This is a genomic window from Pseudomonas sp. PvP009, assembly GCF_017832995.1.
Lineage (GTDB): Bacteria > Pseudomonadota > Gammaproteobacteria > Pseudomonadales > Pseudomonadaceae > Aquipseudomonas > Aquipseudomonas syringae.
This window is the reverse complement of the sequence record NZ_JAFIBG010000001.1, coordinates 5,509,871-5,624,882: the sequence shown is the minus strand read 5'-3', so window position 1 is coordinate 5,624,882 and position 115,012 is coordinate 5,509,871. Positions and strand designations below refer to the sequence as shown.

At 58.1% G+C, this 115,012-nt stretch carries 100 protein-coding genes, 1 tRNA gene and 4 pseudogenes (1 of these 105 only partly in view); 60 read left to right on the top strand and 45 right to left on the bottom strand.

Translation table 11 applies throughout. The annotated features are described in order from the left end of the window. Window positions 1–162 precede the first annotated feature (162 nt). Window positions 163–2,082 carry a phosphodiesterase DibA gene (dibA, locus tag JOE29_RS24255; RefSeq protein ID WP_003421598.1) on the bottom strand — a complete coding sequence of 640 codons (1,920 nt, stop codon included), beginning with the start codon at window positions 2,080–2,082 and terminating at the stop codon, window positions 163–165. 153 nt (window positions 2,083–2,235) lie between these two features. Here dibA and desA point away from each other — a divergent pair, with 153 nt between their 5' ends. Both desA and JOE29_RS24245 read left to right on the top strand, forming a co-directional pair. Continuing rightward, the gene (desA, locus tag JOE29_RS24250; RefSeq protein WP_024683748.1) at window positions 2,236–3,420 is read left to right on the top strand and encodes a delta-9 fatty acid desaturase DesA; all 1,185 of its coding nucleotides are present in this window, start codon (window positions 2,236–2,238) and stop codon (window positions 3,418–3,420) included. A 129-nt stretch (window positions 3,421–3,549) separates the two neighbouring features. After that, complete coding sequence (locus JOE29_RS24245) at window positions 3,550–4,548, top strand: sensor domain-containing diguanylate cyclase (RefSeq protein ID WP_003318683.1); 999 nt, start codon at window positions 3,550–3,552, stop codon at window positions 4,546–4,548. A gap of 82 nt (window positions 4,549–4,630) precedes the next feature. Here the strand turns inward: JOE29_RS24245 and JOE29_RS25550 are convergent. The 6 genes and pseudogenes from JOE29_RS25550 to JOE29_RS24220 all read right to left on the bottom strand — a co-directional run. Then, window positions 4,631–5,819: pseudogene (locus JOE29_RS25550) on the bottom strand (urea ABC transporter substrate-binding protein); the annotation flags it as partial. Between the two features lie 103 nt (window positions 5,820–5,922). Continuing rightward, entirely contained in the window at window positions 5,923–7,311 is a 1,389-nt protein-coding gene (locus tag JOE29_RS24240) for a response regulator (protein ID WP_210079952.1), read from the bottom strand. A 156-nt stretch (window positions 7,312–7,467) separates the two neighbouring features. Next, window positions 7,468–8,748, bottom strand: a complete 1,281-nt coding sequence (gabT, locus tag JOE29_RS24235) for a 4-aminobutyrate--2-oxoglutarate transaminase (protein WP_003344741.1) — start codon at window positions 8,746–8,748, stop codon at window positions 7,468–7,470. A gap of 179 nt (window positions 8,749–8,927) precedes the next feature. Then, complete coding sequence (gene gabD / locus JOE29_RS24230) at window positions 8,928–10,370, bottom strand: NADP-dependent succinate-semialdehyde dehydrogenase (protein WP_210079951.1); 1,443 nt, start codon at window positions 10,368–10,370, stop codon at window positions 8,928–8,930. A gap of 286 nt (window positions 10,371–10,656) precedes the next feature. Then, window positions 10,657–11,292, bottom strand: coding sequence for a LysE family translocator (locus JOE29_RS24225; protein WP_210079950.1), 636 nt, complete (start codon window positions 11,290–11,292; stop codon window positions 10,657–10,659). Between the two features lie 45 nt (window positions 11,293–11,337). Beyond that, window positions 11,338–12,723 carry an FAD-dependent monooxygenase gene (locus JOE29_RS24220; protein WP_245226753.1) on the bottom strand — a complete coding sequence of 462 codons (1,386 nt, stop codon included), beginning with the start codon at window positions 12,721–12,723 and terminating at the stop codon, window positions 11,338–11,340. Window positions 12,724–12,746: 23 nt separating this feature from the next. Here JOE29_RS24220 and JOE29_RS24215 point away from each other — a divergent pair. Continuing rightward, window positions 12,747–12,823 (top strand) — tRNA-Arg (locus tag JOE29_RS24215). Between the two features lie 242 nt (window positions 12,824–13,065). After that, window positions 13,066–14,022: pseudogene (locus JOE29_RS25685) on the top strand (site-specific integrase). Window positions 14,023–14,189: 167 nt separating this feature from the next. Here JOE29_RS25685 and JOE29_RS24205 read toward each other — a convergent pair. From JOE29_RS24205 to JOE29_RS25540, 4 genes are all read right to left on the bottom strand, one after another. After that, a complete protein-coding gene (locus tag JOE29_RS24205) occupies window positions 14,190–14,495 on the bottom strand; it encodes an NIPSNAP family protein (RefSeq protein WP_210079948.1) in 306 nt (101 codons plus the stop codon). 233 nt (window positions 14,496–14,728) lie between these two features. Further along, window positions 14,729–16,567 carry an AAA family ATPase gene (locus JOE29_RS24200; protein ID WP_210079947.1) on the bottom strand — a complete coding sequence of 613 codons (1,839 nt, stop codon included), beginning with the start codon at window positions 16,565–16,567 and terminating at the stop codon, window positions 14,729–14,731. 418 nt (window positions 16,568–16,985) lie between these two features. Next, on the bottom strand, window positions 16,986–17,900 hold the full coding sequence (locus JOE29_RS24195) for a hypothetical protein (RefSeq protein WP_210079946.1): 915 nt from the start codon (window positions 17,898–17,900) through the stop codon (window positions 16,986–16,988). Window positions 17,901–18,449: 549 nt separating this feature from the next. Next, window positions 18,450–18,755, bottom strand: coding sequence for a hypothetical protein (locus JOE29_RS25540; protein WP_245226748.1), 306 nt, complete (start codon window positions 18,753–18,755; stop codon window positions 18,450–18,452). A gap of 109 nt (window positions 18,756–18,864) precedes the next feature. Between JOE29_RS25540 and JOE29_RS24185 the strand changes: the two genes are divergently transcribed. From JOE29_RS24185 to JOE29_RS24155, 7 genes and pseudogenes are all read left to right on the top strand, one after another. Then, window positions 18,865–19,035 (top strand): hypothetical protein, encoded by a 171-nt coding sequence (locus JOE29_RS24185; protein WP_245226746.1) that lies wholly within the window; start codon window positions 18,865–18,867, stop codon window positions 19,033–19,035. A gap of 272 nt (window positions 19,036–19,307) precedes the next feature. Beyond that, entirely contained in the window at window positions 19,308–20,486 is a 1,179-nt protein-coding gene (locus JOE29_RS24180; protein WP_210079945.1) for a protein phosphatase 2C domain-containing protein, read from the top strand. A gap of 14 nt (window positions 20,487–20,500) precedes the next feature. Then, entirely contained in the window at window positions 20,501–21,565 is a 1,065-nt protein-coding gene (locus JOE29_RS24175) for a protein kinase family protein (RefSeq protein ID WP_210079944.1), read from the top strand. Then, window positions 21,562–22,689 (top strand): serine/threonine-protein kinase, encoded by a 1,128-nt coding sequence (locus JOE29_RS24170; RefSeq protein WP_210079943.1) that lies wholly within the window; start codon window positions 21,562–21,564, stop codon window positions 22,687–22,689. Before JOE29_RS24175 ends, JOE29_RS24170 begins: the two co-directional genes overlap by 4 nt. 370 nt (window positions 22,690–23,059) lie before the next feature. After that, on the top strand, window positions 23,060–23,401 hold the full coding sequence (locus tag JOE29_RS24165) for a hypothetical protein (protein ID WP_245226744.1): 342 nt from the start codon (window positions 23,060–23,062) through the stop codon (window positions 23,399–23,401). A gap of 210 nt (window positions 23,402–23,611) precedes the next feature. Beyond that, complete coding sequence (locus JOE29_RS24160) at window positions 23,612–24,970, top strand: MFS transporter (protein ID WP_024649504.1); 1,359 nt, start codon at window positions 23,612–23,614, stop codon at window positions 24,968–24,970. Window positions 24,971–25,384: 414 nt separating this feature from the next. Continuing rightward, window positions 25,385–25,809, top strand: a pseudogene (locus tag JOE29_RS24155) (DUF1493 family protein). Window positions 25,810–26,259: 450 nt separating this feature from the next. On the opposite strand, the gene JOE29_RS24150 reads toward JOE29_RS24155, so the two are convergent. The 4 genes and pseudogenes from JOE29_RS24150 to JOE29_RS25535 form a co-directional block, all read right to left on the bottom strand. Further along, on the bottom strand, window positions 26,260–26,880 hold the full coding sequence (locus tag JOE29_RS24150) for a hypothetical protein (protein ID WP_210079942.1): 621 nt from the start codon (window positions 26,878–26,880) through the stop codon (window positions 26,260–26,262). 75 nt (window positions 26,881–26,955) lie between these two features. Then, the gene (locus JOE29_RS24145; RefSeq protein WP_210079941.1) at window positions 26,956–27,483 is read right to left on the bottom strand and encodes a hypothetical protein; all 528 of its coding nucleotides are present in this window, start codon (window positions 27,481–27,483) and stop codon (window positions 26,956–26,958) included. A 698-nt stretch (window positions 27,484–28,181) separates the two neighbouring features. Continuing rightward, entirely contained in the window at window positions 28,182–28,493 is a 312-nt protein-coding gene (locus JOE29_RS24140) for a hypothetical protein (protein ID WP_210079940.1), read from the bottom strand. A gap of 150 nt (window positions 28,494–28,643) precedes the next feature. Beyond that, a pseudogene (locus JOE29_RS25535) lies at window positions 28,644–28,953 on the bottom strand (IS5/IS1182 family transposase); the annotation flags it as partial. Between the two features lie 117 nt (window positions 28,954–29,070). On the opposite strand from JOE29_RS25535, the gene JOE29_RS24135 reads away from it, so the two are divergent. Beyond that, window positions 29,071–29,406, top strand: a complete 336-nt coding sequence (locus JOE29_RS24135; RefSeq protein ID WP_005745763.1) for a hypothetical protein — start codon at window positions 29,071–29,073, stop codon at window positions 29,404–29,406. 142 nt (window positions 29,407–29,548) lie between these two features. After that, window positions 29,549–30,313: a hypothetical protein gene (locus tag JOE29_RS24130; RefSeq protein ID WP_210079939.1), complete on the top strand. Its 765-nt coding sequence runs from the start codon at window positions 29,549–29,551 to the stop codon at window positions 30,311–30,313. A 94-nt stretch (window positions 30,314–30,407) separates the two neighbouring features. Here the strand turns inward: JOE29_RS24130 and JOE29_RS24125 are convergent, their stop codons facing one another. Continuing rightward, entirely contained in the window at window positions 30,408–30,902 is a 495-nt protein-coding gene (locus tag JOE29_RS24125) for a hypothetical protein (protein ID WP_044312740.1), read from the bottom strand. Between the two features lie 249 nt (window positions 30,903–31,151). Then, the gene (locus JOE29_RS24120) at window positions 31,152–31,604 is read right to left on the bottom strand and encodes a hypothetical protein (RefSeq protein WP_044312739.1); all 453 of its coding nucleotides are present in this window, start codon (window positions 31,602–31,604) and stop codon (window positions 31,152–31,154) included. A 327-nt stretch (window positions 31,605–31,931) separates the two neighbouring features. Between JOE29_RS24120 and JOE29_RS24115 the strand changes: the two genes are divergently transcribed. From JOE29_RS24115 to JOE29_RS24100, 4 genes are all read left to right on the top strand, one after another. Then, on the top strand, window positions 31,932–32,702 hold the full coding sequence (locus tag JOE29_RS24115; RefSeq protein WP_210079938.1) for an SDR family NAD(P)-dependent oxidoreductase: 771 nt from the start codon (window positions 31,932–31,934) through the stop codon (window positions 32,700–32,702). 443 nt (window positions 32,703–33,145) lie between these two features. Beyond that, complete coding sequence (gene rbsK / locus JOE29_RS24110) at window positions 33,146–34,072, top strand: ribokinase (RefSeq protein ID WP_063313230.1); 927 nt, start codon at window positions 33,146–33,148, stop codon at window positions 34,070–34,072. Window positions 34,073–34,101: 29 nt separating this feature from the next. Continuing rightward, a complete protein-coding gene (gene fucP / locus JOE29_RS24105; RefSeq protein WP_003415888.1) occupies window positions 34,102–35,433 on the top strand; it encodes an L-fucose:H+ symporter permease in 1,332 nt (443 codons plus the stop codon). Continuing rightward, complete coding sequence (locus JOE29_RS24100) at window positions 35,430–36,497, top strand: aldose 1-epimerase family protein (RefSeq protein WP_210079937.1); 1,068 nt, start codon at window positions 35,430–35,432, stop codon at window positions 36,495–36,497. The genes fucP and JOE29_RS24100 overlap by 4 nt, the downstream gene beginning before the upstream one ends. Before the next feature lie 5 nt (window positions 36,498–36,502). Here JOE29_RS24100 and deoR read toward each other — a convergent pair whose 3' ends face one another. Then, window positions 36,503–37,273: a DNA-binding transcriptional repressor DeoR gene (gene deoR, locus JOE29_RS24095; protein ID WP_003425726.1), complete on the bottom strand. Its 771-nt coding sequence runs from the start codon at window positions 37,271–37,273 to the stop codon at window positions 36,503–36,505. 102 nt (window positions 37,274–37,375) lie between these two features. Between deoR and deoC the strand changes: the two genes are divergently transcribed. After that, entirely contained in the window at window positions 37,376–38,056 is a 681-nt protein-coding gene (deoC, locus tag JOE29_RS24090; protein ID WP_046266603.1) for a deoxyribose-phosphate aldolase, read from the top strand. Between the two features lie 33 nt (window positions 38,057–38,089). On the opposite strand, the gene JOE29_RS24085 is transcribed toward deoC, so the two are convergent. Then, entirely contained in the window at window positions 38,090–38,338 is a 249-nt protein-coding gene (locus JOE29_RS24085; protein ID WP_003318146.1) for a hypothetical protein, read from the bottom strand. Window positions 38,339–38,495: 157 nt separating this feature from the next. Beyond that, window positions 38,496–38,720: a LysR family transcriptional regulator gene (locus tag JOE29_RS24080; protein ID WP_346773310.1), complete on the bottom strand. Its 225-nt coding sequence runs from the start codon at window positions 38,718–38,720 to the stop codon at window positions 38,496–38,498. A gap of 287 nt (window positions 38,721–39,007) precedes the next feature. On the opposite strand from JOE29_RS24080, the gene JOE29_RS24075 reads away from it, so the two are divergent. From JOE29_RS24075 to JOE29_RS24060, 4 genes are all read left to right on the top strand, one after another. Then, on the top strand, window positions 39,008–39,364 hold the full coding sequence (locus JOE29_RS24075) for a DUF4190 domain-containing protein (RefSeq protein WP_003318145.1): 357 nt from the start codon (window positions 39,008–39,010) through the stop codon (window positions 39,362–39,364). Between the two features lie 16 nt (window positions 39,365–39,380). Then, window positions 39,381–39,821: a DUF805 domain-containing protein gene (locus tag JOE29_RS24070; RefSeq protein WP_003437268.1), complete on the top strand. Its 441-nt coding sequence runs from the start codon at window positions 39,381–39,383 to the stop codon at window positions 39,819–39,821. Between the two features lie 328 nt (window positions 39,822–40,149). Beyond that, entirely contained in the window at window positions 40,150–40,515 is a 366-nt protein-coding gene (locus tag JOE29_RS24065) for a histone-like nucleoid-structuring protein, MvaT/MvaU family (protein ID WP_003339985.1), read from the top strand. Window positions 40,516–40,644: 129 nt separating this feature from the next. Next, window positions 40,645–40,944, top strand: a complete 300-nt coding sequence (locus JOE29_RS24060) for a hypothetical protein (RefSeq protein WP_210079936.1) — start codon at window positions 40,645–40,647, stop codon at window positions 40,942–40,944. Window positions 40,945–41,092: 148 nt separating this feature from the next. Here JOE29_RS24060 and JOE29_RS24055 read toward each other — a convergent pair whose 3' ends face one another. Further along, the gene (locus tag JOE29_RS24055) at window positions 41,093–41,980 is read right to left on the bottom strand and encodes an SDR family oxidoreductase (RefSeq protein WP_044312731.1); all 888 of its coding nucleotides are present in this window, start codon (window positions 41,978–41,980) and stop codon (window positions 41,093–41,095) included. Window positions 41,981–42,077: 97 nt separating this feature from the next. Between JOE29_RS24055 and JOE29_RS24050 the strand changes: the two genes are divergently transcribed. The 4 genes from JOE29_RS24050 to JOE29_RS24035 all read left to right on the top strand — a co-directional run bounded on the left by JOE29_RS24050 (window position 42,078) and on the right by JOE29_RS24035 (window position 45,733). Further along, window positions 42,078–42,899, top strand: coding sequence for a helix-turn-helix transcriptional regulator (locus tag JOE29_RS24050; RefSeq protein WP_046270784.1), 822 nt, complete (start codon window positions 42,078–42,080; stop codon window positions 42,897–42,899). 228 nt (window positions 42,900–43,127) lie between these two features. Beyond that, window positions 43,128–43,802, top strand: coding sequence for an HAD family hydrolase (locus tag JOE29_RS24045; RefSeq protein WP_057407515.1), 675 nt, complete (start codon window positions 43,128–43,130; stop codon window positions 43,800–43,802). A 234-nt stretch (window positions 43,803–44,036) separates the two neighbouring features. Further along, window positions 44,037–45,173 (top strand): XRE family transcriptional regulator, encoded by a 1,137-nt coding sequence (locus JOE29_RS24040; protein WP_058445980.1) that lies wholly within the window; start codon window positions 44,037–44,039, stop codon window positions 45,171–45,173. Next, window positions 45,170–45,733, top strand: coding sequence for a DUF4411 family protein (locus JOE29_RS24035; protein ID WP_074996740.1), 564 nt, complete (start codon window positions 45,170–45,172; stop codon window positions 45,731–45,733). The genes JOE29_RS24040 and JOE29_RS24035 overlap by 4 nt, the downstream gene beginning before the upstream one ends. Here the strand turns inward: JOE29_RS24035 and JOE29_RS24030 are convergent. Next, window positions 45,658–45,906, bottom strand: a complete 249-nt coding sequence (locus JOE29_RS24030) for a hypothetical protein (protein ID WP_003318137.1) — start codon at window positions 45,904–45,906, stop codon at window positions 45,658–45,660. The genes JOE29_RS24035 and JOE29_RS24030 overlap by 76 nt on opposite strands. Before the next feature lie 83 nt (window positions 45,907–45,989). Then, a complete protein-coding gene (locus tag JOE29_RS24025; RefSeq protein ID WP_074996741.1) occupies window positions 45,990–46,460 on the bottom strand; it encodes an Lrp/AsnC family transcriptional regulator in 471 nt (156 codons plus the stop codon). A 255-nt stretch (window positions 46,461–46,715) separates the two neighbouring features. On the opposite strand from JOE29_RS24025, the gene JOE29_RS24020 reads away from it, so the two are divergent. From JOE29_RS24020 to JOE29_RS23980, 9 genes are all read left to right on the top strand, one after another. Next, on the top strand, window positions 46,716–47,870 hold the full coding sequence (locus JOE29_RS24020) for an aminotransferase class V-fold PLP-dependent enzyme (protein ID WP_044312728.1): 1,155 nt from the start codon (window positions 46,716–46,718) through the stop codon (window positions 47,868–47,870). Between the two features lie 1,218 nt (window positions 47,871–49,088). Beyond that, window positions 49,089–49,895, top strand: a complete 807-nt coding sequence (locus JOE29_RS24015) for an energy transducer TonB (RefSeq protein WP_017278913.1) — start codon at window positions 49,089–49,091, stop codon at window positions 49,893–49,895. Between the two features lie 53 nt (window positions 49,896–49,948). Continuing rightward, complete coding sequence (locus JOE29_RS24010; protein WP_003340004.1) at window positions 49,949–50,656, top strand: MotA/TolQ/ExbB proton channel family protein; 708 nt, start codon at window positions 49,949–49,951, stop codon at window positions 50,654–50,656. Beyond that, the gene (locus JOE29_RS24005) at window positions 50,656–51,057 is read left to right on the top strand and encodes a biopolymer transporter ExbD (protein ID WP_002555939.1); all 402 of its coding nucleotides are present in this window, start codon (window positions 50,656–50,658) and stop codon (window positions 51,055–51,057) included. The genes JOE29_RS24010 and JOE29_RS24005 overlap by 1 nt, the downstream gene beginning before the upstream one ends. A 99-nt stretch (window positions 51,058–51,156) precedes the next feature. Beyond that, a complete protein-coding gene (locus JOE29_RS24000; RefSeq protein WP_210079935.1) occupies window positions 51,157–53,982 on the top strand; it encodes a TonB-dependent receptor in 2,826 nt (941 codons plus the stop codon). 144 nt (window positions 53,983–54,126) lie between these two features. Further along, window positions 54,127–56,010 carry an extracellular solute-binding protein gene (locus JOE29_RS23995; protein ID WP_210079934.1) on the top strand — a complete coding sequence of 628 codons (1,884 nt, stop codon included), beginning with the start codon at window positions 54,127–54,129 and terminating at the stop codon, window positions 56,008–56,010. 1 nt (window position 56,011) lies between these two features. Beyond that, on the top strand, window positions 56,012–57,079 hold the full coding sequence (yejB, locus tag JOE29_RS23990) for a microcin C ABC transporter permease YejB (RefSeq protein ID WP_003413943.1): 1,068 nt from the start codon (window positions 56,012–56,014) through the stop codon (window positions 57,077–57,079). Then, a complete protein-coding gene (locus JOE29_RS23985) occupies window positions 57,079–58,101 on the top strand; it encodes an ABC transporter permease (RefSeq protein WP_210079933.1) in 1,023 nt (340 codons plus the stop codon). Before yejB ends, JOE29_RS23985 begins: the two co-directional genes overlap by 1 nt. A 1-nt stretch (window position 58,102) precedes the next feature. Then, window positions 58,103–59,686, top strand: coding sequence for an ABC transporter ATP-binding protein (locus JOE29_RS23980; protein WP_103365005.1), 1,584 nt, complete (start codon window positions 58,103–58,105; stop codon window positions 59,684–59,686). A 9-nt stretch (window positions 59,687–59,695) separates the two neighbouring features. Here JOE29_RS23980 and JOE29_RS23975 read toward each other — a convergent pair whose 3' ends face one another. Continuing rightward, on the bottom strand, window positions 59,696–61,192 hold the full coding sequence (locus JOE29_RS23975) for a methyl-accepting chemotaxis protein (protein WP_044312770.1): 1,497 nt from the start codon (window positions 61,190–61,192) through the stop codon (window positions 59,696–59,698). A gap of 607 nt (window positions 61,193–61,799) precedes the next feature. Between JOE29_RS23975 and ppx the strand changes: the two genes are divergently transcribed. Continuing rightward, a complete protein-coding gene (gene ppx / locus JOE29_RS23970; protein WP_003392489.1) occupies window positions 61,800–63,302 on the top strand; it encodes an exopolyphosphatase in 1,503 nt (500 codons plus the stop codon). On the opposite strand, the gene ppk1 is transcribed toward ppx, so the two are convergent. Both ppk1 and hemB read right to left on the bottom strand, forming a co-directional pair. Next, window positions 63,289–65,499 carry a polyphosphate kinase 1 gene (ppk1, locus tag JOE29_RS23965; protein WP_003392490.1) on the bottom strand — a complete coding sequence of 737 codons (2,211 nt, stop codon included), beginning with the start codon at window positions 65,497–65,499 and terminating at the stop codon, window positions 63,289–63,291. The two genes, ppx and ppk1, sit on opposite strands and share 14 nt — an antisense overlap. A gap of 16 nt (window positions 65,500–65,515) precedes the next feature. After that, the gene (gene hemB / locus JOE29_RS23960; RefSeq protein ID WP_044312722.1) at window positions 65,516–66,526 is read right to left on the bottom strand and encodes a porphobilinogen synthase; all 1,011 of its coding nucleotides are present in this window, start codon (window positions 66,524–66,526) and stop codon (window positions 65,516–65,518) included. Between the two features lie 231 nt (window positions 66,527–66,757). Between hemB and JOE29_RS23955 the strand changes: the two genes are divergently transcribed. The 5 genes from JOE29_RS23955 (at window position 66,758) to JOE29_RS23935 (ending at window position 72,070) form a co-directional block, all read left to right on the top strand. After that, a complete protein-coding gene (locus tag JOE29_RS23955; protein ID WP_003392491.1) occupies window positions 66,758–67,420 on the top strand; it encodes a DedA family protein in 663 nt (220 codons plus the stop codon). A 217-nt stretch (window positions 67,421–67,637) separates the two neighbouring features. Then, on the top strand, window positions 67,638–68,306 hold the full coding sequence (elbB, locus tag JOE29_RS23950; RefSeq protein ID WP_210079932.1) for an isoprenoid biosynthesis glyoxalase ElbB: 669 nt from the start codon (window positions 67,638–67,640) through the stop codon (window positions 68,304–68,306). Window positions 68,307–68,426: 120 nt separating this feature from the next. Then, a complete protein-coding gene (locus JOE29_RS23945; protein WP_024693694.1) occupies window positions 68,427–69,485 on the top strand; it encodes a PA0069 family radical SAM protein in 1,059 nt (352 codons plus the stop codon). A gap of 207 nt (window positions 69,486–69,692) precedes the next feature. After that, window positions 69,693–70,433 carry a carbonic anhydrase gene (locus tag JOE29_RS23940; RefSeq protein WP_004409041.1) on the top strand — a complete coding sequence of 247 codons (741 nt, stop codon included), beginning with the start codon at window positions 69,693–69,695 and terminating at the stop codon, window positions 70,431–70,433. A 104-nt stretch (window positions 70,434–70,537) separates the two neighbouring features. Further along, window positions 70,538–72,070, top strand: coding sequence for a SulP family inorganic anion transporter (locus JOE29_RS23935; protein ID WP_003317364.1), 1,533 nt, complete (start codon window positions 70,538–70,540; stop codon window positions 72,068–72,070). A gap of 120 nt (window positions 72,071–72,190) precedes the next feature. Here the strand turns inward: JOE29_RS23935 and JOE29_RS23930 are convergent, their stop codons facing one another. Continuing rightward, a complete protein-coding gene (locus tag JOE29_RS23930; RefSeq protein ID WP_210079931.1) occupies window positions 72,191–72,841 on the bottom strand; it encodes a hypothetical protein in 651 nt (216 codons plus the stop codon). Between the two features lie 279 nt (window positions 72,842–73,120). Between JOE29_RS23930 and JOE29_RS23925 the strand changes: the two genes are divergently transcribed. Next, on the top strand, window positions 73,121–73,615 hold the full coding sequence (locus JOE29_RS23925) for a cytochrome c oxidase assembly protein (RefSeq protein ID WP_210079930.1): 495 nt from the start codon (window positions 73,121–73,123) through the stop codon (window positions 73,613–73,615). Window positions 73,616–73,822: 207 nt separating this feature from the next. Then, complete coding sequence (locus JOE29_RS23920; RefSeq protein WP_210079929.1) at window positions 73,823–74,455, top strand: SCO family protein; 633 nt, start codon at window positions 73,823–73,825, stop codon at window positions 74,453–74,455. 38 nt (window positions 74,456–74,493) lie between these two features. Here the strand turns inward: JOE29_RS23920 and JOE29_RS23915 are convergent, their stop codons facing one another. From JOE29_RS23915 to JOE29_RS23900, 4 genes are all read right to left on the bottom strand, one after another. Beyond that, window positions 74,494–75,393: a DMT family transporter gene (locus JOE29_RS23915; protein ID WP_003425986.1), complete on the bottom strand. Its 900-nt coding sequence runs from the start codon at window positions 75,391–75,393 to the stop codon at window positions 74,494–74,496. A gap of 284 nt (window positions 75,394–75,677) precedes the next feature. Further along, window positions 75,678–76,451 (bottom strand): MetQ/NlpA family ABC transporter substrate-binding protein, encoded by a 774-nt coding sequence (locus tag JOE29_RS23910; protein ID WP_003392501.1) that lies wholly within the window; start codon window positions 76,449–76,451, stop codon window positions 75,678–75,680. Between the two features lie 51 nt (window positions 76,452–76,502). Next, window positions 76,503–77,177 carry a methionine ABC transporter permease gene (locus JOE29_RS23905; protein ID WP_003317371.1) on the bottom strand — a complete coding sequence of 225 codons (675 nt, stop codon included), beginning with the start codon at window positions 77,175–77,177 and terminating at the stop codon, window positions 76,503–76,505. Continuing rightward, a complete protein-coding gene (locus tag JOE29_RS23900) occupies window positions 77,177–78,184 on the bottom strand; it encodes a methionine ABC transporter ATP-binding protein (protein ID WP_210079928.1) in 1,008 nt (335 codons plus the stop codon). The genes JOE29_RS23905 and JOE29_RS23900 overlap by 1 nt, the downstream gene beginning before the upstream one ends. 307 nt (window positions 78,185–78,491) lie before the next feature. Between JOE29_RS23900 and katE the strand changes: the two genes are divergently transcribed. Then, window positions 78,492–80,642 (top strand): catalase HPII, encoded by a 2,151-nt coding sequence (gene katE / locus JOE29_RS23895; protein WP_210079927.1) that lies wholly within the window; start codon window positions 78,492–78,494, stop codon window positions 80,640–80,642. Between the two features lie 335 nt (window positions 80,643–80,977). Here the strand turns inward: katE and JOE29_RS23890 are convergent, their stop codons facing one another. From JOE29_RS23890 to JOE29_RS23875, 4 genes are read right to left on the bottom strand one after another with little or no spacing between them, the layout of a single operon-like run. Then, window positions 80,978–81,694 (bottom strand): PA5502 family lipoprotein, encoded by a 717-nt coding sequence (locus JOE29_RS23890; RefSeq protein ID WP_044312718.1) that lies wholly within the window; start codon window positions 81,692–81,694, stop codon window positions 80,978–80,980. 38 nt (window positions 81,695–81,732) lie between these two features. Then, window positions 81,733–82,521: a zinc ABC transporter permease subunit ZnuB gene (znuB, locus tag JOE29_RS23885; protein WP_003341611.1), complete on the bottom strand. Its 789-nt coding sequence runs from the start codon at window positions 82,519–82,521 to the stop codon at window positions 81,733–81,735. Continuing rightward, window positions 82,514–83,299: a zinc ABC transporter ATP-binding protein ZnuC gene (gene znuC / locus JOE29_RS23880; RefSeq protein WP_003341613.1), complete on the bottom strand. Its 786-nt coding sequence runs from the start codon at window positions 83,297–83,299 to the stop codon at window positions 82,514–82,516. Before znuC ends, znuB begins: the two co-directional genes overlap by 8 nt. Further along, complete coding sequence (locus JOE29_RS23875; protein ID WP_210079926.1) at window positions 83,299–83,781, bottom strand: Fur family transcriptional regulator; 483 nt, start codon at window positions 83,779–83,781, stop codon at window positions 83,299–83,301. The genes znuC and JOE29_RS23875 overlap by 1 nt, the downstream gene beginning before the upstream one ends. Window positions 83,782–83,848: 67 nt before the next feature. Here JOE29_RS23875 and znuA point away from each other — a divergent pair, with 67 nt between their 5' ends. Next, window positions 83,849–84,790: a zinc ABC transporter substrate-binding protein ZnuA gene (gene znuA, locus JOE29_RS23870; protein WP_210079925.1), complete on the top strand. Its 942-nt coding sequence runs from the start codon at window positions 83,849–83,851 to the stop codon at window positions 84,788–84,790. Window positions 84,791–85,350: 560 nt separating this feature from the next. Here the strand turns inward: znuA and JOE29_RS23865 are convergent. Both JOE29_RS23865 and JOE29_RS23860 read right to left on the bottom strand, forming a co-directional pair. Continuing rightward, the gene (locus JOE29_RS23865) at window positions 85,351–86,301 is read right to left on the bottom strand and encodes a homoserine kinase (RefSeq protein ID WP_210079924.1); all 951 of its coding nucleotides are present in this window, start codon (window positions 86,299–86,301) and stop codon (window positions 85,351–85,353) included. A 36-nt stretch (window positions 86,302–86,337) separates the two neighbouring features. After that, a complete protein-coding gene (locus JOE29_RS23860) occupies window positions 86,338–86,625 on the bottom strand; it encodes a DUF2782 domain-containing protein (RefSeq protein WP_003318904.1) in 288 nt (95 codons plus the stop codon). A 74-nt stretch (window positions 86,626–86,699) separates the two neighbouring features. Between JOE29_RS23860 and polA the strand changes: the two genes are divergently transcribed. Beyond that, the gene (polA, locus tag JOE29_RS23855; protein ID WP_210079923.1) at window positions 86,700–89,465 is read left to right on the top strand and encodes a DNA polymerase I; all 2,766 of its coding nucleotides are present in this window, start codon (window positions 86,700–86,702) and stop codon (window positions 89,463–89,465) included. Window positions 89,466–89,706: 241 nt separating this feature from the next. On the opposite strand, the gene yihA is transcribed toward polA, so the two are convergent. Beyond that, a complete protein-coding gene (gene yihA / locus JOE29_RS23850; protein ID WP_003341625.1) occupies window positions 89,707–90,342 on the bottom strand; it encodes a ribosome biogenesis GTP-binding protein YihA/YsxC in 636 nt (211 codons plus the stop codon). 293 nt (window positions 90,343–90,635) lie between these two features. Here yihA and JOE29_RS23845 point away from each other — a divergent pair, with 293 nt between their 5' ends. From JOE29_RS23845 to JOE29_RS23830, 4 genes are all read left to right on the top strand, one after another. Next, entirely contained in the window at window positions 90,636–91,280 is a 645-nt protein-coding gene (locus JOE29_RS23845; protein ID WP_003341628.1) for a thiol:disulfide interchange protein DsbA/DsbL, read from the top strand. 9 nt (window positions 91,281–91,289) lie between these two features. After that, a complete protein-coding gene (locus JOE29_RS23840; protein WP_024961493.1) occupies window positions 91,290–92,165 on the top strand; it encodes an endonuclease/exonuclease/phosphatase family protein in 876 nt (291 codons plus the stop codon). Then, entirely contained in the window at window positions 92,162–94,231 is a 2,070-nt protein-coding gene (locus JOE29_RS23835) for a diguanylate cyclase (protein WP_210079922.1), read from the top strand. Before JOE29_RS23840 ends, JOE29_RS23835 begins: the two co-directional genes overlap by 4 nt. Window positions 94,232–94,326: 95 nt before the next feature. Continuing rightward, entirely contained in the window at window positions 94,327–95,106 is a 780-nt protein-coding gene (locus tag JOE29_RS23830) for an N-acetylmuramoyl-L-alanine amidase (RefSeq protein WP_003437496.1), read from the top strand. Window positions 95,107–95,134: 28 nt separating this feature from the next. Here JOE29_RS23830 and JOE29_RS23825 read toward each other — a convergent pair whose 3' ends face one another. Together JOE29_RS23825 and algB are read right to left on the bottom strand one after the other, a co-directional pair. Next, window positions 95,135–96,922, bottom strand: coding sequence for a KinB sensor domain-containing domain (locus tag JOE29_RS23825; protein ID WP_074953737.1), 1,788 nt, complete (start codon window positions 96,920–96,922; stop codon window positions 95,135–95,137). Window positions 96,923–96,932: 10 nt separating this feature from the next. Beyond that, window positions 96,933–98,279: a sigma-54-dependent response regulator transcription factor AlgB gene (algB, locus tag JOE29_RS23820; protein WP_003318895.1), complete on the bottom strand. Its 1,347-nt coding sequence runs from the start codon at window positions 98,277–98,279 to the stop codon at window positions 96,933–96,935. A 197-nt stretch (window positions 98,280–98,476) separates the two neighbouring features. Between algB and JOE29_RS23815 the strand changes: the two genes are divergently transcribed. The 4 genes from JOE29_RS23815 (at window position 98,477) to JOE29_RS23800 (ending at window position 100,521) form a co-directional block, all read left to right on the top strand. Further along, complete coding sequence (locus JOE29_RS23815) at window positions 98,477–99,316, top strand: BON domain-containing protein (protein ID WP_003347445.1); 840 nt, start codon at window positions 98,477–98,479, stop codon at window positions 99,314–99,316. Between the two features lie 229 nt (window positions 99,317–99,545). Further along, complete coding sequence (locus JOE29_RS23810) at window positions 99,546–99,833, top strand: hypothetical protein (protein WP_017278618.1); 288 nt, start codon at window positions 99,546–99,548, stop codon at window positions 99,831–99,833. 53 nt (window positions 99,834–99,886) lie between these two features. Beyond that, window positions 99,887–100,051: a DUF1328 domain-containing protein gene (locus JOE29_RS23805; RefSeq protein ID WP_002555679.1), complete on the top strand. Its 165-nt coding sequence runs from the start codon at window positions 99,887–99,889 to the stop codon at window positions 100,049–100,051. Window positions 100,052–100,053: 2 nt separating this feature from the next. Continuing rightward, the gene (locus JOE29_RS23800) at window positions 100,054–100,521 is read left to right on the top strand and encodes an inhibitor of vertebrate lysozyme family protein (protein ID WP_010413450.1); all 468 of its coding nucleotides are present in this window, start codon (window positions 100,054–100,056) and stop codon (window positions 100,519–100,521) included. Window positions 100,522–100,775: 254 nt separating this feature from the next. Here the strand turns inward: JOE29_RS23800 and JOE29_RS23795 are convergent, their stop codons facing one another. Together JOE29_RS23795 and ompR are read right to left on the bottom strand one after the other, a co-directional pair. Then, on the bottom strand, window positions 100,776–102,086 hold the full coding sequence (locus JOE29_RS23795) for an ATP-binding protein (protein WP_058445444.1): 1,311 nt from the start codon (window positions 102,084–102,086) through the stop codon (window positions 100,776–100,778). A 162-nt stretch (window positions 102,087–102,248) separates the two neighbouring features. Beyond that, window positions 102,249–102,989, bottom strand: coding sequence for a two-component system response regulator OmpR (ompR, locus tag JOE29_RS23790; protein WP_003318889.1), 741 nt, complete (start codon window positions 102,987–102,989; stop codon window positions 102,249–102,251). Window positions 102,990–103,288: 299 nt separating this feature from the next. On the opposite strand from ompR, the gene JOE29_RS23785 reads away from it, so the two are divergent. The 3 genes from JOE29_RS23785 to gshA all read left to right on the top strand — a co-directional run bounded on the left by JOE29_RS23785 (window position 103,289) and on the right by gshA (window position 107,825). Further along, window positions 103,289–105,607, top strand: a complete 2,319-nt coding sequence (locus JOE29_RS23785; RefSeq protein ID WP_003425961.1) for a Tex family protein — start codon at window positions 103,289–103,291, stop codon at window positions 105,605–105,607. Further along, window positions 105,607–105,990 carry a PaaI family thioesterase gene (locus JOE29_RS23780; RefSeq protein WP_003314033.1) on the top strand — a complete coding sequence of 128 codons (384 nt, stop codon included), beginning with the start codon at window positions 105,607–105,609 and terminating at the stop codon, window positions 105,988–105,990. The genes JOE29_RS23785 and JOE29_RS23780 overlap by 1 nt, the downstream gene beginning before the upstream one ends. A 242-nt stretch (window positions 105,991–106,232) precedes the next feature. Continuing rightward, a complete protein-coding gene (gene gshA, locus JOE29_RS23775; protein ID WP_210079921.1) occupies window positions 106,233–107,825 on the top strand; it encodes a glutamate--cysteine ligase in 1,593 nt (530 codons plus the stop codon). A gap of 314 nt (window positions 107,826–108,139) precedes the next feature. On the opposite strand, the gene argA is transcribed toward gshA, so the two are convergent. Together argA and argE are read right to left on the bottom strand one after the other, a co-directional pair. Beyond that, window positions 108,140–109,438, bottom strand: coding sequence for an amino-acid N-acetyltransferase (gene argA / locus JOE29_RS23770; protein WP_074953743.1), 1,299 nt, complete (start codon window positions 109,436–109,438; stop codon window positions 108,140–108,142). A 140-nt stretch (window positions 109,439–109,578) separates the two neighbouring features. Next, complete coding sequence (argE, locus tag JOE29_RS23765) at window positions 109,579–110,727, bottom strand: acetylornithine deacetylase (protein ID WP_003347457.1); 1,149 nt, start codon at window positions 110,725–110,727, stop codon at window positions 109,579–109,581. Window positions 110,728–110,890: 163 nt separating this feature from the next. On the opposite strand from argE, the gene JOE29_RS23760 reads away from it, so the two are divergent. Further along, on the top strand, window positions 110,891–112,258 hold the full coding sequence (locus JOE29_RS23760) for a CYTH domain-containing protein (RefSeq protein WP_180274154.1): 1,368 nt from the start codon (window positions 110,891–110,893) through the stop codon (window positions 112,256–112,258). A gap of 986 nt (window positions 112,259–113,244) precedes the next feature. Here the strand turns inward: JOE29_RS23760 and JOE29_RS23755 are convergent. After that, window positions 113,245–113,715, bottom strand: a complete 471-nt coding sequence (locus tag JOE29_RS23755) for an Lrp/AsnC family transcriptional regulator (RefSeq protein WP_003305413.1) — start codon at window positions 113,713–113,715, stop codon at window positions 113,245–113,247. Between the two features lie 125 nt (window positions 113,716–113,840). Between JOE29_RS23755 and JOE29_RS23750 the strand changes: the two genes are divergently transcribed. Next, window positions 113,841–114,188 carry a hypothetical protein gene (locus JOE29_RS23750; protein WP_016566914.1) on the top strand — a complete coding sequence of 116 codons (348 nt, stop codon included), beginning with the start codon at window positions 113,841–113,843 and terminating at the stop codon, window positions 114,186–114,188. Window positions 114,189–114,298: 110 nt separating this feature from the next. Then, on the top strand, window positions 114,299–115,012 hold the beginning of the coding sequence (locus tag JOE29_RS23745; RefSeq protein WP_003347463.1) for a GspE/PulE family protein. Its footprint extends 1,071 nt past the window's final position; 714 of the gene's 1,785 nt are visible here — the first part of the coding sequence; the start codon lies at window positions 114,299–114,301; the stop codon falls past the right edge of the window.

The following is a 115,012-nucleotide window of genomic DNA, read 5'->3' as shown; positions in this document are numbered from 1 at the left end:
CTGGGGGCGATGGCGTATGGCGGTGAGGCAATAATAATGAGGTGCGGATATTCTTAAAAAGACTATTTAAGAATGCAGATATAACCAAAAGAACTTTAGAGAGGTGTGACTCTGCCAGAGTGCATTGCACACCCTGGCCGGCGTTATCAGTGAGAGGCTGAACTAGTTGAACGCGGGGGCGTGCGTCCAATCGATAGACTGCGCCGCCATGGGCCGGGCAAACCAGTAGCCCTGGCCCAACTCGCAACCGTTGCTTAGTAGAAATGAAGCCTGATTGGCGTGTTCGATCCCCTCGGCCAGTACACGCATGCCCAGGCTCGACGCCAGCGCGATGACCGCCCGCACAATCGCGATGTCATCTACATCGCCCGGCAGCCCGGCCACGAACCCCTGGTCGATCTTGAGCTTCTGCACCGGCATGCTCTTGAGCCGCAGCAGCGATGAGTAGCCTGTGCCGAAATCATCGATGGCCAGGCTCAGACCCAGTTCACGCAGGCGATGCAATTGCTCGATGGCCTGTTCAGGGTCTTCCATGACGGCACTTTCAGTGACTTCCAGCTCAAGAAATGCCGGATCGAGGCCGGTCTCGTTCAAGACCTCAGCCACTCGCCGATCGACATCACCACGACTGAACAGGCGGCTGGATACATTGACCGCGACGGACGCAATCGAGACGCCTTCTGCCAGCCAGGCCTGCATCTGCCGACAGGCGGTATTCAATACCCAGGCGTCGATATCGGCAATGAGCCCGTTCTGCTCGGCAATAGGGATGAAGTCGCCAGGCGACACCATGCCACGGGTCGGGTGTTGCCAGCGCACCAGCGCTTCGACCGCGCAGATACGCCCGGTCACCAGGTCGTAAACCGGTTGGTAGAACACCCGCAATTGGTCCTGCTCGATCGCCTGACGCAACTCGCTGGCCAGTTGCACCCGTTGCTGGGCTTGGGCGGTCAGCTCTTCGGTGTACAGCGCAAACCCTTCGCGGCCATCGGTCTTGGCTTTGAACAGCGCCGAATCAGCGTTGCGCAACAGTTGCTCGGCAGTCAGCGCATCACCGGGAAACAGGCTGATACCGATACTGGCACTGACGAACAACTGATGCCCGGCAATCGGGTATGGCGCTTTGAACGCATTGATCACCTGTTGCGCGAGCGCTGCGGCATGCACCATGTGCGTACAGTTTTTGACCAGCAGCGCGAACTCGTCACCGCCCAGGCGTGCGACCGTCATACCGCTGTCAGCCAGCGCTTTGAGGCGTTCGGCAGCCGCCTTGAGCACTTCGTCGCCGATGTTATGGCCAAGGCTGTCGTTGATGTTTCTGAAGTTGTCCAGGTCGACCACCAGCAGCGCACAGCCGCGCTTGCTGGAGCGCGCCGAGGTCAGCGCCTGGCTGATACGATCGGTCAGCAGCAGACGATTGGGCAACTCGGTCAGCGCATCGTAATGAGCCAGTTGCGCCAGTTCCTGCTCGGAGCGCTTGATGGCCGTGATATCGGAAAACACCGCGACAAAATGCCTGGCCTGCCCGTCTTCACCCTTGATGCTACGGATGGTTTGCCACTGCGGATAGATTTCGCCGCTTTTGCGTCGGTTCCAGATCTCGCCACTCCACTGCCCGGCACTCTGCAGTGAGTGATACATCTGCCGATAAAACTCGGGGCCATGACGACCGGACTTGAACTTGCTGGGGTTGAAACCCAGCACCTCGTCGGCCTGATAGCCGGTGATGTCTACAAACGCACGATTTACATGGACAATGCGCCCTTCGGCATCACTGACCAGTACGCCCTCACGCGTGCTGTCGAACACCACTGCCGCCAGCAGCAGTCGGTCATAGTCCTGTTGTTGGCGCTCAAACAGCGCTTCACCGCCGACGATGGCCTTCAATCTGTCACGTGCAATGAAGATCATGACGGTGCTGAGCAGCGCCCAGCCATAACCGATCATCTGTTGTCCGACGGCCAGTCGAGCCGGATCCTTGACGAAAAAAGACAGCAGGGCGCTGCCTGTCGCGAACCACAGAATCGACAGCAGCCCATACAGAACGGCGGTTCGCAGCGCGTTACGGGAATAATCGGACATAAAAAACCGAGCCTTACTAAAGGTCTGGATTATAAAGCAAGAAACATCCTGCGACGCTTATCTGCAAGGGTGGCTGGTTTTCTGAGCAATGTCAGTGATAATGCTGTTGCGACTTTTTTCTTCACAGGTATTTCTACGAGGGCCAAACAGCCTATGTGGTACAACGGTTTGCTCGACCTTTCCGTCTGGCAGGTAATAGCGGTCACGCTGGCGATGACCCATATAACTATTGTCGGCGTGACGGTCTATCTGCACCGCTATTCAGCCCACCGCTCACTTGAGCTCAATGCGGGTCTGAAACACTTCTTCCGCTTCTGGCTGTGGCTGACCACTGCCCAGAATACCCGCGAGTGGACAGCCATCCACCGCAAACACCACGCAAAATGCGAAACCGTCGATGACCCGCACAGCCCGGTCGTCAAGGGTCTGTCCACTGTGCTGCGCAAGGGTGCCGAACTGTACCGCGAGGAAGCGCAGAACCAGGACACCCTGCGTATCTACGGCAAGAACTGCCCGGAAGACTGGATCGAGCGCAATCTGTATTCGCGCTACAAGCTGCTGGGTATCGCCCTGATGGCGGTCATCGACGTGGCGCTGTTCGGCGCGCTCGGTATCACGGTCTGGGCCGTGCAGATGATGTGGATTCCCTTCTGGGCTGCCGGCGTGGTCAATGGTCTGGGTCATGCCGTTGGCTATCGCAACTTCGAATGCCGCGACGCAGCCACCAATCTGGTGCCGTGGGGCATCGTGATCGGCGGCGAAGAACTGCACAACAACCACCACACCTATCCCAACTCGGCCAAGCTGTCGGTCAAGCCATGGGAGTTCGACATGGGCTGGGCGTGGATCAAACTGTTCAGCTTCCTCGGTCTGGCCAAGGTCCAGCGGGTCGCGCCTATCGCCCATCGCGTCGAAGGCAAGGGCCATATGGACATGGACACCGCAATGGCGATCCTCAACAACCGTTTCCAGATCATGGCGCAGTACCGCAAGCTGGTCATCGCGCCGCTGGTTGCCCAGGAACTCGGCAAGGCCGACGAGTCGGTGCGTCATCAGTTCCGCCGCGCAAAACGTCTGCTGTCGCGTGAGACCAGCCTGCTCGATGACAGGCATCACCTGCGTATCCAGACCATGCTGGAACACAGCCATGCGCTGAAGGTGATCTATGAAAAACGCCTGGCCCTGCAGCAGATCTGGGTCAAGACCAGCAGCAACGGTCACGACATGCTGTCGGCCATGAAAGAGTGGATTCACGAGGCCGAAGCCAGTGGTATTCACTCGTTGCGCGAGTTCGCCGACCAGCTGAAAACCTACTCGCTGCGCCCCGCCCACGCTTGAACCGTTGATCGGCGCGCCATCCCCTGGCGCGCCGGTCCCGGAACTTATCCCCTCCTCGTCTATCTCATCCACTTTCCCGCCAATCGGGACAGGGCGCCTCACTGGCCGTAAACGCTTGAGATGGTTCTTATGGAAAAGCAGCCCCCCACCTCCCTATCCGGCACTCCGATCACCGATATGCCCGCAGCCGCAGAAACCCTGTTAGCCCTGATGCACGCTCAGGCAGAAGTCGCACGCCTGAGCGAGCGTGAACAATTGTTCAGCTCGTTGCTGGTGAGCGTGAACGCTGTTCTGTGGGCGTTCGACTGGCAAACTCAGCAGATGATCTATGTCAGTCCGGCCTACGAGCGCATCTTCGGTCGTTCGGCGGGCCTGCTGCTGGCTGACTACAGCGAGTGGCGCGACAGCATCTACCCCGATGACCTGAATTACGCCGAGCGCAGCCTCAACGAGGTCATCGAGAAAGGCTCGATCGAAGACCGCGAGTACCGGATCATTCGTGCGGACGGCGAAGTGCGCTGGCTCAGCGACAAATGCTTCGTCAGCCAGCGCGCCGATGTCAGCCAGCGTCTGATCGTGGTGGGCATCGCCGAAGACATCACCGAGAAGAAGCACCTCGAGGATGAGCTGCAACGCCTGGCAACCACCGATGTGCTGACCCAGAGCAGCAACCGCCGGCACTTTTTCGAATGCGCCCAGCGCGAGTTCGAACTGGCCCGCCTCAACGGCACGCCGCTGGCGTTCCTGCTGCTGGACATCGATGACTTCAAGCTGGTTAACGACACCTACGGTCATCAGGAAGGCGATACCGTGCTGCAGCGCATCGCCGAAAGCGGTCGTTCGGCATTGAGGCGGGGTGACCTGTTCGGGCGTATCGGTGGCGAAGAGTTCGCCGCAGTATTCCCCGGCTGCGCGCCGGACATGGCCATGCAGATCGCCGAGCGACTGCAACGCGAGATCCAGCGCCAGAACTTCCAGTCAGGCGGCACCACCTTCAGCATCACTGCCAGCCAGGGCCTGACCAACCTGGGCGCTGACGACCCAAGCCTCGAAACCCTCTACGGCCGCGCCGACGCAGCGATGTATCAGGCCAAACGCCAGGGCAAGAACCAGATCGTACTGGTCTGAAATGCTTTCCCGAATGTAGAAAGCACGACCGGCCCCATCGCGAACAAGGCGGATCGCCACCCCGGTCGCTCCTACAGGAGCACGCAGTACCTTGTGGGAGCGAGCTTGCTCGCGAAGAGGCCGGTGCAGTCGATGGACTTTCTGCGTCAGGAATACCGCCTTCGCGAACACGTTCGCTCCTACGGGAGCACGCGGTATCTTGTGGGAGCGAGCTTGCTCGCGAAGAGGGCGGTACATTCAATGCATTGGCTGCGTTTGGAATACAGCCTTCGCGAACAAGTTCGCTCCTACGGGAGCACGCGGTACCCTGTAGGAGCGGACTTGTCCGCGAAGAGGGCGGTACATTCAATGCATTGGCTGCGTTTGGAATATAGCCTTCGCGAACAAGTTCGCTCCTACAGGAGTACGCGGTACCTTGTGGGAGCGAGCTTGCTCGCGAAGAGTCCGGTGCAGTCGATGGCTTTCCTGCGTCAGGAATATAGCCTTCGCGAACAAGGCGGATCGCCACCCCGGTCGCTCCTACGGGAGCACGCGGTACCTTGTGGGAGTGAGCTTGCCCGCGAAGAGGCCGGTGCAGTCGATGGATTTCCTGCGTCAGGAATACCGCCTTCGCGAACAAGTTCGCTCCTACAGGAGTACGCGGTGCCCTGTAGGAGCGGACTTGTCCGCGAAGAGGGCGGTACATTCAATGCATTGGCTGCGTTTGGAATATAGCCTTCGCGAACAAGTTCGCTCCTACGGGAGCACGCGGTACCTTGTGGGAGCGAGCTTGCTCGCGAAGAGGCCGGTGCAGTCGATGGATTTCCTGCGTCAGGAATACCGCCTTCGCGAACAAGGCGGATCGCCACCCCGGTCGCTCCTACAGGAGTACGCGGTACCTTGTGGGAGCGAGCTTGCTCGCGAAGAGTCCGGTGCAGTCGATGGATTTCCTGCGTCAGGAATATAGCCTTCGCGAACAAGTTCGCTCCTACAGGAGTACTCGGTACCTTGTGGGAGCTTGCTCGCAAAGAGTCCGGTGCAGTCGATGGACTTTCTGCGTCAGGAATACCGCCTTCGCGAACAAGTTCGCTCCTACAGGAGCACGCGGTACCCTGTAGGAGCGGACTTGTCCGCGAAGAGGGCGGTACATTCAATGCGTTGGCTGCGTTTGGAATATAGCCTTCGCGAACAAGTTCGCTCCTACGGGAGCACGCGGTACCTTGTGGGAGCGAGCTTGCTCGCGAAGAGGCCGGTACAGTCGATGGATTTTCTGCGTCAGGAATACCGCCTTCGCGAACAAGTTCGCTCCTACGGGAGTACGCGGTACCTTGTGGGAGCGAGCTTGCTCGCGAAGAGGCCGGTACAGTCGATGGATTTTCTGCGTCAGTCAGGTTTTTACTTTTCGGGCGGACCCTGAACAGCGCCAGCCGGATCCTCAAGTGCAGCAGGCTCTTCAGCAGGTGCCTCAGGCGCCAGGTCGAGCAGATCAGGCTCGTCGTCGACCGCATCGACAGTCACCTCAGTTTCGCTAGTCAGCGGCCTCAGCAAACTCGGATCCGTCACACCCGTCAGCTTCTTGCGCAGGCGCTGCAAGTCACCGACGCTGAGCTTCAACAGTTTTGCCGACTTGGTCTTGACCAGCGTGGTGACACTTTCTTCCTCGCCCAGGCGCGCCATCTGCCCCGCCAGGTTCATTGTCAGCACTTCGCGTGTGTAGATGCCGGTATTGTACTGATACACCGCAGCGATCAGCTCACGCAGTTCCAGCGGCAAACGCCAGCGGGTGCGCAGAGCAGAACCGAAGGCAGCGGAGTACTGCTCCAGAGACTGCCCGATCACCTGCTCATCCAGATGGCCGCCAGCCAGCAGCCACTCCTGCAGACAACCCAACACCGCCAGATCGCCCAGCGACTGCAACAGTCCGGCACAGAAACAGCGCTCCGCATCCAGCTCCAGCATGCCGCCCAGAATGCGTGCGTAATCAGCCGTGCGCTGCGACAGCGTCCACAGCTCATGGGCCTTGGCCAGCAACGCGTCGTCGGTCAGCACTGCCATACGCTTTTTGCCCAGACCGGACGCGATATTGGCGACCTGCACTGGCCCGAGAATGGCCAGCGCCCCGCCCATGGTCTGAATCGGCTTGCCCAGGTGCTGAGCCGCCGTGTTGGCGGCTGCGATCAGTACGGCAGTAATGTGCGGATCATTGCGCAGTTCCTGCTCCAGCAGGGCGGCGTCGATGCCACTGGCGGTCTGGCTGAGCGTCACCGCGGTGGCGACATCGACAAACAGCGGCGCTCCATCGGCGATGTCACGGCGTTTGTCGAGAAACTTGGTCAGGGTCAGACCCGGCGTCAGCGCGGGCACCGCACCCGCAGCCGGGGCACTGCGTTCCAGCAGCAGGCCTTCAAGACGCTGGCGCAGCCCTTCGGTGTTCAGTGGTTTGGTCAGGTAGGCAGTCGGCGCCAGCGGCACGACCTCGCGCACGCTGGCGCTGTCATTGCGATTGCTGATCAGAATGAACGGGATGGCGGGCTGACGACGCAGATTGCGCACGCCCCGCAGCAGGCTCAGGCCATCGATCCCCGGCAGCTCGCGGGCGGCGATGATCAGGTCCGGCAGGTGTTTTTTCATCCACTCGACGGCCTGTTTGCCATCGGAGCACATCTCCAGCTCGATATCCGCACGCACGCCCAGCACCAGGTCGCTGAGCGTCTCGCGAACCCACGGATCAGACTCGGCTATCAGTACGCGAGGAACGGCGGGCAAAACTACAGCGGTCATCATGACTCTCCGATGTCAATGCGACCACCTTAGCCAATGCAAACGTCCGGATATACCCAAAACAGCGAAATACCCTGCTCTAAAGCAAAAAAAACCCGTCGAAACGGGCTTTTTTTGTCTGTTTGGTCATAAATTAATCAATTCATGACTTCACACTTTTTACGCGATTTCAGCGAAGCATTCGTCAAGAATGGCCAGGCCGCGGTTCAGCAATTCGTCTTCAGCGGTCAACGGTACCAGTACGCGCAACACGTTGCCGTAAGTACCGCAGGACAGCAGAATCAGACCCTTGTCACGCGCCTTGGCCACCACCTGAGCCACAGCAGCGGCGTTAGGCTTGTGCGAGTCACCGCCTTCGAACAGCTCGACAGCGATCATCGCACCCAGCGCACGCACTTCACCGATAACCGGGTACTTGGCCTGCATCGCCTTGAGCGAGGTCACCAACTGCTCGCCAACCGCCTTGCAGCGCTCCAGCAGGTGCTCTTCTTCGAAGATATCCAGCACCGCCAGTGCCGCAGCGCAGGCCACCGGGCTACCGGCATACGTGCCGCCCAGACCGCCGGGTGCGATGGCGTCCATGTATTCAGCCTTGCCGCACACGCCCGCCAGCGGGAAGCCGCCTGCGATGGACTTGGCGAAAGTAGTCAGGTCAGCCGCAACGCCCATCTGCTCCATCGCGAAGAACGTGCCGGTACGGCCAGCGCCGGTCTGCACTTCGTCAGCGATCAGCAGAATGCCGTGCTTGTCGCACAGCTCGCGCAGACGCAGCATGAAGGCCTTCGGCGCCACGTAGAAACCACCCTCGCCCTGTACGGGTTCGATGATGATCGCAGCGATGTCCTTGGGCTCGGCGTCGTTCTTGAAGATGCGCTCGATGCTGGCGATGGAATCATCCACGCTCACGCCATGCAGTTCGCACGGGTACAGCGCGCGGAAGATACCGCCTGGCATCAGGCCCATGCCGGCCGAGTAAGGCACGACCTTGCCGGTCAGGCCCAGGGTCATCATGGTGCGGCCGTGGTAAGCGCCGGTGAAGGCGATGACGCCCGCACGACCCGTCGCAGCACGGGCGATCTTCACGGCGTTTTCCACCGCTTCGGAACCGGTGGTCACCAGCAGGGTTTTCTTGTCGAAATCGCCTGGGACTTTGGCGTTGATTTTTTCGCACAGCTCGACGTAAGGCTCGTAAGCCAGTACCTGGAAGCAGGTGTGGCTTAGCTTGGTCAGCTGCTCTTGCACCGCGGCGATGATCTTCGGGTGCAGGTGACCGGTGTTGAGAACGGCAATACCGCCCGCGAAGTCGATGAATTCACGACCTTCGACGTCGGTAACGGTCGCGTTCTTCGCCGACGCAGCGAAGATCGGGTGGATCTGACCAACGCCACGCGGGACGGCTGCATGGCGGCGTTGCATCAGGGATTCGTTAGTCTTGCTCATGTATTCCTCATTCGCCGCTCATCGGTCGGCGTGGGTCAAGGATCAAGCGGACCGGATCAACTGCGGCAGCATACGATGATCGACTGCTGCAGCCTTCAGGCCACCAGGAAACTGCGGTACAACAAAAGCCGATGACACGTCGCTCTCGCGCGCCATCGGCTGCAATACCCAAGTGTCGGTCAGACCGACAGGCAGAGGTATTTGATTTCCAGATAATCTTCGATGCCGTACTTGGAGCCTTCACGGCCCAAGCCGGACGACTTGATACCGCCGAACGGTGCCAGCTCGTTGGAGATCAGGCCGGTGTTGATACCCACCATGCCATATTCCAGCGCCTCGGCGACACGGAACACGCGGCTCATGTTCTGCGCGTAGAAGTACGACGCCAGACCAAACTCGGTGTCGTTGGCCATCGCGATCACTTCGGCCTCGTCCTTGAAGCGGAACAGCGGGGCCAGCGGACCAAAGGTTTCTTCCCGGGCTACGGCGGCATCTTTCGACACATTGACCAGAATGGTCGGTTCGAAAAACGAGCCTTCCAGGCTGTTGCCACCGGTCAGCACGGTTGCGCCCTTGCTGACGGCGTCGGCGATGTGTTCCTTGACCTTGGCCACCGCCTTGTCGTCGATCAACGGGCCGGTGGTGACGCCTTCTTCCAGGCCGTTACCGATCTTCAACTTGCCGACCGCTGCCTTGAGCTTCTCGGCGAACGCGTCATACACCGCGTCCTGCACGTAGATGCGGTTGGCGCACACGCAGGTCTGGCCGTTGTTGCGGTACTTGGAGATCATCGCGCCTTCGACCGCCTTGTCGAGGTCGGCATCGTCGAACACGATGAAAGGCGCGTTACCGCCCAGCTCCAGGGACACCTTCTTGATGTCCTTGGCGCACTCGGCCATCAGCTGGCGACCAATGTCGGTCGAGCCGGTGAAGGACAGTTTGCGCACGATCGGGTTGCCGGTCAGCTGGGCACCGATATCGCCTGCGCTGCCGGTCACCACGCTGAACACGCCCGCCGGGATACCCGCACGCTCGGCCAGCTCAGCCAGTGCCAATGCCGAGAACGGCGTTTGCGACGCAGGCTTGAGCACCATGGTGCAGCCCGCCGCCAGTGCAGGGCCGGCCTTGCGGGTGATCATCGCCGCCGGGAAGTTCCACGGGGTGATCGCCGCCGTCACACCAATCGGCTGCTTGAGCACGATCAGGCGCTTGTCCGGCTGGTGACCAGGGATCACATCGCCATAAACACGCTTGGCCTCTTCGGCGAACCACTCGATGAACGACGCGGCGTAGGTGATCTCGCCCTTGGCTTCGGCCAGCGGCTTGCCCTGCTCCAGCGTCATCAGCAGACCCAGGTCGTCCTGGTTCTCGATCATCAGCTCGAACCAGCGGCGCAGCTTATTGCCACGCTCCTTGGCGGTCAGCGCACGCCAGGCCGGCAGCGCCTTGTCAGCCGCCTCAATCGCCCGACGCGTCTCGGCTGCGCCCATTTTTGGCACCGTGCCGAGGATCTCGTTGTTGGCAGGGTTGTTGACCTTGATCGACTGACCACCGTCCGCGTCCAGCCACTGGCCATTGATGTAGGCCTGCTGGCGGAACAGTGTGGAATCTTTGAGCTGCATGTCGGCCTCCTAAACAGCATCGCCCGACAGGCGACGCGAACAATTGATATCGATGCACCCCATTTGGAAGCCATCGTCAGGAAAACATTCCATCGGGTTCCAGCGCTGCGCAACGCATGAAGACAGGAAGACCGAACAAGAGCGTTTGAAATCTCAAACGAATCCTAGGCATTGCGGGGGGAAAGGACAATAGCCCGTTCGAAAAAAAGAACGGGCGCAGGGAGGTGTGTGGTTTTCTGATCAGCGTCGAGCCGCGACGCAGAGGCATCTTGCAACCGCAACGCGATCAGGCGGCCCTGCCCTTCAACGTGAACAGGCTCAGCCCCAGACCAATGAACGACGCGCCAAACACCCGATTGACGTTCTGGCGCCTGCTGGCCGAATTGAGGTGGCGCTTGAGCGTCTGTGCCAGCAGCACATAAAAGACGTGAGCAACCACAGAGCAGCCGGCGAAGGTCACGATCAGCACCCCCGTCTGCTCCACCTGAAAGGTGCCTGGCTGAATGAACTGCGGCAGAAACGCGATGAAAAACAGAATCGCCTTGGGGTTGGTCAGCGCCACCGAGATGCCTTTGATAAACAGCCCCCCTGTGGACACCGCTTTGGGCACGTCGGCCAGTGCATCAAATGCACTGCGCGCGCTACGCCACTGCTTGATCCCCAGATAAACCAGATACCCCGCGCCTGCGATTTTCAGCACCAGAAAGGCACTGGCGGACGCTACCAGAATCGCGCCCAGCCCGGCCGTTACCGCCGTGGCAACCACGATCAACCCCAAGGCGTTGCCAAGCGAACCAATCATCGCCCTCGCCGGCCCGTGGGTGATTGAATTCGACAGCGCCATGATCACCGCCGGCCCCGGCGTGAGCGTAACGAACAAGGCAATCATCGCGAAGCTGAGCCACTGTTGTAGTGATTCCATTTTTTATTCTCCCTGTGGCGCAGGCATTAACCCACGCCTGTAGCGCTATCGATAATCCGGAAGCGTGAAAGACTGCACCGCCGGGGTCAGCGCCCTGGCAGCACGCTTGCTGATAAAAGGCGTTGCCACCAGCCGCTGCACGGCGCGCAGGATTTTCACCCCGGTCTGACTGCGAGGATGGACCAGACGCGGGACAAGTTTCGGCACGCTCTGCGACTTTTTCACCACAGGGCGCAGGACATATTCGTACGAGGCAAGCGCCTCTGCAATCGTATCGGTCTTGGTGAGTTCGCCCGCCAGCACATACGCGCCAATAAGCGATAACGAAGCACCGACTCCACCCAGCGGCGTGACACACCACGCCGCATCGCCCAGCAGGACCACCGGACCATTCGACCAGCGATCGATCTTCACCTGACGCAGATCATCGAACCAGAAATCCTCAGCAGCCTCCATCCCCTCCAGCAGACGAGGCACCTCCCAGCCCGCGCCTGCAAACGACGCCCGAAGAAACGCCTTCTGCTCGGCAACACTGTTGCCGACCGTCAGGTGGCTTCGGCCCTGCACATTAAAGAACGCACGCGTCGTACCGCGATTGTCCGGACGAACGCCCGCACTGCGACCGCCCACCGCGTTGTACCAGCGCGCGGTCTGACTATCGGTCGGCGCACGAGGCACGGTAAAGAACGCGCTGGCCAGGTCCATCCGGCGCGGCTGATTCTCGCCGGGGAACACCAGCTCCCGCGTGCGCGAACCGACACCTTCGGCAATGATCAACAGATCAAAACGCTCCTCGCCACCGCCTTCGAACGTGACCGACACGCCCTCCGCATCGTGCTCGACCGAGACGATACGATCACCGAAGCGATAGAACGCATCAGCAGACGACGCCTCATACAGCAGACGCGCAAGATCACCGCGCAACACCTCAAGCTCAGCCGTCGGCCCGTCCCCGTCCAGCCCCGCCAGATCGATGCGCGTCGCCGTGCGGTTATCCTCATCCACCCACGCAAGCCCCGTCTCGCCGGTGTTGAGCTCCTTCACCGCCTGCTCAAGCCCCATCAGGCGCAAGACCTCCCGAGCCGCGCCCCGCACATCCACATTCTGCCCGCCATCACGAAAGGCAGGCGCCTGCTCCACAACCGTGACATCGCAATCGCGCTGCGTCAGCCACCAGGCCGCGGCACAACCCGCGATACTGGCCCCGGTAATAAGAACGCGGCACGGGCTGCGCTCGATGCTTTTGAACTGATTGATAAGAGGCCCTCGGTGGGAACAGTCTGACGGAGTGGTATGGGGAGCATCATGCACCAGCTGGCGGTTGTGCCGGTAGCGGTGGGCTGTTCCTTTGTGGGTGGAGGTGGGTGTGGGGTGATGGAAGGCGGATGATTTGTGTCGCACACCGCCCGCAACTGGACGCCCCGTACCCATGTGAGTATCATGGCGCCCGCGTCGCACCAGTAGCTCAGCTGGATAGAGTACTGCCCTCCGAAGGCAGGGGTCGTGGGTTCGAATCCCGCCTGGTGCACCATCTTCTTTTCCCTTGTGTTCACGAGGGTTGTCGCTACCGTCAGATACCAGTCTTAGTCCTTAAAGTCGTTTTTGCTGCGATCTCCCATTCTCAAGTGTTGCGGGAATGGTCGAAATGGCAGCGATCAGAAATCGCGGCCCAGCCGTTGGATGAGGACAGTGGGAAGCGCAAATTCGCCGTAAGGGCTATCCAGCCCGGCAGAACCCTTCGAAACAAAATTCGATGCCTAAGTCTGGGCGGGAATGGTCGAAAGCGAAATCGACCGGGGCATCTTTGTCTCTCGCGTCGAGGCGGAACGCACCGTCTTTCATCAACTCACCAATCGCCACATCTCCGAGATCGCTCCGAAGCACAAAGGCGCGTATTCGGAAATCAAACGCTTGGAAGCGCTCAAGCGTCATCCGCTAGCAACACGCCTCGTTGCGACCCTCACCTCTTCAGATTTTGCCCTCTGCCGTGACGAGCGCTTGAAGATCCGCAAAGGTAATACGGTGAAACGTGAGCTGGCTTTGTTTCAGTGCGTGATTGAGGTCGCTCGCCGCGAGTGGGGAATTCATCTGGCCGAGAATCCAGTCAGGATGGTCAGCCGCCCTAGCTACAACGACGAGCGCTCGCGACGGCTCGATCCAATAGAAGAGCAATACATGCTCGGCGCGTTAGAGCTTCGTGAGCGACGGGCTGATGGGACCTACGCCGATGCATCACACAACCCCTGGATACGGCCCATCGTCCAACTGGTGATTGAGACAGCCATGCGCCGTGGCGAGATTTTCGAGCTGCGCTGGAAGCATGTGAACCTGGAGCGTAGAACCGCGCACCTGCCCGCAACCAAAAACGGCCTGCCCAGAACCGTCCCGCTTTCGCCGAAGGCTATTCATCTGCTAAAGAACTTGCCGCGCTTGCTGTGCGGTCGAGTTTTTCCCACCACGGCTGATGCGCTCAAGAAGGCCTTTGTCCGAGGTCTGGAGCGTGCGAGGCTAAAATACTTGGGAGATTGCGACGTAGCGCAGGTCACGCCTTAGGAAGACTTTCTGATCAATCTGCGCTTTCACGACCTGCGGCATGAAGCGAGCTGTCGGCTTGCGACCAAACTGCCGAATTTGATTGAGCTTGCGAGCGTGACGGGGCATCGAGAGGTGAACATGCTGAAGCGATATTACAACGTTACTGCAGAGGAGCTGGCGGCGAAGCTGGCTTGATCGAACTACACCCGTCGGCGGGCAATTGCACAGACGGAGCATCATTTGGGCAACGCTGGGCAAGCAGTGTGCGTCGGATGAGGCCAGCACACTGGATGTGCTTTTACCGGCAGAAGTCGGCCAAAAGCGGTCGGACGTCAGAGCCAGACAGGGATAGCCCCTTTGCATCACTCAAGTATAGGACGAAGGAAGCTTCTTTCGTAGCTCTCGATAAACCTTAACTCAGTCGCTTCCTCGACCAGTCGCGCGGACTTAGGATCCTGCGCGGCCTTTTGCCGATATCGTTCGTAGTCAGCAAGGCTAGCGAAGCTGAATAAGCAGTAAGCAATGTTATTCGCGCCCTCAGCGGGCAGAAAATAACCATGATGGTGGCCGCCCAGACGGGTCACTATCGCGATCCATTGGCGCGAATAACTTTCGAAGGCGGCAACCTGGTAGGGGTCGATAACGTATTTGACGTGGCAGGTAATCATGAGATCAGTCCTTTGACTTTAGAGGTGAGAAATTCTACGTAGGCGCCGACACCTACTCAAATGTCCGCTTCGGATCAATTTCTGCCCATAGTCAACGGCATCGACAGATCGAGAACCGCCTCCAGCGACCAGCGACTCTCAGCCAAAAGTGAAATGTCTCCATCCGTTAAAGAAGCTTAGCTAGTGCAAAATAAAAGCAGCAACAATTAGCAAGGTTGCCGCATTTACCATATTCAGGAAGTACTATTAAAATCCTCTAGCGCTAAGCTGATATTGGTTACTAGCTGAGTAAAGTACGCATGCTTACGCCCATCCATATATGAGACTAATTTTGAATTAGCTCGCAAGCCCTTGATGGAGTTAACAGCACTTGTGCGCTGAGCCTCTAGCGCCGCAAGGATAGAGCTTTCTTCGACTCTGAGCAAAAGCTGCCTTCCAATCAAAGTTGCCTGTAAACGCCCACATAAAGTTGAGCTAGCAATGAATAGCCCCTCATCTTTATCTCCTTGGCTTACTTTAAATAAAACCTCAAGAGCTGGCTGATCCAGCATGACAAAACCTAAGTTGTGTGCGAGCTCACCTGTCGGCAGTAGCGTATCCTCAATCAGCAATACATGCCCTTCATTCTTTAGATTGTACTGCACTGCTGGACCTCGGAAGATATCCGACATCCACTCTTTTGGTAAAACTTCGTGGAGCAGGTTTGCCATTACTATCAAATCAAAGGATAGCAATGAACTTATATCTTCTTGCCGAGAAAAAACCCTGTTGAGCTCCCCAAGATAGTAAGTAGCCACTGTTTCCTGACAGCGACTTAATGAAGTTGGATATGGCTCGTAGGCGTAATATGAGAAATCCATATGAAAATTATTACTTTCTTCACTTGATTTTGCTGCATCGACCAGTCCATCTAAAAGTCGGCCCTGCCCAGCTCCAAAGTCAAGCAACACTATGGGGCTAACTTTTTTGGAATGAATGGCACTGAATATTTGCCCGACTTGTGGGTCGCCGCTTTTATAAGTCACGGTTTGAGGCGGAAATAGACATTCGACACAAAATGTGTTAAATGCAAATCGCTCTGGGCTCAAACAATAGTCAATAAGTTTTTCGTCTCCACCTTCACCACCCAGCAAGGCTTGTACCACCACAGGTAGCTCTTTTCCGGCAGTGTCAAAAACACCATCTTTACCAAACCAAATTGATCGAGGGTAATCAGCAGCCAGATGCGCAACAAGTGAAATACTGTGGGTGGCCACCCATACTTGACATCTTGGAGCTCTAATGACAATAAGATTAATAAGGTTATTTAAAACGTGAGGATGCAAGTGAATCTCTGGCTCGTCTAGAAGCAGCGGTATTGATATTTTTTCGAGCGCCCTTGAATTAAACAGTACTACCCACCGCAACAGACGAGCTTGCCCCTCGGATAAAGATATTTCGCTTATAGGGATTTTATCCAAATGCCCAGTATGCAAAAGTTTTAAATCGAGCAAGTTTAACACAAGAGCCTGCAGATCTTTGAACTGCTCAAAGATTCCCGGGTATATGCTGATCACCTCTATTTCATCTTCATTAGACTCTTGGTTTCTTATTTCCTTGTCGACGCGCCTACAAACATCCAGCAAGTAGGATAGAGGGGAAGATAAGAGGCCGTTATGGGATATGTCTGCAAGATCTCGAGTCATCCCTATCGACAGTTTGGCCGTATAATTCAGAGTCAACTCAAGAGGTCGTTTAAGTAGAACGGAAATCTCTAAATAGTTATGGAGACTCTCTTCCTCCCTCTCCTGACTATCAAAGCTCAATTCGATTCCATTGGCCGATTCAAGCTTTGCAAGTTGATGTTTGAAGCTTTGCATTAATCCCGAATAACTATACTGATCAACATCGTGTTTCGACGGATGACTATTGAACAGATGATCGGGAGATTTTAGATTCGTTAGCGTCTCCCTGATTTGTTTGTACCCTTGGCTTAAGCATTCGTGCAACAACCAATCGATAGCGGCGAGCAGGCGAGTTTTTCCACAACCATTCCGCCCTGTTAAAACCACAATACCACCTAGGTTTTTCATATTAGAGTTACCTAGCCCCAGCGTACTAGCAAGGTGTTGATTTACGCTAATTGATATTATCTTCACGATTTTAGTCCCTGGTTTTTTAAATTATTCAAAATCCTATCAAATTAACTCAGTTAGAATATACGGAAATTGATCATGTTGGCAGGGCTAATCGCTTTACCAAGTGGTTGTGTGGAGTCCAAATTCAAGTCGCCGCAACAGCCGGGTGGGTTCAGCTATCGCCAGCTTACCGAGACCACTAGATTCAGGCCGAAAGTAACTTTTTGTCAACGACCGCTTCTTGCCAACTGCTGCCCTTCGCAAAAGGTATTTCTCTGTCAGTGCGGACGCTGGCGAATTGGAAATAAAGCTCTCCACTGTTGTTCAAATTTATTTCACTGATGGAGTCGCTTACTCTGTAGAAACCTAACGCCTAGCTCACCGGATCGTCAGATACTTTCGAGCTCGGCATTTCAGGTATTGACATCTTTTTCAGTCGCTGCAACAAATCAGGCCTGCCGGATATCCCCCTTGGCCCTTCGGTGATCATTAAGTACTTCTCTGTTTTCTCTTGAAAGCATTGAATTAACTGCGCCAAAGTTTTCCCAAGGCAGTTCATTAGGATGTTCATCTCCTTTTCGCGATTGTCTAAAAAGGTATCTAAGTAATCTGAAGTCACTATATCAATTATTGTATTCAACTCACGCCCTTCGTTTCCTTTCCAGCGCAGACGAGCATGGCTGATATTTTCCAGATTCAGCTCATCGCTGTCGGAGACGTACGTAGCCTCAAACAGGCTTCCGTCAATTACGATTACTGGCAGAGCAATCACTGCCAAAAGATGGTCTTCTGGCTCAAACTCATAATCATCGTAAGTTCTGGCAATGTTTAAGCAGTTTGAAACCACTCCTTGAACTGCTTGATAAAATAAATCATTCCCCTTTGAAAAAGCTTGTCTTCCTGAGAATGAAAAACCTACCTCTCTAAACATATCTAAGTTTTTGAAATCTTCACTTCCGGCGGCTATCCAGGCAATAGCTTGTCCCGCAGATGAAGATATTAACTGAGCTGCCAATGCCGACGCTGCAAATCTTTTCTCATCTTTAAATAGTACCCATGGCTTATCTTTACTCCACTTACATTCAATTACATGTTTAATTCGCAGGAATGAACGACCAACTGGGTAGTTTGCTGTTGCAAGTACATCAACCTCTCTGGCCTTGCCATCTATACCCTTTACAAAATAGCCTTGTTCCACCGAGAATTTTCTTTTTTTAAACTTATGGGCGGTAGAGAACTCCAAGGGATAGCCTTCCATCTCTATCCATTGTTTTACTTTATCGTTCAAAGCAATCTCCATAAGACACCCAACTATATATATACGATATGCAAATTTTTATTCTACGCCACTTCTGTCGCATATACTCCGTACCTAAGCTTGGCTTCTGCAACTGTCCGGGAGTCGCTCAGGAAGCGCGACATAAGAGAGATTAAAAGCGATATAACCTACGAGCAGATTACGAGTTCGCCAGCGGCTTGTCCATAGTCCGATTTGGGTCGAATTCAGTCGGTCAATGACACCCAGTATGCTTATCAAGTCAAATGCAAACGTACGGTCATGTCAGCGCAATCACGCATCAAGACACAGGACGAGCTCTCTAGTATCTGAGTCGGTCCGCAATCGGGTAGCCACAGCCTGATCGCGCTCGCGCTGCTTAAGCTGATAAATCTCATAGAAGAATTCGACAACCTGCGCCTTGGTCAATTCGGGGAGCGTTGTCCGGCGCTTGAGGGTGTTCACTATTTTCCGTGCGCAAAGTTGAGCTGCCTCTCGCCCATACGACCGGAAAGCCAAGTCGCGGAAAATCCAGGTGCTGATCCAGCCGCTTGATAACGCTCACAGCATCAAACGCTGATAGGTCGACCACGCCATGCGTCTGTGGCCGCTCAAATACCGTCGGAGAATCCGGCCGTCCGCGTCTTTGAATCCGTAAATCCCCAGCTCCGTCAGCAGCCGCTCAAGGGCCACCCGTGACATCCCTGACTTGCGCAAAATGGCTGAGAACAGGTACTCAAGCAGATCCACGGGGACGCGGACAAGAAAGTTTCTCCGGCCCGTTTCCTCATGACGTTTCAGTTCACGAAAAACAAGCTGGAAGGCTTCATCTGGGTCGACATCTGCATCGGAAATGTGTGGCTGCATGGAGCCATTCTTTGGCTAAATCGCGCATCTGTCAAAAAGGTGTCCTAGTGAATCCGCAGTCGCATGGCGAAAGCTGGAGGTATTCCATAGCAGCCGAGCGACAGTCACGATGAGCATCGATTACGAAACCATTCAAAAGATTCAGAAGCTAGCAGATTACGTACTGATCGGCGTTGCCGAGGTCGCTGCATTGACAGGCTTCAGCGCTCTGACCGTGCGTCAGCGCAAATCGCCGGGGCTTGAGCCAGTTCCAGGCCTATCACGCTTGCGATGGCGGTGACCTCAGACAGTGGATGCGTACGCCTGCCTATAGCCACGCTTTACTACCTCCGATGGAGCGCTCAAGGCTGCCATCAGTATTGCTCTACGTGCTTGGGGGTTGCCTGTCTTAGCATCCTGAAAATTTATGGTTTGTCTGATGCTATCTGCCTGCTCCCACCTACCGAACGCACGTCGCATCGGCAATGGGCTATAGTGGACTGACGGAATTGACTACGACGACGATTCTGTGGACGCACTACATTCGAAGAATATCTACTCTAAAGAGCGCACATGAATTTAGATATCGAGTCATTAGCCCGCGAGATGACTGGAGAAATCGGAGAAGCTCTGTTCATAGAGCTGAGCAATGCTTCATGGGACCAGTTGAAGTGCAGTGAAATCAAAGAGCTTGGAATCTCTTTTGGGTCTCACCAGGGATTAGTTAGAAATCGTCACGAAGATAGGTCTGCGGTTGCGAGAATATCGGCAGCCAATGGACAAAGGTACCTCGTCGCTGTCGTATGCGATGGAGTAGGAGGTTCAAAAAACGGTGACTTGGCAGCTTCAATCGCGGTAGCTACCCTTTTTTCCGAGCTTGCACGTATTAAGACTGCGATTTCAGGAGAGCAAATCCTTAGTCATGTCATACGGAGAATGGACGATAAGGTTAGAGCCTGTTTATCTGGAAGCGGATCAACAACAGCCAGTATTATATTGGCAACTTCGGCTGGCGAGCTAATTGGCGGCAGTATCGGTGATAGTCGAATATATACATGGGATTCATCGAAGGATAAGAGGCTCACCCAAATAAGTGAAGATGATACTCTTGGCAACGAAGCAAAAAAACTCAACATGCAAGACGTTTCAGCTCTTGCTCAGAAAGGACTCCTTGGAAGCCTCTCACAGGCAATTGGCGAGGCGGGCCGCGAGTCTAGAGAGTTGAATATAGTTGTGAACAAATCTGGAGATTTTTTAAGATCAGTTGCCATCTGTTCAGACGGATGTTGGAAACATGATCCTATAGGATTTGAGTTGGTGGTGGCTAATGCAAAATCTTCCATAGAATCAAGCCGAAGAGCGCTCGCCCTTGCAAATTGGACAGGCGGCTCGGACAACTCCTCTATAATTATTATTGAAGATACATCGAGATTAATTGCATTATGCTCACAAAATGCGCCAAAAAGTCATGAAAGCACCAAGGTAGAAGTTTGGCTAACGGACCAAAAATTCACGTTTTTCACAAACTATATTTTTTCCAGCACTCAAGCAGAGTCGCAACTGTCTGCACCAGAGAAAAAACCTGTTAAAAGACCGGGCCGTTCAAAGCAAAAAAATGAAATAGCACCTCCCGAACAATTGAATTTAGTTGAGCGTACGGAGATAAAAAAAAGGCAGCGAATTTCCAGCCGGCCTAAAATTGAAATAAGCGTGGATACATCAATAGATAGCGAAGAAAACTATAAACAATAGTAAATGGAATTCATATGCTACCCACAAGATATAAACCGCTATCTCAGAACCCGATGTTCGGCGGATTTGGTGCCGTAGAAGTTGTACATGATACGTTCCTAGATAGACGCGTCGTATTTAAATCGATGCAATGCCCTGCAGACAATGATCAGCTACTAAACGAGGTTAGGCAACTATCGAGCGCCAGATCTCGTCATATCGTGGAAATTTACGACGTGATATTAGATGATCATGGGATTACACAAGGAATTATTATTGAGCAGTTGACGGGTAGAAATTATGCCGAATTCCATGTTGAAGCGCAGAAAAATACCGACAGTTACATTAAAGTTCTGTACCAAATCGCGACGGCACTGACCGACCTACATGAAAAAGGAATTATCCATCGTGATCTAAAGCTGGAGAATTTCAGAGACTCGGCAGCAAGCATTCTAAAACTTTTTGACTTCGGAATTTCCACAGGCGACTCTGGATACTACACAATAAATAGTAGAGCCACACTAGTCTACGCAGCTCCTGAGTTCTGGGGGAACGAAGTTAAGATCACTTCGGCGATGGACATATATGCTTTTGGCGTTTGCGCATGGGCGTTAGCACAAAAAGTATTTCCACCTGAGCTTCAGCAACGGCCACCACAGTCGCTAAGCTTAGCACCTTCAATAAGAATCGCGCTTCCAGATTTGCCAGACGAAATTATATCTCTCGTGGATTCTTGCATAGATGTAAACCCCAATCGACGTCCGGCAGCCAGTTTAATTAGTGATCTTTGCGCTCGCTATTTGGTCAGAAACAAGCACAAAGGTTTGTTCGTAGTTGGTCAGAGGACAATCTACGAACTGACACACCTGAATCGTAATGTCAGTGTCAATCTTGGATACTTGGGAGGTATACGGGTTGACTACAACGGACTTGACTTCGAAGTCAGAGCTGTTACCGGTGATGTTTACATCAATAATAGGCCCCTTCTACCGGGTGCAAAGCTTTCTGAAGCGTGTGTTTTAACTTTCGGTAAACCCGAACTTCGCTCCAGCCGCGAGTGGGTCAATTTCTCATCATCTCGTCCTGAGGTTGTGTTATGAGCAATGTATTTTCGCCTAACCAAATTTTAGCTGGACGTTATGAAGTGCTTGAATACCATGCAGCGGGCGGCATGCAAGAGGTCTACGTCGCGCGAGACTTAGCTCTGAACCGGATAGTTGCGTTAAAAACTCCAAAAGCAGGGGTAGTTGATCGACGATTTAGACGTGGAGCTGAAATGGGGGCACGTGTAGTGCATCCCAACGTCGCCGCGACATTCGATTATTTTGAAGATGAAGACGTAACATTTTTGGTCGAGGAGTTTGTCCCAGGTAGAGACCTTGCAAAACTTCTGGAGGATGAATTCTACTATCTCGACCCAGGTCTGACGGCTCACATATTACATCACATGGCCAAGGCATTGAACGAAGCCCATCGAGTGGGTATATGCCATAGAGACCTTAAGCCTAGCAACATAATGACATCTGGAGACCCAGGTGTTACTACATTAAAGCTGACTGATTTTGGGATTGCAAAACTTGCAGAATCCGAAATTGAAGCCGAAATGACTTTATTCGATGAAGACGAATCAACTCTAACATCGTCCAATACGTTATTGGGTGCAGTTCCTTATATGGCACCCGAATGCTGGGTAAACTGGAAAGCAGCGGGCCAGCCAATGGATATTTGGGCGTTCGGGTGTATAGCTTATCAGCTATTGTCAGGCGCCCCACCATTCGGCATGGGACGAGCAGCGATTTTCAATGTTGGGCGGCTATCCTTTACTGGGATAAATATAGTAAAACCAATCTGGTTCAATACTCATAAGGTAACCGAAACGCTTGAAAACGGACTTTGGAGCATCATAGAAAGCTGCCTAACTTTTGACCCCGTCGCCCGCCCGAACGCGTCTCAGATAGTAGAGGCGTTCAATATGCTGTGCTATGCCTCGATTGATCGAAACGTTGGAGTAGTAAGCGACTTCAAAATAAACTATGCCGCTGGTGGTACGGGAAATTTTGGTTTTATCAATGATATAACTGGAAATTCCACATTTTTCCACAGTACAGTTTTTTTCGGAAGTCAGTCTCCGACTAGAGGGCAGCGCGTGAGCTTTAGTATGTATCCTGGAGTTCCTAACGCGCGGTGCTCCCCTGTACTTCTATTGAAGCCAAATGCCACTTAATTTATTGACACTGGTGGGTGAGGCACTAGCTTATGGAATATATCCTACGGCCGGATGGATCAGGCCCGCAGTTTGCCAATATAGGGACACTAATTTGCCACAAATTTGCCACACTCGCCCCGCTAATCGGGGCGAAAACTAGCTAGCCTCAGCTAACGCAACCCGTTGATTCCCCAGCTAATTCCCGCTAACGTATTGATTCTAAACGTCGACTTTTAGGGCTCCGAAGGCAGGGGGCGTGGGTTCGAATCCCGCCTAGTGCACCATATTGAAATCTGGACATGTCGTGCACAGTCTACAAAGAACCCCAAAAGCCCGCCCTGTGCGGGCTTTGTTGTTTCTGGCTTTTGGTGCTGGATGAGATCGTTATGTGCGCTCCACACGTCACGGCGAGAAGGTGTTGGCCCAGCAAATGGCCCAAACGAACAAGGAACTGAAAGCGGGCATCGAGGTACGCATGCTCGCCACCCCAACCGATGCCAGCAAAACCCTCTGTATGTTCGACGTCCTGACCGGTTCCGAAGATGCGCCAGCACTGGCACACCGCTCACCGTTTTTCTCACAACCCCAGGAAAAAGATGTATTTATTTTCATACACAATTCGAAACACCTCATCCCCCTAAATCCGAACCCCTCAGACAATACAACCGGACATATTGTCGCACCCCAAAAAATGGCTTGCGGTTGTGATGAATCGTTTCATCTGGCATAAAAGGTCGGCTTCGGGCTCGAAAATCTAGAAAAACATAGATTAATGGGTCGACGATAGCTGCTCCAATGTCTGACCCCGCGCGTCAAATAATCAAGCCAGTTTTGCTCGCTGCCCGAAGCGGATGCCTGTGCTATCCAATCTGTCTTTCAACCTCATCGAGGCCATTCCTACGGCGCGCCCAAACGCCGTGCAACAAAAAGGACCGGAAAATTGAGCGATCAATCAACTCCGAACACTCCACTCGTTAGATTCTGCGACAAAGTTGGTATTCCCTATCCCATGTTCTGGGGTTTTGTCGGCCTGTTGATCTTCATGATCGGCGATGGCGTAGAACTCGGATACCTCTCGCCCTTCCTCAGTGAACGCGGCATGCCCGGCGATGAAGTCGCCATGATCTTCACCATCTATGGCGTCACGGTCGGTATTTCATCGTGGCTCGCCGGCGCGCTCTCCAATATCTGGGGCCCGAAACGGGTGATGTTCCTGGGATTGATTATCTGGAGCGTGTTCGAAGTGCTCTTCCTGGTCTACGGGCTGCAGGAATTGAGCTATTCCATGATTCTGCTGACCTATGGTTTGCGCGGTTTCGGTTATCCGCTCTTCGCCTACGGTTTCCTGGTCTGGATCGCGGCTTCCACGCCGTCCCGCAAGATGGGCATGGCCGTGGGCTGGTTCTGGGTGGCTTACGCCGCGGGCCTGCCAATGCTGGGCTCTCTGGTGGCGAGCATCGCTATTCCGCTGATTGGCGCATTGCTGACCTTCTGGCTGTCCTTCGCCCTGGTGGTCATCGGTGGTGTGATTGGTCTGGTCGGGATGCGCGAAGCTCATGGCATGCGCCGACTGGCACCGGAAGGCGAGCGTCCGCTGGTGTCGATGGCCAAGAACATCACCATCATGTGGACACGTCCTAAAGTGTCATTGGCCGGTATCGTCCGCGTCATCAACACCTCGTCGATGTTTGGCTTTCTGGTGGTCATGCCAGGTTTCTTCATGCAAACCGTTGGCTTCACCCTGGAAGAGTGGCTGCGCCTGCTGACCATCGTGTTTGTGTTCAACATCATCGGCAACCTGGGCTCCAGCGTCATCAGCACCAAGATCGGTTATCGCAACACGATCCTGTGGTTTGGCGCAGTGGGCAGCACGATCAGCACGCCGCTGTTCTTCTTCATGCCACAGGCGTTTCCGAACGACTTCCTGATCGCCTCGATCTTCGGCGCCTTCTACGGCCTGACCCTGGCGTGCTTCGTGCCGCTGTCGGCGCTTGCCCCTGCTTTGGCACCGAACAACAAAGCGGCTGCCTTGTCGGTGTTGAGCCTGGGTGCAGGCGCGTCGACGTGGGTTGGCCCGGCTGTTGTTGCGATCTTCAATGAAAGTTACGGCATTGAAGGTGTGGTCTGGGCGTTCTCCGGGTTGTACGCACTGAGTGCTGTGCTCACTGTATTCCTGAAAGATCCGGAGCCGGTGCATGACCCGATTCTGATCAAGATCAAGCGTCGGATCAAAGTGTTCGCGCCGCGTCTGGATTATCGTTGGGCTCACGCTGAGGATCCGAAGCAAAGCCAAAGCTGATTTAGAGCCCCAGGCTTCGCAGAAAAGAGCCGCCGCAGACTGCATATGCACTCTGCGGCGGCTTGGTTTTATTTGCGTGATTCACGCTTGGGCACCATATTGAAATCTAGATGTGTTTTGGACGGTGGACTGAAATGCCCAAAGCCCGCCTTGTGCGGTTTTTTTGTTTTTGGTGCCCTGGAAAAACGGGGCTGAACATGCAACGAGCGCGATCTATTTCAGTGACACGCGCACCCATTTGCAAGGGAAACACCGCACCCGACTCCGCAGAATGCCGTCAGCGTGAAAGCATCTTGTCGAGGAACTCCAGGCGCTGCTACCTGAACGCACTGGAGTCGAAATCTAGGACTCATAGGCTATAAAACCGTTGTCGCATACAATGCTATTATATGCGCTGAGGATCAGGTGTTCTGAATGAATAAAGAGAGCGTGGACTATGAGCTGCTGAACGACATAGTCAAATGTATTCAAGAAGTGTTTGGATTCAGCAATGATGCATTTGAAACTCTGAGCCTGGCCACTGATATTAATCGTGAGCTGGGCATCGAAGGGGATGATGCCAATGAGCTGATGCCCGAGTTCTTTGAGCGTTTTTCCATAAATATAGATAAGTATGATCCCTACAGGTATTTTGTACCTGAGGGATATGATTTTTTTCCTTCAGGCGAAGCAAGGACAGGCGCGGCAAGATTCCTATAACGTTGGGCATGCTTTATTTGGCTGCTAAAGCAAAAGTCTGGAACACACAGGAATTAGAAAGCGTAGGATTTAGCCCTGCTCCGCTTTATAACTGCACGTCTGAGGTTTCTTTGGAGGGTTATAAGATTGATAAAAAATAGTGTTTCTCATTCTCCATATATTCATTATTTTGAGTTATGTAGATCAATGGGGCGGACGCGAGCTTCGTCTGCTCGCTAACTTTGAACCAACAGCGTTCAGTAAGCGAATGCTTTGGTTTCTTGGCTAAGTGAATCTAATGCTATATTTTGTTAGACTTCCCAAATTTCCTGCCAATCAGAAAAGATAGGCCACTGATTCTCAGACGAAGCCCATTTGGATTCGACCCGGCCAGTCGCTAGCATCGTACTTGACCTGTAAAATTGAGGAGCTCTACCCGCAGAAATCGGCCAATAGCGCTAGTCGAGTGCCTAAAAGTCGAGTGGTGATCCAGGTTGCCTCGCGCTGCACGAACTACAAAATGGCCAGGGCTTCGCGTGCCTGTGAAGGCCGGTTCTACGCAAGCAACCGTCACATCACAGACGGCAGTGGTAAATCAAAAGCTTCGCCCACTATTTTTGGGGTGGGTCCGTATATGCATTCTTGCCGTCTGCTCCGTGTTGCTTTTGCGCTTTGCGCCAGTGCTCAAGAAGCTCAGTATTGCCAGACGCCACTTCAATAAGCATCTGTAATGACAATATAGAGCTAGGAACAATGCTTGTCTCATCAATTTCCTGTCCGTCAAAATCTGGATCGGTGGCAATTTCAAGGTTAAGAACCCACCACACCTCTATTTTTCGCAGTAGCTCTAATAGCTCTTCGAAATGAGCTTCATGCTTAGATTCAACCAGACCGGTCACCACTTCAAATAGTTGATGCGCTAACAAATTCCTAGTTCTTTTGAGCTTTTCGTACTGCTCCAAATCTTTACTGTCTATGGCTCCACTTTCTTGCAGCCAATCAAATGATGCATAAAGCACGCTCTTATTGCGATACAAAACTCTATTCTGGTACTCAGGGCTGATTATTGGGCCGTTTTCGTCAAAGCCATTTGTATAAAAATTGCGCAGGCGATCAATTGCCGAGTTTTTAAGTATCTCAAATGCTGTGATGAACATTGTCGCTAGAAAAAGAGAGGGTTTTACCGCATCAGGGTCGAGAAAGCGTTCCCAGCGTTCAGACGTAGTTCCCATAATACTCCTAACTCTTGGTTAAGGGGCTGGCTTTAACCCATCCCAGTGAGCGAAGCGAACTGTTCAAACCACTTTTTAAGTATTAGGTTTTTCCCCATGCTCAAATCGCGCTTCCCTAGCTTTTAGTAATGCGTGCTCAATGGATATTTCTCGGGAGCCATCGCAGCAGTTGCCTTTAATTGTGTCGTAAACTTCGTTTTGGATTGTGATTTTTCCGCAGCCATCGCACTGCAGAAACATATCATTATACCCCCAAAACATTAGGTCGCCACCGTCATGATATGAATTTGGGGTGAGAACTTTTAGATACCCATTTCCGTTTTCAAGAAAGGGTATTTCTTCAAAAGCAAGAATAACAATCTCGCCAGATTGATTCGAAAACTCCTGCATTAGGTTATGATTATACTCAGGCTTGCCCTTGACTTCGAAATATCCAAACTCTGGCAAAAAGAAATCTGGTAAATATGGCGTATTGTTAATCACAAAACCTTCATGCTCGTATATCCATTTAATTCCAGCGGCATCAAAAAATACTGCCCATCTGGCCTCCAAACGGGATCTGAACTTGTGCCCTTTATACCGAGTCTGAATCGCTTTGAGCATGGAATCCAATCTCCTGTGAAAAGGCATGACTACTAATTAGGCGGCACTGCTAGCGTATAACGCGCATGAAGCTATTTGATAACATCCATTGTCATGCAGTAAACCTCTGATTGGTATAGACGAAAAATTGGAAAGCGCGACTAAGCCAGGCGCAACAACGACATGAACGGTGAGGGACGTTGTCAGAGCGAACGCGCCATTTGAGTGTAATCGTTTTTCAGGGCTAAACGTGATGTCCAGTGCGCTCACGGTAAGCTATCCAAGGCTGGAATGACATCTGTAGTGTAGCCGGAAGTCGCGAAAAGCCATTTTGCTAACAGCGCGCTCGCTATGGATTTCGCAGAGGAGCGTTTGCTGAACGAAGCCTCTTCGTCGTCTCCCTGTGGACCGGGGGCTTTGGAATGGGAAAATGGTTCTATTGATACCTTTATCCATGCTCTCGCAGCGTGGGCGACTGCCAGCTCACGCAGTTCCGCTGTTCATGCCTAGATCAAACGCATGGCAACGCTGTTCGGCCATTTTGCTGGCTGGTAAGCTTAATGAGTGAGGCCAGCTATTACCGACTCATACTGTTTTAAACCGCAGGTCTTGAACTACTCGGCGGGGTTTTCACAAAGCTTGGCTCCATAGCAGACGCTGGTCGTGGCTACCGTCGAGCGAGCCGAGCCACTGGGTACCGTGACTGGTTTGCTTGAGCATTAAGCCCGCACAGGGTAAAGGTGATAGCGATTATCCCCGGTTCTTTCAATTACGATCCGGCTACCTGCAGAAAGGGCATGGCACTTGAAAAACTCCCCTACCCAAGAGCGCTTTCTAAAAATTTTTTTGTCACCTGCAATATCCGTAAAAACTGGTTCTGCAATGCCACAGTGGATCTCTAGTAGAGCGCCGAGCTCAATTTCATTCGGACCACCAATGGATTCTGCCGGAAAAAAATCTATGACGTTGGAGAGGTAAAGGTGATTATTGTTGAGGTTGCCTTGTGTGAGCTCAACTATTCGAAACAGCATGGACTTCTCCTTGGGTCAACGATTGCGCCGGCAGGCCTATAAAAATTTCTCTTTTATGAGGCTAGGCAGCGAGGGGCGACATTTTCAGGTCATGTACGAAAAGTACTGCAGCCTACAGAGTAAGCTGCGGACCAGCCTGACATGGCTACAAAGCTTCTCATAGCGAGGGCCGATCCTGCGATTTTTTTAACCATCCAAACATTCGTTGCATAATATTCCGCTGCTGATATTTTGGACGATCAAATAGTCGGCGCAAGCTAAGTCTGGTTTTGCGCGATATGACACACAGCAGAATCACTGGCTGTATTCGTTATCCATCGCAATAATGGTGCAAGTGCTCTGCGTCGTAGTCTTTTCAGCCAATAATCAGCGATGGCGCTTGAGTGATCTCCTTGGTTTATCAGAATCGTACATGATTCAGCAGCTGGGCGCGGGCGATATCGCTGGCGTGCCCTGGCGAATGCGCAATTTTGAGAGCCGCGTGACAAAATTGTAGAAAATTACCTCAAGCATGAACCCGACGAGTAAAGTACCGCCGCCCGAGACGTGGGTCCGGGTTTTCCCATGGAGTTTCACCTTGAAGTCATTTAGCAAAGTCGTCGCTGCTGCAGTATGTGGTCTGGTTCTGGCGGGTTGCACCGGCACCCCTATGAAAACCCCGCAATACGACAGCAGCCAATACACCGTCGTAGGTCACAGTGAAGCAAGCGCCACCGGCCTGATGCTGTTCGGTCTGATCCCGATTCGTCAGAACGACCGTTTCGTTCGTGCGCAGAACAGCGCCATCCAGGCTAAGGGTGGCGATGCGCTGATCAATACCCAAGTTCAGGAGAAGTGGTTCTGGGCCTGGGTCCTGAACGGCTACACCACCACCGTTTCTGGTGATGTGATCAAGCTGAAGACCGCTAAATAAGCACTGCCCGTTTTCAGAAAGCCCGGTTCGCCGGGCTTTTCTGTTTCTGGCTATCGAGCGATGGAGTAAGCGCTGACACACATCGTTACCCACCGCCAAAAGGTTTAGCATTCAGCCCACCTTCGGATGTGAAGTTTTCTGCATGACGGCCTTCTACCTCAAGTTACTCATCACCCCCGCGCTCATGCTGGCCATTTCATTGGCGGCCAGGCGTTGGGGCACCGGCGTGGCAGGGCTGCTTTCCGGCCTGCCGATAACCTCGGCGCTGGTCATGTTGTTTCTCAGCCTCGAGCAAGGCACTGAATTCGCCTCGATGGCGGTGCCCGGCGCACTGGCCGGGCTGGCTGCGATTCAGGCGACTTACCTGTTTTATTTTCTGGCCACTCGACGCGTTTCAGCGTTGACGGGATGCATCCTGACCCTCGCGGTGTATGGCGTAATGGCCTTTTTGATGAACCTGTTGGGCTTACTGGCGCTGTCGATCATGTTCACGCTGCTGATGGTTGCGCTGATCATCGTTGCCACCTCGAAACAGACACCGCCGGACGTAGCGTCATACGTGGCACTGCCGCGCTGGGTCATTCCGATGCGAATGCTGACCGCCACCCTTCTGCTGCTGGCGATTACCGCAAGCGCCACCTGGCTCGGACCGGTGATCAGTGGGCTGCTCGCGCCAATCCCGGTGATCGCCTGGCCACTTGCAGTGTTCGTTCACGTGCAAGGCGGGCGTTATGAGCTGGCGGCAATAATCCGCGGCAATGCCATTGGCGCCGTCGGGGTGGTGAGTTTCTACCTGACCCTCAGGTACTCCATCTTGCAATGGGGCGCGCTTCTGTCTATCGCGGCTGCCGTTTTACTGGCTGTCGTGGTGACGGCTGGGTTGGCGCGGTTGTTGTCGAGGCGGTAGGGTTTATAGTTGCTCCGCTGAACGATGTGTAGTTCTGCGTCCGCGAATGACAGGCGCCTGTCGGCCAGAAGCGGTCGCGCCAGTCACTACATCCTCAGCTATGGGTGACGTCATGCTGACTTCGCACTCGTAGTACAAATACGCCCCACACGATAAACATAACACCTACAACCACACCGCCAACAATGGCCGAATTTTTTATTTTAGATCGATCCAAAGATTTGGTTCTTTCTGGATCACGTATGATTTTTTCGCCGTCATCAAGTGCAACCAGCTTGTTCCTCCTAATCCCGCCATAAACTGACTGACGATACCAATGAGCTGTTACGCGCCTACCGGTCAAAGCTTGAAGCTGCTCTTGCGAAAAACATCGCGTCGAGCCACTCATACCCAGAGAGCAACTGAGAACAACAGCCCCCTGCTCATTGGAGATTGACAAGTACTCGTCTCGCCCACCTGTTTTGACGGAAAACGTCCCGACAGCCACCTCCAACTGTTCGGGCCACGTAGACGAAATCAGCTTATCGACCACGACTAGGCACTCAATGGCAAATATCACAAAAATCACGATCAAATAACGTTTTCGCATCAAAGCCCTTCCTGGAAAATGATGAGCACGGCGTGAATCCGGCTGCTTCGCCAACCTCGCATAACATTAGATGAATGTTTGACGGTCGGTTTACTTTCACGATGCCCAGCAGGATTTTGCGGGTTGATGATTCGCATTGAGCTTCGATGCCTGGTAACACAATCAGCGCACGGGGAGATCGGTCGTAGGCGTCCGCTCTTGGCCGTTTGCGGCCCCTCGCGACAGGCAGCAATCTGTGTAAACGAGCACTCAACCGACTCGCAAGATTGCCCACGCAATGTAGAGAGCGGGTTGGCAGATCAGGATGACTGTCGCGAGTATCGTGCCGTAGGCAAGCCTGGTTCTTGGCGATTTCGCTCCCGAAGGCAAGACCACCGCCGAGTAACTCATCCGTAGAGTGAATACGATGAGCAGCACCAACTGCGCGCACACGTAGAGGTTGAAAGCTGGAGTTGCTGGAAGAAAATAATCGACAGGGCAAAGCACAACCCCGAAGAGCGTGCCGAACAGGATCACGTGCCTGAAGTTCTTGGACACCTCGGCAAAGCTTAATTCGAATCGCACACCGGTTTTGCTGCTCATCAACCAGGCATAGAGCATGGTAAAGCCGACGGGCAACACGTAAATACCCAAGACCGCGTACAGCAGATATCCCCCTATCATGATGTTCTCCCTGAAAGTCCATTCAATCGCAATTTCCATCTCTTGCTAGATCCAGTCGCCTCCGGGAGCGTAGAACCTCCGCTGGTTGATGAGTGGATTATTCTGTAGCAGAAGTCGGCCGGATAGCTATCGTGCTGGGAGGATTCTGCGATAACGACCTCCCCTTTTCTCATGATTTTTCTACCATGAAGTATTGAGCGTATATCGCATGAATACAGCTCTTGAATTTCCTACTGTGGCTCTTGGCCGACACACCAGCATAAGCCCCCTTTCGTTGAGCTCCCTATTGGCAAGCAACCGCCCGCCTGAACGTAATGTCTTGCCCCGAAGTCAAAAACACTTCAACCATGCTCCTCAAGGTGCCTTATGAGTTTGATACCCGAACTGAACAGCGAGGCTAACGTGCTGATATGCGGGGCCAGCCGAGGTATCGGCCTGGCTTTGTGCGCGGCGTTGCTTGCTCGCGATGATGTGGCTCAGGTATGGGCGGTCGCGCGACAAGCCAGCACTTCCACAGAGCTGGCAACGCTTGCAGAGCAATATGGCCAACGCATCAAACGAGTCGACTGCGACGCGCGCAACGAACAATCCCTCGAAACACTCGTGAGCGAGACGCTTGATGGATGCGATCATCTGCACCTCGTCATCAGTACGCTTGGCATTCTTCATCAGGACGGTGCGAAAGCAGAAAAGGGTCTGGCACAACTGACACTTGCGAGCCTGCAGGCGAGTTTCGCGACCAACACCTTTGCACCGATCCTGCTGCTCAAACACCTACTCCCGCTATTGCGCAAACAACCCTCTACCTTCACGGCGCTCTCCGCGAGGGTTGGCTCTATTGGCGATAACCGCCTGGGTGGCTGGTACAGCTACAGAGCCAGCAAAGCAGCGCTGAACCAGTTGCTGCACACGGCCAGTATCGAATTGAAACGCCTGAATCCGGCCTCTACTGTCCTGGCAATACACCCTGGCACGACTGACACGGAGCTGTCTCAGCCATTCCAGGCGAACGTGCCCGAAGGCCAGCTGTTCGAACCTGCTTTCTCGGCGGATCGCATCATTGAGGTGGTGGGCGCGCATGGACCGGCCGACAGCGGGACCTTTTGGGACTGGGACGATAAGCCGATTGTCTGGTGACTTATTTCATTTGCGAAAGTGAGAGGGCTGTAAGTCTGGTCAGGCCCGTCTGACGGGCTGTTATCGCCCAAAGCATGCATTTTGGTCACAACCCCGTGAAACACGAAAACCAAGGTAAAGCAGCGTCACTGCTATGCCCTTTGTACTCTGTTTGTCCTCGAAATCATGCATACAAAAAGACGAGCGGATTGTGGCTGGAATAGACAGAACGTTGAGCATCCAGAGAAAGACATTGCCGGATTCAAACCGCAATAAGGCGGCGAAGGCAGTCGCTCGATTTCCCTGCCTCTGATCCGGAACCGCCACCGAAACGCCTTGCAGGCGTTTTGATAGCGCGCGCTCACATCAAAAAATAAAGATTGAATCCTCACAGAAAATGTTATTTAAATAACATAAATAAAGCCGCTGAGGCATCCGTCGGCGCTGGTGAGGTCAAAATAACAATGAGCAAGATTGCAGTCATCGGCAGCAACATGGTCGATCTGATCACTTACATCGAACGCATGCCTGCCCAGGGCGAAACGCTCGAAGCACCGCGTTTTGCCATGGGGTGCGGTGGCAAAGGCGCCAATCAGGCCGCCGCCGCTGCGCTGCTGGGTGCCGACGTGCTGATGCTCAGCAAGGTCGGCGACGATGCTTTCGCCGATACCACCTTGGCCAATTTTCAACGGTTGGGCATTGATACGCGCTTCGTTGAACGGGTGCCGGGCGTGTCGAGCGGCGTGGCGCCGATCTTCGTCCAGGAGAACTCCCATAACAGCATCCTCATCGTCAAAGGCGCCAATGCCCACCTGAGCCCGGCCGATATCGACCGCGCCGAGGCACAGCTGCGCGATTGCGCATTGATCGTGCTGCAACTGGAAGTCGAGCTGGCGACCGTTTACCACGCCATCGCCTTCGCTCACCGGCATGCCATCCCGGTGCTGCTCAATCCGGCGCCGGCCTTGGCCGGCCTGAGCCGCGAGCACCTGGCGCAGCTGGATTTCCTGATCCCCAACGAGAGCGAGCTGGCTCTGATCAGCGGTCAGCCGGTGACGTGCGCCGAGGAAGCGGCTCAGGCTGCCCGCCAATTGGTTGCGCTGGGCGTACGCCACGTCATCGTCACCCTGGGCGAACAAGGGGCGCTGTACGTCGGCGCCGAAGGCGAGTGGCAGGTGCCAGGGGTCAAGGTTCAGGCGCGTGACACCACCGGCGCCGGTGACGCCTTCATTGGCTGCTTCGCCCGGCACTGGAGCGAGGACGGCAATATTCGCCAGGCCATGCACCAGGCGGTGGCCTACTCGGCCTGCTCGGTCACCGGCCTCGGCACGCAATCTTCTTACCCCGATGCGCCCACGTTTGCGCGCTTCCTCGATGCATCGACCAACTGACACTCACCAGCATCTCGCGGAGAACAATAATGAATAAGCCTGCGCTGCAACAAACCCCGGACGGGTTCTACCTGAACCGCACGCCGTGGTTCGCCTTTATCCTGCTCTGCAGCATCTTCGCCCTGTGGGCGGCGGCCGCGAGCATGAACGACGTGCTGATCGCGCACTTCAAGAAGGCCTTCCTGCTCAGCGACTTCCAGACCGCTTTCGTCCAGTCGGCGTTCTATCTGGGTTACTTTTTCGTCGCCATTCCGGCGGCACTGGTGGTGCGCCGCTTCAGCTACAAGACCACCATCCTCATCGGCCTGATGCTGTACCTGTTCGGCTGCGCCCTGTTCTTTCCAGCGGCGTCGACCGCCAAGTACGGCATGTTCCTGATGGCACTGTTCGTCATCGCCGCCGGCCTGTCGTTTCTCGAGACCGCGTGCAACACCTATTCGACACTGATGGGGCCACGGGAAACCGGCACACGGCGCCTGAACATCTCGCAGACCTTCCACCCATTCGGCGCCATGACCGGGGTGTACGTCGGCAGCTTCGTGATGTTCAAGGACACCGACGCCACGCGCGAACAGTTGGCCCAGATGAGCGCCAGTGAGGCGGCGGCGCAGCAATTGCAAATGATCCAGTCGACCCTGCTGCCGTACAAATGGATGATCGCGGTACTCATATTGATGTTCATCCTGATCGCCATCACCCGCTTTCCCGCGTGCAAGGGCAACGGCACCGTCAGCGAACCGCGGGCGAGCATCGGCCAGAGCCTCGGCCGCCTGCGGCGCAATCCACGCTTCTGCTTCGGTGTACTGGCGCAGTTCCTCTACGTCGGCGCGCAGGTCGGGGTGTGGAGTTTCACCATTCGCCTGGCCATGCAAATGGGCGGGATGAACGAGCGCAGTGCCTCGTGGTTCCTGCTGACCACCTTTGCTGCCTATTTCATCGGCAAGATGATCGCCAACCTGCTGATGCGCAAAATGCACCCGGCCAAAGTTCTCGCGGTGTATGGCGTGCTGTGCATCGTGCTGCTGGCCTACACCATCCTGGTGCCGAACATCACCGCGGTGTATGCCGCCGTGGGGGTCAGTGTGTTTCTCGGGCCTTGCTGGCCGACCATCTATGGTCTGACCATTGACGGGCTCGGCGAGGACACCGGTGTCGGCGGCTCGTTGCTGGTGATGAGCATCGTTGGCGGTGGCGTGATGCCGATCTTCCAGGGCCTGCTCAGCGATGCCAATGGCGGCAACATGCAGATTGCCTACAGCGTGCCGCTGCTGTGCTTCGTGGCCATCGTGATGTACGCAGTGTATTGCATGCGTCAGCCGCAACCGGTGCTGGGTGGCTCGGCCACGGCGGTGGCGCAATGAGTAGCGAAGCGTTGCGCCTGCCCCTCTACCCTCAGCTCTGGGACCAGACCAGCCGGCTGCTGCTCGAATCAGCGAATTTCAGCGTGCGTGCCTGGACCTACCCCAGCGGGGTCAAGGCGCTGTCACTGGAAAACAGTCGCGGCAAGCTGGTGATCCTGCCCTGGCAGGGGCAAATGATCTGGTCGGCCGAATTCGACGGCGTTGATTTGACCATGCTCAATATGTTCACCCAGCCGCGGCCCAGTGCCAGCGTGATCGGCACCTACGGCTGTTTCATGTTTCACAGCGGGCTGCTGCGCAATGGTTGCCCGGGGCCCGAGGATGATCATGCGTTGCACGGCGAAATGCCCTGCGCGCCGATGGACGATGCCTGGCTGCAGGCAGGCGAAGACGAGCACGGCGCTTATCTGCGCCTCGGCGGCACTTACGAATATGTGCAGGGTTTCGGCGACCATTACCGGGCCAGCCCGAGCGTGACCCTGCGCCCGGCCAGCGGGCTGTTCGAGACCGGCATGCAGGTGGTCAATCTGGCCGGCAAGGCCATGGACCTGATGTACATGGCGCACATGAACTACGCCTACGTCGACGGCGCGCGCCTCACCCAGCCCCTGGGCTGCGAGCGCACACGGGTACGCGCCAGCGTGCCGGCCCATGTGCGGCCGACCCCAGCCTGGAACGCCTATATCGCCGAGCTCAGCCAGGACCCGACCCGCCTCGAGGTGCTCGACTCGCCCGCGCTGTATGACCCGGAGATCGTCTGCTTCTTCGATGACGTGCGCAGCGACGCTCAGGGACAGGCGCACTTCTTCCTTGATCATCCCGACGGCGCGGCGTTCTACACCCGCTACAGCCCGCGGCAATTTGAACATGCCGCGCGCTGGATCCTGCATAACACCGATCAGCAGGTGGCGGCCTTCATCTTGCCGGCCACCTGCGAACCGGAGGGCTACCGCGCCGAACTCGCCAAAGGCAACGTGCGCAGCCTCGCGCCCGGTGCCAGCGCCGAGTTCAGCGTGACCACCGGTTACCTGAACGCACCCGAACGCCGGGCGCTGCAACCGTGATGCATCTAGAGCACCAGCTGCGCGCCGCCGGCCTCGATGGCCTCGCGGTAGCTACGCGGGATTTTCTTGTCGCTGACCACGCAATGGAAATCGCTCAAGGCACCGAAGTGCGCAGTGCGTACGGCGTCGAATTTGGAGTGATCGGCCAGCAGCAGGCTTTGCCGGGCCTGGCGCATGACTTTCTGCTTGACCTCCACCTCGTGGAAATTGAAGCAGGTGACACCGCAGTCCAGGCTGACCCCGGCCGCCGAGACAAACGCCCAGGTCAAACGCACGCCATCAAGGATGCTGGTTTCGGCATGGCTCTCGAACACCTGGTTCTTGCGGTGGAAGATGCCGCCGCACAGGACGATGCTGCAGTTGGGTTTCTGCTGCAGCTTGAGCAGCACGTTGAGCGAGTTGCACACCGCGGTGAACTCCAGCTCGTCAGGGATGAAGTCGACCACGAAGGGGATCGTCGTACCGCAGTCGAAAAACACGGTGTCGCCGGGCCGGATGAAAGTGGCGGCCAGCTTGCCGATGCGGCGCTTCTCCTCGACATGGCGGGTGCCCTGCTCGCTGACCCGGTAATCCCCCGGCTCAGGATCATCGTGGGCGCGAGTGATGTAGCCACCCAGCAGCCGTAATTGCTCCGGGTGCCGGCTGAGGTCGCGGCGCAAGGTCATTTCGGACACCTCAAGCAGCGCCGCCATCTCCCGCAGATGGATGGCTTTCTGATCTTGCAGGGCTTGTTGAATCTGTTTGATGCGGTCGGTTTTCTTGACGTCCATGGGCATCTCGGCAATCCGTTAGTGGTGTCGCTAGAGTAACACCAAGTGTTAATTTTTTAACTTATGGGTATCCACCCAAGTGTTTTTACTGATGACAGGAATCCGTTGATGAATTCGCTAGAACCCGCTGCACTGGCCCAGGCCATCGATCACACCTTGTTGGCGGCAGATGCCAGCCGAGAGCAGATTGCCACGCTTTGCCTCGAAGCCCGGGAACACGGCTTCTACTCGGTGTGCGTGAACTCCGGCCAGGTACCTTTTGCTGCTCGACAACTGGCCGGGTCTGCCGTGAAGGTCTGTGCGGTGGTGGGCTTTCCGCTGGGCGCCGGGCTGAGTGCCAGCAAGGCGTCGGAAGCAGCACTGACGATCGCCGCCGGCGCTCAGGAAATCGACATGGTGCTGAACATCGGCTGGCTCAAGGACGGCCTGTTCGATGAGGTCCGCGACGATATCGCTGCGGTGCTGCAGGCCTGTGGCAGCGTGCCGCTCAAGGTGATCCTGGAGACCTGCCTGCTCGATGAGGCGCAGAAGGTGCGCGCCTGCGAGATCTGCCGCGACTTGGGCGTGGCATTCGTCAAGACCTCCACCGGCTTCAGCCGTAGTGGCGCGACGCTTGAGGATGTGGCGCTGATGCGCCGTGTGGTAGGCCCTGACATCGGCGTCAAGGCGTCTGGCGGGGTGCGTGACGTGGCGACGGCCAGAGCCATGATCGAAGCTGGCGCAACACGCCTGGGCACCAGTTCCGGGATTGCGATCGTGACAGGCGCGGGTACGGGTGCGGGCTATTGAGTCTGCGGGCTTTGACCTCAAAGCCCGCTGCACTTAGCTCAGATCGATCACACCGGTCATGGCCGTGAAATGGCTTTGCTTGTGCTGAACCCTGTCGAGAACCTGCGCAGGGGTCGACTCGCGGAAGACCACCATGTGCCCGACATCCTTGCCGCCCTCGGTCACGCGTTCGATATCGTTGATCATCCAGGTGGTCAGTTCTTCGGCAGTAATGCCCAGTTCGGCTGCTACTCGCTGGTGAAGGCGCTCGGCGTCGTATTGATTGAGTTGATCGCTGTTCATGGGGCTGGCTCCTTAAAGGGGTGTTAAGTTCAGTCCCCGCGAGGGCTCAACAGTTCAGTCGGGTTTGAGCGGGCTGCGACCGACCTGTCACGCCGGCTTTGCGCCTCTCAGGGTATTGCATATCTATCCTGCGCCAGAAGGCTTCAGCCATCCACGGCTAATGAGCAGCTTGCGAAATAAGTCTCTCCGTCAACGGTGAGCCCCAAGCTGCGAGTGGATCGATGAAAAAGTTTGCAGCCAGCCTTTCTTCCCGTTTGGCGATGCTCTTGCCCACTGCGGACTTGGTTATGCCCAGCCGGTCGGCGGCTGAAGTAAAGCTTCCGGCCCTTGCCGCTGTGACGAAAATAACAACCCCGCTCGAAGCCTGTTCAACCTGAGACACTGCTGCTAAGGCCACAACTCAGGTCATACAGAACCCCCGCTGGAATTGTTGCACCAAAGAGGTTGAGGCCGTTCGCGAACACAATCATGGCAATCGCCTAGGGCCATGCCTGGTCAGTGATCAAGCCAACATAAATAACGGACTGCAAAACCTAAAAACGTTGCGCAGTCGCCAAAATTGTAAATAAAACTAACTAAATCTTGGCAATACAAACCTTTTAACCCAGAATTTGCGGGCGTTCAAACGCTTGTTGGTGGTCTGAAAGCTACTCGATATAAGGAAATAAAATGGCGATGGTCTTCTGTCGTGGCTGCGCAAAGGAAATACATGAAACGGCACTCAACTGCCCGCAATGTGGCGCCAGTCAGGTCTCTGCAACTCCTGCCAAACAGCTACAACAAACTGGCTCTCCGTGGATGGCTATCGTCTCTCTGGTGCTGGGCATCCTCTGCTCGCTGGCGCTGTTCGACGATGGTGAATGGGATCTGGATACCGTCGTCGGGCTCGGCATGTGCTCGATAGCCGGACTGGTTCTGGGCGTCATCAGCATCAACAAAAAGTTGCCTGGAAACGGAATAGCGATAGCAGGCACTGTCTTGTCAGCAGTATCGCTGCTGATATTTTTTGGATTAATAGCTAACTGATTTAGGGAAGAATGAGATGGTATTTTGTCGTGGTTGTGCAAAGGAAATCAGTGATGACGCTGGTACGTGTCCGCACTGCGGGGCTCCGCAGTTGGTTATTTCGCCAGCCAGTGCGAGCACCGATAACCCGCCTGCGTGGAGCTGGTATACAGAAGTTCTGAAAAAATACGCGGTGTTCACGGGCAGGGCACGCAGAAAAGAATACTGGATGTTCTTTCTGTTCAACATCTTGATCTCGATTGTCCTCGGCTTTATCGGCGGGTTGATCGGGGATGGCGGCATTATCGCTAACCTTTACTCCCTGGCCGTGTTGGTCCCAGGTATCGCGGTGGGTGTTCGCAGGTTGCACGACACGGATCGCAGTGGCTGGTGGCTGCTGGTACCGATTGCCAACCTTGTGTTCCTGATTCAGGAAGGTCATCCAGGACCTAACCGTTTTGGGCCAAGTCCTAAATAAAGCACGTGTGAAGATGTGGTCGTCTGGCCACGTCTTCACAGGCTTTTCGCTGCCGCGCAGCGAATAGACGGAACCACTGTTTACTGCGTCAGCAAATAGGCCAATCAAAACCTCCCTCGAGCTTGCAACGCGGATAGACCAAAATCGCTGTTGATTCTGCGCTCGGGAAATCGCATTTTCTGAAAATAACCGGAAGCCCCGGCAATCCGGCTTATCGTGTCACTACAGCGTATTAGAAGCCAACGCGCCTCTGAGGAAAATAGGCTGAACTTGTAACGGGTATGATCTCTCTCAATAACTACGCACACCTGATTAGGAGGAAAACACCATGTCCAAACTCGCAGAATTCCGCCAGCTGGAAAAACATCTCGCCGAGCAACTCCAGGCACTGGAAGCAATGAAAGGCGACCAAGGGCTCAAGAAGGAGATCGAGTTCGAAACCAAGCTGCGCAAGCTGCTTGAGCACTATGGTTTCAGCCTGAAGCACATCATCAATCTGCTGGACCCACAGAGCTCTTCCCGTGGCCAGACCGTTGAAAAACCTGCGGGCAAACGCAAACCGCGTGAACTCAAGGTTTATAAGAACCCGAAAACCGGCGAAGTGATCGAGACCAAGGGTGGGAACCACAAGATTCTGAAAGAATGGAAGGCCGAACATGGTTCCGATGTTGTCGAGGGTTGGCTGAAGAAGTAAAGCCTTGCCTGTCGATTGATTCAGGGCGTCGACTCTTCACCGTTGGCGCTGTTGAACAGCCGACGCCGGGAACGATCCGCGGCGGCTGTTCGTCTGACCTGCATCGACTCACTGAAAAGGTACAGCGCAATGGACAAGACGATCACCGTGGACCAACTGGCTTCCGCCGACCTTAGATCAGTCAACGAAATATGGCTCGGCGGTACTCATACCGAGTTATGTCTGTGGCGTGGCGAACAAGTCCCTACCCACGACATGCTCAGCGAGGGCACCCACGATCAGAACGCCCGGCGCCTGTGCCTGCAACTGGTCGACCCCGACGATAAGGCTGCAGTAGCCAACGTCGAAGCACTCGTTCGCGAGCGGCTGGAAAGGATGGGGAGGCAGGGCGAGTTTTATCCGGCTGAGAATGCGGACACTCACCAGTAAATCGTTCTGATTTCACGCGATTCTGTAGGCCTTGGGGCCGTCTTGCCAGACTGTAGCTTTGTGACGCAGAGCGTCACGAACTGCATGCCAACGCGGAGCATTGGCACGATGGTCATCTGCAATTGCAGAGTTGCTCCGCCCGCAAACGCTACCCCTTCAAAAACCCTCCCAAGTCCTCAATCAAACTTGGGCCCTTGGGCTGCCATCCCAAGCGCTCGCGTGTCTTGTGATTCAGGCTGCTCATGTCCTTGGCCACAAATGTCGACAGCCAGCCAAAGTGTGCGGCGGCTTCATGGGCGGGCATTGCCAACGTGGGCAGGCCGAGATGTTCTCCGACGGTTTCGGCAATCAGGCGGAAAGTAATGCCTGATTCGGCCGTCGCGTGATAACGAGCCCCAGGCTGATGTTTCTCCAGAGCCAGACGATACAGGCGCGCCGTGTCTTCAAGATGCGCTGCAGACCACTGATTGAGGCCTTGGTCGATATAGGCCGAGCAGCCTTTTTCCTGCGCCTGTTTGATGACTTCGCTGACCAAGCCTTGTTTGGCCGGGTTATGAATCTGCGAGAGTCGCATTACGACTATGTTGACGCCGCGTTGCAACAGCGCCTGCCCGGCGAGTTCCGATGCGACGCGAGGGTTGGGGTGCGCCGGGTCGAAATGATCTTCGTCTGCGGACTGCCCAGGTGCTGACGAGCCCATCGCCGTGCTGGAGGTGATAACCAGTGGTCGCTCGGAGCCTGCCAGTGCAGAACCCAATGCGTCGATGACGCGAGCGTCTTTCTGGCAGTTGGCGACGAAGTGCGCGAAGTTGTGATCAAACGCCGTGTGAATCACCGCGTCGCACTTCTCTACGCCACGCTGAAGGCCGGACAGGTCTTCGATATCACCGCGATGCGGTTCGGCTCCCATGGCAAGCAGAGCTTGAGCCCCCTCTTGCGAACGTGTCAGACCTACTACCTGATGGCCTGCGTTGATCAGTTCCCCAGTGACGCGAGTGCCAATAAAGCCTGTGGCGCCGGTTATAAATACGCGCATAGTCAAATCTCTCTTTGCTGAAGTCGGCAGAGTGCGCGTAACGTTTATCCCGTAAAAGACGTGACGTTATCAGGGTATAGAAACCAACAGGATCATCATGGCCAACCCGCTGGGAACGTATTTGAAGGACTGTCGGGCGCGTCTGGACCCTGCGAGTTTGGGGCTTTCCACCACGCGTCGACGCACGCCAGGTTTGCGTCGTGAAGAAGTTGCCCAGCGCGCCAATATCAGCGCGACGTGGTACACGTGGCTGGAACAAGGGCGCGGTGGCGCGCCTTCTGCTCAGGTTCTGGACCGGATCGCGCAAAGTCTCCTGATGACCGAGCCCGAGCGGCAACACTTGTTCATGCTCGCTTTTGGTCACCTGCCCGAAGTGGTCTACAGCGCGCCCGAAGGCGTATCGCCGCGCTTGCAGCGCATTCTGGATACGCTCGCGTTCAGCCCTGCTTTTATCAAGACTGCCACTTGGGATGTTCTGGCCTGGAACAACGCTGCGGCAGCTGTATTTACTGACTACAGCCTGCTGCCCGTAGAGCAGCGCAACATCCTGCGCCTGATGTTTTGCAACGCTGGCACGCGTGCAAAGCAGGACGACTGGCAGGCCGTCGCGCGCTTTATCGTCGCCGCATTCAGAGCCGACGCGACCCGTGCCGGTGCCGCCTCGGAACTCCGCGAACTTGCTGACGAACTCTGTACGCTCAGTGCCGATTTCGCTGCGTTGTGGCGCGACAACGATGTGCGTTCACAGGGCGAAGGCACCAAGCGCCTGCGGCATCCGGTTCATGGGCTGATTGAACTGGAGTATTCGGGGTTCGCAGTGGATGGCCGGCCCGATCTGTCGATGATTGTTTATAACCCGGTCACCGAGGATGACGCAGCGCGGGTTCAGGCGCTGGTGGAGGGTTACGTACAGCGTTAATGCGGCTTTAGAACCATCAGGCTTTTCTGCTGCCAGATCGCCCTCCCGCCCGAAAGATCGAACCGCCATTCCATCACGTACTCGAAAGTGTGTGACCTCAAAAAACCAACCCTTTCCCGCCATTTGGCAACGCCGTATTGAAGCCCCCCGGTACCGCCGAACAGGTATCGACTCACAACGCTCCGGACCTCGCCAGATGGTCAATCCGCATTCAAAAAGAGTAACCCTATGAGACCCCAGACTTCCTTCATCTTCGACCTGGACGGCACGCTGACCGACAGCGTTTATCAAAACGTCGCCGCCTGGAAAGAAGCGCTGGATGCAGAAAAGATCCCGCTTGCGATGTGGCGTATTCACCGCAAGATCGGTATGAGCGGCGGGCTGATGTTGAAATCTCTGTCGCGTGAAACCGGCTTGAACATCAGCGAAGAACAAGCCGAACGGCTCAGCGAGAAACATGCTCAGGCTTACGAGCGGCTGCAAGGACAGATCATCGCCTTGCCCGGCGCCGCCGAGTTGCTGGAGACGCTCGACAAGGAAAACCTCAAGTGGTGCATCGCCACCAGCGGTGGGATCGATACGGCGACGATCAACCTCAAAGCGCTGAAACTGGACATCAACAAGATCAACATCGTAACGCGCGATGACGTGAGCTACGGCAAGCCTGACCCCGACCTGTTCCTGGCGGCTGCAAATAAGATAAACGCTCCGATCGACGAGTGTCTGGTGATCGGCGATGCGATCTGGGACATGCTGGCGGCGCGTCGCTGTAAGGCAACCGGCGTCGGCCTGCTGTCGGGTGGCTACGACATTGGCGAACTTGAGCGTGCTGGCGCGTTGAGGGTGTATGAAGACCCGCTGGATCTGCTGAATCATCTGGACGAGATTGCTTCGCGGCCTTGAATGATTGCCGGGTAGGTAAATGAAGTAATTATTTACCTACACGCTCCCGATTATCAGGTTCATCATGGCTGCCTTAACGCGATGCCGCCGTCATTGACCGTGGCGTTGTCAGCCCATAATGTATGGACATGTGCCGCAGCCCGCGGTGCGCGTCATCGCCAAGGAGAAGGCAATGCCCGGCAGCCTGCATATGGATCAGCTCGCTACAGCCCTTTTTGATATTCCTAATCCGCCATGAGCCAAGCCGCGTTTGTTAATCCCAGCATCCTCACGTGGTCCCGCGAGCGTGCAGGCTTGTCTGCCGCACAGGTCGCCAGAAAGCTTCCGGTGAAACCTGAGCGGGTCGTGGAATGGGAAGCGGGTGAGGCGAAACCGACTTTTCTTCAGGCGCAAAAGTGGGCGAGCGTCGCGCACGTTCCATTTGGCTTCCTTTTCCTTCTGCAACCGCCTGTTGAGCTGCTCCCGCTGCCAGACCTTCGCACGGTCGGCAACTTGGCCCCCCTGCGGCCAAGTCTGGAGCTTCTGGATACTGTGAAAGATGCCATTCGAAAGCAGGACTGGTATCTGGAGTATCTCCACAACCATGAGCAAAAGCCGCTTTCGTTCGTAGGCCGCTTTGACAGCCGATCGGCTGTGAAGGCGGTTGTGGACGATATTCGCCGGACCCTCGACGTCGATCCAGAAAAATCCCGTCTTGATCATGACAGGTACAGCCGTGCTTTGATCGATGCCGCAGAAGCGGCCGGTGTGCTTGTGATGCGCAGCGGTATTGCGCTGGGCAATACCCATCGCAAACTGGAAGTCAGCGAGTTTCGGGGCTTCGCCATCAGCAATCCGCTGGCACCTTTGGTATTTATCAACAGCTCTGATGCTCCAACGGCTCGCTTGTTCACATTGATGCATGAGCTTGCACATATCTGGATTGGCAGCAGTGGTGTCTCTGACGCAGGCACTGCAAACGGCCGAGAGGACGAGCGTTTCTGCAATGCGGTAGCCGGAGAGTTTCTTGTTCCCGAAGCACTTTTTCGTACCCTGTGGGATACCACTGTGGAATGGGAAAGCAATCTAGCCCAGCTTGCTACGCGATTCCACGTCAGCAAACTCGTTATAGGTCGCCGAGCCCTCGACCTGGGCTTTGTAACGCAAGAGCAGTACGGAACGTATTACCAAAGGGTACTGAAAGCATTTCAGGAGGAGAAAGGCGGTGCCGGTAATTACTACCGGAATGCAACTGCCAAAAACAGCACCCGTCTGAGCAGAGCCGTCCTGATCGAGGCCATGAGTGGACGAATGCTGTTGCGTGAAGCAGGCAACTTGCTCGGCATACAGCCTGCCAAGTTGAGAACGCTGGCGCAGACAGTAACGCTGTGAAGTATTTTCTCGACTCCAATACGCTGATTGAAGCCAAGAACCGTTACTACGGCATGAGGATATGCCCGGCATACTGGCAATGGTTGTTGCTTCAAAATCAGGCTTTTTCTTTAGCGAGCATAGAGCCTGTCAAAGATGAACTCACCAAAGGCCATGATGAACTGGCCGCGTGGGCGATCGATAATTCGAGCTTCTTTTGGGGCGTTTCGGATGAAGATACCCAAACCGCTTTTGTGAAGGTTGTAACGTTAGTCGCTCAAGCCCAGGGTATGAAGACAGGGGCAATGGAAGAGTTTTTAAGGGGCGCTGATCCATGGCTGATCGCCAAAGCTCTGACCTCTGGAGCTACTGTCGTTACCCATGAAGTACGCAATATGGATGCAAGGCGGAAATTCATCATCCCCAACCTCTGTGAACAGCTCAACGTCCCTTACATGAACACGTTTGAGCTGTTACACCACCTCAGCGCCATATTTGTGCTCCCTCAGCCCGGCAGAGTGCCGCCGCCCTCATCCGAGACGCTGTCGGCGTCGTCCACTTCCGGCTCACCTTCATCGTAAGTCTCGTCGTGTTCCGTACGCTTCTTCACCTCGTCGCCTTTTTTCGGGCCGACACCGGGTCTGTTCGCGTTCATGGCGAGGACCGGGTCTGCTTCGCGGTCGTACTGGCCGAGTTGCGGGCTGGCGGGGTCTTCTTTGGGTACGCTGTCTGTGAGTATGTGATCGGTTGTCATGTCAGCCACCTTTTTCGTTTGCCAAAGAAAGTGGACGTGGCACGGGGCCGAGGGTTCGATTCAATCGATGAGCGTGGCTGCGCTCAGCCGCCAAACGATGCGTAGTGCAAGGGCAGGCCGGTGGTGAATTTGATCTGTTCCATGGCGAAGCTGGAGCTCACGTCGCTGATGCCGGGAATGCTGATCAGTTGCTTGTACACCTCGTCGTACCCTGCAATGTCGGCCACCACGATGCGCAGCATGTAGTCGGTGTCGCCTGCCATGCGATAGCACTCGACCACTTCAGGCAGCTCGCCGACGGCGGCGTGAAACCGTTCGAGCCAGGCGGCGTTGTGCTGGTTGGTGCGGATGGCGGCGAAGACGCTGACTGACACGTTCAGCCGTTGCGGATTGAGCAGCGCGACCCGGCGGTCGATGATGCCGGCCTCTTCCAGCTTCTGGATGCGTCGCCAGCACGCGGTACTGCCCAGGCCGATACGCTCGGCGATGTCCGCCACCGAACGGGTGCAGTCGGTTTGCAGGATGTCGAGGATTGCCCGGTCGAACTTGTCCATTAGCGGTTTCCTGCGTTAGTCGCTCTACACTGATCGTGAGGAACGATGAGTGTCTGGCTGCGATTCTGCGTCTGAAGCAGCATCCTAGAATTTTTAATCGTATAAATCCAAGTGAAAGCGAATAATTTTTCGCATTGGTTGTCCATGCCCGTGCAAATATCAATAATTTTTCGCGTGCGGATCAGTAATCTTTCAAGCAGTCGGTCTGGTTTATGCCAGCCCTTGATTTTGACTCGATTGCAAAGCGAATTGCCCATGACCACTTCTGCGCTCTATCTGGATTACGCCGCCACCACACCTGTCGATGAACAGGTCATCGAAGCCATGGTTGCCTGTATGGGGCGCGAAGGTCATTTCGGTAATCCGGCTTCCAGCGGGCACGGTTATGGGCAGGTGGCGCGGCAGGCCGTTGAACAGGCACGCGCGCAGGTGGCCGATGCGGTGGGTGCGCCTGTCGACACCATTGTCTGGACCTCCGGCGCTACCGAGTCCAACAACCTGGCGATCAAGGGCATCGCCCAGGATGCCAGCGCGCAACGCCGCCACATCATCACCAGCGTCCTGGAACACAAGGCCGTGCTCGACACCGTCAGCACGCTGGAGCGTCAGGGCTTTCCCGTCACCTGGCTGAAACCGGACGCTCAAGGCCTGATCCAGCCTCAAGCCGTACAGGCTGCCTTGCGCGAAGACACGCTGCTGGTGTCGTTGATGCTGGTGAACAATGAGCTGGGTACGCTGACCGATATCGCCAGCATCGGCGCCCTGGTGCGCGAGCACGGTGCGCTGTTTCATGTGGACGCTGCGCAGGGCGTCGGCAAGGTGAAGGTCGATCTGGCGAGTCTGGCCGTCGACCTGATGTCGTTCTCGGCGCACAAGGCCTACGGCCCCAAGGGCATTGGCGCGCTATACGTGGGCCCGCGTGCGCATTCACTGTTGAAAGCGCAGATCCACGGCGGCGGACATGAAGGCGGCTTTCGTTCGGGCACGTTGGCCACCCATCAGATCGTCGGCATGGGGACGGCCTTTGCCTTGGCGATCAGCCAGGCCGACGCTGAAAACCGTCGTATCGAAGCGCTGAGTCGTCACCTGCGCGAAGGCCTGTTGAGTCTGCCGGATGTGCAGCTCAATGGCTGTCCGCAACAACGCATACCGCACACCCTGAACCTGTGCATCACCCGCAGCGGCTTCACCAGCGCCCAGTTGTCCCACAGCCTGGCGTTGTCCTCGACGTCCGCGTGCAATTCGGCCAGCAATGCACCCTCGCATGTGCTGCTTGCTCTGGGCATGGACTCCGCCAAGGCCCTGGCCAGCGTGCGCGTCAGCCTTGGCCGCTACACCACGCAGGCAGATGTCGAGCGCGCCATCGAGGTGTTCAGCAAGGCGCTCAGCGCACCTGCTGCGTTCTGGTAATTCACGACACCTGCAGGCCGCCCGAATCTAGGGCGGTTCTCTCCCGGCGCACCCGCGCCAATCTGCCGAGTTGATACCCGCCGGGGTCAGTGACTGCGCCTTGCAGCCGCAAATACTCGTCTCCAGATGAAAATGTACCCCTCCAGATACAAAAAGACACAAATTGGCACAGTTCTTTCTAGTGGAACGGTCGTGCCATAAACCAATGGTGCGCGCTGCATTCATGGGGTGCCTACACGCACCAAAGTGCAGTTAACGGACGTCAGAGCGTCCATAAACAGTGCAGGGGGCAGACCACAAGTCTCGCTTCCCGCCAGGAAAGGAATCTAGCTGTGCCCTATCAGTCTTGCGTCAGACCACCGTTACGTTGGCAATCCACACCTTGGGCATCACCTGCCTCAAGCGATGCCTGCACGGTCGCTTCACCCTTGTCCCGATCTGCGCGTTGTTATTCGACGGCCTTGCACGTCTGGACTTAAGACATTACGCGTGTGCCTTGAGTGTTCTGATGATGAATCAGGACGTGGCGTGGCCGTGCGCGTAATTAAGTAAATAGCGGGCTGTTTTTAATTAAAAGACGGTCGACCTATAAAGAGTGTCCGACACTTTATTTTGAGTGGTTTCATTTTGCCATCACCTGTGGAATGGCTTTTATTTCAACAACGCTAACTGTCCACACAACCGCGTACCTGTACGGAGCATTGTTTTATGAGGCGCTGATAAACTAACGCACCAACGTGATCCTGGTGACACAGTATTGGTGCATCAAACAAAGTGACTTGCAGGTCATGATTTTCGAACGCGTCTGCTCAAGCAGAGGGTCATTGTTTGTCTGTTTTTTTGTCCGACGTTTTATTCATCTGTGCGGTTTTGAAGTCAATGAAGTCGGGAATCGATAAATAGTTATACGAATGCGACACCCGCTCTGCATCAATGGTTACAGCTAGGGCGTTCTGGCACAGCGGTTGCAATGTAAGCCTTCAGGAACATCGCTGTACGTCCCCGTACATGACGATAAGAAAGCAAGGATCTGCAATGTCAGTGCCCTGATTCAAGACGCCTTTTAACCGTTTGAGTTCGCCGTGTGCGCACCCACCGCTTTGCCCTGCCCATCAACAATGTGCAGGTCTTCATCAATCGAACAGTTACCCATTGTTCGAGCGGATTTTTATTGCCCTTTAACTACTCGAGGGAGCGTTAATGAATGATGCGGTAATAATGAAAGCGGTTCCCTCTCCCTCGCCCGATGACACTTCGACGGCGTGGCAGGGTATTCCTTTCAGCGCCAATACGTCACGCCCGGGCGGCCTTAACAAGCCGCAAGTAATGGTGTTGATTGCTGCGTCGGTACTGATTCATGGTGTGATCTGGTGGTACATGCAAACGGCCCAGCCAGACGTGCCGGAAGTTGCGCCACAAGTTCCGGAAATGACCATTGAACTGACCAGCCCGACACCACCCGCCCCGGAACCGCCGCCGCCCGAGCCACCGCCTCCGCCGCCGCCTCCACCGCCTCCCCCCGAACCGGAACAACCGGTCGAGGACCCGGACGCGGTCGAACCGCCGCCCAAGCCGGTGGAAAAGCCCAAGGTCGAGAAGCCCAAGCCGGTCAAGAAAGTCGAGCCGGTGAAAAAGCCGACGCCGCCTGCGCCCAAGCCTGCTGCTGCGCCCAGCCCGCCCGCGCCGCCAACACCTGCGCCCGCGCCGCCGGCACCTGCTGCGCCACCGGCTCCGGTCAAGGAAAGCGCTGCGGTATCCGGGCTCGCCAGCCTGGGCAATCCACCGCCGGAATATCCGGGACTGGCCTTGCGACGCAGCTGGGAAGGTCGCGTGATTCTGCGCATCAAGGTGCTGCCCAACGGCCGCGCCGGGGCTGTCGAGGTGACCAAATCGAGCGGCAAACCGGTACTGGACGAAGCGGCCGTGGAGGCTGTGCGCAACTGGAAGTTCATACCGGCCAAACGCGGTGACACGCCGATAGAAGGCTTCGCGACGCAGACCATCGACTTCAAGTTGCCGGAATGATCCGGCGCATGACAACCGACTATTCAATTATCAAAGCTGGTGAGGTTTAAACCATGAACGCATCGCTCTCTTCCATGATCGTCCCGGCCGTGCTCTGGGCACTGATTCTGTTTTCCGTATTGAGTTGGGCACTGTTGCTGATCAAGTCGGCGCAGTATGTTCGCCAGAAGTCACAGAACAAACAGTTCACCAAAGTGTTCTGGAGCGCACCGGACCTGCTCACCGCTGCCGAGCATTCTGCGCAATACCCCGGCGCGCTGGCACGTATTGCCAACAGTGGCTTTGAAGCCATGGCAGTCGATGAGTCGCCGCGCACCACGCAACAATTGGCGCACACCATCAACCGCTCGGACCGTCTGGAGCGCAACCTGCGCCAGCAGATACAAAAAGAGCGGCGCGCGCTGGAAAGTGGCCAGGCGATTCTCGCCAGTATCGGCAGCACCGCGCCCTTCATCGGCCTGTTCGGTACGGTCTGGGGGATCATGGAAGCGCTGCAAAGCATCGGCGTGACCGGCTCGGCCAGCCTCGAAGCGGTTGCCGGCCCCATCGGTCACGCGCTGGTCGCCACCGGCGTGGGTATCGCCGTCGCCGTGCCGGCAGTGCTGATCTACAACTTCTTCCTGCGCCGCCTCAAGCTCGCCGTGGCCGACATGGATGACTTCGCCCACGACTTCGACGCCCTCGCCCAGCGCAGCGCCTTTGCCGTCACGCGCCAGCCCATCGCCAGCAAGAATGGCCATGCCGTTCGGGAGGCCAGCTAATGTCTTTCTCCACTCAGGACAGCGATGAAGTGCTCAGCGAAATGAACGTCACGCCGCTGGTCGACGTGATGCTCGTGCTGCTGGTGGTGTTCATCGTCACCACGCCGCTGATGACCAACGCGATCAAGGTCAATTTGCCCAAGACCGACGCAGTCGCCCCCGCCGAGAAGAAAAACCCGGTGGTGGTCAGCGTCGATCAGGACGGCAAGTTCTACCTTGCCAAATCGGAAATCGCCCCGGAGCTGCTGGAAAAAAGCCTGCAGGACGAAAAGGCCAAGGACCCGGAAATCCGCGTCCAGTTGCAGGCCGACACCGCCGTGAATTATGGCCAGGTGGCCAAGGCCATGGCCTCCATCGAACGCTCTGGCATTACCAAGATATCCGTCATGACAGCGAAATGACGCTCGACTGACCGGGTGGCTTCGCCTCGCGAAGCCGTCTGACCCGACCCCCGTGAATGCGGTTGTCCGTGGGCTGAAAAGCCCCTGGAGGGGAGCGGCTTGCTGGAAAAAGAAGAAGTGGAACTCCCGCTCGGCACAACCGCGTCGGGAACAGAGGGCTCACAAGGCCATTTCAATAATGTCTGGATCAAGTCGGAACTAACCATGCTGATGAATCTTCCCGGTTGCACCCTCAAACCACTGGCCCTCGCGGTCCGGCGTCATCCACGTGCCCTGCTCTGTGCATTGGCCATGGGCATGAGCGGTGCCCAGGCGGCAGACGCCGTCGATGCGGACACCAGCGGCTCGGCCGTGTCCACCAGTGCAGCGGTTGTGCCTGCCACGACCCAGCTGCAACGCGTAGAAGTGACCGGTTCGGCGATCCGCCGGGTCGATGCCGAAACCGCCGTGCCGATTACCATCCTGCGCGCCGACGACCTGAAGAAACAGGGCGTGACCACCACCCAGGAAATGGTCCAGCGCATTACCGGCAGCCAGTCGATCCAGAACAGCGCGGGCTCGATCGGTGCCAGCACCGGCGGCGCCTCTTTCGCCGACATGCGCGGCATCGGTGCGAACAAGACGCTGGTACTGCTCAATGGCCGTCGTCTGGCCAACAACGCGATTTCCGGTGTGGGCACGCCCAACGGCAGCGCCATCGACCTGAACATGATCCCGTTCGCTGCCATCGACCGTGTCGAAGTGCTGCGTGACGGAGCCTCGGCGCTGTACGGCACCGACGCCATCGGTGGCGTGATCAACTTCATCACCAAAAAGTCCCTGACTGACGGCACCTTGACGCTGGGTGGCGAAACGCCGACTGCCAGTGGCGGCGGTGCGACCAAGGACATGAGCGCCAGCTGGGGCTTCGGTGATCTGGAAGAAGACCGCTTCAACGTCATGGGCGTGGTCAACTACAACAAGCAGCAGAATCTGGACGCCAACGACCGCTCGTTCACGCGGGATTACCAGCCGGGACGCGGGCTCAATCAGACTTCCGGTACCGCCTACCCGGGCAACTATTATCAGGGCGACAACTCTGCCAACCCGCTGGGCAGAAACTGCGGCGGCTCCAGCCTGATCGCCAGCAACGGCATCTGCCGGTTCAGTACCCGCGAATACATCGACCTGATCCCGCAGACCGAAAAAACCTCGTTCTTCGGCAAGGCCACCGGCAAGCTGGCCGACGATCACAACGTCAGCCTCGAATACTTCTGGGCTCGCAACAACAACCACACCGGCATCGGTCCGGCACCGCTGACCGGGCTGTCGCTTGACGCTTCGTCGCCGTTCTATCCCGGCAACGGCATTACCCCGGCACCGACCGATTTCACCCTCGACCCGACACAGCCGGTCAGCACCGCATGGCGCGAAACGGCAGCGGGCGCACGAGGTTCAAGTGACCAGAACACCAGCCAGCGTTTTCTGCTGAATTTTGATGGTTTGGTAGGTGGCTGGGACTATAACGTCGGCGCTTCGTACAACCAGAACAAAGTACTTTCGTCAGTCACCAGCGGCTTTGTCAGTGACTCGGCGATGCGTCAGGATCTGGCTGATGGCGTCCTCAACCCGTTCGGCCCGCAGACGGCACAAGGGCAGGCGCTGATCGATGCCAGCGAATACCACGGTCAGTACTCCAGCGCTGTGGGCCGTGTGGCCGGGCTGGATGCGCGCATCAGCCGGGAAATCGGCGACTGGTTCGGCGCGGGCCCGTCCGGTCTGGCGCTGGGTGGTGAATACCGCAAAGAGAAGATGCATCAGGACTTCGACCCCTTCGTCAACGACATCAGCAGCCTGGGTCTGGACGCAGCCGGCAGCGTAGAGGGCGACCGCAGTGTCAAAGCCGAATACGCCGAACTGAACGTACCGGTACTGGACAGCCTGGAGCTGACCGCTGCTGTTCGTCACGATAAATACAGCGACTTCGGCAGCACCACCAACCCGAAATATTCGTTCCGCTACCAGCCGTTCAAGCAACTGGTGGTGCGTGGTGCCTACAGTGAAGGCTTCCGTGCGCCGTCGCTGTATGAACTCTATGCGCCGCGCAGCCTGAGCTACACCCAGGGCTACTACAACGACCCGGTACTCTGTGCCGGTGGCACCGTGCAACCCGGCGGTAACGCGGGTCGCGATTGCGCGCAGCAGTTCCTCAACAACAGTGGCGGCAACACCGAGCTGGCCCCGGAAAAAGCCCGCAACATGACCCTGGGCTTCGTCTATCAGCCGGTCAACAACCTGTCGATGGGCCTGGATTTCTGGTGGATTCACATCTCCAACCAGATTCAGTCGTTCCCCGAGTCGACCGTGTTCGATGACCCCAACACCTACGCCGACCGCTACGTGCGCGCTGCCGACGGTTCGATCGCCAACATCGTCACCGGCAACGCCAACCTGGGCATCGTCAAAACCAGCGGTGTCGACGTAACCCTCGACTATCGCTTCCCGAACACGCCTTACGGCCAGTTCGGTCTGGGCATGACCGGCACCTACGTCACCCGTTATGACTTCCAGAACATTATCGACGGCCCGTACACCGACAAGGTCGGCGACTTCCAGGGCGACGGCGTGATTTCGCGCTGGAAACACGTGCTGACCGGTACCTGGGCACTGGGCGATACCCGCGCTTCCATCACCAACCGCTTCACCAGCGGCTACAACGATTACGACCGCACCACCAATGCGCGGGTCGCGTCGTATGCGCTGTGGGACATGTCGGTGGGTCATACCTTCGACAAGGTGCTGGATATCGACGCTGGTGTGCGCAACCTGTTTGACCGCAACCCGCCGTTCACCAACCAGGCCTACAACTTCCAGTCCGGCTACGACCCTCGTTACGCAGACCCGCTGGGCCGTACTCTGTTCGCCCGCGCGACTTACCACTTCTGAGTGTGACGACGTGGCCCATACACGCTCCGTGGGCCACGTCAGATTGCGAGCTCGCCCCCTCCGGCCCAGGTTTCATCCGCCTTCCCCGGCCGGGGGCTTTTTCGCAGTGTCCCGTCATTCAGTGCGTACGAGGAAAGCCCCACCATGTCGCGTCTTAACCGTTTTCTGCGGCGCCTGCTTCTGGGTGTTGCGCTGTGCAGTGGCTGGCAGACCGTGCTGGCGACGCCGACCCACGCCTTGACCGTCTATGGCGAGGCGGCGAAATACCCGGCTGGCTTTAAGCACTTCGATTACGTCAACCCGAACGCCCCTAAAGGCGGCTCGCTGACGCGCTCGGCGGAAGAAATCGGCCAGTTCAATTACCTCAATCCCTACGTCGATCAGGGCATCAATGTGCGCGAGGTCGACAGCTGGGTGTACTCGCCACTGGCCTATCGCTCGCTGGATGAGCCGTACACGGTGTATGGCCTGATCGCGGAAAAGATGGAGATGGACCCGGACGGTCTGTGGATTCGTTTTTTCCTCAACCCCAAGGCGCGTTTCGAGGACGGCAAGCCCGTTACCGCCGAAGACGTGCGCTACACCTTCGAGCTGATGACCACCAAGGGCAGCTTCAGCTATCGACCGATGTTCGCCGACGTCAAAGAGGTGACCATCGAAGGCCCGCTGCAGATTCGCTTCGACTTCAAGAACAACCTCAACCGCATGCTGGCGCTGGACATTGCCAGCCTGCACATCCTCCCCGAACACTGGTGGAAGACCCGCGACTTCGCCAACGGCGGCGGTTTCGAACCGCCGCTGGGCAACGGGCCGTACCGCGTCGCCAAGGTTGACGCCGGGCGCAGCGTCACCTTCGAACGGGTCAAGGACTGGTGGGGCAAGGACCTGCCGGTCAGCCGTGGTCTGTACAACTTCGACACGCTCACCGTGAACTACTACGGCGACACCGAAATCGCCCGCCAGCTGCTGCAGGCCGGGACGTTCGACTACAACCGCGAGTTCTCCTCTTCAGGCTTCGTGGTCGGCTACAGCGGCCCGGCGATTGACGACGGGCGCCTGCAAAAGCGCATCCTCGCACCGCAACGTCCGGTCGCCGCGCAGGGCTTTGTGTTCAATCTTGACAATCCCATGTTCAAGGACCGCCGCGTGCGCGAGGCGCTGTCATTGCTGTGGGATTTCGACTGGATCAACCGCCGGGTCATGCGCAATTTCTACGTGCGCGAACAAAGCTATTTCCCGAAAAGCGACATGGCCGCCACCGAGCTGCCGACCCCGGCCGAGCTGAAGATCCTCGAGCCCTTGCGCGGGCAGGTGCCGGACGAGGTGTTCAGCAAGGTCTATCAGCCACCGAAAACCGACGGCAGCGGTTACATCCGTGACAAGCAGTTGCAGGCCCTCAAGCTGCTGGCCGAAGCCGGCTGGCATCCGAAGGACAACAAGCTGGTCAACGCGGCGGGCGAGCCGATGGTGTTCAGTTTTCTCGATGGTCAGGGCGGCTTCGACCGGCTGATTCTGCCCTTCAAGCGCACGCTGGCGCAGATCGGCATCACGCTGGATTTTCTGCGCATCGATTCGGCGCAGTACATCAACCGGCTCAATGCGCGGGACTACGACATGATCGTGGTCAGCCTGCCGAAAAACGGCAATCCGATCATCTCTCCGGGCCGTGAGCTGTACAACCTGTATGGCTCGCAAAGCGCCACCGAAGTGGGCAGCTCCAACGCCATGGTGCTGCGTAACCCTGCGGTGGACACGCTGATCGACGGGCTGGTCAGCGCCAATACGCGCAACGACATGGTGCTCTACGCGCGGGCGCTGGATCGGGTCCTGCAGTGGGGTTACTACATGATCCCCAACTACTACTCCAAGGGCACGCCGCTGGTGTTCGCCAACCGTTTCGGCATGCCGGATGTGGCACCCATCTATGACGTGGGTCTGGAAACCTGGTGGCAGATCAGCCCGACGCCGCTGACCAATGCTCAGGCCACTGCGCTGACCGGCAAACCTGCCGCTGCCAAGGAGTATTGAGATGCTGGCTTATGTGATTCGACGCCTGCTGCTGATCATTCCCACGCTGCTGGCCATTCTGATCGTCAACTTCCTGATCGTGCAGGCCGCCCCCGGCGGACCGGTCGAGCAGGCCATCGCGCGCATTCAGGGCTTCAGCCCCAACGGTGTGGGTGGCGGCGGGGGCGAAGTGGCTGCCTCCGGCACCGCCAGCCGCAGCACCCGCGGTCTGGACCCGGCGCTGATCGAGCAGATCAAGCAACACTACGGTTTCGACAAACCGATGCACGAACGGCTGTGGCTGATGCTCAAGAACTACGCACAACTGGATTTCGGCACCAGCTTCTTCCGCGGTGCACCGGTCACCGAACTGATCGCGCAAAAGCTGCCGGTGTCGCTGTCCCTCGGGCTCTGGGCGACGCTGATCACGTACCTGATTTCCATCCCGCTGGGCATTCGCAAAGCGGTGCGGCATGGCAGCGCATTCGATGTCTGGAGCAGCACGCTGGTGATCATCGGTTACGCCACGCCCGCGTTTCTGTTCGCCATTCTGTTGATCGTGGTGTTCGCCGGGGGCAGTTACCTGAGCTGGTTTCCGGCGCAAGGGCTGTTCTCGGACAACTTCGACAGCCTGAGCACCTGGGGCAAGGTGAAGGACTATCTGTGGCACCTGGTGCTGCCGGTCAGTTCGCTGGTGATCGGCGGGTTCGCCACGCTGACCATCCTCACCAAGAACAGCTTTCTCAACGAGATCAGCCGCCAGTACGTGGTCACGGCGCGCGCCAAGGGCCTGACCGAGCACCGCGTGCTGTACGGCCATGTGTTTCGCAACGCCATGTTGCTGGTGATCGCCGGTATTCCACAGGCCTTGATCGAAGTGTTCTTCGCCGGCTCGCTGCTGATCGAAACCATCTTCGGCCTCGATGGTTTGGGACGCATGAGTTACGAAGCAGCGGTCTCGCGCGACTACCCCATCGTGTTCGGCACGCTGTTTCTGTTCACGCTGTTCGGCCTGCTGATCAAACTGATTGGTGACCTGTGTTATACGCTGGTGGACCCCCGCATCGACTTTTCCGCGAGGAGCGCCTGATGTTCGAGTTCTCTCCCCAGACCCGGCGCCGCTTCGATCTGTTCAAGGCCAACCGTCGCGGTTGGTGGTCGCTGTGGATCTTCATCGGCCTGCTGCTGGTGTGCCTGTGCGGCGAACTGATCGCCAACGACAAACCGCTGCTGATCCGCTGCGACGGGCAGTTGTATTACCCGGTGCTGCACACCTACATGGAAACCGATTTCGGCGGCGAGCTGCCTTTCGAACCGGACTATGCCAGCGACTACGTGCGCAAGCTGATCGCAGCGAAAAACGGCTGGATGCTGTTCGCGCCGATACCGTTCAGCTACGACACCATCAACTATGACCTGGACGCGCCATCGCCCAGCCCGCCGGACCACATCAACTGGCTGGGCACCGACGAGCAGGCTCGCGATGTGTTGGCACGTGTGCTGTTCGGCGCGCGGATATCCATTCTGTTCGCGCTGCTGCTGACCGCGATCAGCACGGTGATCGGCGTGTGTGCCGGGGCGATTCAGGGTTACTACGGCGGCATGACCGACCTCATCGGCCAGCGCATTCAGGAGATCTGGTCGGGGCTGCCGGTGCTGTACCTGCTGATCATTCTGTCCGGTTTTGTGTCGCCCAGTTTCTGGTGGTTACTGGGGATCATGGCGCTGTTCTCCTGGCTGTCGCTGGTGGACGTGGTGCGTGCCGAGTTCCTGCGTGGGCGCAATCTGGAGTACGTCAAAGCTGCCCGCGCATTGGGTCTGACCGACGCTGCGCTGATGTGGCGACACATCCTGCCCAACGCGATGACCAGTACCCTGACCTACCTGCCGTTCATCATCACTGGCGCCATCGCCACCCTCACTGCGCTGGATTTTCTTGGTTTCGGCATGCCGGCGGGCAGTGCGTCGCTGGGCGAGCTGATCGGCGAGGCCAAGCGCAACCTGCAAGCACCCTGGCTGGGGCTGACCGCGTTCGTGGTGCTGGCCTTGATTCTTTCTCTGCTGGTGTTCATCGGCGAAGCCTGCCGCGACGCGTTCGATCCTCGGAGCTGACATGCACGACAACCTGATTGAAATTCGCGACCTGCGGGTCGCCTTCAACGGCCGCGAAGTGGTGCATGGCGTCAGCCTCGACATCCGCCGTGGCGAGTGCCTGGCGCTGGTGGGCGAATCCGGCTCGGGCAAATCGGTCACGGCGCATTCGATTCTGCGCCTGTTGCCGGCGAAAACCGTCAGCACGCAAGGCTCGATTCGTTACGACGGGCTGGACCTGGTCAGCGCCAGCGACAAGCAGTTGCGCAGCCTGCGCGGCAACCGCGTGGCGATGATTTTTCAGGAGCCCATGAGCTCGCTGAACCCGCTGCACACGGTTGAAAAACAGATCGGCGAAATCCTCGTCACCCATAAGGGCCTCAAGGGCAAGGCTGCGCTGAGCCGCACCCTGGAGCTGCTGGAACTGGTCGGCATTCGTGATCCGCTGTCCCGTCTCAAGGCGTATCCGCATCAACTGTCGGGCGGGCAACGCCAGCGCATCATGATTGCCATGGCGCTGGCCAACGAGCCGGATCTGCTGATCGCCGACGAGCCGACTACCGCGCTGGATGTGACCGTGCAGGTGAAGATTCTGGAGTTGCTCAAGTCCCTGCAACAACGCTTGAACATGTCGCTGCTGTTGATCAGCCACGACCTCAATCTGGTGCGGCGCATCGCCCAGCGGGTCTGCGTGATGCGTGAGGGCGAGATCGTCGAGCAGGCCGATTGCCAGACCCTGTTCGACAGCCCGCAGCACCCTTACAGCCGTCTGCTGATCAATGCCGAGCCGGATGGCGAACCGGTGCCGTCCACGCACAGCAACACGCTGCTGTCGGTGCAGGACCTGAAGGTCTGGTTCCCGCTGGGCAAGGCCTGGTTCAAGCGTGAACCGCAGTATGTGAAGGCAGTGGACGGGGTGAGTTTCGAGCTGCTCAAGGGCAAGACGCTGGGCATTGTCGGCGAGTCAGGTTCGGGTAAATCGACCATGGGCCAGGCGATTTTGCGCCTGGTCGATTCAGAGGGCAGCATCCGGTTCGGCACCAAGGAACTGAGCCTGCACAGCCAGCACCTGATGCGCCCATTGCGCCGTCAGCTGCAGGTGGTGTTTCAGGACCCGTTCGGCAGTCTCAGCCCGCGCATGACTGTGGAACAGATCATTGCCGAGGGCCTGGTGACGCACAACATCGGTACGCCGAAAGAGCGTGAACAGACCGTGATCCGCGTGTTGCAGGAAGTTGGCCTGGACCCGGCCACCCGGCATCGTTACCCGCACGAGTTTTCCGGCGGTCAGCGCCAGCGTATTTCCATCGCACGGGCGCTGGTGCTTGAACCGGATCTGATCCTGCTCGACGAGCCGACCTCGGCGCTCGACCGGACCGTGCAAAAGCAGATCGTCGCCCTGCTGCGCGATCTGCAAATCCGTCATGGCCTGACGTATCTGTTTATCAGCCATGACCTGGCGGTGGTTCACGCCCTGGCCCATGACCTGATCGTCATCAAGGACGGCAAGGTCGTCGAACAGGGCCCGTCCCGCGAGATCTTCGCCGCACCGCAGCAGGCCTACACTCAGGAACTGCTGCGTTCGTCGGGGCTGGTGTTCGCCTGAGCGCGAAAGCTACGCGTGAAAGCTCTGGCCCAGCGCTTCCAGGCGGATGGCCAGTGGTGACAGGCTCTGGCTGCTGGTCGCCAGCACACCGATATTGGCGGCGGTGTGTTCGGCGATGGTCTGCACCGAGCGCAACTGGTCGGCCATTTCCCGGCTGACGGCGGACTGCTGTTCGGTCGTCGTGGCAATCAAGCCGTTGAGCCGGGTGATATGGCCGATCCCTTCGCCGACTGCGCGCAGGGATTGCGAAGCGCGCTGGCTGTCCTCGACACAACGCCCGACGCCCTGCAGGCTGTCGTTCATGGCCGTAGCGGCCTGACGACTGCCTTTTTGCAGGTCTTCGATGATGGTCTGGATTTCCTTGGTCGAGGCTGCTGTGCGCTGGGCCAGGTTGCGCACTTCATCGGCCACCACTGCAAAGCCTCGGCCCTGCTCACCGGCGCGGGCGGCTTCGATTGCGGCGTTGAGGGCCAGCAGGTTGGTCTGCTCGGCAATGCTGCCGATCACGTCCAGCACCTTGCCGATCTGTTCTGACTGGTTGGCCAGGGCTTGTACGGTCTCATCGGTGGTCGTGATGCGCGCGGCAAGCTGGGTGATTTCGCTCTGCGCACGGTCGACACTGTCGCGCCCGTGAGCGACCTGATCGCTTGCGTCACCGGCCCGCTGCACGGCTTGCGCGACGTGGCTGGAGATATCGTTCATGGCATCGCCCATGCGCTGCATCGCGCCGGTCATGCGCGCGATTTCACTGAGCTGATGCTGCGCACCGGTTTCCAGCGTACTGCTGGCCTTGGCGAGGTCATGACCCAGTTCGCCAAGCCCGCGAGTGTCACGCACCACGCCGTCGACCAGGCCGGTGATCTGCGCCAGAAACTGCTCGAACCGCTGCGCCAGCGAGACATGTTTGCCCGACTGCTGGCTGGACTGGCTATCGGTGGAGAACTGGTTGGTGGTGGCCAGCATCCGGTCCAGCATGTCCTGATTCTCGACCGCCTCGGCCTGATTCTGCACGGCCAGGTAGACCAGAATCGCGCTTTCAACGACCACATACACCGCATGCACAAGCACCATGCTCCAGCCGAAGCCGTGGTGCATGACGTACACCGGGAAGCCGGAATGCTGCAGGGCATGGAAACCGATGTGGTGGAGGGCGATGGTAACGGCAGCGACCAGAATCGGCAGCCAGTCGCGGTAGAAGGTCAGCACCGCCAGCAGGACGAAGATGCCGAAATGTATCTCGACCTGCCCGTGGGCCTGATTGATGTGCATCGCGGTCATGACCATCAGGCCTACACCGAAACAGCAACGCATCAATCGGGTGCCGCCGATGGCCCGATACAGCCCGGTCAGCACCACCGCGGTGCCGCCACCGACGACGACTGCCTGGGTGAAGGTGTCGAACCAGAACGCCAACCCCAGCGCGTAGATGAACAACAGCCAGATCAGACCCAGCATGATCCGGTCGGCCTTGCGGTAATGGTCAAGGAAACGAGGGGCTACGGGCATCGAACACATCCTTTTGAAATCCATGGCGACAGGGGCTCCTGCCGGTTTTCAAATCTGCACGAGCAAAAGCCCGGCCAAAGTGTCGTCCGGATAGTAGCCCTATGCCAGAATTTCAGACATACATATTCTTTGCCCGGTATTCAGGGCTGCGTATGCGTGCAGCGCAGATCTGTGACGCGGAGCGTCACGCCAGGCATTCCCACGCTGGAGTGGGAATGCATTTCGTGACGCTCCGCGTCACAGCTACATGCTGTATCGGGCTGGACAGAAATCTTGGTGGGAGTGAGCTTGCTCACGAAGACTTTGGTCCAAACGCCATATTTCCCGGTGCTGCACCGACCTCTTCGCGAGCAAGCTCGCTCCCACCAAGACTGTGTATTACGCTGAGCGCGGAGCATGGACACGATGGCGTTCTTAGGGATACCTCTCGTTCCGCACGCTCCAGCGTGGTAATGCATTTGGTAACGCTCTGCGTCACATGGCATTGATAGCCATACGCCACGCGCGCGAGTAATACCGGGTATTTCCGGTGCCTGAACAGCTTCGCGTTGGCGGCAAGCATGGATCGTGGCACGATGGTCCGGTTATCGAACCGGACTTCCTGACCATGCCGCACTCAACACCCAAGAATTTTTCACTGATCGCCGCTATCGACCTGGGCTCCAACAGCTTTCATATGGTTGTGGCAAAAGCCAATCAGGGCGAGATTCGCATTCTTGAGCGCCTGGGCGAGAAGGTGCAGTTGGCCGCTGGCATCGACGAAGAGCGCCAGTTGACCGAAGAATCCATGCAACGCGGTCTCGACTGCCTGAAACGCTTCGCCCAGTTGATCAACGGGCTGCCGCTCGGTGCGGTGCGCATCGTGGGCACCAATGCCCTGCGCGAGGCGCGTAACCGCAACGACTTCATTCACCGCGCCGAAGAAATCCTCGGCCACCCGGTGGAAGTGATTTCCGGCCGCGAAGAAGCGCGCCTCATTTACCTGGGCGTCTCCCACACGCTGGCCGACACCCCGGGCAAACGTCTGGTCGCCGACATCGGCGGCGGTAGTACCGAATTCATCATCGGCCAGCGCTTCGAGCCGCTGCTGCGTGAAAGCTTGCAGATGGGCTGCGTGAGTTTTACCCAGCGCTACTTCCGCGACGGCAAGGTGACACCGGCCCGGTACGCTCAGGCCTATACCGCTGCCCGTCTGGAAATCATGAGCATCGAACACGCGCTGCATCGCCTCAAGTGGGATGAAGCGATCGGTTCGTCAGGCACCATTCGTGCTATCGGCGTGGCGCTCAAGGCCAATGGTTACGGCGCTGGCGAGGTCAACGCCGAAGGGCTGGCCTGGCTCAAGCGCAAGCTGTTCAAGCTGGGTGACGTGGAAAAGATCGACTTCGACGGCATCAAACCCGACCGTCGCGCCATTTTCCCCGCAGGCCTGGCGATTCTGGAAGCCATCTTCGACGCCCTCGAGCTCAAGCGCATGGATCACTGCGAAGGTGCCCTGCGTGAAGGCGTGTTGTATGACCTGATGGGCCGCCATCATCACGAAGACGTGCGTGAGCGTACGCTCAGCTCGCTGATGGAGCGTTATCACGTCGATCTGGAGCAGGCCGCACGCGTTGAAGCCAAGGCGCTGCATGCGCTGGAGCAGGTTGCCGAGAGTTGGGACCTGCAGCACGAAAGCTACGCCGAACTGCTGAGCTGGGCGGCCAAGGTGCACGAGATCGGCCTGGACATCGCTCACTATCACTACCACAAGCACGGCGCGTACCTGATCGAGCACTCCGACCTTGCCGGTTTCTCACGCGAAGACCAGCAAATGCTTGCACTGCTGGTGCGCGGTCATCGCCGTAATATTCCCAAGGACAAGTTCGCCGAGTTCGGCGATGAAGGCATCAAGCTGATTCGCCTGTGCGTGCTGTTGCGCTTTGCGATTCTGTTTCACCACATTCGTGGCACCCAGGAGATGCCACGTGTGACGTTGCGTGCCGACGGCCCGAATCTGGACGCCGAATTCCCGAAAGGCTGGCTGGAAAACAACCAGCTGACTCAGGCCGACTTCGCGCTGGAAGCGGAGTGGCTGACCCGAGTCGGCATCGTCTTCAGCGTACGCTGAGTACCGGGTTGCTCAGGCGCTCCAAAAGAGTCGCCTGGGCGCTTCGCGGGTTCTGATTACCGGTCGGCGTGCTGCGCACGTAACGCCCGTCCGACTGCAACAGCCAGCTGTGGGTGTTGTCGGTCAGGTAGCTTTCCAGTTCCTTCTTCACACGCAGAATCAACTTCTTGCCTTCCACCGGGAAGCAGGTCTCGACGCGCTTGTCGAGGTTGCGCTCCATCCAGTCGGCACTCGACAGGAACATCTGCTCGTCTCCGCCGTTGAGGAAGTAGAACACTCGCGTGTGCTCCAGGAAGCGGCCGATGATCGAGCGCACATGGATGTTGTGCGAAACCCCGGCGATGCCCGGACGCAGACAGCACATGCCGCGCACCACCAGATCGATGCGCACACCGGACTGGCTGGCCTTGTACAACGCCCGGATGATCTTCGGATCGGTCAGCGAGTTGAACTTGGCGATGATGTGCGCAGGCTTGCCGTCGAGCGCAAATTGCGTCTCGCGGGCGATCATGTCGAGCATGCCTTTCTTGAGCGTGAACGGCGCATGCAGCAGCTTCTTCATCCGCAGCGTCTTGCCCATGCCGATCAACTGGCTGAACAGTTTGCCGACGTCTTCACACAACGCGTCATCGGAGGTCAGCAAGCTGTAGTCGGTATACAGACGTGCGTTACCGGCGTGGTAGTTGCCGGTCCCGAGATGCGCATAACGCACGATCTCGCCCGCTTCGCGACGCAGGATCAACATCATCTTGGCGTGGGTCTTGAAGCCGACCACGCCGTAGATCACCACCGCACCGGCGGCCTGCAGGCGGCTGGCCAGTTGCAGGTTGGACTCTTCATCGAAGCGCGCACGCAACTCGATCACCGCAGTGACTTCCTTGCCGTTACGCGCGGCATCGACCAGTGCATCGACGATTTCCGAGTTCGCGCCGCTGCGATACAGCGTCTGGCGTACCGCCAGCACGTGCGGGTCTTTTGCCGCCTGGCGCAGCAAATCGACCACGGGCGTGAACGACTCGAAAGGGTGCAGCAACAGGATGTCCTGTTTGCTGACCACGCTGAAAACGTTTTCGCTGTTCTGCAGCAGCTTGGGGATGGCTGGCGTGAACGGCGGGTATTGCAATTCGGGATGGCTGTCCAGGCCGGTGATGCTGAACAGACGCGTCAGGTTGACCGGGCCATTCACCTGATACAGCTCGGACTCGTTCAGGTTGAACTGCTTGAGCAGGTAGTCCGACAGGTGTTTCGGGCAGGTGTCCGCCACTTCCAGACGTACCGCATCACCATAGCGACGCGAGAACAGCTCGCCACGCAGTGCGCGCGCCAGGTCTTCCACATCTTCGGAGTCCAGCGCCAGGTCAGCGTTTCGGGTCAGGCGGAACTGGTAGCAGCCCTTGACCTTCATGCCCTGAAACAGATCGTCAGCGTGGGCGTGGATCATCGACGACAGGAACACGAAGTTGTCGCCAGGCCCGCAGACATCTTCCGGCACCTTGATCACTCGCGGCAGCAGACGCGGCGCGGGAATGATCGCAAGACCGGAGTCGCGCCCGAAGGCATCGATGCCTTCAAGCTCGACGATGAAATTCAGGCTCTTGTTGACCAGCAAAGGGAACGGGTGCGTCGGGTCGAGGCCGATCGGGGTGATGATCGGCGCGATCTCGTCGCGGAAGTAGCGTCGTACCCAGGCCTTGAGCTTGGCCGTCCAGTGACGGCGACGAATGAAGCGGACCTGATGTTTCTCCAGCTCCGGCAGCAGAATATCGTTGAGGATCGCGTACTGGCGATCCACATGACCGTGTACCAGTTCACTGATCCTGGCCAGCGCCTGATGCGGCTGCAGACCATCAGCGCCCGCCTGTTCGCGGGCAAAGGTGATCTGCTTCTTCAGGCCTGCAACACGAATCTCGAAGAACTCATCAAGGTTGCTGGAGAAGATCAGCAAAAACTTCAGCCGCTCCAGCAATGGGTAGGACTCATCGAGCGCCTGTTCCAGAACCCGGATATTGAACTGTAGTTGCGACAGCTCACGGTGGATATACAGGCTGCTATCGTCCAGGTTCGGAGCGACGATAGCGGGCACCGCAGCGGCGGGTGCCTCGATGGCCGGGATTACTTCGATGTCAGGTTCGACCACGGGTGTTGCCTCCGGGACATCGACTTGAACAGCGGCTTCGATGAGTGCTTCGGTATTCATGAATGTTCCTGTGAGGCTATTGCCCCTTCAACAGTTGAGCGGCGCGAACAGCAAAGTAGGTAAGAATGCCGTCGGCGCCGGCGCGTTTGAAGGCAGTGAGGGACTCGAGAATCACCCCTTCACTCAGCCAACCGTTCTGGATTGCGGCCATGTGCATCGCGTATTCACCGCTGACCTGATAAACAAAGGTCGGCACTTTGAACTCATCCTTGACCCTGTACAGAATGTCCAGATAAGGCATGCCAGGCTTGACCATGACCATGTCGGCGCCTTCGGCAAGGTCGGCTGCCACTTCGTGCAGAGCCTCGTTGCTGTTGGCCGGGTCCATCTGATAGGAGGCCTTGTTGGCCTTGCCCAGATTCAGGGAGGAACCCACCGCATCACGGAACGGACCGTAGTAGGCACTGGCGTACTTGGCCGAATAGGCCATGATCCTGACATTCACATGCCCGGCCAGCTCCAGAGACTCGCGGATGGCCTGAATGCGACCGTCCATCATGTCCGATGGTGCGACCACCTGAGCACCGGCATCGGCGTGCGACAGCGCCTGTTTCACCAGCGCGTCGACAGTGATGTCGTTCTGAACGTAGCCCTCGTCGTCGAGGATGCCGTCCTGACCATGCGTGGTGAACGGGTCCAGCGCCACATCAGTGATGACGCCCAGCTCCGGGAAACGGTCACGCAGGGCGCGGGTCGCGCGCTGGGCGATGCCGTCCGGGTTCCAGGCTTCGGCACCGTCGAGGGATTTCTTTTCCGGCGGTGTCACCGGGAACAGCGCCAGCGCAGGGATACCCAACGCGACCCAGTGCTCGGCTTCCTTGAGCAACAGATCAACGCTCAAGCGCTCGACGCCAGGCATCGAGGCGATGGACTCACGACGGTTTTCACCATCGAGAACAAATACGGGAAGAATCAGATCGTCGACAGTGACAACGTTTTCACGCACCAGCCGACGGGAAAAGTCGTCGCGGCGATTACGGCGCAGACGAGTGAGAGGAAACAGGCGGTTAGCGGGGGTAAAGCTCACGGCGAGACTCCTGAGCCCGCTTACGCGGGCAAGCGCGACAGTTATAAGCCGCCATTATGACCAATGTGTGACAGTCATGGTTCGACCTGCGACTGCACGTCGCGGTCACGGCCTTAAAGGGGATACGACCATTGTGGTTGCAAGAATCTTTAACGTCGAGACACATATGGACACTTTCATGATTGCCTTGGGCGCGTTAGGCTGCGCGTTCATTTCGCCAGCATCCAGACAATGCTCCAGAATTTCTTGAACGAATTCGGCTACTTTGCCCTGTTCCTCGGCACCTTTTTTGAAGGCGAGACCATTCTGGTTCTTGCCGGATTCCTGGCGTTCCGCGGATACATGGACCTCAATATCGTCATCCTCGTAGCCTTTTGTGGCAGTTATGCGGGCGACCAGTTGTGGTATTTCATGGGACGCAAGCACGGCCGCAAGCTTCTGGCGCGCAAGCCTCGCTGGCAACTCATGGGCGACAAGGCGCTACGGCTGGTCCGCAAGCACCCGGACATCTGGGTATTGGGCTTCCGCTTCGTGTACGGCCTGCGAACGGTCATGCCCGTGGCCATCGGCCTGTCGGGTTATCCACCCGGGCGTTATCTTCTGCTGAACGGTATCGGCGCGGCTGTCTGGGCTGCGGCGCTGGGTTCGGCTGCCTACCACTTCGGCGCGGTGCTCGAAGGCTTGCTGGGTAACGTCAAGAAATATGAACTCTGGGTGCTGGGCGCGCTGGTTCTGGTGGGGCTGGCCCTGTGGATACGACGACGCGTCAAGAACGCACGGATCGCCCGTGAAGAGCGTGAAGAAAAGAGCCGTTTCTGTGCATCGGCAGCGGCCTCCGATCTGGAAACGCCGGTCACCGTGCCCGTCGATCTGACGAAAAAATCCGACGAATAAACGTCCCCCCCTCCCGAGCGCAGGCTGACAAGCCTCGCTCGGCGATAGCGTACAGACGCTGCCGAACTCGCGGCCACCGCCCTCCCCATGCACCTTTGCGCAGCCGGCTTTGCACCGCCAACGATGCCTCAACTGAACACTCGGCCCGTAAAGCGATCAACTGAACAGACAAATTAAAACAAGCCTTAAGTTGATCGAGCACAAGGAGCCGAAATCGATGCAGAAAAAAGTGGCTGTAATCCTCTCCGGCTGTGGCGTCTACGACGGTGCCGAGATTCACGAAAGCGTTCTCACCCTGTTGCGTCTGGATCAGCGCGGTGCGCAGGTTCAGTGCTTCGCGCCTGACATCGCTCAGCATCACGTCATCAATCACCTGAACGGTGAGGAAATGCCCGAGTCGCGCAATGTGCTGGTCGAGTCTGCGCGCATTGCACGGGGCGAAGTGAAGGACATCCGCGAAGCAAATGCCGAAGACTTTGACGCCCTGATCATCCCGGGCGGTTTCGGCTCGGCAAAGAACCTTTCCGACCTTGCCCTGCAAGGCCCGGCCTGTCAGGTCGAAGCGGGATTGCTGGAGCTTGCCGAGGCGTTTGCCGAAGCCGGTAAACCGGTCGGGCTGATCTGCATCACCCCGGCACTCGCGGCCAAGATCTATGGCCCCGGCGTGACCTGCACCATCGGCAGCGACCCTGAAACCGCTGCGGCCATCACTAGAATGGGTGGCAGCCATGCTGAATGCGCCGTCGATGACATCGTCGAGGACGAAGCGCGAAAACTGGTCAGCACACCTGCCTATATGGTCGCCAAGAGCATCAGCGAAGCGGCCTCGGGCATCAATAAGCTGGTTGACCGCGTGCTGGAGCTGACTCACGAGGGCGATGCCTGACCGTTGCCCTGCCTGCAAAACACCGCCTGTCAGACGGGCGGTGTTTTGCAGGCTGGCCATGGTGATCCACCCGGGCTTTATGCTTTACTGTATGCATGAACAGTATACGAGTAACGCCAGATGTCCAGTCTCTATCCGGTTCGTGGCCGAGGCACTGCCAGCAATCCGCATAACCGTTTCGCACCCAGTCAGTCGGTGGTTGAAGACGATGGCTGGTATCAGGAAGTACCGCTCACGCAAGGCACCCAGGTCACCAGCGAAACAGCCAAAAGCATCATTACCCGCAACAGCTCGCCGGATATCCCCTTTGACAGGTCGATCAACCCTTACCGGGGCTGCGAGCACGGCTGCATCTATTGTTTCGCCAGACCCAGCCACGCCTATTGGGACATGTCGCCGGGCCTGGACTTCGAGACCAAGCTGATCGCCAAGACCAACGCGGCGGCGCTGCTCGAGCAACAACTGTCCAAACCCGGCTACCGCTGCGCGCCCATCACCCTCGGGGCCAACACCGACCCCTACCAGCCGATCGAGCGTGAGTACCGCATCACCCGGGCGACGCTTGAGGTGTTACTGCGCTATCGACATCCGGTCAGCATCATTACCAAAGGCTCGCTGATCCTGCGCGATCTGGATCTGCTGGCAGAAATGGCCAGGCTGCGGCTGGTGTCGGTCTTCATCAGCCTGACGACGCTGGATGACGAACTCAAATGCATCCTCGAACCCAGGGCCGCAGCGCCCAAGGCTCGCCTGCGGGCCATTCGGGTATTGCGTCAGGCTGGGGTCCCGGTCGGTGTGCTGTGTGCGCCGATGATCCCGATGATCAACGACAGCGAGCTGGAGGCACTGCTGAGCGAAGCGAAAGCTGCGGGCGCTTTGAGCGCCAGCTACGTGATGCTGCGCCTGCCGCTGGAAGTCGCGCCGCTGTTCGACGAGTGGCTGAAGACGCATTACCCGCAACGCGCCGATCATGTCATGAGTCTGATTCGTCAAAGTCGCGGCGGAGCCGTGTACGACAGCACGTTTGGTTCTCGAATGCGCGGCGAAGGACCGTTTGCCGACCTGCTGGCTCAACGCTATGCGCTGGCGATCAAACGGCTCGGGTTGAACAAACGGGGTGGATTTGCACTCGATTGCGATGCGTTTTGTCCGCCAGGAGGGCAAATGTCGCTGCTGTGACGAACTTGGTACCATCGTGCAAACCCGCGTCCCAGAGCCATCGCATTCAGTTTCGTTTAAGCTTCGGCGATTAGTCTGTTACTCGGAGTGTCATCAGCGATAGCGCTCAAGGGATTTGTTCGTGATGCCTTTTAGAGAGGGATCACATCCGGCTCTGGTCAAACAGGCATGAAGAATCCACATCAATTCGTCAGAGAGGGTGAAGACATGACAGACATCGGTAAACAGCATTCGGCTACGTCGTCCAGCACATCAAGCCATTCGGACAGCGCCGACGTAGCGTTGAAACATATCGTCGATGGCTTTGTACATTTCCGTAAAGAGGTCTTCCCCCAGCAGGAAGAACTGTTCAAGAAGCTGGCGACTGCCCAATCTCCACGGGCCATGTTCATCACCTGCGCCGACTCGCGCATCGTGCCCGAATTGATTACCCAAAGTTCGCCAGGCGACCTGTTCGTCACGCGTAACGTCGGCAACGTCGTACCGCCGTATGGCCAGATGAATGGCGGCGTGTCCACCGCTCTGGAATACGCAGTGGTTGCACTGGGCGTGCAGCACATCATCGTTTGCGGACACTCTGACTGCGGCGCCATGCGCGCAGTGCTCAACCCCGACAGCCTGGACAAGATGCCTACGGTAAAAGCCTGGTTGCGCCATGCCGAGGTTGCCCGCACGGTGGTCGAGCAGAACTGCAGCTGTAGCGGCGAACTGGAAACCATGCAGGTCCTGACTCAGGAAAACGTGATCTCCCAGTTGCAACACCTGCGCACCCACCCTTCGGTCGCAGCGAAAATGGCCAGCGGCCAGTTGTTCATTCACGGCTGGGTCTACAGCATCGAAACCAGCGAAATCCTGGCTTATGACGCCGAGCTCGATCGTTTCATACCGCTCGACGGTAAGGGACCGACGCCGATGGCTTCACCGAAAGCACGCTTTTCAGCCGACTGATCACCAGTCCGACTGACGGCAAGCCCTTCTTAATCAGCTGATGGCGACTGCGCAGGATGCGCGTCGCCCGTCTTGCCTCGTCTGAAGAATCCCGGAGAAGCGTCATGGGTATTACAGCATTGAAAACCGCTTTACCACGGGAGCTGCTCGCTTCCGTGGTCGTGTTCCTGGTCGCCCTGCCGCTGTGCATGGGCATCGCCATTGCATCCGGCATGCCTCCGGCCAAAGGTCTGATCACCGGCATCGTGGGCGGGCTGATAGTCGGCTGGATAGCCGGTTCGCCGCTGCAGGTCAGCGGACCCGCAGCCGGTCTGGCAGTACTGGTTTTTGAAGTGGTGCGCGAGCACGGCATGGCCATGCTGGGTCCTATCCTGGTACTCGCCGGACTGCTTCAGCTGCTGGCGGGTCGATTCAAGCTTGGCTGCTGGTTCCGGGTCACGGCACCTGCGGTGGTCTATGGCATGCTCGCCGGTATCGGTGTGCTGATCGTACTGTCACAGGCACACGTGATGTTCGACAGCGGCCCCAAACCCTCCGGGCTGGACAACCTGATCGCCTTCCCTTCCACACTGATCCAGGCTTTCGGACCCGGCACCGGCATGCAGGCCGGTATGCTCGGTCTGGGCACCATGCTGATCATGTGGGGCTGGGAAAAACTCCGTCCTCAGGCTTTACGCTTCGTACCCGGCGCACTGCTGGGCGTGGGTATCGCCACTGGCATCAGCCTGTTCATGGCCTTGCAGGTCAAGCGTGTCGAAGTGCCTGACAACCTGGCCGACGCCATCGACTGGCTTCGCCCGGCCGACCTGATGAATCTGGCCGATCCGGCCATTCTGGTGGCGGCTATCGTCGTAGCGTTCATCGCCAGTGCCGAAACGCTGCTTTCCGCCTCGGCGGTTGACCGCATGCACAGTGGCCAGCGTTCGGACTTCGACAAGGAACTCAGCGCTCAAGGCGTGGGCAACATGCTCTGCGGCCTGCTCGGTGCGTTGCCGATGACAGGCGTTATCGTACGCAGCTCGGCCAACGTCCAGGCCGGTGCCACCACGCGCTTCTCGACGATCTTCCACGGCCTGTGGCTGCTCGCATTCGTGTTGCTGCTGTCGAGCGTACTGCAGAGCATTCCGGTCGCGAGTCTGGCTGGCGTGCTGGTCTACACCGGCCTGAAGCTGGTCGATCTGAAGGCGTTTCGCGGTCTGGGCCGCTATGGCCGGATGCCGATGTTCACCTACGCGGCGACTGCCATTGCGATCATCTTCACCGACCTGCTGACCGGTGTGCTGGTCGGTTTCGGCCTGACTCTGGTGAAACTGGCGTTCAAGGCTTCGCGTCTGAAGATCAATGTGGTCGAACTGGCGGGCGAGAAGGAATTCGAGCTGCGTCTGGTCGGTGCCGCAACCTTCCTCAAGGTGCCGGCGCTGACTCAGGCACTGGGCACTATCCCGCAGGGCAGCACGGTGCATGTGCCGTTGGGCAATCTGTCCTACATCGACCACTCGTGTCTGGAACTGCTGGAAGAATGGGGTCGTTCCAATGCCGCTCATGGCACCCGGTTGCTGATCGAATCGCGTGGCCTGAAGCGTCGTCTTGAAGGGCGGATCTACACGACAACGGGGATCGGCTCGGGCGCGGCCTGATAGTCGCTACCTTGTTATCACAGCCCTGGAAACATGGGAGCCGGATGGGTCTTCGCGTAGCAGCGGAGCGATATCCGGCTCCTTCCATTGCCGGCGAAGACAGTGATTCGGGCCTCTGAATCAGACCGCGGAGCGCTCCAGCTCCAGGCCGACGCCCAATTGCCGTGACAGGCTTGGCCAGCGCTGCCAGGCCGCCCCCGTTTCAGGGTTGGTCAGCTTCTCGCGATAGGCCTCGACCGAGTCCAGCGCGAAACTCTCCTCATCAAGCAATTCATCGACAGCATGGTGCACCGCTTCGTCCAACTGGTTGGCAAATTGCTCGCCGATCAACTGGTGGGCGATCACGCTGGCAACTGTGGTATTTGACGGTATCAGCGGCTGACCGAAATGCTTGATGTACAGGTCATTCACTTCCTCGACCAGCCGGTGGGCCAGATAAGCCTCGTCCAACAGGCTTTCCAGGCCTTCATGCCCATCCATGATGGAAGGCGGGGTCGCGAAAAAATGCTCGGCGATTTTCAGCACCGGCTTTATCTGCCCTTCGATCCCGGCTTGCAGCGCGACCTCATGGGCGGCGTCCAGCAGATCGGGGACCAGATCGATATAGGCCGTGACGAAACGCGTCAGTACGTCTTTCGCGTCGACTTCCGGCAGATGAATGGCGGGATGAAGATGTGGGAGCTTTTGTTCCAGCTGTTGCAGCAAGTGGCCGGTCCGGGCCTCATGTTGATGGGCTAGTTGTATCTGCTCGCGCAATGCGGCGGTGTTCATGGCTGCTGGCACTCCTTGAGGCGTCAGACCCCGTGGTTGGTTGATGAAGAGTCATACGTTAGCTTGCTTAACTAACCGCCTAAGACGGTTTTGCTATATGCGACTCACATTTAGATACATTGGCTATATCAAAACAGCCTTTGCTCAATTTCTGACCAAATACGGCTGCCGTGCCCGGCTATGCGGACGCGCTGCAGCTCGCGTTTTGCATAAGCAGGCTACTCTGAAGTCGCCCGCAGCTCTTTCGACACGCTGTCCGACATAAAAAGTGAGCCACGCATGACTCAGCCTCTTTTGTCCAAACGGCTCGTTCTGCGTTTGACGTGCTTAATGGTAATCATGCTGATGTGCGGATTGGCATTGCCGTCGCTCTATGCCGTGCTGACCGGGCATGACAGAGCCGGCGTGCAGGGGGAGGACGTTTCTCGTCAGGTCGAGGTGCAATTTACTGCCGGCAACGCGGCCGGGATGACCTGGGCGTTCTACCCGCAGTCCCGCCAGATGCAGGTCCACCCCGGCGCGGTCAACGAGATGATCTTCATCGCGCAGAACCCGACCGACAGGCCGATGCAAGCCCAGGCCGTACCGGGTATTTCGCCTGTAAAGGCGGCAGCTTGGTTTCACAAGACCGAATGCTTCTGCTTCACCCAACAGACATTGCAACCGGGCGAGCGCATCGAGATGCCGGTGCGCTTCATCGTCGACCGTGACCTGCCCGACGATGTAAAAAGTCTGACGCTGACTTATACGCTGTTCGATGTCACCACGCGCTAGGCGCTGTACGAAAAGTCGGCGAGCGAAGGTCAGGCGAGGCAAAAACAGGCGAGGAAGCGGAGTCTACGTGTTGTAAATGAGCATTCCGAGCCTGTTTTTAACGAAGCATCACCGATGCGCAGCCACTTTTCGTACAGAGCCTAGGCTCGGTGCGCAATATAGGCCATCATCCTCGGCCTTACGCCGATCACGACTCGCGCTGACACCATGACCCGTACCCAGAAAGCCGTTTTCATTGCTGCCGCCATCGTCGCCCTGCTTCTGGGCGTGATTCTCAGTCAGGTGCTGCCTGGTCGCAGCTCACAGGACCAGGCGGCGCTCAACGACGCGGGTATTGTGCTGCTCCCCCAAAGCCGCCAATTGCCAGCCCTGAGCATGACCGACCAGAACGGCGCGGCTGTAGCGCTTGATGGCTTGAAAGACCAATGGACGCTGATGTTCTTCGGCTACACCTTCTGCCCGGACATTTGCCCGACGACGCTGGCGCAAATCAAGCAGATCAGGGCCGAGCTGCCCGAAGAGGCAGTCAAGCACATGCGGGTAGTACTGGTCAGCGTCGACCCGAACCGTGATACGCCGCAGCAGCTCAAGCAGTACCTGGGCTACTTCGACCCGCAGTACATCGGCCTGACGGCACCTGTCGCTGATATTCAGACACTGGCCAATGCCGTGAGCATTCCGTTCATTCCTGCAGACACCAGCAAACCGAACTACTTCGTCGATCACAGCGGTAATCTGGCCCTGGTTGGCCCGGACGGCACCCAGCGAGGCTTTATCCGCGCACCGCTGAACAACCAGAAGCTGGTGAAGCAATTGCCGGGGTTGCTGGAGCGGGATTAAACCGAGCGTTCTGCCGCTTCAACGAACCTGATAAAGGTTTACTCGCTCAACCGAACAGGCGCCTTGCTTCCCAAACGAATCAGCTCATTGGAGAAACATAACCCTGCGATGATGAGCATCGCCCCGACGTACAAGCTCTCACGCGGCACTTCATTGAGCACCACGAACGCCAACAGCGCGGCGAACAGCGGTTCGGTCAACTCCAATGCCTGTACCTGGGACGGCTTGAGGTATTCGATGGCCTTGGTTGTGCAAAAGAACCCCAATATGGTCGGCAACGCCGCCAGCGCTAACAGTGCGGCAATCACAAGCGCTGACAGTTCGCCGATCACAAAACCGTCTGCCGCTGCTGGCATCAGAAGGTACAGCCCGCCAAAAAACAGCAGCTGCCGGGTAAAATGCAGCCCTCCTGCCACACCCATATGCTTCATGGCGACTGAAAAAGCCCCGTAACCACAACCGGCAATAGAGGCGAGTGCGGCGCCCTGCAGGGTGAAGCCCTGCTGAATATCGGCGCCAAAAATCACTGCGATCCCGGCAATAGCGAGCGCTGCCCCCACCACTGCATTCGCGGTAATGGCGTCTTTGAGGAAGATACGCCCCAGAATAATCGAGGAAATCGAGGCGCTGGCCATCAGCACCACGACGACGCCTGCCGCTGCGTAACTTCGGTAGGCGGACGTTTCAAAGTGGAACAGTACGAAAATGCCGAGGAATGCACAGACTGCTGCGTGTACCCATTTCGCTTTCGACGCCGGACGCCTTAAGAAAAGCAATAATACCGAGAGGAGCAGGCAGCCCAGGATGGTCTTGATAACCGCCACACTGCTGGGGGTAAAACCATGACTCATGAGGATTTTGCTGAGCACTCCAATCGTTGCGTTGAGGGCTGCGGCGGAGAGCGCAAAGAAGATGCCTTTGCTGAAATTAGATTGCATTGATGACAGTCCCTGTCGCTGACGCGTCGTTTAATAAAAGGCCGGTCCCTGCCTGAAGGACCAAAGTTTGAGCGTTGCCCCGAGCCAGTCAGCAAGATCACCAGCGACAGGCCAGAGGGCTGGAATCACCGGGACAGATTACCAGACTGATCCAGAACAGGTTCTGTAGAAGTGCGCGCGGGCCATGATGGTTGCCACACAGCGCCCTGAGCGTCGAGCCAACGTGAAGCTGGCTCGGGATCGAGGGGTATCGCGTCGCGCTCGATCCTCTGCAGGCAGCTAAATCAGAACGCCGGAACCACAGCGCCTTTGTACTTCTCGGCCAGGAACGTTTTCACTTCAGGGCTCTGCAAGGCGGCTACCAGCTTCTTCATCGCGTCCGAGTCCTTGTTGTCCGGGCGGGCCACCAGAATGTTCGCGTAGGGCGAATCGGCACCTTCGATGATCAGCGCGTCCTTGGTCGGATCGAGCTTGGCGCTCAAAGCGTAGTTGGTGTTGATCAGCGCCAGATCGACCTGAGTCAGCACGCGGGGCAGCGTGGCCGCTTCCAGTTCACGGAACTTCAGGTCTTTCGGGTTATTCACGACATCCGAAGGCTTGGACAGGATGTTGCCCGGATCCTTCAGGGTGATCAGACCTGCCTTGGCCAGCAGCAGCAAGGCGCGGCCTTCGTTGGTGGCGTCATTGGGCAGCGCGACGTTGGCACCGTTGGGCAGGTCTGCCAGCGTCTTGAGCTTGTCCGAGTAAGCGCCGAAAGGCTCGATGTGCACCTTGGCCACGGCCACCAGATCAGTACCTTTGCCCTTGTTGAACTCATCCAGATACGGCTGGTGCTGGAAGAAATTCGCGTCCATACGGTTCTGCGACACCTGCACGTTAGGCTGAATGTAGTCATTGAACACCTTGATGTTCAAATCCACGCCTTCTTTGGCCAGGGTCGGTTTGACGAACTCGAGAATCTCGGCGTGCGGCACGGCAGAGGCCGCGACGGTCAGAGTTTCGTTGGCCTGCGCGGACAAAGCGGTGACAGCAGCGAATATGGCCAATAGTTTCTTCATACAACAACTCCTTTGGGCCCGTACGAGACGGGCCAATACCAACGGGTTCGATCAACGATGTGTGAAATGCGCGACCAGTCTGTCGCCGATGGTCTGCAGAATCTGCACCAGCACCAGCAACAATACGACCGTCACGAACATCACATCGTTCTGGAAGCGTTGATAACCATAACGAATCGCCAGGTCGCCCAGCCCGCCAGCGCCCACTGCACCGGCCATGGCCGTGAACGACACCAGCGCAATGGCGGTCACTGTGATCGCCGCCAGAATGCCAGGCCGCGCCTCAGGCAGCAGCGCCTTGACGATGATCTGCCGAGTGGTCGCGCCCATGGCCTGGGTGGCTTCGATGATGCCGCGATCCACTTCGCGCAAGGCTGTCTCTACCAGGCGCGCAAAGAACGGCGTGGCGCCGGCGATCAGCGGAGGCAATGTGCCGAGGATGCCCAGTGACGTGCCGGTAATGATCTCGGTCAACGGCATCATCACGATCAGCAGGATGATGAACGGCAGCGCGCGCAGCATGTTGACGATCACCCCGACCGTGGCATACAGCTGCTTGTGCTCCAGCAACTGACGCGGCGAGGTGAGAAACATCAGCACGCCCAGCGGCAGGCCGAGCAGGATGGTGAAACCGAGCGATACACCGAGCATGATCAGCGTGTCGCCAGTGGCCACCCAGATCTCGTACCAGTCGACATTGGAAAACAGGTTCAGAAAAGCGTCCATCAGCGCAGCACCTCCATATGAACATCAGCGGCGGTGAAGCGCGCAAAGGCGGCGTCCATGTCGCCGCCGGTGATGGCCAGCGTCAACTGCCCGTAAGGAGTGTCCTTGATGCGGTCGATACGACCGGCGAGGATGCTGTAATCGACGCCGGTTTCCCGCGCCACTGTGCCGAGCAACGGCGCGTAGGTGGCCTCGCCCTGAAACGTCAGACGCACGATACGGCCCTGAACATGAGCGAAGTCGTCACGCTGCTCGTTTTCGTCGACCTGCTCGTCTTCCTGCACAAAACGCTTGGTCGTCGGGTGTTGTGGATGCAGAAACACATCCGCGACCTTGCCGTGCTCGACAATCACCCCGGCGTCCATCACGGCCACCTGATCGCAGACGCGACGAATCACGTCCATTTCATGGGTGATGAGCACGATGGTCAGCTTCAGCTCACGATTGATCTCGGCCAGCAGCTGCAAGACCGACGCAGTAGTCTGCGGGTCCAGCGCGCTGGTGGCTTCATCGCACAGCAGGATTTTTGGTTTGGTAGCCAGTGCGCGGGCGATGCCGACGCGCTGCTTCTGGCCACCCGACAGTTGTGCCGGGTACTTTTTGGCGTGATCGGACAAGCCGACGCGCTCCAGCAACTCGGCCACGCGCTGGTCGATCTGCTTGCGCGGCATATCGCCTGCCAGGGTCAGCGGCATGGCGACGTTGTCGGCCACGGTTTTGGACGCCAGCAGATTGAAGTGCTGAAAAATCATCCCGACCTGTTGGCGGAAGCGGCGCAGGCCATTGGCGTCGAGCGCAGTGACGTCTTCGCCATCGACCACGATCTGTCCACCACTCGGGGTTTCCAGGCGGTTGATCAGGCGCAGCAAAGTACTTTTGCCCGCGCCGGAGTGGCCGATGATGCCGAACACCTGGCCGCTGTCGACGCGCAGGCTGGTGGGGTGCAGGGCCGGTATTTCCTTGCCTGCCACCCGATAGGTTTTGTTGACGTTATGAAACTCGATCACGGAGCGAACCTTGTGGGGCGCGTTAAAAAATCAGCGCAGTGGCTAGAGCACCACCTGCTTCGTTACCTCGGCCGGATAAAGCCGGGCGCGCATTTTAGCCTGTCCGGCCCGCTGTGCTTAGCATTTATTTACCGGCTGTCCTGCGCAATAGGCATAACACGACCGTTGGTGATCGTATGCGGAAAATAAAAGGAACGGCTGTTTTTAGCTCCGGTCACTTCTTGGATACCGTGATTTCCCGCTTACGCCAGGGAAGTCGTAATCAGCGAACCCAACTCAATGATTGGGGCGAGATAAGGAGTCTCTGATGGCTAGCAAGAACGCACCACCTGTAACCGAAACGCCCAAGAGCGAAATGGCAGGTACCGACACCCTGGACCGTGGCAATACCAACGAAAAGCTGGAAAGTCTCGAGCAGTTTCGCTCGGACGCGACCCAGCAGGCCCTGCGCACCAACCACGGCGTCAAGATTTCCGATAACCAGAACACCCTGAAAGTCGGCAGCCGCGGCCCATCGCTGCTCGAAGACTTCATCATGCGTGAAAAGATCACGCACTTTGACCATGAGCGTATTCCGGAGCGTATCGTCCACGCCCGCGGCACTGCAGCGCATGGCTATTTCCAGACTTACGAAGACCACGGCGCCCTGAGTAAAGCAGGCTTCCTGCGTGATCCGGGCAAGAAGACTCCGGTGTTCGTGCGTTTCTCCACCGTTCAGGGCCCACGCGGCTCGGGCGATACCGTGCGTGACGTGCGTGGCTTTGCCGTCAAGCTCTACACCGACGAAGGCAACTTCGACCTGGTGGGCAACAACATGCCGGTGTTCTTCATTCAGGACGCGATCAAGTTCCCTGACTTCGTGCACGCGGTGAAACCCGAGCCGCACAACGAAATCCCGACTGGTGGCTCGGCCCACGACACTTTCTGGGACTTCGTCTCGCTGGTGCCGGAATCCGCGCACATGGTGCTGTGGACCATGTCCGACCGTGCGATCCCGAAAAGCCTGCGCACCATGCAGGGCTTTGGTATCCACACCTTCCGCTTTATCAACACCGAAGGTAAGTCGAGCTTCGTGAAGTTCCACTGGAAGCCCAAGTTCGGCGTCTGCTCGCTGGTCTGGGACGAGGCGCAGAAGCTCGCTGGCAAGGACACCGATTTCCACCGCCGCGACCTGTGGGAGTCCATCGAGATGGGCGACTACCCGGAATGGGAACTGGGTGTACAGATCGTTGCCGAGGAAGACGAGCACAAGTTCGACTTCGACCTGCTCGATCCGACCAAGATCATCCCGGAAGAACTGGTCCCGGTCACCCCGCTGGGCAAGATGGTCTTGAACCGTAACCCGGACAACTATTTCGCCGAGACCGAGCAGGTTGCCTTCTGCCCGGGCCACATCGTGCCGGGTATCGATTTCTCCAACGATCCGCTGCTGCAAGGTCGTCTGTTTTCCTACACCGACACGCAGATCAGCCGTCTGGGTGGGCCGAACTTCCACGAAATCCCGATCAACCGTCCGATTGCACCGAACCACAACGGTCAGCGTGATGCACAGCATCGCACCACTATCGACAAGGGCCGCGCTTCCTACGAGCCTAACTCGATCGATGGCGGCTGGCCGAAAGAAACCCCTGCCGGCCCGGTAGATGGCGGCTTCGAGACCTACCCTGAGCGTGTTGAAGCGCACAAGGTGCGTGAGCGCAGCGAATCGTTCGGCGATCACTTCTCGCAGGCCACCCTGTTCTTCCAGAGCATGAGCCATCACGAGAAAGAGCACATCATCGCGGCCTACAGCTTCGAGTTGGGCAAGGTCGAGCGCGAGTACATTCGTGCCCGTCAGGTCAACGAGATTCTGGCCAACATCGATCTGGAGCTGGCCAAGCGTGTAGCCGCTAACCTCGGCTTGCCAGCACCGACTGCCGGTACCGTACCTGTGCGTCAGACTTCGGTTAAAGAGTCGCCTGCGCTGAGCCAGGTCAACCTGCTGTCTGGCGATATCGTTTCGCGCAAGGTTGCCATTCTGGTGGCTGACGGCGTCGACGGCAAAGCGGTCGACGCCATGAAAGCCGCGCTGACTGCCGAAGGCGCACACGCCAAGGTATTGGGCCCGACCTCCGCACCGGTCAAGACAGCTGACGGCAAGAGCCTGCCAGTGGACGCATCGGCTGAAGGCCTGCCTTCGGTAGCGTTCGACGCAGTCTTCGTGCCGGGTGGCAAGGCTTCGATCGAAGCGCTGAAAGGCGACGGCGTGGCATTGCACTTCATCCTTGAAGCCTACAAGCACCTCAAGGCCATCTCCTTTGCCGGGGAAGCCAAAGAGCTGCTGAGTCTGCTACGCCTGGAAGAAGATGCGGGCCTGCTGGAGGTATCCGATAGCAAGTCGTTCAAAGCGTTCTTCCACGCGATTGCTCAGCACCGTGTGTGGGATCGTGAAGTGAAAGCCAAGGCTATTCCGGCTTGATCTGACGCTGCTACGCGTATCGCTCCCACGCTCCGGCGTGGGAGCGCCTTTCTGAACGTTCTCGCCCCCCCCCCCGCATAGACTCCCCTACACTTCTCGTTCTTTAGGCTCCGCGTGGGAATGCAGTTCGGCACGCTAATCGTGATACATCATCTCGATGAGCACACGAAATGGGGTTTCTGAACGCAGGGCATCCGAGAGAACCGAGCGACGCTTTGCTTGTTTGAGAAAGCGCTATTCCGGGCGATACATACTCAGCGGATGTAACGGCCCTTTCGCGAACAAGTTCGCTCCCACGGCCTTCGGCCAGAATCAAGAGCGGATCAAGGATCGACTCAGGACTTGGCTGGCGTCAGGATGATCTGCGCTTTTTCATTGCGCTCGATCTGGCGACGCAATTGCAGTTCGAAATCCGGATTGGTCTTGACCACCCGCTTGGTCAGCAACGTCGCCAGCCACGGATAGTCTTCGGTGCGCGGCACCACCATCAGCACTTCACAGTTGAACGCTACGGTATCGGCTGCGATATCGTTCAGTTGACGACGCAATGCACGCATATCGCCGATCTTGAGCTCAATCGTCGTGCTTTCTGCCGACGGATCAATCAGCTTGGCAACCCTTCTGGCTTCGGCCGCCTTCAAGTCCGCTTCGGCTTTTTCCAGCTCGGCCTTGCGTGCATGGGCAATGGCGCCGTTTACGCCACTGGTCAGCGCCGGTGCTTTGGGCATCAGGGCGCGTGCACGGCTCAGCGCAGAGGCCGCCGCGTTCATGTCACCCTTCTGCAGGCTGATCTGGCTGCGGCTCAGATAGGCTTCGGCCAGACGACGCTGAAAAGGCTCCAGACGGATGTCGGCAGGATTGGCCGCCTGCAACGCCGCCAATTGGTCCTCGGCGGTTGCCAGCTCATTGCCGGCGATGTTCTGCTCGAGCTGAGCGAACGCGTCAGGCTGAGCCTCGGAGCCAGGCGTCTCGACAGTGGGCGCACTCTGGCAGGCACCCAGCAGGATGGAAAATGCGACAAGCAGCAGATAGCGTGGGGCGAACGGCTTCATTCCTGCGATTCTCTAGTTTGCGCAAAAAACGAGCAAGTCTACACCGCTCGCCTGGGTAGAACAAAGCTGAGCAAGAACAACGCCGCAGCAGATACCACTATAGACGGTCCGGCAGGGGTGTCCTTGAACCAGGACAATGATAGCCCGGCACACACGGCTATCACGCCTAACAGGCTCGCGCCCAGCGCCATTTGCTCCGGCGAACGGGCGTGACGCTGTGCCGCAGCCGCCGGGATGATCAACAGCGACGTAATCAGCAAAACACCGACGATTTTCATCGCTACCGCGATCACCACCGCGATTAGCAGCATCAACGTCATGCGCAGTGTAGCAACCGGCAGGCCTTCGACACGCGCCAGTTCTTCATGCACGGTCATTGCCAGCAGTGGGCGCCACAGCGCGACGATCAGCACCAGCACCAACGTGCTGCCGCCCAGAATCCAGCCCAGATCAGCCGGGCTGATGGCCAGCAGATCGCCAAACAGGTAGGCCATCAGGTCGATGCGCACTTCGTGCATGAAACTGAGCACCACCAGCCCCAGCGACAAGGTGCTTGGTGCCAGAATCCCCAGCAGCGTGTCCGACGCCAGCGGCTGGCGCTGCTGCAACGTGACCAGCAACACCGCCAGCAGCAGGCAGCCGACCGTCACCGCGATGGTCGGACTGATATCGAGCAGGAAGCCCAGTGCGACGCCGAGCAGCGCGGCGTGGGACAGTGTGTCGCCAAAATACGCCATGCGCCGCCAGACCACGAATGATCCCAGCGGGCCAGCGACCACGGCCAGAGCAACGCCTGCCAGCAAGGCATACAGTAGAAAATCAGCCATGCTTGCAGCCGTCTCCGTGAACATGAGTGTGAGAGGTCGCAGCGTCATTCACCACCGCGCCATGCAGATCATGGGCGTGGTCGTGATGGTGGTGATAAATCGCCAGGCTCTGCGCATTTTTGCCGAACAGCTCGACAAAGGCCGGGTCATGGCTGACCTGCTCGGGATGCCCGGAGCAACAAACGTGGCGGTTCAGGCACACCACTTGATCGGTGGTGCTCATGACCAGATGCAGATCGTGGGAAACCATCAGCACGCCGCACTGGTGGCGGTCGCGCAACCGGGTAATCAGGCTGTACAGCTCGGCCTGTCCGGCCACGTCGACACCCTGCACCGGCTCGTCGAGGACCAGCAACTCAGGCTTGCGCAGTAACGCGCGTGCCAGCAGAACACGCTGCATCTCGCCACCGGAAATGCCTTGAATCGGGCTATCGATGACCTTTCCGGCGCCGACTTCTTCCAGCGCCGACGCTGCGGCCGTGCGATCCACACCGGGAACCAGGCGCAGGAAACGCAGCACCGACAGCGGCAGCGTCTGGTCCACATGCAGTTTTTGCGGCATGTAGCCGACACGTAACTTCGGCTTGCGCCAGACGCTACCGGAGTCGGGTTTGAGCAGCCCCAGCACCGCACGCACCAGCGTGGTCTTGCCAGCACCGTTGGGGCCGATCAGGGTGACGATCTCGCCAGGCTTGACGCTCAACTGGATGTCATCCAGGACGTTTTGCCCGGAAAGCGTAACGGCGACCTTGTCCAGACGTATCAATGCATCCGACATCAAGCGGCCTTGCAGCCAGCGCACACGCCGACGATCTCGACCGTCTGGCCTTCCACCTCGAAGCCGACGCCTGCGGCGGCATCGACCACGGCATTGCTGATGGCCGGGTGCTGCAGTTCGATCGCCGCATGACACAAGCGGCAAATCAGGAACTGGCCCTGATGCGCGTGGGTGGGGTGGTTGCAGCCCGTGAAGGCGTTGAGCGAGGCAATCCGGTGTACCAGCCCGTTTTCCAGGAGGAAATCCAGCGCACGGTAAACGGTTGGCGGGGCCGCACGGCGACCGTCTTCATCACTCAGCACTGCAAGGATGTCGTAAGCACCCAGCGGCTTGTGGCTTTGCCAGACCAGTTCCAGCACGCGACGGCGCAAGGTGGTCAGGCGCAGACCCTGTTTGGCGCACAGCGCATCGGCTTCGGCGAGGGCCGAATGCACGCAGTGAGAGTGGTCATGGGGGCGACTGGCCAGGGGAGTATTGGGCATGAGCAGCGACGATATTGGCTAGAGACGTTATTATGTTACCCGTTCCTGGCTGATATGAGTGATTCGAGTGCGCCGTCTTTTAAATCTTGCTGCTGTTTTCTGGGTCAGCCTGCTGATCATCGCCCCTGCTCAGGCTGAGGTCCGAGTGCTGACCAGTATCAAGCCTCTGCAGCTGATTGCGGCGGCTGTGCAGGACGGCGTCAGTAACCCGGAAGTGCTTCTGCCACCGGGTGCCTCACCGCATAACTACGCACTGCGCCCATCCGACGTACGGCGGGTACAGGACGTCGAGTTGCTCTACTGGATCGGCCCGGACATGGAAACCTTCCTGCCACGCGTCCTGAAAGGCCGCAAACTGCCTACGGTTGCCGTGCAGACACTGCCGGGTATGCACCTGCGCCACTTTGGCGAAGACAACGCCTCGCATGATGGCCACGAGCATGATCACGACAACGACGCAGACGAACATGACCACGATCACCGGCCCGGCAGTCTCGATTCGCACCTGTGGCTGTCGACCGTCAACGCGCGAGTGATCGCCGCAAAAATGGCCGCTGACCTGAGCGCTGCCGACCCTGCCAATGCAACACGCTACACCAGCAATGCCGAGGCCTTCAGCAAACGTCTCGATACGCTGGACGCTCGTATCAAGCAGCGTGTCAGCGCAGTGGCAGGCAAGCCCTACTTCGTGTTCCACGAGGCCTTCGATTATTTCGAAGAGGCCTATGGGCTCAAGCATGCCGGGGTATTCGCCATCGCCGCCGAGATCCAGCCCGGCGCACAGCACGTCGCCGCCATGCGCGAACGCCTGAAAGCCGCAGGCAAGACCTGCGTATTCAGCGAACCACCCCTGCGCCCGCGCCTGGCCGAAACACTGAGCACCGGCCTGCCGGTCAAACTGGCCGAACTGGACGGACTGGGCGGCTACACCCCAGCCACCGCGCAGGGTTACGAGCAAGTACTGCAAAAGCTGGCTGATGATTTGGCAGGTTGCCTGAGCAGTCTCTGACTGCCACCGCCCACATCGCAGCACTGCCGTGTGACGCAGAGCGTCACGAACTGCATTCCCACGGAGCGTGAGGAACGATAAGTGCCCGCAACATGCTCCGCGCTCAGCGTTACACACAAGTTTTCGTGGGAGCGAGCTTGCTCGCGAAGAGGCCGGTGCAGCCCCGGGAAATATGGCGGTTGGACCAAAGTCTTCGTGAGCAAGCTCACTCCCACAAAGATTTCTGTCCAGCCCGATACAGCATGTAGCTGTGACGCGGAGCGTCACGAAATGCATTCCCACGCGTGAGGAACGATAAGTGCCCGCAACATGCTCCGCGCTCAGCTTTACACACAAGTTTTCGTGGGAGCGAGCTTGCTCGCGAAGAGGCCGGTGCAGCCCCGGGAAATATGGCGTTGGACCAAAGTCTTCGTGAGCAAGCTCACTCACAGAAAGATTTCTGTCCAGCGTGATGCGGCATGTAGCTGTGACGCAGAGCGTCACGAACTGCATTCCCACGCGAGCGTGGAGACGATAGTCAACCGCCCAACTAGCTCAGACTTGCCGAGACAGGTCTGGTCTCAGAGCGCAAACGGCAATGCAATGTGCGCTTCCTGGCGCTCGGCCAGGCGGCGCTCGAACTCCGCAGGATCATGAATCAGCACATCCTGCCCGGCGAAGGTTTCGGCGGCGATCAAACGTGACAGCCAGAAACGCACACAAGCGATACGCAACATAGTCGCCCAAAGCTTCGACTCCGCAGCCGTGAACGGTCGCAAGCCCGCATAGGCACCCAGCAAGGCGCGCGCGCGGACAGCGTCGAGCTGACCGTTTTCCCGGGAACACCAATCGTTGAGGGCAATCGCCAGGTCGTACAAAATCGGACCTGAGCAGGCATTGTAGAAATCGATCAACCCGGTCAGGTGCGTACCTTCGAACAGTACGTTGTCGCGGAACAGATCGGCATGCAGATTGGCGCGCGGCAGCGCCATGATCTGCGGCTTGAACGCCTCGATCTCCTGAAGGCTCTTTTCAAGCAGCGCTCGCTGAGTCTCGCCCAGATGCGACAGAAAATTGCGCCCCTCATTCAGCATCCAGTCCAGGCCGCGATCAGTCTTGCGCTCGACGATCTGCCCACGGGTCGCCAGATGCAGGTTGGCCAGCAACTCGCCGATCTGCACGCAGTGCTGGGTGTTCGGCTCGCTGATGTGCTTGCCCGGCAGACGCGGCTGCAAAAGCGCCGGTTTGCCTGCCAGCTCGCGCAGCGCCTGACCGTCGGTGGTGCGCAGCGCATAAGGCACTGGCAGATCGGCTTCATGCAGCACGTCGAGCAGTTCGATGAAGAACGGCATCTCCTGAACCGGGCCGCGCTCGACCAGCGTCAGGACGAACTCGCCCTGCTCCAGGCTGATGAAGTAATTGGTGTTTTCACTACCGGCAGCGATGCCCTGATAGTCAAGCAGACGGCCGAGCCCGTAAGGGGCGAGAAATGTTTCCAGCTCGGGCCGAGCCAGTGGGGTAAAAACGGACATATCAGGACTGCCAACGATTGAAGTGAATGTAGGGTGCTACCAGCTGAATATTTCCCACTGCGGGATCAGCATGTCCGGTTGGTCCGAACGAATGAAATTGGGGCTTGTACCATCGGCGCGCACCAGAAAATAGGGTTTGCCGTGTTTCGGGGTGATTTTAACCGCATACAGAAAGCCGTTCTGGCGGTATTCCTGAATGGTTCTGTCACCGTCAGTGCGAATAGTAACGTCCGGCGCCGCTGAAGGTGGATCTTCTGCTGCAACAACGAACAAAGGGCAAAAGGCCAACAGGCCGGTCAATATCAGTCGATTTACCTTGCGCATGATAACCTTGTCCCTTTGTCGTCAATGGTTCGCGCATTCTAGCGCCGCCCCCGCCGAAAAGGTTGATTCTGCTCATGACCCAAGCGCCACTCGTCCTGGTAGACGGTTCCTCTTACCTCTACCGCGCCTTCCACGCACTGCCACCACTGGCCACCTCCAAAGGATTGCCGACCGGTGCCGTCAAGGGCGTGCTCAACATGCTCAAAAGCCTGCGGCGCCAGTACCCGGACAGCCCGCTCGCCGTGGTGTTCGACGCCAAGGGCGGGACGTTCCGTGACGCGCTGTACAACGACTACAAAGCTAACCGGCCGAGCATGCCGGACGATCTGCGCGTGCAGGTCGACCTGCTGCATGCCTGCGTCAAAGGTATGGGCTACCCGTTTCTGTGCGTTGAAGGCGTCGAAGCCGATGACGTGATCGGCACGCTGGCACGCAGCAGCGCGGCAGCCGATCGTCCAGTGGTGATCTCCACCGGCGACAAGGACATGGCGCAACTGGTCGACGGCCACATCACCCTGGTCAACACCATGACCGGCAGCGTGCTGGATGTGGCGGGCGTGAAAGAGAAATTCGGCGTCGGTCCGGAGCACATCATCGATTATCTGGCCCTGATGGGCGACAAGGTCGACAACATTCCCGGCGTGCCCGGCGTTGGCGAGAAGACCGCGGTTGGCCTGCTGGTCGGCATCGGCGGTGGCATCAAGGAGCTTTACGAGAACCTCGACAAGGTCGCTTCCCTGCCGATCCGTGGCGCGAAGACCCTGGCCGCCAAGCTCGAAGAACATCGTGAGATGGCCTTTTTGTCTTACGAGCTGGCGACTATCAAGATCGACGTCCCGCTGGACATCGAACTGGATCAATTGCATTGCGGCGAGCCCGACCGCGACACGTTGATGGAGTTGTACGCCGAGCTGGAATTCAAGAGCTGGATCGAAGACCTGCAACGCGACGCCAAACGTGCCGGCCAGGAGCTGACCGTCGAAGAGCCGACCGTTGAGGCCAGAGAAACGGCCTATGAAGTCATTCTTGAACAGGGCCAGTTCGATGCGTGGCTGAAGAAGCTGCAGGCCGCGCCGCTGTTTGCCTTCGTCACGCAGAGCAACGGTACCGATGCCCAGCGTGCGCAACTGGTCGGCCTGTCCTTCGCCATTCAGACCCACGAAGCCGCTTACATTCCGCTGACCCACTCGTACATGGGCGTGCCGCAGCAATTGGACCGCGACACCGTGCTCAAGGCGCTCAAGCCGCTGCTGGAAGACCCGGACAAAACCAAGGTCGGCCAGCACGCCAAGTTCGCCATCAACCTGCTGGCCAATTGCGCGATCGACGGCGATCAGACTCAAGGTATCGACCTGCAGGGCGTGCGCTTCGACACCATTCTGGAATCCTACGTACTGGACTCCACCGCCACCCGCCACGACCGCGACAGCCTGGTGGCCAAGTACCTGACGCACACGCCAATCAATTTCCAGGAGATTGCCGGCAAAGGTGCCAAACAGCTGAGCTTTGACCAGATTGCACTGGAACAGGCGGGTAATTACGCCGCCGAAGAAGCGGACCTGACCCTGCGCCTGCATGAAGTCTTCGACGCACGGCTGGCCGCGATTCCGACCCTGCAGCCGGTATTGAACGATATCGAGATGCCGCTGGTGCCTGTGCTGGCGCGTATCGAGCGCCAGGGCGCGCTGGTCGATGCCAACCTGCTGGGCATCCAGAGCGTCGAACTGGGCGACAAGATGACTGCGCTGGAGCGCGAAGCCTTCGCCATTGCCGGCGAAGAGTTCAACCTCGGCTCACCCAAGCAGCTGGGCGTGATTCTCTACGAGAAACTCGGCATGCCGATTCTCAGCAAGACCGCCACCGGTCAGGCATCGACTGCCGAGGCCGTGCTTGCCGAACTCGCGGAGCAGGATTTCCCGCTGCCCAAGGTGTTGATGCAATACCGCTCGATGAGCAAGCTCAAGAGCACCTACACCGACCGCCTGCCAGAGCAGATCAACCCGCGTACCGGGCGGATTCACACCTCCTATCATCAGGCGGTGGCCGTCACCGGCCGCTTGTCGTCCAGCGATCCGAACCTGCAAAACATCCCGATTCGTACCGCTGAAGGCCGGCGCATTCGTCAGGCGTTCGTGGCCCCGAAGGGTTACAAACTGCTGGCCGCCGACTATTCGCAGATCGAACTGCGCATCATGGCGCATCTGGCCCAGGACGAAGGCTTGCTGCACGCGTTCCGTAATGACCTGGACGTTCACCGCGCGACGGCTGCAGAGGTATTTGGCGTCGAGCTGGAAAACGTCACCACTGACATGCGTCGCAGCGCCAAGGCGATCAACTTCGGCCTGATCTACGGCATGAGCGCGTTCGGTCTGGCCAAGCAGATTGGCGTGGACCGTAAGCAGTCACAGGCGTATGTCGACCGCTACTTCGCCCGCTACCCTGGCGTGCTGAACTACATGGAGCGCACCCGCGCCCAGGCTGCCGAGCAAGGTTTTGTCGAAACCATCTTCGGTCGTCGCCTGTACCTGCCCGACATCAACGCCAAGAACCAGTCCCTGCGCAAAGGCGCGGAGCGCATGGCGATCAACGCGCCGATGCAGGGCACCGCTGCGGACATCATCAAGAAAGCCATGGTGGCGGTGAACGGCTGGCTGGACGAGTCCGGCCTGGATGCACGGGTCATCCTGCAGGTTCACGACGAACTGGTGCTTGAAGTGCGCGAGGACCTGGTCGATCAGGTCAGTGAACAGATCCGTCCACACATGAGCGGCGCAGCGGAACTGGCAGTGCCGTTGCTGGTAGAAGTGGGGGTTGGCAACAATTGGGACGAGGCTCACTGAGCCTGAAATGGCGAACCTGTGAGCAGGTTCGTCAAATATTGTAGGAAATGTGAACTTTTCTTCACTGCTGGAACTTAACCGTTTGGACAGGAGTCAGACGTGTCGATTGGTTGAAAAATCGATCGTGCTCCTAGTTGTGTTAAGTGTTGGCAGTTATCCAGATCCCACCCTAAGGTCTGGACCTTAAGCCCCGGAACTTCCCCCTCCCCATGCGAAGTCCGGGGTCTTTTTTGCCTGCGATTTACTCCGCAGGTGCCTTGTCTTCCAGTTCCATCCAGTCGGCCAGCACGGTGTAGGCCTCTTCCAGCCCCATGCGCTTGGGGGCCGAGAACAACTGGATGCTCACTGCATCTCCCCAGCCTTTGCGAATCTCGGCCTGAACCTTGAGCAGCGTGTTCTTGGCCGCGCCATAGGTCAGCTTGTCAGCCTTGGTCAACAGAATGTGCATCGGCATGTTGCTGGCGATGGCCCAATCCAGCATCAGTACGTCGAAGTCGGTCATTGGATGACGGATATCCATCATCAGGATCAGACCCTTCAGGCTTTCGCGGCTGCCCAGATAGGCTTCCAGGTGACGCTGCCAGTGCAGTTTGAGCGGAATGGGCACTTTGGCGTAGCCATAACCAGGCAGGTCGACCAGGCGGCGATCTTCGTCCAGACCGAAAAAGTTCAGCAACTGGGTACGCCCCGGCGTCTTCGATGTGCGCGCCAGGCTGGCGTGGGTCAGGGTGTTCAGCGCGCTCGATTTGCCCGCGTTGGAGCGACCGGCAAACGCGACCTCAAAACCTTCGTCGTCGGGGCATTGGTCGACCTTGGCGGCGCTGAGCATGAACGTGGCCTGTTGGCACAGACCGAGGATGGGGTTTTTGAGTTGCATGTGATTTCCGGTGAAGACCTGCCTGCAAGGGGTGCGGCAGGAGGTGTCGGTTTCGTTTGGATGCGTGCGCATATAATGACACACCTGCCCCCCGGCCCACACTCACACCGTATCGAGCCGATCTGACAGATGTGCTGGAACATTCAGACATGACCTGCTTCACTCCTTATGCAAAAAGGCCGTCCTCGGTCGCCCATTTTTACAACCTCAGCGTTACACTAACGAACTCAGGCTTTCGCGTCCGGTCGAAACACCGTCGCTTGAAGGCGATTCAATCTGCTCAGGAGTAAAGCATGCGTAATCTGATCATCAGCGCCGCTCTGGTTGCCGCCAGTCTGTTCGGTATGTCCGCCCAGGCTGCCACGCCCATCGAGGCCGGCAAGCAATACGTAGAGCTGGCAAGCGCTGTGCCTGTTGCCGAGCCAGGCAAGATCGAAGTCATCGAACTGTTCTGGTATGGCTGCCCGCATTGCTACGCGTTCGAGCCGACCATCAATCCATGGGTCGAAAAACTGCCGTCCGACGTACATTTCGTGCGTATCCCTGCCATGTTCGGCGGCCCTTGGGACGCTCACGGCCAACTGTTCATCACCCTCGACACCATGGGCGTCGAGCATAAAGTCCACGCAGCCGTATTCGAAGCCATCCAGAAGGGCGGCAAGCGTCTGACCGACAAGAATGACATGGCTGATTTCGTCGCCACACAGGGCGTGAACAAGGACGAATTCCTGAAGACTTTCGATTCTTTCGCGGTCAAGGGCAAGATCGCCCAGTACAAGGAACTGGCCAAGAAGTATGAAGTGACCGGCGTGCCGACCATGATCGTCAATGGCAAGTACCGCTTTGACCTGGGTTCTGCCGGTGGTCCGGAAAAGACCCTGGAAGTTGCCGACCAGTTGATTGCCAAAGAGCGAGCGGCTGCCGCAGCCGCCAAGTAAGCGCACGTCATGCGCCGCTGGGGCAAAGGCAGTACCCGTATCGTTGGCCTGCATGATCCGCAGGTCAACGAACATCATCTGCTGCAAAACGGCCTGCCGGAAGACGGCAGGCTGCGTTTGCTCAGTTTCAATATCCAGGTGGGTATCAGCACCCAGCGCTACCATCATTACCTGACGCGTAGCTGGCAGCACTTGCTGCCGCATGGTGGCCGGGCGGGCAACCTGCAGAAGATCGGCGCTCTGATCAACGATTTCGATCTGGTGGCACTGCAGGAAGTCGACGGCGGCAGCATGCGCTCCGGCTTCGTCAATCAGGTAGAGCACCTTGCTCAGTTAGGTGGCTTTCCGTACTGGTATCAACAGCTCAATCGCAACCTCGGGCGCCTGGCCCAGCACAGCAACGGCGTGCTGAGCCGTCTGCGTCCGACCAAGATCGAGGATCACCCGCTGCCAGGCCCCGCCGGGCGCGGCGCGATTCTTGTGCGTTTCGGCGAGGGCGAAGATGCCCTGGTCGTGGTCATGATGCACCTGGCGCTGGGGACCCGAACCCGAACCCGGCAGCTTGCGTACATTCGCGAACTGATCGGCGGCTATCGCCATCAGGTGCTGATGGGCGACATGAACACCCATGCCAATGACCTGCTTGAGCACTCTCCGCTACGGGATCTGGGGCTTCTGGCCCCGCAGATAGAAGCGACCTTCCCAAGCTGGCGGCCACAACGCTGCCTCGATCACATTTTGCTCAGCCCGACCCTGACGCTCGAGCGCGTGCAGGTACTGGCGCAACCCATTTCCGATCACCTGCCTGTCGCTGTCGAGATTCGCCTGCCAGACTCATTGCGTGGGGACTCACTGCCTGTGCCCTCTGGTGGAAGCCTTGCATGAGCGACGACGCGGAGCGTTGGAAAGAGAAATACCTCAAAGGGATCGAGCAGCAGGACACACTCGAAAAGCGCTGGGATGCGCGGCTCGATTTGTTGCGGCGCGGTCTGGTACGCAGCAGTCTGGCGGCTGAGGGCTCTGACCGCGCCGTCGACGAATGCATGAAGGAAATGCGCGAAATCGTCCGCAAGGACGATATGGATGCGGGCCTGGCAGCCTTGATCCCGCGCCTTGAAAAAGCCGTACTGGACTCTGAGCAACGCCGCGAAGTACGGGCCGCTCAAATCAGTTCGGCACTGACCGCACTGGTTGCACAGCTACAGTCACTGCCGCTGCCACGCGAAGTACGCAAGCCGCTCAAGCGCTTTGCCAAGGAGCTTGAAGAGCGCGCCTCCCAGGCCCGTGAACTGCCCCTGCTGCTTGGCGAGTTGAGCAATTTGCAGGGCCAGGCACTTACCCAGATTGAAAAACCCGAAGAAGGCCCGCGCCAAGGGTTGCTGCAACGCCTGTTCGGTTCACGCGAAGGCCACAGCAACGAGCCCCATTCTGAAGCGGCTCACCCCGAAGACGCCACCCCCACACCGGAATCGCATGAGCCCGAAGCCGAGCGGCAAGCAGCAAGCGCTCACGCTCCGCCAGACGCCTCTCCTGGCGAAGCCGAGGCCGTTGATTCCCCTACCGCAGCCGCCGTCGCCGCAAACAGCCCACTGCTGACGCCTGACCCGCAAAGCGCTGCGCCTGCCACAGTGATACCCGCTGCAGTGACGCCTGAAGAACCTGCGCCACCGGCCACTGCAACGGACATTGCACCGATATCGGTAGAAGCCGTCGCCGGGCCTGCACCTGCCACCGTCGAACCCATCGATTTCGCGGATGTTCTGGCGCCAGTCCCATCAGTGCCCTACCAACAGCGGCCCGCGCCAATCGACGTGACAGTCGCAGAACCCGACGCAGAGGCCGAGCAGCAGCTCGAGTCGGCAGAGGGCGAAGAAGGTTACGCGCTGCCCTCCTCACCAGAGCCCAGTTACAGCTCGGTGGCGGCGCACATTGAACAGACTTTGCTGGGCCTGCTGGACGACCTGACCCTGTCCGAGCACTTTCGCCCGCAGGTCGAGGATATGCAGTTACGCTTGAAACATGGGCTTAACTGGTACGAGTTGCTGCCGATCCTCGACGATCTGGCGGTGTTGATGCTGGCGATCAATAACGGTGGTCAGCAGGAGTTCGGCACTTACCTCAAGCAGCTCAATGAGCGGCTCGAATCGTTTCAGAGCCATTTGCAGGCCGCCAGTGAAGATCACGCCGAGGATCAGACCACTGCGCGCGACCTGAACGACCAGTTGCGCGAACAGGTGGGCGGCCTGCAAAGCAGTGTTCAGGACGCCTCCGATCTGCCCAGCCTCAAGCGGGTGCTCGATAATCGGCTTGAGGCCCTGCTCGGCACCATGGATCACTACCAGCTCAAGCGCGATGCCCGCGAGCGCGAAGTGGCCTCGCGCCTGCAAGGTCTGGCGGCTCGCGTCGCGAGCATGGAGCAGGAAGCCCTGGGTTTCAGGACTCATCTGGAGGAACAGCGTCAAAAGGCCCTGATCGACCCGCTCACCGGACTGCCCAATCGTGCAGCCTGGGGCGAGCGACTCGAACAGGAGATGGCCAGGTGGCAGGAAGAAAAAAACAGCTTGCTGGTGTGCATTCTGGACCTGGACCATTTCAAACGCATCAACGATGGCTACGGGCACCTGGCTGGCGACAAGGTATTGAAGATCGTCGCCAATGTCCTCAGCAAACGCCTGCGCGCCGACGACTTCATGGCACGGTTTGGCGGCGAAGAATTTGTCATGCTGCTGCCCGCGACATCTCCCGCCGCCGGGCTGACGCTCCTGGATGAACTGCGCGCCGCCGTCGAGTCGTGCCCTTTCCACTTCAAGGGTGAGCGAGTCACCATCACCGTCTCCATTGGACTGACGGCTTTTCGCCCGTCAGAGAAGAGCGACACCGCCATCAAACGTGCCGATCAGGCGCTTTACAAGGCCAAGGAGAACGGCCGGAACCGCATCGAACAGGGCTGACTGAAACATTTTGACCTGAACAAATAGCGGGTGCCCCATGCTATTCGCACACATTTTGTTATGATGTTTCATTTCCTGCCGACGCTGCCGACCTCATGAAGCTGTATTTCTCTGCCTTGCTCATGCTTCTCCTCACTGCCTGTGCCAGCGGCCCCAGGCTGGACACCAGCCATCCCTCGGTAAATTTCGATGGCCGTGCCCAGTACGTGGTGATGCATTACACCTCGACGTCGCTGGAACGCTCGCTGCAATTACTGACCCATGGCGAGGTCAGCGCCCACTACCTGATCGGTGACGACAGCAAGGCCACCATCTACAAGCTGGTCGATGAAAGCGCGCGTGCCTGGCATGCCGGCGAAAGCGAGTGGGAAGGCCGTACCTGGCTCAACTCCAGTTCGATCGGCATCGAGATCGTCAATCCGGGCTTCAAGGAAACGCCGACAGGTCGCCTGTGGTATCCGTACACCGAAGCGCAGACCCAGTCGATCATTGTCTTGCTCAAGGACATCGTCAAACGCAACAGGATCGACCCCAAACACATCATCGGTCATAGCGACATCGCCCCGTTGCGCAAGCAGGATCCGGGGCCATTGTTCCCGTGGAAACGCCTCGCTGCCGAAGGTCTGGGCAACTGGCCGGACGAACGCCAGGTTGCCCAGCGTCAGGCATTGCTGGCCGTCAATCTGCCGAGCATCACCTGGTTCCAGCAGCAATTGGCACGCTTGGGCTACAGTACCCCGCAGACCGGTGAACTGGACGTCGCAACACGCCAGGTACTGGCCGCCTTCCAGATGCACTATCGCCCGGCACGCTTCGATGGCGAGCCTGACGCACAGAGCGCGGCCATCCTGCAGGTGCTCAATCACTCGAATTGAAGCGCGTGAGGGCTTGGTGCTCAAGCCCTCAGAGCGGTAAAGCCATATAGAACTGCGTGCCCTGCCCCGGCCGTGAATAAACGCCCATGCGTCCGCCGTGCAGCTGGACAATCTCCTTGCACAGCGCCAGCCCGAGCCCGGCGCCGCCTTTCTTGCGGCCGACCTGGACGAAGGGTTCGAAGATCCGCCCCTGCTGTCCGTAGGCAATGCCCTCGCCGTTATCTTCGACGCTGATGATCGCCCGCTCGCCGTGACGCCTGGCCTGCAGGCGAATCAGGCCGTTCGGCGGCGTGTGACGCAAGGCATTGTCCAGCAGATTATCCAGTACCCGCTCCAGCTGGGACTGATCGGCATGCAGGCGCGGCATCGGCTCCTGCATATCCAGCATCAGCACAATATCCTGCTCCTGGGCCTGATCCTCAAAGCGCGCCTTGGCTTCTTGCAGCAAGGTCTCGATGGAGCACGGTGCAAGTTTGAGCTTCTGCAGACCGTTCTGGTAACGCGAGAAATTCAGCAGGTCGTTGATGAGCTGCATAAGGCGCTGCATTTCTTCGGTGACCGTATTGAGCAGATCGGCCTCACGGGACTCGGGAGCAAAATGCAGACGCTCCTGAAGAAGGCCGAACGCCATGTGCATACCCGTAACCGGCGTGCGCAACTCATGCGAGGCGCGCAGGACGAACTCGCTTCGTACCCGCTCGAAAGCACGTTGCTCGGTCACGTCGTGCAGCACCATCACCGCACCCAGGATGTGGCCTTTGGTGTGGCTGACCGGCGTCATGCTGTAGGTCAGCAGTCGCGACTCGCCGTCGATTTCGATGGCCAGGTCTTCCGGCGCACGTTCCAGCGTTCCGCCTCGCAGCACCAGATGCAATTGCTCATCCAGCTCGGGGCGGCCCAACGCCTCGCCCAGACTGTGCCCGAGGCGACTCTCGTCCCATCCGAGCTGGCGCTGCGCAACAGGGTTGAGGTGCTCCAGGTGGCCCTGGCGATCAATCATCAGCAGGCCATCGTCGATACTGTCGAGAACCGCCTGCAGACGTTGCTGGCCCGCCAGAAGCTCATCGACGTTGGTCGCCTGATGCTGGCGCAGGGCTTCGGCCATGATGCCGAAGCGCCGGGTCAGCAGGTTCATTTCGGCGGCCGAGGAAATGGGCAGCGTGACCTCGTAATCACCCTCGCCGATACGATCAGCGGCCTTGGCCAGCGCCTCGATCGGCGCACCGAAACGGCGGGCGATGCCATGCGCGGTCACAAAGCCGATGCACAGCACCGCCAGCCCGACCAGGCCCAGCAAGCCGGCGATCCACAATGCACGATCCCTGGAGTTGATCTCGGCGTTGCTGATGTTCTCCAGCGCCTTACGATGCACATCCATCAGACCGTTACGCAGCGTGTCGAAACTTTCGCTCAATTGCGAGTTGCCGCGTATGCCTCGCGGATCATTGCCATACTGCTGCCAGGCGGCAATGAATCGCTGATAATCGCCTCGGGTCTTTTCAAAACCGTTGCGCACATCTTGCTGGGTGTCCTTCGCCGATCCCTCCTCCAGCAGCTCTTCGAACTGCTTCTGCATTCTTTGCAGCTCAGGCTCATTGCGATTGGAACCGGTCATCAACACCAACTGATCACCCATGTTCTGACGCAACTTCAGACCCAGATCGAGGATGGCGAAGTTATGCTGAATCAGCGATTCCTGAGTCCGGGCCATCTGCATGACACTGACGAGCCCCAGCAGCAGCCCGAGCAAAGCGACCGTGATCAGCGCCGAAATGCTCAGAAAGAGGCGGGTGCGCAACTTCATGGCCAGCTTCATTTGAGGTATTTCATAGGTTGTACTGTTTTCGTTTGCGGTAAAGCGTCGAAGCATCGATACCCAGGGTCTTGGCGGCCTGATCAAGGGTCTCACTGGTTGCCAGTACGGCCCCGATGTGCGCCTTTTCAAGCTCGTCCAGACTCAAGGCCGCTCCCACCCGCGGTGCGTTGTTGGTCGGTTGCTCAGCCATGCCCAAATGACTGACCTCCACGCGCTCCTGTGGACAGATAATGCTGGCTCGCTCGATCACGTTGCGCAGCTCACGAATGTTGCCCGGCCAGCGGTAATTGAGCAGCGCCGCACGGGCCTCCTCGCTGAAGCCGCGAGCCGGACGGGCGTACTCCTTGACGAAACGCGCCAGAAAGCGGTCCGCCAGGGTCAGAATGTCTTCGCTGCGCTCACGCAGGGCTGGCAGATTCAGGGTAATCACGTTCAGGCGGTACAGCAGATCCTCACGGAAACGTCCGCTGCGCACCATGTCCTCAAGGTTGAGGTTGGTGGCGGCCAGGATGCGCACGTCGGCACGTCGGGTCACCGGGTCACCGACGCGCTCGTATTCCTTGTCCTGAATGAAGCGCAGCAACTTGGGCTGCAGCGTCAGCGGAAAGTCACCGATTTCGTCGAGAAACAGGGTGCCGCCATCGGCCTGATTGACGCGACCCAGCGTACTTTCGCTGGCACCGGTAAAGGCGCCGCGGCTGTGGCCGAACAGTTCGCTTTCCATCAGTTCTGCAGTCAGCGATGGGCAGTTGATCGTGACGCAGGACTTCTTGGCGCGTTTGCTCCAGCCATGAATCGCCCTGGCCAGCTCGCCCTTACCGGTACCCGACTCGCCCAGAATCAGGATGTTGGCATCGGTTACCGCAACCTGACGGGCCGTTTCCAGAATGGCCATCATCGAAGGGCTGTGGGAATCCAGACCATCCTTGGGCTTGCGAACCTCACCTTCCAGTGCTTCGAGACGTGCAGACAGTTGTCGAACTTCAAGCTGCTTGGCCGTCGCAAGACGCAACTGGTCAGGACTGCACGGCTTGACCAGGTAGTCGGCTGCGCCAGCCTGAATGGCATCGACAGCCGTATCCACCGCCGAATGGGCAGTCACGATCACCACACGCATCCACGGCGCCTGAATCCGCATCTGCGCCAGAACGTCCAGGCCATTGTCTTCGCCCAGACGCAAATCGAGAAAGCACAGATCGAATACTTGACGCTGCATGAGCGTGTCGGCCTGGGCTGCGCTGTTGGCAGTGGCAACACTGTAGCCTTCGTCTTCCAGACAGTACCGGAAAGTGCGGAGGATGGCGGACTCATCGTCCACAAGCAGAATACGGCCCTGATTCTCAGTGGCTGCTTCCATTTTTCCTACGCTCCTTAATGAATTGTCTCAGTTAGTCTCGGAATCATCGGGCAAGTTGCATGGTCAATTCTGATTGATTCTTCGGCATGCATGGTAGCTTTCTGATCAGCTAATGGCGAACAGCCTGACTAATCCGCGTTTATGCCGTCAAAACCGTCTATTCGGAGACGAAATCTCACCGCAAAAGGAACACTCCTATGTTTTCACTGAAAAAGATTGCTCTGATCACCGCCGCCGCTGCGCTACTGGGCAGCGGCCCGGTACTCGCCCAGCCTGATCTGCCCACTCAGCTCACCGAGGCGCGTCAGGAAGGCTCGATCTGGACAGCTTTCGCGCTGAACAAGCATCTGAGCCCGTTCAAGATCGATGTGGGTGTCGAGCAAGGCACTGCGACGCTCAAGGGCAAGGTTGAAAACGAAGTGGACCGCGAGCTGGCCGAGCGCATCGCACTGGATACCAAAGGCATCGAAAAGGTCGACAACCAGCTCGAGGTGGATCCTGCTGTCGCCACCGAGCCTGGCACCCGGACCAACATGGCTCAGCGGTTCGAGGATGCAACGCTGGTCGCAACGGTGAAATCCAAGCTGCTGTGGAGCAGCGTGACCGAAGCGCTGAATATCGAGGTCGACAGCAAGGACGGCGTCATCACCCTCAAGGGCCGGGCACAGAGTCCCGAAGCCAAAGAGCTGGCGGGTAGCCTGGCCAGCAATACCGATGGAGTGGTCAGCGTCAACAACCTGATCAGCCTCAGCGCAGCCGACTCGATTGCGGCCAAGACCCAGCCACAGTCGCTGACCCCGACCGAGGAAATGAGTGACGCCTGGATCACCAGCAAGGTCAAGGCAAGCCTGATCTACAGCCGCACGCTGGATGGGCTGAACATCAAAGTGGACACCAAGGCCGGTGTCGTCAGCCTGAATGGCGTGGTTGCCAACTTCGCCGAGAAAGAACTGGCGGTGGAAATCGCGAAAAACATTCGTGGTGTCAAAGGCGTCAACGGCGACGCGCTGAAGGTCATGGCACGCAGCGCAGGCTGAGGGTTCAGCGCCATCGCGCTGAGCGCTTCGTGCAGAACGCACGATTACAAAGGGGTAATCGTGCAGCTTGCTGGTAACATGCCCTCACCAAACTTATTAACCCATTGATTTTAAAGAAATTTATATCGATCAAAAAACTGGCATGCAGTCTGCAATAACCCATTCAACAAAGGTCGATCCACAACGACCCATCAGATTGAATGCCCACTCAGGCAAGGGGATTTTGCAGATGAACAGCCAGCGTATTGCACAATTGCGTATCTCTCCCCTGCACCTTCAGCAAGGTCTTTTTCTGCTTCTTACCTTGCTCGTCACTCTGATCGCCATTCAGCAGTTCCAGCGTTGGAATCAAGCCAACGAGGCAGCTCAACCGAAACAGCAATTCATCCAGACCAGCAGCACCTCCTACCGCGGTGTTAGTGCACCAGCGGTCAAGGACATGTCCTCAAGCCTGCGTAATGTCGACGGCCTGGTTTCTGTAGATGAAGTCGCTCCACAGCAAAAATGGGTTTTCTGACCCGACCTTAAAAGCAGCACCCTTATTAAAACGGCATCAAAAGGAGTATCACCATGTTGAGTTGGGCAATCACGTTTCTGATCATCGCTATCGTCGCTGCAGTACTGGGCTTCGGTGGTATCGCGGGCACGGCTACTGGTATCGCCAAGATCCTGTTCGTCGTCTTCCTGGTGATGTTCGTTGTGTCGTTCTTCTTCGGTCGTCGCGGTCGAGGCTGATAATGCACACGTCATTTCGCACACTGGCCGCCGCCCTGTTGATGGGTGGCAGTGCCATGGTCATGGCAGCCAATGATGGGCAGTCTCGGGTCAATGAGCTTCTAAGCTCCGCCCCCGAGTACCGCACCACTTGGGCGAAGGTCATCAAGAAGGAAGAGCGTTTGCCGGATTGGGTGATCAACCTGTCCGGTGCTTCCGAGCAGCAGATGACAGCGGCCCGTGAGGACGATGACAATTATCTGGTTGGACCGCTTTGCGAGACGGCCGATACGTGCAAAAGCAAGCGCCTGATCGTGGCTTTCAGCCTCGACAAGAAAGATGCTTATGCCATGTTGGTTGAAGTGCCTGCCGGTCTTCCTGCAGACAAATCGCCAACACGTCACGCGACCTACCGTTACCTGGGTAAGCCTGACGAGGGTATGCAAAAGCTCTTGAATGAAGAGCTGCGCAAGGACCCTAACTGGTATTGATCCAGAAGAAAGGTGTCGGCTCAGGAGTCGACACTTTTCGGCTTTGTGCGGCCTGAGGAAGGTACGCGCATGACCAAGGGGCCGGGACGCGTTGATCAAGTGGATCGGCGTGACCTAGGGGTACAGGGAGTACCTCCGCCAAGGGCCGGGTCAGGCAAGCCGCCGTGCAAGACCACGAGAATGCGTCGACGTTTCGAACGCTTCCTGTGACCGTGTGCGGCGCTTTATATTTCCCTTCTCGCTTCGCCCTCTTGTTAAATTGCATCCCTCGGCAGCATCAGCCCCAGTGGCAGCCTTACGCGTGCTTCCAGTCCGCCTCCCGAACGATTTCTCAACTCGACGTTGCCGCCGTGCATGGCAGCGATACGCTTGACGATGGCCAGGCCGAGGCCGGTGCCCTTGCCGCTGCGGGCGCGATCACCACGAATGAACGGGTTGAAGATGGTGTCCAGCTCGGACGGATCGATGCCCGCGCCCCTGTCCAGCACGCTCAACACCACGTAAGGCGCGTTTCGGTCACCGGATACATAGGCGGCGACTTCGATACCGTTACCGGCGTGGTGCTTGGCGTTGCCAATCAGATTGGTCAGCAGGCGCTTCATCGAGACGCGGCGCAGCGGGAACGGCGGAATGGGCTCCAGGCACAGACGAATGCTGTCTTCATCGTCATTGAAGGGGGCAACCACATCGCGCACCAGGTGCCCCAGATCGACCTCTTCGATCTCTTCGTCGCGCCCATCGCGGATGAACGCCAGGAACTGATCGAGAATGGCGTCCATGTCCTCGATATCACGCACCATGCCTTCGGAGAACTCATTGTCGTTCATCAGTTCGAGAGACAGGCGCAGGCGCGTCAGCGGTGTGCGCAAGTCGTGGGAAACACCGGCCAGCATCAGCTCGCGCTCCTGCCCGGCCTGCTCGACGTCTTCGGCCATCTGATTGAAGGCCCGGTAGACTTCGGTCATCTCGCTCGGCGTGTCGCTGACCGGCAGGCGTACGCTGCGCCCCTGCCCCAACTGGCGCGCCGCAAACACCAGACGCTTGAGCGGCTGACTCAGTTGACGCACGAAAATCCAGGCAGATGCCGTGGAAAGCAATCCGATGGCCAGGAACCAGCCCAGCACGTTCCAGATTTTCTGACCGCGCAACGGGTGCGGATAAAGCGGCACTTTCAGCCAGCCGTCACCCAGGCTCGGCGCTCGCACCCACAGCGCGGGTGGCGCGTGTACCCGCAGACGCACTTCCGTATCGGCGCCCAGCTCAGCCTGCATCTGCCGCTGATAGATCTCACTGTAAGGCCAGTGCTGCTCGCCTTCCGGCACGCCACCGCCCACCACCCGAATCAGACCCGCCGCCTCGGCAATCGCATCGCGATCGTTTTCACCGGCTGCCCAGTACGCGCGCAGGGTCAGAGCAACGCCGTGGCTGTATTGCCTGTCGACCAGCACGTCTTCGTTCATCAGCAGATAAACCAGCGTCAGGGCCTTGGAAAACAGCACGACGATGAGCACCAGCCAGAGCGTGCGGGAGAAAAAGCTTTGCGGGAACCAGAGCGGAGTCTTCATAACTGCAGCCATACACTTTGCAGGGCGAGCGGGGCTCGCAGGTTTGCCGAACGCGGGCCGGACCCGATGGACGAACGCAAAAAACCAGTACGTCGATAAACCTGTAAAGATTATCGACGTGACTGGCAGCAATGACGGATTTCTGGGCCGACAACCGGGTAATCAGCGACTTCCGGCGCCGTCCGGAACGAATACATAACCTACGCCCCAGACCGTCTGGATATAACGGGGCTTGGAAGGGTCAGGCTCGATCAGACGACGCAGACGGGAAATCTGCACGTCGATGGATCGCTCCAGCGCATCCCACTCCCGGCCACGCGCCAGGTTCATCAGTTTGTCGCGGGTCAGCGGCTCGCGAGCGTGCATGACCAGCGCTTTCAGTACCGCGAATTCACCGGTGGTGAGCATGTGCACTTCTTCACCGCGCTTGAGCTCGCGGGTTGCCAGAGACAGCACGTAGTCACCGAAACTGACCGACTCGTCTTCGCTGCCAGGGGCGCCGGGCACCGGTGCCGCCTGACGACGCAACACCGCCTTGACCCGCGCCATCAGCTCGTCCGGGTTGAACGGCTTGGCCAGATAATCGTCAGCCCCCAGTTCGAGCCCCTTGATGCGGCTCAGCTCATCGCCCTTGGCGGTCAGCATGATAATCGGCACCTGATTGTTCGCGGCACGCAGACGACGACAGGCTGAAAGGCCGTCTTCGCCGGGCAGCATCAGGTCCAGCACCACAAGGTTGAACACCTCGCGGGCCAGTAACCGGTCCATTTGCTCCACATTTGCCACGGCGCGGGCACGATAGCCCTTGCTGGTGAAAAAACGTTCCAGGAGGCTGCTCAGCCCCGGATCGTCATCGACAATAAGGATTTTTTCGCCTTCGGCATTTTGTGCGGTGCTGCTCATCGGATGCTCCTCTGATCTCGGGGCGCATTATGGCGTAGCTGCGGTGATGCGCACCTTGTGCATTGTTAGCAGATTTTACTGGAGGCGACACTTGTGCCTGCGTTTTCGCCGAAAAAACACCCCATTTATCGGCCGATCCCCTAATCCGGCTTCGCTGGGTATAATGCGCCGCCCTCGAAGTCAGGCAACGCCGGACTCATGGCGGTTCGCCAGCCCTGAAAATAAATGCTGGCGCACGATACCCAGGCAAGGCAATTCGTACATAGCCCAGTTTTTTGCTCACAACTCCAGGTGGTTTTATGGACAGCATCAACAGCCGCATCGCCGAAGAACTCGGCGTACGCCCACAACAGGTCGCAGCGGCCGTAGCACTACTGGATGAAGGCTCGACCGTGCCCTTCATTTCCCGCTACCGCAAGGAAGTGACCGGCAGTCTTGATGACACGCAACTGCGCCATCTGGAAGAGCGCCTGCGTTATCTGCGTGAACTGGACGAGCGGCGCGTCAGCATTCTTGCCAGCATCGAAGAGCAAGGCAAGCTGACCCCGGAGCTGGCCCGCGATATCAAGTTGGCCGACACCAAGACCCGCCTCGAAGACTTGTACCTGCCTTATAAGCAGAAACGCCGCACCAAGGGCCAGATCGCCCTTGAAGCCGGGTTGGGCGAGCTGGCCGACGGCCTGTTCAACGACCCGAGCCTGGCTCCGGAAGCAGAAGCAGCCCGCTTCGTCGACGCGGATAAAGGCGTTGCTGATGTAAAGGCTGCGCTGGAAGGCGCCAAGTACATTCTGATGGAGCGCTTTGCCGAAGATGCCTCGCTGCTGGACAAGCTGCGCAGCTTCCTCAAGCAGGAAGCGGTGATCAGCGCACGCGTGGTGCCGGGCAAGGAAGAGGAAGGCGCCAAGTTCCGCGACTACTTCGAACACGACGAACCGCTCAAGAGCATGCCGTCGCACCGTGCGCTGGCGATTTTCCGCGGTCGTAACGAAGGCTTCCTGAGCTCGGCACTGAAAGTCGGTGAAGAATTGCCGGGCGCCATGCACCCGTGCGAGCTGATGATCGGTGAGCGTTTCGGCATCCAGAACCAGAACCGCCCGGCAGACAAATGGCTGGCCGAAGTGGTGCGCTGGACCTGGAAGGTCAAGCTGTACAGCCACCTTGAAACCGATCTGCTGGGTGAGCTGCGTGACGGCGCGGAAACCGAAGCGATCAATGTCTTCGCCCACAACCTGCACGACCTGTTGCTGGCCGCTCCGGCCGGTCAGCGCGCCACGCTGGGCCTCGATCCTGGCCTGCGCACCGGCTGCAAGGTCGCCGTGGTCGACGCCACCGGCAAGCTGCTCGACTACGCCACCGTCTATCCGCACGTACCGAAAAACCAGTGGGACCAGACCATCGCCGTACTGGCCGCACTGTGTGCCAAGCATTCGGTCGATCTGATTGCCATCGGCAACGGCACCGCCAGCCGCGAAACCGACAAGCTGGCTGCCGACCTGATCAAAAAATACCCAGGTCTGAAGATGACCAAGGTCATGGTCTCCGAAGCAGGCGCGTCGGTCTACTCGGCATCGGAACTGGCCGCCAAGGAATTCCCGGACCTCGACGTGTCGATCCGTGGCGCGGTGTCCATTGCCCGTCGCTTGCAGGACCCGCTCGCCGAACTGGTGAAAATCGACCCGAAATCCATCGGGGTCGGCCAGTACCAGCACGACGTTTCGCAGCTCAAGCTGGCGCGCGGACTGGATGCAGTGGTGGAAGACTGCGTAAACGCCGTGGGCGTGGATGTGAACACGGCCTCCGTGGCGCTGCTGGCACGCATTTCCGGCCTCAACACCACGCTGGCGCAGAACATCGTTGCGCATCGTGATGAAAACGGCGCGTTCAAAACCCGCGCGGCGCTGAAGAAAGTCAGCCGCCTGGGCGAAAAGACCTTTGAACAGGCCGCCGGCTTCTTGCGCGTCATGACCGGTGACAACCCGCTCGACGCCTCCGCCGTTCACCCGGAAGCCTACCCGCTGGTGCAGCGCATTGCGGCTGAAACCGACCGCGATATTCGCTCGCTGATCGGCGACGCCAGCTTTCTCAAGCGTCTGGACCCGAAAAAATTCACCGACGAGACCTTTGGTCTGCCGACTGTGACAGACATCCTCCAGGAACTCGAAAAGCCGGGCCGCGATCCGCGTCCGGAGTTCAAGACCGCAGAGTTTCAGGACGGGGTCGAAGACCTCAAGGACCTGCAACTGGGGATGATCCTAGAAGGCGTGGTCACCAACGTCACCAACTTCGGTGCATTCGTCGATATCGGCGTGCATCAGGACGGTCTGGTGCACATCTCGGCGTTGTCCGAGAAGTTCATCAAGGACCCGCGTGAAGCGGTCAAGGCCGGTGATGTGGTGAAAGTGAAGGTCATGGAAGTCGATATCCCGCGCAAACGCGTCGGCCTGTCGATGCGCATGAGCGACACGCCTGGCGAGAAAATCGATGGTGCACGCGGTGCCCGTCCAGGTTCTTCGCCTCGCCAGAACAACGCGCCGCGCAAGGAAACCACTGCCCCAGCGCCCGCCAACAATGCCATGGCGTCGCTGTTCGCCAATGCCAAGCAACTGAAGAAGCGCTGATGGATATTCCTGAAGATCTGACCCACAGCGCCTACTTCAAGATGCTCGGCTGCGAGCTGCGGCGTCTGGACGAGGGCGTTGCCGAGGTTGCGTTGCCGCTGGAGGCGCACCTGCGCAATCGCGGCAACGTGATGCACGGCGGTGCAATCTTCAGCCTGGTCGATATCGCCATGGGCCTGGCCTGTTCCAGCGTTCACGGTTTCGACCAGCGCAGCGTGACCATCGAGTGCAAGATCAACTACGTGCGTGGCGTCTCCGAGGGCGAAGTCCTGTGCATCGCCAAGGTGCTGCACGCAGGTCGCCGCACGCTGGTGGTCGAGGCCGAAGTCGTTCAGGGCGACAAGCTTGTGGCCAAAGCCCAAGGCACATTTGCGGTGATCTAGACTTGATCGAGGGCTGATGAACAGCATCCCTGCGAACTGAACCTAGCCGTACTGACATCATTTGGGTTAATTTCGGCACCATTAGCGTGGTGCCGAGTCCATTTGGGTAGTACGACAAAGAGCAGTGATTGTGAACAGGCGCTACTGACCAACCAGGCGACTACGCCAGTTCCTTTCTTCACCCTTGTAGACCGTCAAGTCCACCCCCATATCGGGGCGACCGATGCGTGAAGGATTACACCTTGAGCGAACTTTTAAACCGTCGTCTTGCATTGCTCGGCGAGCGTAACAACCTCTCTCTTCTGGAGCAGTGCCTGCACGGTATCGAGCGTGAGTGCCTGCGCGTTACCGCAACGGCAGAACTGGCCCGGACGCCCCACCCGCAAGCTCTGGGTGCCGCCCTGACCAACGGTCAGGTGACGACCGATTATTCCGAATCGCTGCTGGAGTTCATCACACCAGCCTTGAAGAACCCGGCCGAGACCATCGACAACCTGGACCGGGTCCACCGCTTCGTTTACAGCAAGCTGGGTGACGAGCTGCTGTGGAGCCCGTCGATGCCATGCCCGTTGCCCGATGAAGAGCACATACCGATCGCCTATTACGGCACGTCGAACATCGGCAAGCTCAAGTACGTGTACCGCAAGGGCCTGGCGCTGCGTTATGGCAAGACCATGCAGTGCATTGCCGGCATTCACTACAATTTCTCGTTGCCGGAAGACGCCTGGGCGCTGCTCAAGCAGACCGAGGACTTTGCAGGCGATGCGCGCGACTACCAGTCGCATTCCTACATTGCGCTGATCCGTAACTTCCGCCGCTACAGCTGGCTGCTGATGTACCTGTTCGGCGCTTCACCGGCACTCGACGCGGGTTTCCTGCGCGGCCGCAAGCATCAGCTGGAGCAACACTTCGACGCAGACACCCTGTATCTGCCGTACGCCACCAGTCTGCGTATGAGCGACCTGGGTTATCAGAGTGACGCCCAGGCCGACCTGACCCCTTGCTACAACGATCTGGTCAGCTACACCGACAGCCTGCGCAAGGCCGTGGCCACGCCTTACAAGCCTTACGTCGAGGTCGGCACTCACGACCAGAACGGCGAATGGGTACAGCTCAACACCAACGTGCTGCAGATCGAGAACGAGTACTACTCCAACATTCGCCCCAAGCGTGTGACCTATAGCGGCGAACGCCCTATTCAGGCACTGGTGGCCCGTGGTGTGCAGTACGTCGAAGTGCGCTGCCTGGACATCAACCCGTTCCTGCCGACCGGCATCAGCTTGGAGCAGTCGCGCTTTATCGATGCCTTCGTGCTGTATTGCGCCCTTGAGGAAAGCCAGCAACTGGCCAGCCACGAGTGCTCCAACGCAAGCTCGAACTTCCTGTCAGTGGTCAAGGAAGGACGTCGCCCGGGCCTGAGCCTGATGCGTGACAACCGCCCTGTCGATCTCAAGACCTGGGCAACCGAGTTGGTGGAGAAGATCACGCCGATTGCCCGCTTGCTCGATCAGGCTCAGGGCACCGATGAGCACCTCAAATCGATTGCCGTGCAACAGGCCAAGATCGACGATACCGCGCTCACACCGTCTGCCCAGGTGCTGGCCAGCATGGAAGCGCATAACGAGGGCTTTACCGCGTTTTCCCTGCGCCAGAGCCAGGTCCACGCCGAATACTTCCGCACTCACCCGCTGAGCGCCGAAGAACAGGCACACTTCGAAGCCCTGGCCAAAACCTCCATCGAGGAACAGGTCGAGCTGGAAGCAACGGAAGAAGTGGTGGATTTCGACACGTTCGTGGGTTCGTATCAGGCGAGCATTCTGTCGATCAGTAACTGATCGTGCAATTACTGTGGGGAGCTTGCTCGCGAAGGTGCCGGTGCAGGCGCGACTATCGTGCGGCGCTCTGCGTCGCATGCCTTTCTGGACGCTCCGCGTCCTCTTGACGACGCAGAGCGTCGCGAACTGCATTCCCACGCTGGAGCGTGAGGAACGATCATCTCAACTATCGTGCCCAATGCTCTGCGCTTCTGCCCGAAGGGCGTGGGTGAGCTTGCTCACGAAAGGGACGATTCAAACGCCCCTTTCTGGGGGCTCGTTCCAGCCTCTTCGTGAGCAAGCTTACTCCCACAAAATATAGTCCGCACCCAGGCTTATATCGCCTTCTCGAAGATCTTTGAGTTTCTCTGGAAGTTGTACAACGACGCACGCGCGCTTGGCAGGCGGTCGACGCTGCTGGGTTCGAAACCGCGTTCGCGGAACCAGTGTGCGGTGCGGGTGGTGAGGACGAACAGGGTCTTGATACCCAAGGCCCGGGCGCGGTTTTCAATACGCTCCAGCAACTCGTCGCCACGGCCACCATGCCGGTATTCCGGATTGACGGCCAGACACGCCAGCTCGCCCGACTCCGAATCGGCAATCGGATACAGCGCAGCACAGGCGATGATCAGCCCTTCGCGCTCGACCACGCTGAACTGGGTAATCTCGCGCTCCAGCACTTCGCGGGAGCGGCGTACCAGGATGCCCTGCTCTTCCAGCGGCGTGATCAGGTCCATCAAACCGCCGACGTCCTCGATGGCCGCTTCGCGCACCTGTTCGAACTGCTCCTGCGCGACCAGCGTGCCGCCGCCGTCACGGGTAAACAGTTCGGTCAGCAGCGCGCCGTTCTCGGCATAACTGACGATATGGCTGCGCGCCACGCCGCCACGGCAAGCCTCGGCCGCAGCGTCCAGCAGTTCCGCTTGATAGTTGGCACCCAGGCGCTGCAAGTGCGCGGGCACCTGCTGAGGACGCAGTTCGCGCACCAGCCGGCCCTGCTCGTCCAGCAAGCCGGTTTCGGCGCCGAACAGCAACAGTTTGTCAGCGGCCAGATCGATGGCTGCGCGGGTAGCGACGTCTTCGCAGGCCAGATTGAAAATCTCGCCCGTCGGTGAATAACCCAATGGCGACAGCAGCACGATATGGCGCTCGTCCAGCAGGCGATTGATACCCTTGCGGTCGACCCGGCGCACTTCGCCGGTGTGCTGATAATCGACACCCTCAAGCACGCCGATAGGCCGTGCGGTGACGACGTTGCCGCTGGTCACTCGTAACCGCGAGCCCTGCATGGGCGAGGCGGCCATGTCCATCGACAGACGCGCCTCGATCGAAATGCGCAGTTGACCCACGGCATCGATCACGCACTCCAGCGTTTCGGTATCGGTGATCCGCAGGTCACGGTGGTAACGCGGCGTAATCCCGCGCTGGGCCAGACGGCTTTCAATCTGCGGACGGGAACCGTGAACCAGCACCAGACGCACGCCCAGGCTGTGCAGCAGGACCAGGTCGTGGACGATATTGCCGAAATTGGGGTGCGCAACGCCGTCGCCGGGCAGCATGACGACGAAGGTGCAATCGCGGTGAGCATTGATGTACGGAGACGCGTGGCGAAGCCAATTGACGTATTCGGGCATGACAACAAGAGCCTGTAGAAAAAATGGACGAAGAAAAGAAGCACGCACAACGGTGTGGTGGTTATCGTCGGAACAGGCTTGGCAGCACGCGCAGTCTCCTTTTGCTCAAGATACTTTGATTAATACGGGCTATGCCTGACTCACTGGGGCGTCAGGCAGTAATGTTCGATCAATTGACGTAACAGACGCACTGTAGGGTCAAGACGTGACATTTCGAGGTATTCCCCCGGCTGATGCGCACAGGCGATGTCGCCCGGGCCAAGCACCAGTGTCTCGCAGCCGAGGCGCTGAAGATAAGGCGCTTCGGTGCCGAATGCTACTGCTGCGGCCGTATGACCGGTCAGGCGTTCAGCGACACGCACGAGTTCAGCGTCAGCGACCTGCTCGAACGGCGCGCATTCGGGGAACAATGGCGCGTAGTCGATCTGTACCTGATGCAGCTCGGCCAGCGGCTGCAGCTTCTGCCGAATGGCCGAGCGCAGCATCTCCGGGTCCATGCCCGGCAGCGGGCGCAGGTCGAATTCCAGCGAGCACTGGCCACAAATCCGGTTCGGGTTGTCGCCGCCATGAATACAGCCCAGGTTCAGCGTCGGCTGCGGCACCGTGAATTGCGGGTTGCGGTACTTCGCCTGCCACTGCGTGCGCAGGCCCTTGAGTTCGCTGATGGCGTCGTGCATGGCTTCGAGTGCGCTGTGCCCAAGGCTCGGGTCGGAGGAATGGCCGCTGCGCCCGAGAATATCGATGCGCTCCATCATCACGCCCTTGTGCAGGCGGATCGGCTTGAGCCCGGTCGGCTCGCCAATCACTGCCGCACGACCCAGCGGGCGGCCGGCGTCGGCCAGCGCGCGGGCACCGGCCATCGAGCTTTCCTCGTCGCAGGTGGCGAGGATCAGCAGCGGCTGCTTGAACGGCTGATCAACAAGGCCACGCACCGCTTCGATGACCAGCGCAAAGAAGCCCTTCATGTCGCAACTGCCCAGCCCGACCCAGCGGCCATCCACCTCGGTCAGCTTCAAGGGGTCGGTCTTCCACAGTGCCTCATCGAACGGCACGGTATCGCTGTGCCCCGCCAGTACCAGACCGCCTGGGCCTGTTCCGTAGGTCGCCAGCAGATTGAACTTGCCGGGCGACACTTGCTGGATGTCGCAGGCAAACCCCAGATCGCCCAGCCATCCGGCCAGCAGATCGATGACGGGACGGTTGCTCTGGTCCAGGGAAGGCTGAGTGCAGCTCACCGAGGGTACGGCGATCAGCGCGGCGAACTGGTCTTTCATGGACGGCAACGGCATGGACGCTTCCTGTAATCGAGACGGAACACGGCCCATCATAGGGCCATAGCAACCCAGGAATAAACCGTTTCGGGCCATGTCCTGTACACTGACGGCCTCAGCAGCCGTTCAATCATGGGCTGCGCTCCCGTTTATCCGTATCAGCGTTTGGATTCCCCCGGCCATGCAAAAAGAAACTGAAATCAAACTCCGCGTCAGCCGCGAGACCCTCGCTGCTCTGCGTGAACACCCGTTGCTCAAGAAGCGCAACAAGAGTGGCTGGGAGCGCCTTGAACTGTCTAACCAGTATTTCGATACCCCCGAAGGTGAGCTGGCGCAGGCCAAAGTCGCCCTGCGTATCCGCCGCGACGGCGATCAGATCATCCAGACCATGAAGACTCGCGGGCAGAGCGTGGCCGGTCTGTCCGAGCGCAATGAGTACAACTGGGACCTGAGCAAGGCCAAGCTGGACCTGAAAAAGCTCGAAGGCGATTGCTGGCCCGAGCAACTGGCCGATCTGGACAAGAAAACCATCAAGCCGCTGTTCACCACCGATTTCGTGCGTGAGAAAGCCGAGATTGCCTGGGGCCGTGGCAAGGCCAAAGTGGTGATCGAAGCCGCACTGGACTTGGGCCAGGTGGTGGCGGGCAAGCAGAAGGAAGAAATCTGCGAGCTGGAGCTCGAGCTGCGTGAAGGCGAACCTGCCGCGCTGCTGGAACTGGCTGCCGAGCTGGCTGCAACGCTGCCGCTGATGCCGTGTGATATCAGCAAGGCCGAGCGCGGCTACCGTCTGCTCGATGCCAGCAGCTACTCGCTGAGCCTGCATGCGCCCGCCCTGACTGCCGAAACGCCGCTGGACGACGCTTATTCCGCGCTGGCCTGGCATCTGCTGGGCAGCAGCCAGCGCCTGGCCGAGCAATACCGCTTCAACGGCCACTGGCGTCTGCTGCAGGACTGGGTCGAGATGCTCGCCGAACTGCGTGCTCTGACCAGCAGCCTCGGCCAGGCCGCGCCGCGCACCTCGACCGCACAACTGCGTACTGCGCTGGACGCCTTGCTGGAAGACTGGCGACCGCTGGTTCAGGCCGGGCAGGAAGATGCCGATGTCCGTGGTGCCGCCCACGAGCAATTCCTCGAAGAATTGCAGGACACGCGCTGGGGCGAGTTCTCGCTGAATACCTCACGCTGGTTGCTTTCCCGCAGCTGGACCGCCGAACGCAACACCCGCGGCAATCGTCAGGGCGCCGCGCTGTTGAGCAGTTGGCTGCCACGCCTGCTGGGCGAAGAAGCCACGTCCCTGCAACTGAGCCGTTATCAGCAGCAGCCGGAAGACCTGGCCGAGCAACTGCCCCGCATCGAGCGCATCCAGTCCTGGCTGCACTGGGCACGCGGCGCGCTGGACCTGCCGGAACTGGATCGCCTGTATGGCGAACTGCGCAAACTGGAAGAACTGGCGCATCTGGACATCAGCGACGAAGTCCTCGATGCCCGCGTGCAACAGGCAATCACCGTCTTCCAGAGCCGCGCCTGGAAAACCCTGCTGCGCTTGTAAGGCTGGATCAGAAGGCCGTAGAAGTGGACCAAGCGACGCTTCGTTTGTCCGCGAACTGCCTGAAACGTTTTAGGGCCGCTTCGCAGCCCATCGCGGACAAGTCCGCTCCTACGCCCTCCGGGCAGAAGCACTGCTGCAGGCCAGATCATTCAGCGTCATACGCAAGTCCGCTTCTGATTCTGCCCGAAGGGCGTGGGAGCAGACCGGGCGACGCTGCGCTTGTACATGATCTCCCGTTTTTTGTAGGAGCGGACAAGTCCGCTCCTACGCCCTCCGCTCCTACGCCCTCCGGGCAGAAGCACTGCTGCAGGCCAGATCATTCAGCGTCATACGCAAGTCCGCTTTTGATTCTGCCCGAAGGGCGTGGGAGCAGACCGGGCGACGCTGCGCTTGTACATGATCTCCCGTTTTTTGTAGGAGCGGACAAGTCCGCTCCTACGCCCTCTGGGCAGAAGCACTGCTGCAGGCCAGGTCATTCAGCGTCATACGCAAGTCCGCTTTTGATTCTGCCCAAAGGGCGTGGGAGCAGACCGGGCGACGCTGCGCTTGTACATGATCTCCCGTTTTTTGTAGGAGCGGACAAGTCCGCTCCTACGCCCTCCGGGCAGAAGCACTGCTGCAGGCCAGATCATTCAGCGTCATACGCAAGTCCGCTTTTGATTCTGCCCGAAGGGCGTGGGAGCAGACCGGGCGACGCTGCGCTTGTACATGATCTCCCGTTTTTTGTAGGAGCGGACAAGTCCGCTCCTACGCCCTCCGGGCAGAAGCACTGCTGCAGGCCAGGTCATTCAGCGTCATACGCAAGTCCGCTTCTGATTCTGCCCGAAGGGCGTGGGAGCAGACCGGGCGACGCTGCGCTTGTACATGATCTCCCGTTTTTTGTAGGAGCGGACTTGTCCGCGAACTGCCGGGAACCGGCAGCAAAACCAGTCACCTCGGTGCACGAGGCACAACCGAGGCGGGCGCAACTCCGGGCACCAGCCCCGTCAGCGCAGAAGCGGCAGGCTGGTGGTGGATTTGATCTCCGAGAGGGCCACTGTCGAGTTCACTTCCTGAATGCCGGGTACCAGCGACAGTTTTTCGAAGAAGAACCGCTCGTACGCCTCGATATCCGGCGTCACGATGCGCAGCAGAAAATCCACCGACCCCATCAGCACATAGCACTCCAGCACCTCCGGGAAGCCACGAATCGCGTCGGTGAACTCGGTGAAGTTGGAGCGCCCGTGGGCGTTGAGTTTTACCTCGGCGAATATCTGCGTGTTCAGACCGATTTTCTTGCGGTCCAGCAACGCCACCTGACGGCGAATCACCCCTTCATCCTTGAGCCGCTGAATGCGGCGCCAGCAGGGTGATTGCGACAGACCGACCTGCTCGGCAATCTGCGCACTGGAAAGCGAAGCGTCTTCCTGCAGCAGCGCCAGAATCCTGCGATCGTAACTGTCCAGCTCGATTTGCATAATTAATTTTCCGAAATAGCCTGCAGCGCATTAACAAGTCTTATAAAGACTAATCCACCCAATGATGGACCAGAAATTTCTTTTCACGCATGCAAAGATTTCCAGCATCCTTGTGGAGTATCAGCATGCCCAATCTCGAAGCCGTCACCCCCCCTTCCCAGCGTCCAGATAGCTGGTCGTCCAGCAATGCACAGTGCTGCGCACGCTACCGTATCTGCGCCGAAGCCGAGCCTGCCTTGCTCTGTCAGGTGTTGAACCTGTTTGCCATGCAGTATCTGATTCCCGACCAATTGAGTGCTGTGCAACAAGAGAGCCTGCTGCTCATCGACCTTCAGGTTTGCAGATTGAGCTGGCATCGAGCACAGGTGATTGGCGAAAAAATGCGCAACCTGATCGACGTCTGCTCAGTGGAAGTCGAGCAGGTCGACGTCCGGAATACTGCGCAATCCCGTGTCGCCCTGGCGACGGGCTGAATCAATTCGCCTGCTCCGGCAATTCCCGGTCGCATAGAACCAATAACGCTGTCACGCTTGGCGTCTACTCTTGTTCATCGTCCAATGACGAATTGCCTCAAGGAGCGCACATGGCAGCCCTGGCCCCCTCTTCACAGGATCGCTGGCTTGATCTGAATGATGTGCTGCGTGATCTGGTTGCCGAAGGCTATCTCGGCCAGGACGACGCGGAAACGGCACTCACCCAACGTCGCAGTGCGGTGAACATCCAGCTGCATCCCCTCGAGTTTCTCGCTTCGCTGCAGTTTGACGACCTCAAGCGACCGGGCAAGAAGCTGGACGTGGAAACCCTGACCGCCTGGCTGGCCAAAACCTGTGGCCAGCCTTACATGCGTATCGACCCGCTGAAGATCAACGTCGCGGCGGTCACGCCACTGATGTCCTACGCCTTTGCCCAGCGCCACAAGATTCTGGCCGTGGCGGTCGATCGCGAATCGGTGACCATCGCCAGCGCGCAGCCTTATGTGCGCTCATGGGAAGCCGACCTGGCGCACGTGCTCAAGCTGCAGATCAAACGTGTGGTCGCCAACCCGGCAGACATCCAGCGCATGGCGATGGAGTTTTTCAGGCTGGCCAAGTCGGTCAGCGGTGCCAGCGCCTCTGAGCAAAAAATGAGCAACATGGGCAACTTCGAACAGTTGCTCAAGCTCGGTGCCAGCGATCAGGAGCCTGACGCCAACGACGCGCACATCGTCAATATCGTCGACTGGCTGTTCCAGTACGCCTTCCAGCAACGCGCCAGTGATATTCACATCGAGCCGCGCCGCGAACAGGGCACCGTGCGC

Excerpts from the sequence above, each read along its gene's own strand:
- dibA (WP_003421598.1), bottom strand. The coding sequence starts at position 2,082 with ATGTCCGATTATTCCCGTAACGCGCTGCGAACCGCCGTTCTGTATGGG.
- desA (WP_024683748.1), top strand. The coding sequence starts at position 2,236 with ATGTGGTACAACGGTTTGCTCGACCTTTCCGTCTGGCAGGTAATAGCG.
- JOE29_RS24245 (WP_003318683.1), top strand. The coding sequence starts at position 3,550 with ATGGAAAAGCAGCCCCCCACCTCCCTATCCGGCACTCCGATCACCGAT.
- JOE29_RS24240 (WP_210079952.1), bottom strand. The coding sequence starts at position 7,311 with ATGATGACCGCTGTAGTTTTGCCCGCCGTTCCTCGCGTACTGATAGCC.
- gabT (WP_003344741.1), bottom strand. The coding sequence starts at position 8,748 with ATGAGCAAGACTAACGAATCCCTGATGCAACGCCGCCATGCAGCCGTC.
- gabD (WP_210079951.1), bottom strand. The coding sequence starts at position 10,370 with ATGCAGCTCAAAGATTCCACACTGTTCCGCCAGCAGGCCTACATCAAT.
- JOE29_RS24225 (WP_210079950.1), bottom strand. The coding sequence starts at position 11,292 with ATGGAATCACTACAACAGTGGCTCAGCTTCGCGATGATTGCCTTGTTC.
- JOE29_RS24220 (WP_245226753.1), bottom strand. The coding sequence starts at position 12,723 with ATGGGTACGGGGCGTCCAGTTGCGGGCGGTGTGCGACACAAATCATCC.
- JOE29_RS24205 (WP_210079948.1), bottom strand. The coding sequence starts at position 14,495 with ATGATTACCTGCCACGTCAAATACGTTATCGACCCCTACCAGGTTGCC.
- JOE29_RS24200 (WP_210079947.1), bottom strand. The coding sequence starts at position 16,567 with ATGAAAAACCTAGGTGGTATTGTGGTTTTAACAGGGCGGAATGGTTGT.
- JOE29_RS25540 (WP_245226748.1), bottom strand. The coding sequence starts at position 18,755 with ATGCAGCCACACATTTCCGATGCAGATGTCGACCCAGATGAAGCCTTC.
- JOE29_RS24185 (WP_245226746.1), top strand. The coding sequence starts at position 18,865 with ATGAGCATCGATTACGAAACCATTCAAAAGATTCAGAAGCTAGCAGAT.
- JOE29_RS24180 (WP_210079945.1), top strand. The coding sequence starts at position 19,308 with ATGAATTTAGATATCGAGTCATTAGCCCGCGAGATGACTGGAGAAATC.
- JOE29_RS24175 (WP_210079944.1), top strand. The coding sequence starts at position 20,501 with ATGCTACCCACAAGATATAAACCGCTATCTCAGAACCCGATGTTCGGC.
- JOE29_RS24170 (WP_210079943.1), top strand. The coding sequence starts at position 21,562 with ATGAGCAATGTATTTTCGCCTAACCAAATTTTAGCTGGACGTTATGAA.
- JOE29_RS24150 (WP_210079942.1), bottom strand. The coding sequence starts at position 26,880 with ATGGGAACTACGTCTGAACGCTGGGAACGCTTTCTCGACCCTGATGCG.
- JOE29_RS24145 (WP_210079941.1), bottom strand. The coding sequence starts at position 27,483 with ATGCTCAAAGCGATTCAGACTCGGTATAAAGGGCACAAGTTCAGATCC.
- JOE29_RS24140 (WP_210079940.1), bottom strand. The coding sequence starts at position 28,493 with ATGCTGTTTCGAATAGTTGAGCTCACACAAGGCAACCTCAACAATAAT.
- JOE29_RS24130 (WP_210079939.1), top strand. The coding sequence starts at position 29,549 with ATGACGGCCTTCTACCTCAAGTTACTCATCACCCCCGCGCTCATGCTG.
- JOE29_RS24125 (WP_044312740.1), bottom strand. The coding sequence starts at position 30,902 with ATGCGAAAACGTTATTTGATCGTGATTTTTGTGATATTTGCCATTGAG.
- JOE29_RS24120 (WP_044312739.1), bottom strand. The coding sequence starts at position 31,604 with ATGGAAATTGCGATTGAATGGACTTTCAGGGAGAACATCATGATAGGG.
- JOE29_RS24115 (WP_210079938.1), top strand. The coding sequence starts at position 31,932 with ATGAGTTTGATACCCGAACTGAACAGCGAGGCTAACGTGCTGATATGC.
- rbsK (WP_063313230.1), top strand. The coding sequence starts at position 33,146 with ATGAGCAAGATTGCAGTCATCGGCAGCAACATGGTCGATCTGATCACT.
- fucP (WP_003415888.1), top strand. The coding sequence starts at position 34,102 with ATGAATAAGCCTGCGCTGCAACAAACCCCGGACGGGTTCTACCTGAAC.
- JOE29_RS24100 (WP_210079937.1), top strand. The coding sequence starts at position 35,430 with ATGAGTAGCGAAGCGTTGCGCCTGCCCCTCTACCCTCAGCTCTGGGAC.
- deoR (WP_003425726.1), bottom strand. The coding sequence starts at position 37,273 with ATGCCCATGGACGTCAAGAAAACCGACCGCATCAAACAGATTCAACAA.
- deoC (WP_046266603.1), top strand. The coding sequence starts at position 37,376 with ATGAATTCGCTAGAACCCGCTGCACTGGCCCAGGCCATCGATCACACC.
- JOE29_RS24085 (WP_003318146.1), bottom strand. The coding sequence starts at position 38,338 with ATGAACAGCGATCAACTCAATCAATACGACGCCGAGCGCCTTCACCAG.
- JOE29_RS24075 (WP_003318145.1), top strand. The coding sequence starts at position 39,008 with ATGGCGATGGTCTTCTGTCGTGGCTGCGCAAAGGAAATACATGAAACG.
- JOE29_RS24070 (WP_003437268.1), top strand. The coding sequence starts at position 39,381 with ATGGTATTTTGTCGTGGTTGTGCAAAGGAAATCAGTGATGACGCTGGT.
- JOE29_RS24065 (WP_003339985.1), top strand. The coding sequence starts at position 40,150 with ATGTCCAAACTCGCAGAATTCCGCCAGCTGGAAAAACATCTCGCCGAG.
- JOE29_RS24060 (WP_210079936.1), top strand. The coding sequence starts at position 40,645 with ATGGACAAGACGATCACCGTGGACCAACTGGCTTCCGCCGACCTTAGA.
- JOE29_RS24055 (WP_044312731.1), bottom strand. The coding sequence starts at position 41,980 with ATGCGCGTATTTATAACCGGCGCCACAGGCTTTATTGGCACTCGCGTC.
- JOE29_RS24050 (WP_046270784.1), top strand. The coding sequence starts at position 42,078 with ATGGCCAACCCGCTGGGAACGTATTTGAAGGACTGTCGGGCGCGTCTG.
- JOE29_RS24045 (WP_057407515.1), top strand. The coding sequence starts at position 43,128 with ATGAGACCCCAGACTTCCTTCATCTTCGACCTGGACGGCACGCTGACC.
- JOE29_RS24040 (WP_058445980.1), top strand. The coding sequence starts at position 44,037 with ATGAGCCAAGCCGCGTTTGTTAATCCCAGCATCCTCACGTGGTCCCGC.
- JOE29_RS24030 (WP_003318137.1), bottom strand. The coding sequence starts at position 45,906 with ATGACAACCGATCACATACTCACAGACAGCGTACCCAAAGAAGACCCC.
- JOE29_RS24025 (WP_074996741.1), bottom strand. The coding sequence starts at position 46,460 with ATGGACAAGTTCGACCGGGCAATCCTCGACATCCTGCAAACCGACTGC.
- JOE29_RS24020 (WP_044312728.1), top strand. The coding sequence starts at position 46,716 with ATGACCACTTCTGCGCTCTATCTGGATTACGCCGCCACCACACCTGTC.
- JOE29_RS24015 (WP_017278913.1), top strand. The coding sequence starts at position 49,089 with ATGAAAGCGGTTCCCTCTCCCTCGCCCGATGACACTTCGACGGCGTGG.
- JOE29_RS24010 (WP_003340004.1), top strand. The coding sequence starts at position 49,949 with ATGAACGCATCGCTCTCTTCCATGATCGTCCCGGCCGTGCTCTGGGCA.
- JOE29_RS24005 (WP_002555939.1), top strand. The coding sequence starts at position 50,656 with ATGTCTTTCTCCACTCAGGACAGCGATGAAGTGCTCAGCGAAATGAAC.
- JOE29_RS23995 (WP_210079934.1), top strand. The coding sequence starts at position 54,127 with ATGTCGCGTCTTAACCGTTTTCTGCGGCGCCTGCTTCTGGGTGTTGCG.
- yejB (WP_003413943.1), top strand. The coding sequence starts at position 56,012 with ATGCTGGCTTATGTGATTCGACGCCTGCTGCTGATCATTCCCACGCTG.
- JOE29_RS23985 (WP_210079933.1), top strand. The coding sequence starts at position 57,079 with ATGTTCGAGTTCTCTCCCCAGACCCGGCGCCGCTTCGATCTGTTCAAG.
- JOE29_RS23980 (WP_103365005.1), top strand. The coding sequence starts at position 58,103 with ATGCACGACAACCTGATTGAAATTCGCGACCTGCGGGTCGCCTTCAAC.
- JOE29_RS23975 (WP_044312770.1), bottom strand. The coding sequence starts at position 61,192 with ATGCCCGTAGCCCCTCGTTTCCTTGACCATTACCGCAAGGCCGACCGG.
- ppx (WP_003392489.1), top strand. The coding sequence starts at position 61,800 with ATGCCGCACTCAACACCCAAGAATTTTTCACTGATCGCCGCTATCGAC.
- ppk1 (WP_003392490.1), bottom strand. The coding sequence starts at position 65,499 with ATGAATACCGAAGCACTCATCGAAGCCGCTGTTCAAGTCGATGTCCCG.
- JOE29_RS23955 (WP_003392491.1), top strand. The coding sequence starts at position 66,758 with ATGCTCCAGAATTTCTTGAACGAATTCGGCTACTTTGCCCTGTTCCTC.
- elbB (WP_210079932.1), top strand. The coding sequence starts at position 67,638 with ATGCAGAAAAAAGTGGCTGTAATCCTCTCCGGCTGTGGCGTCTACGAC.
- JOE29_RS23945 (WP_024693694.1), top strand. The coding sequence starts at position 68,427 with ATGTCCAGTCTCTATCCGGTTCGTGGCCGAGGCACTGCCAGCAATCCG.
- JOE29_RS23940 (WP_004409041.1), top strand. The coding sequence starts at position 69,693 with ATGACAGACATCGGTAAACAGCATTCGGCTACGTCGTCCAGCACATCA.
- JOE29_RS23935 (WP_003317364.1), top strand. The coding sequence starts at position 70,538 with ATGGGTATTACAGCATTGAAAACCGCTTTACCACGGGAGCTGCTCGCT.
- JOE29_RS23930 (WP_210079931.1), bottom strand. The coding sequence starts at position 72,841 with ATGAACACCGCCGCATTGCGCGAGCAGATACAACTAGCCCATCAACAT.
- JOE29_RS23925 (WP_210079930.1), top strand. The coding sequence starts at position 73,121 with ATGACTCAGCCTCTTTTGTCCAAACGGCTCGTTCTGCGTTTGACGTGC.
- JOE29_RS23920 (WP_210079929.1), top strand. The coding sequence starts at position 73,823 with ATGACCCGTACCCAGAAAGCCGTTTTCATTGCTGCCGCCATCGTCGCC.
- JOE29_RS23915 (WP_003425986.1), bottom strand. The coding sequence starts at position 75,393 with ATGCAATCTAATTTCAGCAAAGGCATCTTCTTTGCGCTCTCCGCCGCA.
- JOE29_RS23910 (WP_003392501.1), bottom strand. The coding sequence starts at position 76,451 with ATGAAGAAACTATTGGCCATATTCGCTGCTGTCACCGCTTTGTCCGCG.
- JOE29_RS23905 (WP_003317371.1), bottom strand. The coding sequence starts at position 77,177 with ATGGACGCTTTTCTGAACCTGTTTTCCAATGTCGACTGGTACGAGATC.
- katE (WP_210079927.1), top strand. The coding sequence starts at position 78,492 with ATGGCTAGCAAGAACGCACCACCTGTAACCGAAACGCCCAAGAGCGAA.
- JOE29_RS23890 (WP_044312718.1), bottom strand. The coding sequence starts at position 81,694 with ATGAAGCCGTTCGCCCCACGCTATCTGCTGCTTGTCGCATTTTCCATC.
- znuB (WP_003341611.1), bottom strand. The coding sequence starts at position 82,521 with ATGGCTGATTTTCTACTGTATGCCTTGCTGGCAGGCGTTGCTCTGGCC.
- znuC (WP_003341613.1), bottom strand. The coding sequence starts at position 83,299 with ATGTCGGATGCATTGATACGTCTGGACAAGGTCGCCGTTACGCTTTCC.
- JOE29_RS23875 (WP_210079926.1), bottom strand. The coding sequence starts at position 83,781 with ATGCCCAATACTCCCCTGGCCAGTCGCCCCCATGACCACTCTCACTGC.
- JOE29_RS23865 (WP_210079924.1), bottom strand. The coding sequence starts at position 86,301 with ATGTCCGTTTTTACCCCACTGGCTCGGCCCGAGCTGGAAACATTTCTC.
- JOE29_RS23860 (WP_003318904.1), bottom strand. The coding sequence starts at position 86,625 with ATGCGCAAGGTAAATCGACTGATATTGACCGGCCTGTTGGCCTTTTGC.
- polA (WP_210079923.1), top strand. The coding sequence starts at position 86,700 with ATGACCCAAGCGCCACTCGTCCTGGTAGACGGTTCCTCTTACCTCTAC.
- yihA (WP_003341625.1), bottom strand. The coding sequence starts at position 90,342 with ATGCAACTCAAAAACCCCATCCTCGGTCTGTGCCAACAGGCCACGTTC.
- JOE29_RS23845 (WP_003341628.1), top strand. The coding sequence starts at position 90,636 with ATGCGTAATCTGATCATCAGCGCCGCTCTGGTTGCCGCCAGTCTGTTC.
- JOE29_RS23840 (WP_024961493.1), top strand. The coding sequence starts at position 91,290 with ATGCGCCGCTGGGGCAAAGGCAGTACCCGTATCGTTGGCCTGCATGAT.
- JOE29_RS23835 (WP_210079922.1), top strand. The coding sequence starts at position 92,162 with ATGAGCGACGACGCGGAGCGTTGGAAAGAGAAATACCTCAAAGGGATC.
- JOE29_RS23830 (WP_003437496.1), top strand. The coding sequence starts at position 94,327 with ATGAAGCTGTATTTCTCTGCCTTGCTCATGCTTCTCCTCACTGCCTGT.
- JOE29_RS23825 (WP_074953737.1), bottom strand. The coding sequence starts at position 96,922 with ATGAAGCTGGCCATGAAGTTGCGCACCCGCCTCTTTCTGAGCATTTCG.
- algB (WP_003318895.1), bottom strand. The coding sequence starts at position 98,279 with ATGGAAGCAGCCACTGAGAATCAGGGCCGTATTCTGCTTGTGGACGAT.
- JOE29_RS23815 (WP_003347445.1), top strand. The coding sequence starts at position 98,477 with ATGTTTTCACTGAAAAAGATTGCTCTGATCACCGCCGCCGCTGCGCTA.
- JOE29_RS23810 (WP_017278618.1), top strand. The coding sequence starts at position 99,546 with ATGAACAGCCAGCGTATTGCACAATTGCGTATCTCTCCCCTGCACCTT.
- JOE29_RS23805 (WP_002555679.1), top strand. The coding sequence starts at position 99,887 with ATGTTGAGTTGGGCAATCACGTTTCTGATCATCGCTATCGTCGCTGCA.
- JOE29_RS23800 (WP_010413450.1), top strand. The coding sequence starts at position 100,054 with ATGCACACGTCATTTCGCACACTGGCCGCCGCCCTGTTGATGGGTGGC.
- JOE29_RS23795 (WP_058445444.1), bottom strand. The coding sequence starts at position 102,086 with ATGAAGACTCCGCTCTGGTTCCCGCAAAGCTTTTTCTCCCGCACGCTC.
- ompR (WP_003318889.1), bottom strand. The coding sequence starts at position 102,989 with ATGAGCAGCACCGCACAAAATGCCGAAGGCGAAAAAATCCTTATTGTC.
- JOE29_RS23785 (WP_003425961.1), top strand. The coding sequence starts at position 103,289 with ATGGACAGCATCAACAGCCGCATCGCCGAAGAACTCGGCGTACGCCCA.
- JOE29_RS23780 (WP_003314033.1), top strand. The coding sequence starts at position 105,607 with ATGGATATTCCTGAAGATCTGACCCACAGCGCCTACTTCAAGATGCTC.
- argA (WP_074953743.1), bottom strand. The coding sequence starts at position 109,438 with ATGCCCGAATACGTCAATTGGCTTCGCCACGCGTCTCCGTACATCAAT.
- argE (WP_003347457.1), bottom strand. The coding sequence starts at position 110,727 with ATGCCGTTGCCGTCCATGAAAGACCAGTTCGCCGCGCTGATCGCCGTA.
- JOE29_RS23760 (WP_180274154.1), top strand. The coding sequence starts at position 110,891 with ATGCAAAAAGAAACTGAAATCAAACTCCGCGTCAGCCGCGAGACCCTC.
- JOE29_RS23755 (WP_003305413.1), bottom strand. The coding sequence starts at position 113,715 with ATGCAAATCGAGCTGGACAGTTACGATCGCAGGATTCTGGCGCTGCTG.
- JOE29_RS23750 (WP_016566914.1), top strand. The coding sequence starts at position 113,841 with ATGCCCAATCTCGAAGCCGTCACCCCCCCTTCCCAGCGTCCAGATAGC.